Origin of the sequence: Raineyella sp., assembly GCF_034933565.1 — a bacterium.
GTDB lineage: Bacteria > Actinomycetota > Actinomycetes > Propionibacteriales > Propionibacteriaceae > Raineyella.
On record NZ_JAYFNG010000009.1, the window covers coordinates 1 to 114,681 of the forward strand.

Here is a 114,681-nt window from a genome sequence, read left to right on the forward strand (position 1 = left end):
CCGCTGTGACCCCTGATGTGCGTGGTGGGAACCTCGACGGTGAAACCGGTCGGGGTACCCCCCTCGCTCTCGTTGTCGGACCTTCGGCCTGGCCAGCGCATTGGCCTACAGCTCTTCGTCAGCGGCACTGCCGTCCGGTCAGGACCGGACGGCAGACGACGGGCTCAGTTCCGGCTGGGCAGGGTGAGGATCTCTGCGCCGTGGTCGGTGATCGCAATGGTGTGCTCACTGTGCGCGGTGCGGCTCCCGGTCGCACTGCGCAGCGTCCATCCGTCCGGATCGGTGACGAGGCGGTCAGTGTCGGCCATCACCCACGGTTCGAGCGCCAGCAGCAGACCGGGCCGCAGCCGGTACCCGCGGCCAGGCCTGCCCGCGTTGGCAACATGCGGGTCCTGGTGCATGGTCGACCCGATGCCGTGGCCACCGAACTCGGTGTTGATGGGATACCCCGCGCCGGTGAGCACCTCCTCGATCGCGTGGGACAGATCACCGACGCGGACCCCGGGCGCCGCGGTGGCGCAGGCGACGGCCAGCGCCTGCTCGGTCGCGGCGATCATCGCCGGATCCGCAGAGCTCCGGGGGTGCCCGACGATGAAGCTGATCGCGGCGTCTGCGGCGATGCCGTCCTTGACAATCGCCAGGTCGAGGGTGAGGAGGTCGCCGTCGGCGAGACTGTAGTCGTACGGCTTCCCGTGCAGGACCGCATCGTTGACGGCGGTGCAGATGTAGTGCCCGAACGGGCCCCGGCCGAACGAGGGCGCGTAGTCGACATAGCAGGACGTCGCACCCGCCTCATGGATCATCGCCTCCGTCCACCGGTCGATCTCGAGAAGGTTCGTGCCGACCCGACACCGCGCCTTCAGCGTGTGCAGGATGTCGCCGACGATCCGGCCGGTCACCCGCGCACCGGACAGTCCGGACGCGTTCAGGATCTCGATCATGGGACAACTCCTTTTGCGAACACCAATAACTATCCCGGGATTACTGTACCGGGATTAGAATCGGGTGCATGGTCAGGTTGCCGCTCACCCCTGAAGAGGTCCAGCGTGGACGACGCCTGGGAGCGCTGCTGCGTCGCGCCCGGGGAGACCGTTCCATGCTCGATGTCGCCCTGGCCGCCGGCGTCTCCCCCGAGACCCTTCGCAAGATCGAGTCGGGCCGGGTCGCCACTCCGGCATTCCCCACCATCGCAGCGATCGCCACAGTGCTCGGGCTCTCCCTCGACGACATCTGGTCCGAGATCGACCGGCCCCGCGCCACTCGACAGCCGACCGCCGGCGAGCCCCTGGTCACCGCCGGACAAGCCGTCGGATAGGCCGACAGGTACGGGCGTCAGGAGCCGGCACCGCGGAGGCGTTGCTCAGCGAGTCGGGGCACCGAGATGCGCCGCGCACCGTCCAAGGCGTGGACGACGGCCCCGCGGACGACGATGTCCTCGCCCAGCCGCGAGGCGATGAGTTCGGGCGCGGGGAGGTGCAGGATCGAGGGGCCGAGCCTGCGCCGGGCCGCCGCCAGCACCGGCTCGATGCTCTCGGCGATGCCGCCGCACACGATGATGCGCTCCGGGTCGAACATGTTACCGAGCACGCCGATGACGCGCGCCAGACCGGCACCCGTCCGCTCCACCACGGCAAGGGCGCCCGGATCCCCCTCCTCGGCAAGGGCGAGCACCCGCGCGGCAGTGAGATCCTCGGCGGGCAGCGCCGCCAGCGGTCCACGTACGCTACCCGTGGCGACCAGGTCGCGGGCATGTGTCTCCAGTGCCGTGGCGAGGCCGCGTGAGGCGTACGCCTCGCTCGCGTCATCGAACAGGAATGTCTCACCGACCCCGCCGTGCTTGCCGTACAGGAAGTGGCCGTCGACGACGACCCCCGCCCCCAGGCGAGCGCCGGCCAGCAGGGCGATGTAGTCCCGCAGGCCGACCGCGTCACCGATCATACCCTCCGCCGACGCCGCGAGCAGGGCATCGTTCCTGACCTCGACCAGCGGCGCCCGGTCGGCGAGCAGCTCGATCAGCCCGGGGTTGGTGCGTTCCCAGAAGCCGAGCGGGTGCGGCGGCGACTGACCGGCACGATCGACCGGAGCGGCGACCCCCACACACAGCGCGAGCAGCGCTGCCCGGGTGGCTCCGCTGCTGTCGTACGTGTCCGCGAGCTGATCACGGATGGTGCGGCGTCGGCCGGCCGGGGACTGGGCCGGCCGGAGACCGGTACGCGTGTGCGCGAGGGTGGTGCCCGCCAGGTCGGCGACGGTGATGCTGAGGTGCTCGTCGCCGGCGTCCATCCCCACCACGGTGCCGAACGCCGGCGCGAGGGCGAACCGTCGGGCGGGGCGCCCGGCACGGTACTCACCGGCGGCCCGGGCGTCCGGGAGCTCCTCCAGCACGCCGATCTCCACCAGTGTGTCGATCGCACCGATCGTGGTGGAGCGGGTCAGCGCGGTGGCCTGCATGGCATCGCTGGCCGTGAACGGGCCGCGCGCCCACGCGAAGTCCAGCACCTGACCGAGGCTGCGCCGCCCGGTGCCGAGATCGACGGTGGGACGCGATGGTGACATGTCGGAGCCTTGACTTCCTTGCAGCAGTCCTGCCACAGTAGCGGCGAACAGATTAATTTACCCAGTAGATTTATTTGATGGCAAAAGGGTACCCGGTGTCGCCACGACAAGGACAACGGTCACCCCGTCCACATCCCTCTCCCGGAGGACCCAGCCATGTCGGCCCCGAACACCGGATCCACCGCCACCATCCCGGCAGGCACCGCGACTGTCCCGTACCCGGACACCCCGGACGCCGACTGGTGGCGCCAAGCGGCCGTCTACCAGATCTATCCCCGCAGCTTCGCCGACGCCAACGGCGACGGCATCGGTGACCTCAGAGGCGTCATCTCCAGGATCGACTACCTCAAGGAGCTGGGGATCGACGCCGTCTGGCTGAGCCCCTTCTACCCCTCCGCCCTGGCCGACGGCGGCTACGACGTCGCCGACTACCGCGACATCGACCCGCGGATCGGCACTCTGGAGGAGTTCGACGAGATGGTCGCGGCCCTGCACGGCGCCGGCCTGAAGATCGTGGTGGACATCGTCCCGAATCACACCTCCGACCTCCATGCGTGGTTCCGGGAAGCCCTCGCCTCCCCCAGAGGATCCTCGGCGCGGGGGCGCTACATCTTCCGCGACGGCAAGGGCGAGCACGGCGAGCTCCCGCCCAACGGGTGGGCCTCGATCTTCGGCGGCCCGGCCTGGGAGCGGGTCACCGAACCCGACGGGACACCCGGCCAGTGGTACCTGCACCTTTTCGCCAAGGAACAGCCCGATCTCAACTGGGACCGCCGCGACGTCCGCGACGACTTCCTGGCGACCCTGCGCTTCTGGTCGGACCGCGGCGCGGACGGATTCCGGATCGACGTGGCCCATGGGCTGACCAAGAACATGGATCCCGCCTTCGATGCGCTCCGGACGGTCATCGACGGCCTCGACACCTTCGAGGACGGCCAGCACCCGATCTGGGACCGCGACGAGGTCCACGAGGTCTACGCCGAATGGCGCACCGTCTTCAACGAGTACGCCCCGCCCCGTACGGCCGTCGCCGAAGCCTGGGTCGAGGCCCACCGCCTGGCCAGGTACGCCAGCCCCGACGGGCTGGGCCAGGCGTTCAACTTCGACCTGCTCGAGGCTGATTTCGACGCAGCGCAGTTCCGCCGGATCATCGCGGACAACCTGGCACTCGCCACCCGGGCGGGCTCCTCCACGACCTGGGTCTTCTCCAACCACGACGTCACCCGCCACGCCACCCGCTACGGCCTGCCCCCTGCCGCGTCGGCCCGCCCCGGCGACATGCTGGTCGGCGGCCCGGACAAGGCATGGCTCCTGCGCGGCGGCGACCCCGCCGAGGTCGACATCGCCCGCGGTCTGCGCCGGGCCCGGGCCGCGACCCTGCTGATGCTGGCCCTCCCCGGCTCGGCCTACCTCTACCAGGGTGAGGAACTCGGTCTCCCCGAAGTCGGCCAGATCCCCGCGGCGGACCGCCAGGACCCCACCTTCTTCCGCACCCACGGCGCCGAGATCGGCCGCGACGGCTGCCGCGTCCCGCTGCCGTGGGAGCCGACGGGCACCTCACTGGGCTTCGGCCCGTACGGATCCCACCTGCCCCAGCCGACCTGGTTCGCCGACTATGCCGCCGGCCCCCAGGCCGCCGACCCGACCTCGACCCTCAGCTTCTACCGACGCGCCCTCGCACTGCGCCACGAGCTCCAGGGTGCCGAACACCTCCACTGGCAGGACGCCGCTGCTGACGTGCTCCACTTCACCCGCCCCGGCGGCTGGCACGTCGTGACCAACTTCGGCACCACCCCGGTGGATCTCCCCGAGGGCGAGGTCCTGCTGGCCAGCGCCCCGCTGGCGGGCGGATGCCTCCCCGGTGAGACCACCGCCTGGATCCGCGTCTGACCCCGGACCGCCGCATCCGGCCACCTGACGGCGGCCCGACGGGTACCGTGGAAGGATCCAGTTGCCCCACCGCGGAGGCCGTCATGACCACCCAGCAGCAGGTCCGCCCGGCCGGCACCGGCACGGGTCCGAGTGAGCACGAGGCACGGAAGGTCGCCGAGGCCGCCCGGGAACAGGAATGGACCCGCCCCAGCTTCGGACGCGAGCTCTTCCTCGGCCGGCTGCGGCTGGATCTGATCGAGCCGTGGCCGACGCCCCCGGCGGCGGACCGGATCACCGGTGAGGCATTCCTCGCCCGACTCGCCGACCACCTGACCGCGGTCGACGGGGCGGCGATCGAGCGCGACGACCGGATCCCCGACGAGGTGTTCACCGATCTGGCCGGGATCGGCGCGTTCGGGATGAACATCCCCACCGCGTACGGCGGGCTGGGGCTGACCCACCTCTACTACGTCCGGGCACTCGCCCTGGTCGGCTCGGTGAGCCCGTCGCTGGCGGCCCTGCTCAGCGCCCACCAGTCGATCGGCGTCCCGCAGCCGGTGGCGATGTTCGGGTCGGAGGAGCAGAAGCGTACGTACCTCCCCCGCGTCGCCGCCGGCGAGGTGTCGGCCTTCATGCTGACCGAGCCCGATGTCGGCTCCGACCCGGCCCGCCTGGCCACCTCCGCCACCCCGACCGAGGACGGCAGCGGCTATCTGCTCAACGGGGTCAAACTGTGGGCCACCAACGGCCCGGTGGCCTCACTGCTCGTGGTGATGGCCCGGGTCCCCGCCACGCCGGGGCACCACGGCGGCATCACCGCGTTCGTCGTGGAGGCCGACTCCCCCGGCATCACCGTCGAGAACCGCAACAGTTTCGTCGGCCTGCGCGGTCTGGAGAACTCGGTCACCCGCTTCCACGACGTGTTCGTCCCGGCCGCCAACGTGATCGGCGCCGAGGGCCGCGGGCTGAAGATCGCCCTGACCACGCTCAACACCGGCCGGCTCTCGCTGCCGGCACTGTGCGTCGGCAACACCAAGTGGGCGGTGTCCACCGCCCGCGGGTGGGGTGCGAACCGGGTCCAGTGGGGCCGTCCGATCGGCGCGCACGAGGCCATCGCCACCCGGATCGGGTTCATGGCCGGCACCGCGTACGGCCTGGAATCGATGCTCGACCTGTGCGCGATGCTCGCCGACGAGGAGTCGAACGACATCCGGATCGAGGCCGCGCTGCTCAAGCTCTACGGATCGGAGATGGCCTGGAAGGTCACCGACGACGTCGTCCAGATGCGCGGCGGCCGCGGCTACGAGACCGCCGAGTCGCAGGCGGCCCGGGGCGAGCGGGTGGTCCGGGCCGAGCAGATGCTGCGCGACATCCGGATCAACCGGATCTTCGAGGGGTCGACCGAGATCATGCACCTGCTGATCGCCCGGGAGGCGGTGGACGCCCACCTCGCCGTCGCCGGCGCGATCATCGACCCCGAAGCGAGCCGGGAGGAGAAGCTGCGGGCCGTGGGCCGGGCGACCGGCTTCTACGCCGGCTGGCTGCCGACCCTGGTCGCCGGACGGGGGATGCTCGCCACGTCCTTCGCGCGCTACGGCGAGCTCGCCGGCCACATGCGCTACGTCGAGCGGGCCACCCGGCGGCTGGCCCGCTCGGTGTTCTACGGGATGGCCCGCTGGCAGGGTCGCCTGGAGCACCGGCAGGCGCTGCTGGGCCGGATCGTCGACATCGGCGCCGAGTTGTTCGCGATGAGCGCCTCGTGCGTGCGCGCGACCGCCGAGCGCGACGTACGTCCCGAAGGAGTGGAACTGGCCGACGTGTTCTGCCGGCAGGCCCGGGTGCGCGTCGACGCCCTGTTCACCGCCCTGTGGTCCAACTCGGACGCCAGCGACCGCGCCGCCGCGAAGAAGGTGCTGGCCGGGGACTACCGGTTCCTCGAGGAGGGCGTCCTGCCCGATGAGGACGACCGGCCCTGGGTCGCCGGCTGGGAGCCCGGGCCGTCGACGAAACCCGACCGGAGGCGGCGGATCCCTCGCCCGGGTGCCGCGCGATGAGCCCGGTCGCCGGGTGAGACCCGCCGCGTACGTTCGGCCGCCGGACGAGTCCGGTCGCCGGGCGTGATCGCCATGTACGTTCCGCCGCCGGATGAGTCGGGCTGGCGGGGCCGGGCTGGCCCGGTGAGTCGGGCTCAGTCGAACTGGAACGTCGGATAGGACCGGACCGCCCCGCGGCGCGCGACCGTACGGGTCACCTGCCGGACGGCGGCAGCGGTCGCCTCCTGCACCCCCATCCCGACCGCGAGCCCGGCGGCCAGGACACCGACGAACGCGTCCCCGGCACCGGCCCGGTCCACCACGTCGGCGCGCTCGGCCAGCATCACCTCGACCGGCCGGCGCGAGGGGGCCACCACGGCGCCCTCGGCCCCCATGCTCACCACCACCGACCGGCCGCGCGATGCCAGCTGCACCGCCATCGCCTCGATGTCACCGACGTCGCGCGAGACCGGCCGCCCGCACAGCGCCGCAGCCTCGGCCTCGTTCACCACCAGCACCCCCACCGCGGCGTAGAGGTCGGGATCGATGCCGATCGCCGGGGCCGCGTTGTACACCAGCCGGCCCGGCCAGTCGGCCGCCTGCCGGATCGTCTCCTCCACGACCGCACGCCCGACCTGGCTCTGCAGCAGCACCACCGCCGAGGTCGCCAACCGGTCGGCGACGTCGTGGACCGCGGACACGTCGGTGAGGTCGTTGGCGCCCGGGACGATGACCGTACGATGCCCGCCGGGTGAGTCCAGCCGATAGCTGTGGCCGGTACGCGCGCCCGGGTGCACCGAGATCAGCTCGGTGGCCACGCCGAACCCGGCGAGCTCCTCGAGCAGCTGGTGGCCCTCCGTGTCGTCGCCGAGGGAGGCGACCAGCCGCACCTCGACCCCGCTGCGGGCCACCGCGACGGCCTGATTGGCCCCGCGACCGCCGAGACCGGGCAGCACCGGCGGCGCGACGACGGCTTCCTCCGGCGCCGGAAGATGGTCGACGGCGAGCACGGTCTCCACCGACACGGCTCCCACGACATCGACGCGGGTTGCGCTCTCGATGGTCACGGCGGGGCCCCCTTCGGTCACGGTGAAGCGGAGTCTATTCCTGCCCCGGGGCGCGACGACCCCCGGTTCCGGCAACAAGAAAGGCCGCTGGCCCGCCCCACCCCGGGCGTGGTGGACAATGGGCCCCATGGCATCGACTCTCGAGCGTCCGGGGGCTCCGTCCAGGCTGAGTCCCGCGTCCCGGCTACGACTGGCGACGGCGGTGGGCGCAGGCCAGCTGGCGGCCATGCTGTCCCGGCTGGCCGGGAGGGGCTCCGGCGCGTCGATCCGCGGCCAGGTGATGACCAGGATCGACCCGGATGCCTTCGCCAAGCTGCTCAGCGGCCGGCGGATCGCGGCGGTGTCCGGCACCAACGGCAAGACCACCACCACCCACCTCCTCACCGCGGCGATCCGGGCCGGTCTCGGCCCGCGGAACGCCGAGCGGGTCGTCACCAACGCCGACGGGGCCAACCTCCACTACGGCATCGCCTCGGCCCTCTCCCGGGCGCCCCGGGCCGACATCGCGGTCCTGGAGACCGACGAGCGCGTCGTCGCCGACCTGGTCCGGCTCGGCCGCCCGGAGGTCCTGGTGCTGCTGAACTTCTCCCGCGACCAGCTCGACCGCAACCACGAGATCAAGAAGCTCGCCCGCTCCTGGCGCGATGCCCTCGTCGAGGCCGGCGAGGGCGGGCCGGTGGTCGTCGCGAACGCCGAGGAGCCGCTGGTGGTGTGGGCGGCCCGGGGTGCGAAGCACGTGGTCTGGGTCGACACCGCCTCGACCTGGCAGGAGGACGCCACCATGTGTCCCGAGTGCGGGGCCATCCTGCTGCGCCGCAACCCGCACCCGGAGACCGGCGATCCAGGGGACTGGGACTGCCCGGCCTGCTCGATGTCGGAGCCGACCGCCGTCATCCGGGTGGAGAACGGCCGGATCATCGACCGGCACGGCGTCGCCCACGACCCGCAGCTGCAGGTCCCCGGCGGGTTCAACGTCGGCAACGCCGCCTGCGCGCTCGCGGCCGCCGAGCAGCTCGGGGTCGGCGTCGAGGATGCGCTGGCCGGCATGCGCACCGTGACCTCCCCGGCGGGCCGATTCGCCACCACCCACTTCGGCACCACCTCGGCCCGGCTGCTGCTGGCGAAGAACCCGGCCGGCTGGCACGAAGCCCTGCCACTGCTCCGCTCCGACACCGTGGTGCTGGCCATCGACGCGGTCGCCGCCGACGGCCGTGACCTGTCCTGGATGTGGGACGTCGACTACGAGCAGCTCGCCGGCAAGCAGGTCATCGCCACCGGGCCACGGGCCCAGGACCTCGCCGTCCGCCTCGCGTACGCGGAAGTGGCCTGCACCGTGGTGCCCGACCTCGCGACCGCGCTCACCGACCTCGACCGGCACGTCGACGTACTCTCGACCTACACCCCGTTCCAGAAGCTGCGCAAGCTCGGAGGCCTGGCATGACCCGCCCCGTCCACCTCGTCCTCGTCTACCAGTCACTGCTGGGCATCTACGGGGACCGCGGCAACGCCACCGTGCTGATGAAGCGCCTGCAGTGGCGCGGTTTCGAGCCTCGGCTGACCGTCGCCGAGCCGGGCCGTCCGCTGCCCGACGACGCCGATGTCTACCTGCTCGGCGGCGGTGAGGACGGCGCCCAGACCACGGCCGTCCGGCTGCTGTCGGCGGAGGGCACCCTGCACCGGGCCGCCGACCGGGGTGCGGTCGTCTTCGCGGTCTGCGCCGGCTACCAGATCCTCGGCACCACCTTCACCGTCGGCGAGCGCGACGAGGTGATGCCCGGGCTGGGCCTGCTCGACATCACCACCCGGCGCGCCGAGCAACGCGCGGTCGGGGAGATCCTCACCCGGCTGCGCCCGCTGCCCGGGGACGTCACCGGGCTGACCGGCGACGACGCGCTGATCACCGGCTTCGAGAACCACGGCGGGATGACCACCCTCGGTGCCGACGCCACTCCGCTGGCCGACGTCGAGATCGGCATCGGCAACGGCGACGGCTCGGGCACCGAAGGGGCCGTCCAGGGCTCCGTCGTCGGCACCTACCCGCACGGCCCGGTGCTCGCCCGCAATCCCGGCCTCGCCGACTTCCTGCTCGAGACCGCCCTGCGCACCCGCCTCGACCCGCTCCCGGTCGCCCCGATCCCCGCCCTGCGCCGCGAGCGGGTGGCCGCGATCCGGGCCACCCGGTCCTGATCCGCCTCCGAACCGTCCCACCCCACGGAGACCGCAGTGGACGAGCCCGACGAGACCCTGCCTCCCGCCCGCGAAGCCGAGCTGATCGCCCTGGTCGCGCTCGTGCTGACCCGGGGCCGGCACCGTGAGGCGGCGGCGGTGGTGAGCAACGGCGAGGAACGCTTCGAGGTGGCGGTGGCCCCCGGCGACCGCTGGGTGGTGCACTCCTCGACCATCGAGTGGGTCGGCAACGGGGCGTCGATCCAGGCGTACGACACCCAGGAGAGCCTCGGCGCGCGGCGTCGCGCCGAGGAGTACCCGCCCGGCTGGTACCACCCGGCGCTCGGCCTGCTGTGGCCCCATCTGCTGCCGCTGTGGGGCCGGGCCGGCGATGCGTACCGGCCGGTGCGCATCATCGACGGCCTGCACGGGCCGTCCGGCATCGTCTGCGAACACGTCGATGCACCGATGGTCGGCGGGGAGTCCCTCGGGCCCTGGGCGCACGTGCTGCTGACCCCCGACCGCCAGCTCACCCTGCTGGAATGGGAGGGCCGTACGTGGACCCTGCTGGACATCCACACCTGACGGGACCCGACCCGACACCTGGACCCGCTGGTCAAGAGCCTGGAGCGTACGGGGCCGGGCCGACCGGATCAGACCGACGGGATCCGACCGTGGGAGATCGGACCGTGGAGATCAGGAGCGTACGGGATCAGACCGTATGGGATCAGGACCGTATGGGATCAGACCGTATGGGCTCAGGAGCGTACGGCGCGCAGGTCCGCGGCCTCCAGCCCGAGCTCAGCGGTCTGCGCCAGGTAGAGCTCGGCGGCGGCCAGCGCGTCGTGCAGCGCGTCGTGGGCGCCCAGGACCGGCAAGCCGAACCGTGCCCGAGCGTTCCACAGCCGCAGGTCGTCGCCGCGCGGTTCCTCGTCGAAGCCGGGGGCGATCACCCGCTGCTGCAGCCGCATCGTGTCGACGACGGCGGGCTCCACCCGGACGCCCCACAGCCGGCGACAGGCCGCCTTGAGGAAGCCCGCCTCCAGCCCGACGTGATGGGCCAGCAGCACCCGGCCGGTCAGCCGGTCGAGGAGCTGTTCGACCGCCGCGGCGAGCGGTGTCCCCTGCTCCAGGCGGTCGTCGGTGAGCCCGTGCACCGTGGCGCTCTGGCCCACCCCGTCCTCCCCCAGCTCCGCCCCGGAGACGACGACCTGCCCGGCGCCGCCGAGCCGGACGACCGCGCCGTCCACCGGCACCCAGCCGATGCTGAGGATCCGGTCCTGGCGCGGGTCGAGACCGGTGGTCTCCATGTCCACCGCCAGCAGCGGCAGCTCGGCCAGCGGGGTCCGCGGCGAGGGCTGCGGAGTGGCGAGATAGGTCCGCAGCGGCCCCTCCGGTAACGCCTCGGCCGCCCTGCGCTCCCGTCCCGTGCTCCCGAACGGCCAGCCCATCACGACCCCCGCACCGTCACGGCACCGTGACCCCTCACGATCCCGCTCCCATCACGACCGCCACCTCATCGGTCCCCGGCACCGTCACCGTCACGCCTCGCACTCTCACGACACCGCGTGCAGCCGGTAGGTGAAGGCCAGCTCCTGCTGGGCCTCCTTGATGATCCGGAACGCGTCGCGCAGGCTGTGCTGGTCGATCGTCGACAGGGCACCGGGGTCGATGACGTTGTCCGCGGGCTCGCCGTGCTCGGCCTGGTCGCTGTGGTGGCGGTGGCGCAGGTGGCTGATCAGCTCGTACGCCCCGCGCAGGTCGTCGGCACGGCGCTGGGAGATCGTGCCGGTCGCGGCGGCGGCCGACAGCCGGGCGGCGGTGTTGACCTCGGGCAGCCCGGCGGCCAGCGCGTGCACCCGGGCGATCTGGACGATCGGGGCGATCCCGCCGGCCTTCAGGTCCAGCCCCCGGGAGCCCTGGCCGGCCCGGTCGAGCACGAAACCGCGGAAGAACCCGATCGGTGGCACCCAGGAGACGGCCTCCCGGGCCAGCCGGGCGAGGAACCGCTGATTGCCCGCGGTGGCCCGGTGCACCGCGGCGAGCAGTGGGTCGACCAGCTCGGCGCCGGTGATCGGGCGCATGTCGAAGAACGTGTCCGCGTGCAGGACGGCGTCGGAGTCCGGCTCGTCGATCCACCGCCCGAACACCCGCCACCACTGCGAGCGGGTGAGCCGCCAGGCCGGGTTGGAGGCCATGATGTCCCCCGGGCACAGCGGGTAGCCGCAGGCGGCCAGACCCGAGGTGACCCGCTCGGCCAGGTCGGCGAACCAGGCGTCGACCACCGGGGCGGGGCCGGCCCCCGGGTCGGGCCCGTCGGGCAGCACGAGCGCATTGTCCTGGTCCGACGACAGTCCCAGCTCCAGTCGGCCCTGCGAGCCCAGCGCCACCCAGGCGTACGGCACCGGCGGGGGGCCCAGCTCCGCCTCGGCGAGCCGCAGCAGCGTACGGGTGACGGCGTCGCCGACCGCGGTGACGATCCGGCCGATCTCGGCGGCGGAGGCGTCCTGCCGGACGAGTTCGCGGACGACCCCGGGCAACCGTCCGCGGGCCCGGATCAGGCCGGCCAGGTCCTGGCAGGCGGCGATCGCCCCCACGATGGCCACCGGATTGGCCTGCTGCAACCGCATGATGTCGCCGCTGGTGACCATCCCGACCGGCCGGCCGTGCTCGACGACCGGCAGGTGGTGGAAACCGCGCTGCATCATCATCAGCATCGCCTCGACCGCCGGGGCGTCCGGGTCGATGGTGGTCGGCGCGGCGGTCATGATGGACGACACCGGCCCCTCGGCCGGTCTGCCCTCGCCGACGACCAGCCGGCGCATGTCGCGGTCGGTGACGATCCCGCTCAGCTCAGTAGTCGCTTCCCCGCGGTCCCGGGTGACCAGCAGCGCCGACACCCCGCGGTCGGTCATCAGCCGGGCCGCGGCGCGGATCGGGGTGCCCTCGTCGACGCTCACCGGCTCATGGGTGACGATCCCGCGCAGCGTGGTCCGCAGCACCTCGTGGCCGGCCTCCGGCACCCGGAGGGCCTCCACCGCCGCCTGCAGCCGCTCGGCCGACTGCTCGTCGAAGAACCGGGCGAACAGAGGCTGGGTGCGCAGCAGCTGACGGAAGTCATCGGGCCGCAGCAACAGCGCGAGGCTGTCCTCCAGCGCGGTCATGGTGAATCGCGAGGGTCCGTCGTCACGGGCCGCCGAGACCCCGAACGCGCCCCCCTCACCGCAGCGGTCGGCCAGCGCGCCGTTGGCGTCGGTGATGTCGACCGCCCCGCTGCGCAGGATGTAGACCGCCTCGGTCGGCCGACCGGCGGCCAGGATGACCGTGCCCCGACGGAAGTACCTGCCGGTCAGGCGCGCCGGCAGCTCGTCGAGCAGCTGCTGCGGCAGCACGTCGAAGGGGTGGTGGGCGGCCAGGAAGTCCCGGATCCCGGTGAGCTCGACGTTCATCGTCCTCCCGTCGCCGATGCCGACCCGACGGGGACCCGGCGCGGGCCCACGTCTGCGTCAGTGCAGCATGGCACGGGACGCTGCGGCCTGCCACCGCTTCGCCGAGGTCGACCGTACGGGGGTGTGGTCCCCGATCGTCGGGGTCCGTCCCCGATCAATGGACCGGTGCCCCGCGCGACGCAGCGGAGGCGTCGTGGACAGCATGACGAGGTGCCGGACCGGACCGCTCAGCGCTCGAGGACGGGCGCGCCCTCGGCCGCGACCCCGGGGAACAACACGATCGACCCGTCGCGGACCTCGACCCGATGGGTCGGCGTGGGCCAGGTGGCCGGGAAGCAGGTGGGCATCCCGTCGGTCAGCCGGAACCGGGCCAGGTGCAGCGGGCAGACGACCTCGCCCTCCTCGACCCAGCCGCGCGACAGCAGCGCCTCCTGGTGGGTGCACATGTCGTCGAGGGCGTAGTACGCCTCGCCGCTGCGGAAGACCGCGATGTCCTCGCCCGTGCCGGTGGTGGAGGCCGGCACGACCAGCACGCCCCCGTCGGCGATCGCGCCGACCGGCGCGATGATGATGCCCTCGTCCATGTCTGTTCCCGTCCCCGTGCGCCGCCTCGCGGGCCTCAGCCCGCGGTGCCCCGGTACTGCGTCGGCATGTCGAGCACCGCCATGGTGCACCGGCTCACGCAGACCAGCTTGCCGGCCTCGTTGGTGATCCGGATGTCCCAGATCTGGGTCGTACGCCCCAGGTTCACCGGTCGGGCCTCCCCGTGGAGGATGCCGGGCAGGCCGGGGCGGACGTGGTTGGCGTTGATCTCCATCCCGACCGCGTACTGGCGGGACTGGTCCAGCGTGTAGGTCGCGGCCCAGCTGGCCAGGGTCTCGGCGAACAGGACGCTCGCGCCACCGTGCACCACCCCGGCGGGCTGCACCGTCCGCTCGTCGACGGTCATGCGGCCCTGCAGGGCATCGTCGGTCGCGCCGGTGATCACGATGCCGAGGTGCTCCACCGCGGAGCCCCGGCTGCGTTCGTTGATGCCGTCGACATCGACCACGTCGTCGTACCAGATCGTCATGGCGCCCAGCCTGCCAGTCGGACGCGGTGACCTGCTCGGCGCCGTGCCGGCAGGAGGCCCCGGCCGGCGCCGTGCCAGCAGGAAGCCCGCTGTCCGAGGCCCCCTGCGCGGGTTCCGGCCAGGCACTCGGCCGAGGCGGCGGTGGGAGCGGTGGAGGCCCGGCATTCCTGAGGAACCGATGAGAACGAGCGGACTCCCAATCCCGCCCCACAGGATTCACAGAACGGGCAAAGGGCCGAGCCGTTCCCTGGATGGTGCCAGCACATCACGACTGGGAGGAAAGTCCATGAAGATCGTCAAGCCCGCCCTCATCGCCGGAGCAACCGTCGCCGCCGTGGCGGGCGTCCTGGCGCTCAACCCGAAGTCGGACGGGCTCGCCGCGCAGGCCGGCGCGGGCCCGACCACCACCGGGGGGCCGAGCTCAGGGACGACGTCCTCGGGATCGAGTGCCGGCTCCGGCTCGTCGGGCCCCACCTCCTCCGGTCCGAGCTCGTCCGGTTCCGGCTCCGCCCCGTCCGGCCCGTCGAGCAGCGCCGGCCCGTCGAGCAGCGCCGGGTCGTCGAGCAGCGCCGGGTCGTCGAGCAGCAGTTCCTCGAGCACGAGCAACAGGACGGCGACCGGCTCGGCGGTCTCCACGCCGTACGGCAGCATGCGGGTCAAGGCGACCGTCAGCAACGGAAAGATCACCGCCATCAGCTGGGTCCAGCTGCCCAGCGACGGCCACTCCCAGCGGATCAACGGCTACGCCGCCCCCGCCCTGGTCCAGGAGGCCCTGCAGGCCCAGTCGGCCCAGGTCAACGCGATCTCGGGCGCTTCCTACACCTCGGCCGCGTTCCAGCAGTCCCTCCAGTCAGCCCTGACGCAGGCCGGTTTCAAGGCCTGATCCGACGTCAGCACCTGCCCCGACCGTACGGCGCCTGCCGTCCTCAGCGGTGTATGCCGGGCGGCTGACACCGCTGTGTCAGCGCCTGCCCGACGGTACGGCGCCTGCCGGACGACACCGCAGACGGCTCAGCGGCCCCCGACCAGCGCGAGGAGCCGATCCGCGTCGAGCAGATCGATGTCGCGGGTCCCGTGCAGGGCGATCACCCCGCCGCGCACCATCCGGGCCAGGGCCCGGCTGAGGGTCTCGGGCGTCGACCCGAGGAGCGAGGCGATGTCCTTCTTGGCCATCGGGAGCCGGATCCGCACCGTCGCGCCGTCGCGCTCCGAGGGCAGGTCCAGCAGGTAGTCCGCGAGGCGGGCATCCAGATCGGCCGATCCCAGTGCGGCGAGTCGGTGCTCGGTCTCGTCCAGCCGGCGGCTCAGCGCCCCGAGCATGCCCAGCCCGATGCCGGGATGGTCGGCCACCAACCCGGCGAGGTCCTCGTGCCGGAACACGCACAGCTGGCCGTCGTCCATCGCGGTCGCCCAGTGGTCCGGCCGGTCGCCGGTGAGGAAGACGCCCTCGCCGATGAAGTCGCCGGGGCCGAGCACGCGGATCAGTCGCTCCCGGCCCGCGCTGGTCAGCCGGGAGATCCGGATCGCCCCACGATGCACCACCATCAGCTGGGAGACCGGCTCGCCGGCGCGGTAGAGGACGTCCCCCTTCGACACCGCGGTCGGCACCGCCTTGCGGGCCACCGCGGCCCGGTCCGCCGCCGACAGGGCGCGGAAGATCGGCACGTGGGCCACGCAACCACCCCCGTCGTCGGGATCGGTCTTGCAAGAATCGGCCTGGTGGAGATCGGCACGGTGGGGATCGGTACCGTGGGGATCAGCGCTGTGGAGATCGGCACCGTGGGGATCAGCGCTGTCCGGAACGGCGGGGTCGGGATCGACCCGCTGACCGCTGCCGTGCCGCTGTGCGTGCGTCGCCATGTCTCCAGCCTCCCATGTGTGTCGGCACCGCCCGGGCCGTGGGCCTCGTACCCGACGCGGCGACCTTCCATCCGACGGGTGAGCCCTCCGCCCGAGGCTGGGACCTCCGCCCGAGGCCGGGACCCTCCGCCGCGGCGCAGACTTCCCGCCGGTGCAGCGAGCGGGTTCGCCCGTACGGCAGGCCATTCGCCGATGAGGACGCCGATTGGTGACCGCTCGACAGTATTTATACACTGTTTCCGTGACTAAAAAGATCGGGTCGGGTGCCGGCCCTGGGCTGACGGCGCTGCGGCGGACGCGACTGGCTCTGTTGGTGCCCAGCGGGATCGCCCTGCTGCTCGGCCTGGACGCCGGTCTGCTGTTGCTCGGTCTGCCCGCTCCCCTGGTCGCCACCCGACTGTCGGACGTGCACGGGATGGTGATGACCATCGGCTTCGTCGGCGCACTGATCGCCCTGGAGCGGGCGGTGGCCGCCGGCGGCAGGTGGGCGTACGCGGCCCCGCTGGGCATGTCACTGGGTGCCCTCGCCGTCCTCAGCCCGACGCCGCTGTGGATCGGCCGAGCGCTGATGCTGGTCGGTGCCGTCTCGCTGCTGGTGATCTATCTGCCGCTGTGGCGGCGGTCGTACGACCCGGCGGTGGCGATCCAGTTCTCCGGTGCCTTCCTCGGGGTCGGCGCCACCGCACTCTGGCTCGCCGGGGTCGACATCCCGCGCCTGGTGCCGTGGCTGACCGGGTTCCTGCTGCTCACCATCGCCGGTGAACGGGTGGAGCTGGCCCGGCTCGGCCAGCTCACCCTCGACCCGTCCCGGCGGGAGCGCCACGACGGGCAGGCGCTGGCGCTCGCCCTGCTGGTCGTCCTGGCGGTGGCGTTCTCCGCGGTGGCGCCCGACGCCGGCCTGCCGGCCCTCGGGGTCGTGCTGATCCTGCTCGCAGTGGTCTACGGCCGTCGCGACATCGCCCTGAAGACCGTACGGTCGACCGGGCTGCCGCGGTTCAGCGCCGCCTGCCTGCTCGCCGGCTACGCCTGGCTGGTGGTCGCCGGGCTGCTGTGGCTGCGCCCGGCGTTGTCCGGGCTGCACTACGACGCGGTGCTGCACGCCACCTTCCTCGGCTTCGTGATGTCGATGATCCTCGCGCACGCGCCGGTGATCCTGCCGGCGGTGCTGCGTCGTCCCCTGCCCTACACCCCTGCTTTCTGGGGCGTGGCCGTGCTGCTGCACGGCTCGCTGCTGGTGCGGGTGATCGCCGATCTGGTCGGCAGCGAGCCGGTGCGCGCCGTCGCCGGCACCCTGAATGTGCTGTCATTGTTGGCCCTCGTCGCCACAGCTGTGGCCAGCAGTGCCGGCGCACCATCCACCACTGCCCGGACCATCCGGGGCCAGGAGGCCTGACGTGCAGATCTCCCACCACGATCCGGCCACCGGAGGCCCCGGTCGACGTACCGACCACCGCACCGATCGGCGCCCGACCGGGCGGCGCCGCCGGATGCTGGTGCGCTCCGCGCCGATGTTCGCCTGGCTGCTGGCCGACGTCGTGATCGTGCTGTCGCACCGGTTCGTGCCCGAGGCCCGCTGGCTGATGGTCCACCTGCTGCTGCTCGGCGCCGTGTCGAACGCCATCGTGGTCTGGTCGGGCTACTTCACCGACGCGATCCTGCGCGGCTCGGACGGGCATCCCCGCACGGACGCGGCCGTCCTCGGCCTGCTCAACGCCGGCGCACTGGGCGTGGTGGCCGGCCTGGTCACCGGCAACCGGCCCGCGCTGTGGATCGGTGCGAGCCTGGTCGGGCTGGCCGCCGTGCTGCACGCCGTGATGCTGGCCGTCCGGGTACGCAGGTCGCTGCCGGCCCGGTTCACCGTCACGGTGCGCTACTACGTGGCCGCGGCCCTGATGCTGCCGATCGGAGTCTGGCTCGGCACCCGGTTGGCCGCGGTGCCCAGCACCTCCCCGGCTCATCCGCGCTTCCTGCTCGCGCACCTGGCGCTCAATGTGCTCGGCTGGGTCGGCCTCACCATCGCCGGCACGGTGATCACGCTGTGGCCGACGATGCTGCGCACCCGGGCCGACGACGCCACCGTCACCGTCGGCCGGCGCGCCTGGTGGCTGCTCGCCGGCTCGACCGTGCTGCTCGCCGCCGCGGCGCTCGCCGACCTGCGCTGGGTCGCCGTGCTCGCCGCCCTCGGCTATCTGTCCGGCCTGGCGGTGATCGCGGCGCCGCTGACCCGCGAGGCGCTCACCAAGCGCCCGTACGACTTCGGCACCTGGTCGATGCTCGCCGGGCTGGCGTGGTGGGCCGGCTGCGTCGTCGCCGTCGCGGTCGAGCTGACCACGGCGAAGGACCTGGCCGGTGCCGTCGAGGGGCTGCACGCGCTGACCGGCCCGTTCGCCGCGGGTTTCGTCGCGCAGGTCCTGTTCGGCGCGCTGAGCTACCTGCTGCCGGTCGTGGTCGGCGGCGGCCCCTCGATCGTCCGGCGGACCACGGCCCTGGTGGACCGGGCGGCCGTCGCCCGGGTGGTGCTGGCCAACGTCGCCGGGCTGGTCTTCCTGCTGCCGGTGCCGAGTCTGGTGAAGGTCACCACCTCGATGACGGTGTACGTGGTGATGGCCTGGACGATCGGCGTGCTGATCGCCACGGTCGTCACCGGGGTCCGCCTGGTCCGGCGCCGTGACAGTGAGCCACCCGAGCCGCCGCAGGACCAGGACCCGGCCATCCGACGCCGGCGCAGCCAGGGCCAGCTCGCGGCCGCAGTCGGTGTCCTCGCCCTCCTCGTGGTGGTGGCCGGCATGGTCGATCCGGTCGCCGTCGTCCGCGCTCCCTCGCCGCGGACGGCCGCGGCGGCCGGGGTCCCCGGGGCCGCCGCACCGGCGGGCGTCACCCCGACCGGGCACACCACGACCGTCGCGGTCACCGCCGCCGACATGAGGTTCACCCCCTCGACGATCCCGGTGCCGGTCGGGGACCGACTGGTCCTCCGGGTCACCAACTCCGACTCCAAGGGGCAGACCCACGACCTGACCCTGGCCAACGGCGCCACCACCGGGCGGATCGCCCCCGGCCAGACCGCCCCGCTGGACGTGGGGATCATCAGCGGCTCCCTCCAGGGGTGGTGCTCGGTCGCCGGACACAAGCAGATGGGCATGACCCTGTCGATCACCGCCACCGGCCCGGGGGCGACGCCGGGCGGTGCCGCCTCGACCGGGCCCACCGGCTCGATGGGATCCATGGGCTCGATGGGGTCGGCGGCGAACGGGCAGGCGGCGACCGGCCCGGACGCGGTCTGGGACCGCAACGCATCGCCCGCCGCGGGCTGGTCGGCGTACGATCCGGCGCTCCCACCGATCGGTGACGGCACCGTGCACAAGGCCACCTTCACCGTGAAGGAGGCCGTCCAGGAGGTCGCCCCCGGCGTCACCCAGGATGTGTGGACGTTCAACGGGACCGTGCCCGGCACCACGCTGCACGGCAGGATCGGCGACACCTTCGACATCACCCTGGTCAACGACGGCTCGATGGGCCACGGCATCGACTTCCATGCCGGATCACTGGCCCCCGACGGGCCGATGCGGACGATCCAGCCCGGCGAGAGCCTCACCTATCGGTTCACCGCCACCCGGGCCGGGGTGTGGATGTACCACTGCTCGACGATGCCGATGTCGCTGCACATCGCCAACGGCATGTACGGCGCGGTGGTGATCGACCCGCCCGACCTGGCCCCGGTCGACCAGGAGTACCTGCTGGTCCAGGGCGAGCAGTACTACGGCCCGCAGGGCGGCGTCTCCGATGCGGACAAGATCGCCGCGCGTACGCCCGACGCCGTCGTCTTCAACGGCTACCCGAACCAGTACGACCGGACCCCGCTCACCGCGCACACCGGCAAGCGGATCCGGATCTGGGTGCTCGACGCCGGCCCGAACGAGTCGCTGGCGTTCCACGTGGTCGGTGGGCAGTTCGACTCGGTCTGGAAGGAGGGCGGCTGGCTGCTGCGCTGCGGCCAGGACCCGGGCAGGGTGAGCGGCGGCTGTACGAGCAGCGGCTCCGGCGGCAGCCAGACGTTGGACCTGCTGGCGAGTCAGGGCGGCTTCGTCGAGCTGGCCCTGCCCGAGGCGGGCCACTATGCGATCGTCAACCACGAGATGACGCTGGCCGAGCGCGGCGCCCACGGGGTGCTGGCGGTCACCGACTGACCACGCCACCGACGTGACCGAGACGCCGGCTGACCGGGACGCCGGCTGACCGGGACGGGCCGGGCCGCTCCAGTGGAGTGGCCCGGCCCGTCGGCGTGTCGATCCGTACGATCAGCCGCAGAAGGCCGCCGTGTCGCCCTGGTAGGCCAGCACCTGCGGGGCGCCGGAGCAGATCTTGGCGGTGGCCCGCGCCGGTGTGTTCCCCTCCGCCTTCGCCGCGGGAGCGACACCGAGCGGCCGGGCCTCGACGCCGAGCAACGTGGCGAGGAGGCCCGGTGCGGTCGCCTGCTCGACCCTGGTGTCGGCGGGATCGACGCCCGACCGGGTCGCGAAGTCACGGAACGCCTCGTCCTGGCCACCCACGGCATCGGCGTACCGGTTGGTCACCGCGGTCTGGCTGTCGAACATGTGGGCGCCGTACGCGGTGCGGATCGTGTCCGCCGGGATCCCCCGGTGCTGCGCGACCCACTCGACGAAGGCGTCGTACTCGACCGCCAGACCGTTCATCCAGACGTCGCGCTCCTCGGGACGCATGTCCCGGTAGGGGCTGCCGAAGTCCTTGTCACGGCCCATCGTGAGGTACTCGTACGTGATGCCACCCTTGGTGGTGACGCCGGACTCCAGCAGTGAGCCCGGGGTCCCGGTGATGTCGCGGTAACGCACGAACGGCCCGGAGATCACACCGATGCTGCCGATCAGCGAGCCGTGGTCGGCGACGATCCGATCCGCATTGGCCATCGCGTACATCCCGCCGGATGCGGACATGCCCTCGACGTGGGCGAACACCTTGTGGCCGGTCCGGGCGCGGTAGCGGTCCACCGCGTCGGCGATCGCCCGCGACCCGGTGATGGAACCGCCCGGGGTGTTCATCAGCAGGACGATGCCGTCGGCGTCGTCGGCGGAGAGCTTGTCGATCACCCGGGCCACCTCGTAGCCGTACGTCCCGACGGTCAGGCCCAGCCCGTCGGACGAATCGCCCATGATCGTGCCGGTGATCGGGATCGCCCGCAGCGTGTGCTTGGCCTTGGGATCACCCCAGATCGTGTGCAGCTGCTCGGCGGTGCCGGCACCACTGACCGTCGGTGCCGCGACCAGGGCGATGGCGCCCAACAGGGCACCGACGATGCTGAGGGCGATGGCGGCCGCGCCGAGCCCCAGGCCGGCCCCGGCGCCCAGGCCGAAGCCACGACCGAACGCCCCCTGACCTCGCCGTGGCGGGACCATCGGCCGATAGGGAGCGGGAACCGGCTGTGGCGGGATCCCGGGCGCCTGCGGCGAGCCCATCGGCGCCTTCGGCGGGGGCCAGGCTGCGGCCGGGGTGTCCGGCGCCGCCGCCTGATCCGCCGCGACCTCGCCGGGATCGGCCTGGTGGCGATCAGCCTCGTCGTGATCGGCCTGGATGTGATCGGCGGCCTCGTCGTGGTCGGCCTCGTTGCGGCCGGCATCGTCGTGATCGGAGGGGGGCTGTGACATGCCCGGTTCCTTTCGTGAGTCGGCCAGCAGCCTATCGGCTCGGGGATCAGGCCCGGCCGCCGCCTCGACCCGCCGCCCCGACAGGGGTACGCCGTGACCCGCCGACCTGACAGGGGTACGCATCCGTACCGGAATGGGGCACCCTGGAACGGTGATCAGTGCTCGAGGCCTCACCAGGACCTTCCGGCGCGGCAAGGACGTCATCGAAGCCGTCAGGGCGATCGATGTCGACGTGCGGGAGGGTGAACTCGTCGCGTTCCTCGGCCCCAACGGTGCCGGGAAGTCGACGACGCTGCGGATGTTCACCACCCTGCTGCAGCCCACGGCGGGAACGGCCCAGGTGGCGGGCCACGACGTCGTCACCCAACCCGCGCAGGTGCGGGCCAGGATCGGCTACATCGGCCAGGGCACCGGCGGCGGCTACTCCTACCGGGTCCTCGACGAGCTGCACAACCAGGGACGCTTCTATCACCTGCCGACCGCCGAGTACCGCTCCCGGGCCGCCGACCTGATGACGGCCCTGGAGCTGGACGGGCTGGGCAAGCGCCGAGTGCAGTCCCTGTCGGGTGGCCAGCGTCGCCGCCTCGACGTGGCGCTCGGTCTGATGAACCGGCCGCCACTGCTGTTCCTCGACGAGCCCACCACCGGTCTCGACCCGCAGTCCCGGGCCAACCTGTGGCACCACATCACCGCGATGCGCGAGCGCTACGGCATGACCCTGGTGCTGACCACCCATTACCTCGACGAGGCCGACAGCGTGGCGGAGCGGGTGGTCATCATCGACCACGGGCGGATCGTCGCCGACGCCGCGCCGGACGTGCTCAAGCGCGACTTCGCCGACGACGTGATCACCCTGACAGTGCCGGCCGCGGACCGGGAGCGGGTCCGGGCCGCTCTGCCCGGGACGCTCGGCGACGTCGCGGTCGACGCAGACGCCGCCGGGTCGGACCTTCAGGTCACCCTCTCGACGGCCCACGGCGACCGGGTGCTGCCGGAGGCGATCGAGCGGCTGCGCCTGCAGGGGGTGGCGGTCAGCGCCGCGGAACTCGCCCGGGCGAGCCTCGACGACGTGTTCCTCAACCTGACCGGCCGCAGCCTGCGTGAGGAGGCGGCGTCATGACCACGACCCGACCGGCCGGCCCGGTGCCGGCTGCCGGCCACTCCGACATCAGCAAGTTCATCGGCGACACGACGGCGGTGTTCGTCCGCGAGATCCTGCTCTTCCTGCGCGACCCGTTCTCGCTGGTCTTCTCACTGCTGCAGCCGTTGATCTTCCTCGCCCTGTTCGGACCGCTGCTCGGCGGCGCGTTCGGGAGCATGAGTGGCACGACCGGGGTGGGCGCGGGCGGCACCGGCGGCACGCTGCAGTGGTTCGTCCCCGGGGTGATCGTGATGATCAGCCTGTTCGGCACCTCGATGACCGGCTCGAACCTGCTCTACGAACTCATGACCGGATCGTACGAACGGGTGCTGGCCACACCGCTGGGTCGCTCGGCGATCCTGGTCGGACGGTCCCTGAAGGAGTTCGCGCCGCTGTTCGTCCAGGGACTCATCATCGCCATCGCCTGCGTCCCCTTCGGCTTCCGCCTCCACCCGCTGCACCTGTTGGCCGGGCTGGTCCTGCTGGGCGTCTTCGGCGTGGGGGTCGGCGCCCTGTCGTACGCCCTCGGCCTGGCCAGCAAGGGCCGGGAGTGGGTGTTCTGGGGCGTGCAGCAGACGTTGCTGTTCCCACTGCTGATCCTGTCCGGCATGATGCTGCCGCTGGAGGCCGGCCCGGTGTGGATGCAGGTGGCGTCCCGGTTCAGCCCGCTCACCTACATCGTCGAGGCCGAGCGGGCGCTGGCCGCCGGGACCTTCGTCTCGCCGGCCGTCGGCTGGGGGGTCGTGGCGGCCGGGCTGACCGCCGTCGTCGGCCTGGCCGTGGGGATCAGGAAGACCCGGACAACCGTCTAGGTGTCCAGACCGGCCCTGGGTGTCCTGACCGACCCCCGGCGTACGGGCCGACCCGGGTCGTCCTGACCGGCCCGGGCGTCCGGATCGAACGACTGGGGCGGCATCGGACGCCGTCATTCCCGTTGCCGCACCACCCCCGTGGCCCTAGGCTCGTCTGGTCGGAGCCTCGTTCCGATCAGCACCTCTGAAGGGCGGCCCATGCCGGAGATCCGGGAGACACATCTGCACCAGGGGCGCCAGGCCGTGAAGCTGGGCCTGGTCAGGGTGGTGCACGACCTGTTCCCCGAGGAACGGCTGAAGACGTCGTACTCGATCCTCGAGGGGATCTTCTGCCATCTGGTCGACTCGGACCTGTCCACCCGGGAGGTCCGCCGGATCGACGAGGGCCTGCGCGCGTGGGTGGCCCGCGACGAACCGATCCCGCTGATCGGGCGCGAGGACGGCTACTACGTGTACGACGTCGACGGCCTGGTGGTCCGTACGCTCTACCCGGCGCTGACCCGGCCCTCGGAGGTCGAGCCGTTCACCCTCGCGCCGTTCTCGCACGGCTTCATCGTCGACTTCGGCGACATCGGCAAGGGTGCCGACACCCCGTTGATCCCGCCGGTCAAGCTGGAGGCGGCGTACGCCGAGCGGCGACTGTGGCTGTCCCGGGTGGGCATCGAAGTGGTGGCGGACGTCAACAATTTCATCCGGTCGGGGCGCCAACTGGAACTGATCGGGATCGCCGAGGCCCTGCACGAGAAGAAGATCTCCCGGATCGCCGACTCGATCCTCACCCAGCACCGAGCCCTGCGCGCGTTGCTGATCGCGGGCCCCACCTCGTCGGGCAAGACCTCGTTCCTGCGCAGGCTCAACACCCAGCTGTTCGTGAACGGGTTCCGCCCGGTCGGCCTGTCCCTCGACAACTACTACCTCGACCACGACCGGACCCCGCTGGACGCCGACGGGCGGCCCGACTTCGACGTCCCGGAGGCCCTTGACCTGCCCCTGCTGCGCGACCACCTGCGCCGGCTCGTCGAGGGGGAGCCGGTCGAGGTGCCACATTTCGACTTCGTCACCGGGGCCCGGACCACCGAGCGGACCACCGTCCAGGTCGGCCCCAGCGAGATCCTGGTGATCGAGGGCATCCACGCCCTCAACCCGACCCTGGTGGGCCGGATCAACCGCAATCAGCTCTACAAGATCCACGTCAGCGCCCTGGGCGGGCTGAACGTCGATCTGCTCAACCGGGTGCCCACCACCGAGATCCGCCTGCTCCGCCGGATCGTCCGCGACGACCGGGCCCGCGGGACGAGCGCCGAGCAGACCCTGGAACAGTGGGCCAGCGTCCGCCGCGGGGAGTACCGCAACGTCTTCCGCTTCCAGGAGGACGCCGACGTGATGTTCAACTCCAGCATGGTCTACGAACTGAACGCGCTGCGGCTGCCCGGCGAGGCGGCCCTGCACCGGATCGGCGACGACAGCCCGTTCCGCGACACCCGCGACCGGCTGCTCAACCTGCTGACCTTCTTCGACCCGCTGGACAGCGCGAAGGTCCCGTTCAACTCGCTGCTGCGGGAGTTCATCGGCGGCAGCATCTACGAGCCGTGAGCTCCGCGGGGACCGCACCAGGGTTGCCGGACTCCTGATGGTTCCGACTCTCTCCCGGCCGGCAGGGCTGCATGGCAGGCTGCTGGGGTCCATGGCGGGACTGTTCGGGTCAAGGGCGGAGCTGTGGATCAGTCGTCGAGCTGCAGCCGGTAGCCCATGCCCGCCTCGGTCAGCAGATACCGGGGCGCGCCCGGGTCGGGCTCGAGCTTCTTGCGCAGCTGGGACATGTACAGCCGCAGGTATCCGGTGTCGGTGACGTGATCGGTGCCCCAGATGTGGGCGAGCATCGTCTGGCGGGTGACCAGCTTGCCCGGGTTGCGGATGAGGAGCTCGAGCACCTGCCACTCGGTGGGGGTGAGCCGGACCGTTCGTTGCTCACCGGCCGTCGTACGGGTGACGACCCGGGCGGCGAGATCGACGGTGACGTCGCCGAAGGTGGCGACCGGCAGCGCGTTGTCGTGGGGCAGGCGTCGGGTGAGGGCGCGGATGCGGGCCAGCAACTCGTCGATCGAGAACGGCTTGGTGACGTAGTCGTCGGCGCCGACGTCGAGTGCCTCCACCTTGTCCGCCGCCCCGGTGCGCCCCGAGATGACCAGGATCGGCGCCTCGGACCAGCCGCGGACGGCGCGGATGACCTCGACGCCGTCGAGCTCCGGCATGCCGAGGTCGAGCAGGATGATGTCGGGACGCTGATCGATCGCGGCCTCGATGGCCTGCGCGCCGTTGGCAGCGGTGATGATCCGGTAGCCCTTGACCTTCAGGGTGATCCGCAGGGCCCGCAGGAGCTGGGTGTCGTCGTCGGCGATCAGGATCTTCATGTCAGGAGTCTTCACCTTCGTCCGACCCGCCGCGACCCGCGTACGACCTGTCACGCCCCTCGCACGACCCGGCGCGGTCGACCGACAACGCGGTCGGCAGCGACACCACCATCGTCAGCCCGCCCCCGGGGGTGTCCTCCGGTGACAGGGTGCCGCCCATCCCTTCCACGAAGCCCTTCGACAGGGCCAGGCCCAGCCCCAGGCCGGTGGTGTTGTCGGTGTCACCGAGGCGCTGGAACGGGACGAACATCTCGTGGCGTCGATCCGTCGGGATGCCGGGGCCGTGGTCGATGACACGGATCTCGACCACAGCGGCGAACGAGCTCACCGACACCCGGACCCGGCGGTGGGCGGGAGAATGACGCACCGCGTTGACCAGCAGGTTCACCAGCGCCCGCTGCAGCAGGACCGGATCGGCCAGCACCGCGGGGACGTCCACCGCCAGATCGATCTCGACCTGGTCGGGCCCGAGATCGAGTTCATCGAGCGCCGGGGCGATCACATCGGCAGGGTCGACGGGCGCCGCAGTGATGGCCAGCACGCCGGCCTGCAGGCGACTGACGTCGAGCAGGTCGGTCACCAGGGAGGCCAGTGTGGCGAGGCTCTCGTCGGCGGTGGACAGCAGCTCCTCACGGTCCTGCTCGGTGAGGGCGGCGCCGGCCGCCCGGAGCCCGCCGACGGCGGCCGTGGCCGCGGCCAGCGGGCGACGCAGGTCGTGGCTCACCGCGGACAGCAGGGCGCTGCGCACCCGGTCGGTGGTGGTCAGCGGCTCGACCTCGCTGGCGACCTCCTCGAGATCGCTGTGCTCGAGGACGGCCTCCAGCTGGGCGACGATCACCGCCAGGAGCCGGCGTTCGGAGGCCTTGAGGTCCGAGCCGTACAGCTCCAGCTGGGCCCGGTCCCCGACCGGGACCGAGGTGGGCCGCTCCTCCGGCGGCGCCTCGCCGCAGTCGGCGAGGACGCTGCCGGCGGACACCACCCGGACGGCCGGCAGGCCGAACGCTTCCCGGGTCCGCTCGGCCAGCGCCTGGACGGCACCCTGGCCGCGCAGGACGCTGCCGGCGACGGTCTGCAACAGGTCGGACTCGGCCGCGGCCCGGCGGGCCGTACGAGTCTGGCGGGCCGCCCGGTCGACGACGACGCTGACCAGCACGGCGATGACGACGTAGAGGCCGATCGCGACGATGTGCAGCGGCTTGCTGATGGTGATGGTGTTGTACGGCTGGAGGAAGAAGTAGTCAATGGTCACCCCGGACAGGACGGCCGCGAACAGGGCCGGCTGGATCCCGCCGATCAGTGAGACGACCACGACGAGCAGCTGGAATCCCAACACGTCGACGGTGATCGAGTCGTCGTTGCGTCCGGTGACGAGGAACCAGCTGAGCAGGGGCCCGGCCAGCAGGGTGAGCAGGAACCCGGCCAGGCGTCGGCGCAGCGACAGCGCGCCACCCCACCGCGGGAGGGTGAACCGTTCCCCGGCAGCGAGATGGTTGACGATGTGGACGTCGATGTCGCCGGATTCCCGGATGACGGTGGCGCCGATCCCCTGCCCGGTCAACAGCGCCGACAACCGGCCGCGTCGGCTGACGCCGATCACCAGCTGGGTCGCGTTCACCGAGCGGGCGAAGTCGACCAGGGCGGTCGGGACGTCCTCGCCCACGACCTGGTGGAAGCTGCCACCCAACTGCTCGACCAACGCCCGCTGCGCGGCCAGCGCCCCCGGGCTCGCCGCCCGCAGCCCGTCCTGGCTGGTCACATGGACCGCCAGGAGCTCCCCGCCTCCTGAGCGGGCGGCGATGCGAGCGCCGCGGCGCAGCAGCGTCTCGCCCTCCGGGCCGCCGGTCAGGGTGACCACGACGCGCTCGCGGGCCTCCCACTTGCTGTTGATGCCGTGTTCGGCGCGGTACCGCCTGAGGGCCTGGTCGACGTCGTCGGCCAGCCACAGCAGCGCCAGCTCGCGCAGGGCCGTCAGGTTGCCGAGCCGGAAGTAGTTGGACAGGGCCGCGTCGACCCGCTCGGCAGGGTAGACGAGGCCCCCGGACAGCCGGTCGCGCAGGGCCTGCGGGGCGAGGTCCACCACCTCGACCTGGTCGGCCTCCCGCAGGACGGCGTCGGGGATGGTCTCCCGCTGGGGCACGCCGGTGATCTGCTGCACCACGTCGTTGAGCGATTCGATGTGCTGGATGTTGACCGTCGAGATCACGTCGATCCCGGCCTCGAGGAGGTCGGTGACGTCCTGCCAGCGCTTCTCATGGGGGGAACCGGGCGCGTTGGTGTGGGCCAGTTCGTCGACCAGGGCGACCCGGGGGGCACGGGCGAGGACCGCGGCGAGGTCCATCTCACTGAGCTGCACCCCCTTGTAGGTGATCGTCCGGCGGGGGACGACCTCCAGCCCGTCGGCCATCGCCAGGGTGGCCGCCCGGCCGTGCGTCTCGAGCACCCCGATCACGACGTCGCGGCCCTCCCCGAGCAGCCGGCGGCCCTCCTCGAGCATCGTGAACGTCTTGCCGACGCCAGGGGCGGCGCCGAGCAGGACCCGGAGCCGCCCCCGTACCGTCATGGGTCAGCCCTCCGGTCCGTCGAGACCCAGGTTGAGCTCGACCACGTTCACGCGCGGCTCGCCGATGAAGCCGAGGGCCCGGGGGCGGGTGGCGCGCCGGACCAGATCGGCGACGGTGGCGGCCGGCAGGCCCCGGGCGGCCGCGACCCGATCGACCTGGATGGCGGCGTACGCCGGGCTGATGTCGGGGTCCAGCCCGGACGCCGAGGCGGTGAGCGCGTCAGCCGGGACGAGACCGGGGTCCACCCGGTCGAACACGGCGATCCGGGCGCGGCGATCGCGGACGGCGCTGACCAGCGTGTCGTTCTCCGGGCCGAGATTGGAGCCCGCCGACGCGGCCGCATCGTAGCCCTCCCCCGCCGCGGACGGGCGGGACTGGAAGTACTGCGGCAGCGGATCGCCGCGCCCGTCGACGAAGGACTGTCCGATCAGCGCCGAGCCGACCGTACGGCCCTGCGCATCACTCACCAACGACCCGTGGGCCTGGTGGGGAAGGGCGATCTGGCCGATGCCGGTCACCAGGAGCGTGTACCCGACGCCCAGGACGACGGTGAGCACGAGCATCGAGCGCACCGCGACCCACAGGGTCCGGCCGATGCGACGACTTGAGTTCTTCACGATTCGGCTCCTTGCTTCAGAATCCGGGGATGAGGCGGACGGCCTGGTCGATCAGCCAGATCCCGACGAACGGTGCCAGGATCCCACCGATGCCGTAGATCAGCAGATTGCGGCCGAGGGTCCGGGCGGCGCTCGTCGCCCGGTAGCGCACGCCCCGCAGGGCGAGCGGGATCAGGATGACGATGATGACGGCGTTGAAGATGATGGCCGACAGCACCGCCGAGGCCGGCGAGTGCAGACCCATGATGTTGAGCACCGCCAGCCCGGGGAACACGCCCAGGAAGATCGCCGGGATGATCGCGAAGTACTTGGCGACGTCGTTGGCGATCGAGAACGTCGTCAGGGCGCCCCGGGTGATCAGCAGCTGCTTGCCGATCCGGACGATGTCGATCAGCTTCGTCGGGTCGGAGTCGAGGTCGACCATGTTGCCGGCCTCCTTGGCCGCCGACGTACCGGAGTTCATCGCCACCCCGACGTCCGCCTGGGCCAGGGCGGGGGCGTCGTTCGTGCCGTCGCCGGTCATCGCGACCAGCGCGCCACCCTCCTGTTCGCGGCGGATCAGGGCCAGCTTGTCCTCGGGGGTCGCCTCGGCGAGGAAGTCGTCGACGCCCGCCTCCGCGGCGATGGCGGCTGCCGTGAGGGGGTTGTCGCCGGTGATCATCACCGTACGGATCCCCATCGCCCGCAGCTCGCTGAACCGCTGCGCCAGCCCGTCCTTCACCACGTCCTTGAGGTGGACCAGGCCGAGGATGCTGCCCTGACCGTCCGGCCCTTTGCCGGCGACCACCAGCGGGGTGCCGCCGGACCGGGAGATGTGCTCGATGTGCTCGTCGAGCTCGGCGAACAGGCTGCTCGGCTGCGGGTGAGGAGTGCCGTCCAGCCAAGCCTTGACGGCGGAGCCGGCGCCCTTGCGGATCTGCGTCCCGTCCGGCAGGTCGAGACCCGACATCCGTGTCTGGGCGGTGAAGGCGACGATCTCGCCCTCGACAGCGGTGCCGACGTCGACCCCGTCGTGGGCGGCGAGTTCGACGATCGAGACCCCCTCGGGTGTCGGGTCGGCGAGGGAGGACAGCGCGGCGGCGCGGATCAGGTGCTCCTCGCGCACCGCGTGGAGCGGCACGAAGGCGCAGGCCCGGCGGTTGCCGTAGGTGATCGTGCCGGTCTTGTCCAGCAGCAGGGTCGTCACGTCCCCGGCGGCCTCCACCGCCCGTCCCGACATGGCCAGGACATTGTGCTGCACGAGGCGGTCCATGCCCGCGATGCCGATGGCGGACAGCAGCGCGCCGATGGTGGTCGGGATCAGGCAGACCAGCAGCGCGATCAGGACCGGGATGCCGACCGGCGCGGCGACCGACGAGGCGATCGGGTCGAGGGTGAGGGTGACGAGGACGAAGACGATGGACAGCGCCGCGAGCAGGATGCTGAGGGCGATCTCGTTGGGTGTCTTCTGCCGGCTCGCGCCCTCCACCAGGGCGATCATCCGGTCCACGAACGTCTCCCCCGGGTTCGAGGTGATCCGTACGACGATGCGGTCGGACAGGACCGTCGTGCCGCCGGTGACGGCGGAGCGGTCCCCGCCGGCCTCGCGGACCACCGGGGCGGACTCACCGGTGATCGCGGACTCATCGATCGACGCGATCCCCCAGATGATGTCCCCGTCGCCGGGGATGACCTGGCCCGCGGTGACGACCACCACGTCGTCGAGCCGCAGCTGTGCGGACGGGACCGGGGCGTGGAACGTGTGGTGGGCCCCCGGGTCCTCGGCCGGGCGGTAGTCGTCGACGAGGTAGGCCTCCGTACTGGTCCGGGTGGCGCGCAGCGCCTCGGCCTGCGCCTTGCCCCTGCCCTCGGCGACCGACTCGGCGACGTTCGCGAACAGGACGGTCAGCCACAGCCAGACCGCGATGGACCAGGTGAACAGCGGGCTGACCGCCGAGCCGGCGGCCACGAACCCCTTCATGGTGACCTGGCCGACCGCCAGGACCGTGGTGAGGGCCGCGCCGACCCAGACGAGGAAGATCACCGGGTTGCGCCACTGCTCACGCGGGTCGAGCTTGGTCAGGGCCCCCGGGAGGGCCGCCCACAGCTGGGGCCAGCCGAACGTCCGGCGGCCGGCGGCCGCCGTCCCGGACGTGGTCGGGGATGTCGTGGTCGATGATGACGTGGTGATGGTCATGGCTCACCTCAGCCCTTCCGCCAGGGGACCCAGCGCGAGAACGGGAAAGTAGGTCAGGGCGGTCACGATCAGCGTGACGCCCGACAGCAGGCCGACGAACTGCGGCCGGTGGGTGGGCAGGGTGCCGCTGGTGACGGGGACCCGGCCCTGCTGGGCCAGTGACCCGGCCAGAGCCAGCACGAGCACGATCGGCACGAAGCGTCCCAGCAGCATCGCCGTGGCCAGCGCGGAGTCCAGCCAGGGGGTGTCCGCGGTCAGCCCGGCGAAGGCCGAACCGTTGTTGTTGGCCGCGGAGGTGAACGCGTACAGCACCTCCGAGAGGCCGTGCGGTCCAGGGTTGGCGATCGAGGTCGAGGTCACGCTGTCGCGGATCGCCGGGACGGCGAAGCTGACCGCGGTCCCCAGCAGCACCAGGGCAGGGGTCACCAGGATGTAGAGGCTGGCGAGTTTCATCTCCCGCGGGCCGATCTTCTTGCCCAGGTACTCCGGTGTCCGGCCGACCAGCAGGCCGGCGATGAACACGGCGATGACGGCCAGCACCAGCATCCCGTACAGCCCGGAGCCCACCCCGCCGGGGGCGACCTCCCCCAGCATCATGTTCAGCATCGGCAGCATCCCACCCAGCGCCGTGAACGAATCGTGCATCGCGTCGACCGCGCCGGTCGAGGTGGTCGTGCTGGTAGTGGCGAACAACGTCGTCCACGGGATGCCGAACCGGACCTCTTTACCCTCCAGGGCCGCGCCGGCCAGCAGCGGCGCCGTCCCCCGGCCGGCCAGCTCGAGCCTGGTCAGGATCGCGTACGACGCGACGAACAGGGTGCTCATCGTCGCCAGGATCGCCAGCCCCTGGCGACGGTCCCCCACCATCGTCCCGAACGTACGCGTCAGCGAGACCGGGATGAGCAGCATCAGCACGATCTGGAGCAGGTTCGTCCAGCCGCTGGGATTCTCGAACGGGTGGGCCGAGTTGGCGTTGTAGAAGCCACCCCCGTTGGTGCCGAGAACCTTGATCACCTCCTGGGAGGCGACCGGCCCGCCCGGGATCGTCTGCTGGGCGCCGGCCACGGTGGTGATCTGACGGAATCCGTCGAAGTTCTGCACCACTCCCCCGGCCAGCAGCACGACGGCGCCCACCAGGGCGATCGGCAGCAGGATCCGCAGGCAGCCGCGGACCAGATCGACCCACAAGTTGCCGATCGTCGACCTCTCCCGCGCCGCGAAGCCGCGGACGAGGGCGACCGCCACGCCCATCCCGACGGCGGCGGAGACGAAGTTCTGCACGGCGAGCCCGGCCAGCTGGACCGTGTAGCCGAGGGTCGTCTCCGGCGCGTACGACTGCCAGTTGGTGTTCGTCACGAAGGACACCGCCGTGTTCATCGACAGCAGTGGGTCGGGGGCCGGCAGGCCCAACGCGTACGGCAGCCACGGCTGCACCCGCTGCAGCAGATAGACCATCAGCGTCCCGACCAAGGAGAACGCCAGCACGCCGCGCAGGTAGGCCCGCCAGGTCTGTTCGGAGCGCGGATCGACACCGATGAACCGGTACAGGGCCCGCTCGACGCCCAGATCACGCGGTGAGCTGTAGACCCGGGCCATGTGGTCGCCCAGCGGCCGGTAGGCGACCGCGAGCACGATGACGACGGCGAGCAGCGCGCCGACAGCGATCGGCCACCCCATCAGAACCACTCCGGTCGGGCGAGAGCGATGGTGAGATAGACGATCGCCAGGACACCGAGGACGACAGCGACGACATCGAGAACGATCACAGCTTCTCCACCACCGATCCGATCAGACCCACCAACGCGAACAGCGCTGACAGGCCCAGCACGCACACCAGGTCGAGCATGAGTTGACTCCTTCGAGGGACACGATCCCCACGGGGACGGGCGCCCGGTGCGGGCGCAGTCCCAGTTCAGTGCCCGCACCGGCGCAGATCACCAGCCCCTAACAGAACCCATACGGGAACGGGCCGGACGCTGACGGACCCGAGACAGGCCGGCCGTGACGAGCGGTCCGGCGCCACCACCGTGCCGCCTGACCGATCGATCTGTTGGCGGCCCCCGGTGGCTGTGCTAGCGTGCGACCGTCGACAACCAAAAGTCGACGTTTGAGTTAGGGATTGTGACTTCCAAGGCAAGACCCCGGACTCGGACATTTTCGCCACATGCGTTGATGTTTGGGGGCTTGGGGGCCTTTTGCATGCCCAGAAACCTCGGATGCAACGCTTTGCGTCCGAGGAGGATACGTGAGCCGCAGGCCGACCGGTGATCCCGCGTCGACCGCCGTATCGGTCCTCCGGGACGTCGGGGGCGCCGGAAATGTCACGTCACTCACGTCCTGCTTCACCCGCCTTCGGTTCGTTCTGGGCGACGAGTCGAAGGTCGACGTCACGGCACTGGAGAGCAACGCCGGCGTGCTGTCGGTGATGCGGGCCGGCGGCCAGACCCAGGTCGTCATCGGTCACGAAGCACTGGCCGTCCGCGAGGCGATGGACAAGCTCCTCGCGGGCCTCCCGACCGCCGGGAGTCATGACGCGGCGAGGCCGACGACACCGCGGGGCAACGTGTTCGACCGGTTCGTGGCCCTGGTGTCCGCACTGTTCCAGCCGTTCCTGTGGGTGCTGGCCGGCACCGGTCTGCTCAAGGCGCTGATCGTCCTCCTCGGGGTCGTCGGCTGGCTCCACCCCGCCGACGGCACGTACGTCATTCTCAGTGCCGGGGCGGATGCGCTGTTCTACTTCCTGCCGATGTTCCTGGCGCTGACCGCTGCCAAGCGTTTCGGTGCGAACCAGTTCGTGGCATTGGCCCTGGCCGGTGGGCTTCTGTACCCGACGATCGTCACCCTCGGCAGCGCTGCTGGCCCGGTGACGTTCCTCGGCCTTCCGGTGGTGATGGCCCACTACTCCTCTTCTGTCGTGCCGATCATCGTCACCGTCTGGGCGCAGGGGCACGCCGAACGGTGGTTGAGGGCTGTTCTTCCCGGGGCGCTGGGCAACTTCCTCTCCCCGGCGCTGGTCGTGCTGATCCTGTTCCCGTTGACCCTCCTCACCGTCGGGCCGGCCACCACCTACCTGAGCAACGTGGTCGCCGCCGGGGTGGGCTGGCTCTACGGGGTCAGCCCGGCCGTCGGCGGCTTCCTCATCGGCGGACTCACCCAGGTGCTTGTCATCTTCGGCATCCACTGGGCGCTGATCGCCGTGATCGTGAACGAGTACTCCACTGTGGGGCATTCGCTCATCGTTGTCCCGATATATGCCGCCGTCGCCGCCCAGACAGGCGCAGCCCTTGCCGTGTTCCTGCGGACCCGGGATCCACGTATCAGGCAGGTCGCGGGACCGGCCACGCTGAGCGGACTGCTCGCCGGCATCACTGAACCGCTTCTCTACGGAGTCAACCTGCCGCTGAGAAGGCCCTTCGTGATCGGCCTCGGCTGCGGCGGCCTGGGGGGCGCCGTAGCCGGGGCCAGCGGGGTGGCCTCCTCGGCCTTCGCGGTGCCGTCGCTGTTCACCATGCCGATCACCCTGGGGACCGGGAACTTCCCGCTCTTCGTCGCGGCGGTGGTGGGATCCCTGGTGAGCGCCTGCGCCCTCACGCTCCTCTTCGGGTCTCCCGGGCCCGGGCCGATGCTGGAGCCTGCCCGCCCGGCAGCGACCTCGACACAGCCGGCGTCGGCGTCGGCGCCGGACTCGCAGACGGTGCCGGCGTCGGCTCCGGCTCCGGACTCCCGGACGACATCGGTCTCCCGGACAACATCGGACGCGCGGACGACGCCGATCCTGGCTCCGGTGTCGGGCCTGACGATGCCCGTGGAGTCGATGCCCGACAAGGTCTTCGCCAGTGGAGCCCTGGGGCAAGGGATGTGCGTGATGCCGGCCGACGGGCGTCTCGTCGCGCCGGTGGCGGGCGAGGTCAAAGCCTGCCTGCCACACGCGTACGGCATCCGCAGCGACACGGGCCTCGACGTCCTCGTCCACATCGGCATCGACACGGCGAGACTCCATGGGGAGCACTTCACCGCCGCGGTCAAGCACGGCGACCGTGTCGCGGCCGGGGACCTTCTCGGGACGGTCGATCTCGACGCGCTGAAGAAGGCCGGCTACAACCCCATCACGGCGGTGATGATCACCAACAGCGCTCGTACGGCCGGCATCGAGACCATCGCCACCGGCCGGGTCGCCGCAGGGGACCCGTTGATCAGGGTCCGGGCGTGAGCACGGAAATGGCCAGGTCGACGTCCAGCGGAACGAAAGAGACGGAAGAAGGTGAGATGGAAATGGAAGGAGAGCAGATCGGAATGGTCCTGGTGAGGGCCCTGAACAACAATGCGGTGCTCGCCGAACGGGACGGCCAGGAGGTGGTCGCCATGGGGCCGGGCATCGGCTTCGGCACCAAGCACGGCAACGTCCTGCCCCCGGACAAGGTGGAGCGCATCTTCTTCCAGTCCCCCACCCAGCCGATCGAGCGGCTCACCGCGCTGTTGGCGGGGATCCCTGCCGAGCATCTCGACGTGGCGATCGAGATGTGTGAAGAGGCTTCCGCTCGTCTGTCGATCCCGCTGCCCCAGAGCCTCATCCTGGCTGTTGCCGACCATCTCCGCTTCGCAGTCCAGCGCCATGCCGACGGGGTGAAGATCGAGTACCCCCTTTCCTGGGAGGTGGCGAACCTCTACCCGGACCACCTGATGATGGGGCGGCGGGCACTGGACATGGTCGCCGACCGGCTCGGCGTACGCCTTCCCGAGGAGGAGGCCGTCAGCTTCGCGCTGCACATGGTCGTCGCCGATGCCGAGGGCGACCCTCATGACAGCCCTGGCATGCGTCAGCTGACTCTCCTCGGCCAGGTCTTCGACCTTGTGGACTCGTCCTTCTCCGTCACGGTCGACCGCGAGTCGATGAGCGCCGCCCGATTCGTGACCCACATGCGCTATCTCTTCGCTCGGATGAGCTCCGACAGGCAACTGGCGAACACTCCCAGCAACGTCCTCAATTCCATCGCCGACAGCTACTCGGACGCAACAGTGTGCGCCCACCGGATCGCTTATCTGGTCGAGATGTGGGGCGATGCCACCGTCACACCCGACGAGATCTCGTTCTTGGCGCTCCATGTGGCTCGACTGGTGCAGGACCTGGAAGGAGGTCCGCCACCTCCGGGCAAGCGATAGCCGGACCGGACCTCCAACACTTTTCTACAGCTTTCTTCGTAACAGAATCTGACACCACCTCGTCACCGAGGCGCGCCTTTGTGCGCCCGAAATCGGGAGTCGAGGTCGCGCCTCTCACCTATCAGAACCCTTTGAAACCACCGCAGAGTTCATCAAGAACCATAGTTCTGCAATGTGCGACAAAAACCCACGAAAAGACCACCAAAAGGATCAGGAGCAAGAAATGGAAAGCGATCTTCGCGACCAGCAGAGCCACCCCGGCAGGCCGAGTCGGAGGACCGTGGTGGTCGGTGCGGCCTGGGCTGCACCGGTCATCGCCGCCGTGACGGCCGCCCCGGTCTTCGCAGCCTCCCGCGCGCCCGGCCTGCAGGGATGGGTGCAGCTCCAGAAGAGCTGCGACAAGAAAGACAAGAAAACGGGTCGGGTGACGATCACCGGCGTAGGAAGCTACCCGGACCGGGGCCTCTGGGTCTTCGACTCCAACCCTTCGACGCAGATCACCGACGCTTCGATCGTGTTCTATTTCGACCAGGCCCTCACCTTCCAGGTCGGTAGCGGAAACAACGGGTGGTCGCTTCCGACGGTTGACAAGTCAGCACCTCAGATCAGCGGCTTCACCGCCTACCGGACCACCTACTCCGGGAGCTTCACGTACGACACGAAGAATCAGCTGTGGATCGCCAGCGGCGCCCCCTCCTTCTACGCCACGCTCGATTCATGCGGAAAGACGTTGAACTCCTACGCGCATCGCTATGTGACGGTCAACGGCCAATCGGTCGATTTCCTGCGCGGTCCGATCACTCTTTGATCCGCGTACGGACTTCACCACACCATCCACCAGAGACGGAGCACATCAATGTCCCAGCCCACCACGTCACCCGACCCCAGCCACTCCCCGGTCGCCACGCCCTCGTCAGGGACGATCACGGAGCCACAGTCCGGCACCGTTGACGGCAATCAGATCGACCCGCCCGGTGAGATCGTCGCGACAGCGTTGATCTGAGCGAGTTGACCTGAGCGGCACGGCGCCCTGTACCGGTGTTCCAGGTGCAGGGCGCCGTTGGCGACCTCGGCCTGTCACCTCAGGCAGACTCGTCCCGGGAACCGGGTCCCGCGGCTGATCGTCGGTCGCACCGGCGCCGCAGGAGCACTGGACGGAGGGCCCGGGCTTCGCGGACGGCGAAGCCCGAGTGAACCGAGGGGGAAGACATGGGTGCTGAGAGGGAAGACATGCGTGCCGCAGACATCGCGCTCCTGGCGGAGCTCTATCGGGATCTCCATCAGCACCCGGAGTTGAGCTTCGCCGAGACCCGGACCGCAGCGATCGTGGCCGATCACCTGCGTGGTCTGTCCTTCCGCGTCACCGAGGGAGTCGGTGGCACCGGTGTCGTCGGTGTCCTCGAGCGCGGTGCCGGGCCGACGGTGCTGCTGCGGGCCGACATGGACGCCTTGCCCGTCCGTGAGGAGACCCGCCTGCCGTACGCCAGCACGGCGACGGCGATCACGCCGGACGGCCAGCAGGTGCCGGTGATGCATGCCTGCGGTCACGACATGCACACCACGGCACTCCTCGGCGCACTGGCCGAGCTCGCCTCCCAGCAGGACTGGCAGGGGCGGATCGTCGCGGTCTTCCAGCCGGCCGAGGAGAAGGGCGCCGGTGCTCGGGCGATGGTCGACGACGGGCTGTTCGAACGGTTCGGGATGCCTGACGTAGTGCTCGGTCAGCACGTCGCCCCGCTGCCTGCCGGCACCATCGGGCTGCGCACCGGCCCCGCCTTCGCGGCCTCCGACGGGTTGCACGTGACCCTCTTCGGACGCGGTGGCCACGGCTCCCGCCCGGAGACGACGGTCGACCCGATCGTGCTGGCGGCCTCGGTGATCATGCGCCTGCAGACCATCGTGTCCCGGGAGCTGGCCGGCACCGACACCGCCGTCCTGACCATCGGCTCGGTGCATGCCGGTGAGACCGGCAACATCATCCCCGACGCCGCGCACCTGCGGCTCAGCATCCGTACCTTCGACACGACCGTACGGGCCCGGGTGCTGGCGGCGGTCGACCGGATCGTCCGCGGCGAGGCCGCCACGGCCGGCGCGGACCGCACCCCGCTGGTCGAGTCGCTGCACTCGTTCCCCGCCGTCGTCAACGACGCGGCCGCGACCGCACGGGTGCGCGGCCTGTTCGACGATGTTCTCGAGGATGCCGTCCTCGTGGACCCGGGCGTGGTGACGGGCAGCGAGGACGTCGGCGTGCTCGCGTACGCGTCGGGGGCGCCATGCGTCTACTGGCTGCTCGGCGGGAGCGACCCGGCGCTGTTCGCCGGCCTGGAGTCCGAAGCAGACATCGCCGCCCGGGTGGCCGAACTCCCGTCGAACCACTCTCCGTTGTTCGCCCCGGTGGTCACCCCCACCCTGACGGTGGGCATCGACGCGCTCACCACCGCGGCCCGCGGCTGGCTGCGGTCCACCTCACTCCTGGTCTGAGTCGGCGTCCGGGGCCAAGTGGAACACGAGTGCATCGGTGTCGACTCCCAGACGGTGGAACAGGTCACGCAGGAGCCGCATTTTGCTGGCGGTCGAGTTGGCGGTGCAGATCTCGATGCCCGGGGCGACCTCGGAATACTCGTAGACGGCGGGAGCGGCATCTGGGCGGACCCGCAGCAGGTTCCCCTCAGCGGCAGTCGATGCAGGCCCGCCGGATCCTGCTCGGCCAGCAGAACCCGAGGAGCGGTCCGCGGTGATCGAGGCGGAGAAGGCCGGCCCCACGCCCTTGACGATCTCGCGGATGTGCATGCTGCTCGGTGTGGGGTTGACCCCGTCTGGTGCGGGTGGGGGTGCCTTGTTCGCGTTCCAGGGGCTATTTCGGCAGGCAGGCGACTGTTTCGTCAACGCCGTCGGTGGTGACGTCGGCGGTTGTCGACTTCGGCCATGTCGTCGCCTGGCGGGCATACTCGTCGACGGATGCGATGACCAGCGGGCTGTCGTCGAGGGTCGACACCTCGAGGATCGCGGTGGTGTTGCCGGGGTCGACGCGGGCGGCGATGAGGGTGAACCCGTCAGGGGCGGGGGTGGTGCGGGCGGCCGCCCGGGTGAGGTGATAGCCGGGTTTCGCGCGGGAGTTGAGGCGGGTGAGGAGCATGTCGGGCACGGGCGTGCACCCGGCTGGGGTGGTGAGCGCAGAGCGGCCAGGGGTGGTGGCGGTCGGTGTGGGGGTGATGTAGGTGGTGTAGGTCGTTCGGGTCGTGGTGGTCCGGGTCGTGGTGATGGGGTAGAGGAGGACGGCGGCGGCGATGACGGCGGCGCCGATCAGGGCTCCTTTGACGGCGGGTTTCATGGCGGGTGCTTCTTTCTCCAGGGGGTACCGGCGCCACACCATGACTCGCTCGGATGTGAGGTTGACCCCGATTCCCGGACAGGTGGTTGGTTGGTCAAGCTGCCAGTGCGAGTTGGCGGCGTTCGTACTCTAGCGGGCTGAGGTAGCCGATGCCGGAGTGGCGTCGGCGGGCGTTGTCCCAGCACACACCGGTGCGGCCCATCGAGCGGAGCACGCTGAGCTCGCGGGCGGCGTCGGCCAGTTGCCCGCTGGTGTACTGGGTGCCCCATCGGGCGCTGAAATGGCCACCGGCCTCGACTCCCGAGGGAGCCGAGGCCGGTGGTTTCCGCGTCACAGCGCGGATCTGGTACACCGCCAGGGACTCGAACCCTGAACCCGCTGATTAAGAGTCAGCTGCTCTGCCAGTTGAGCTAGCGGTGCGCGCGAGAAGAAACTATAGCAGTCGGCTCCCCCCACACCAAATCGGCGTCATTTCGTCGATTCAGAGGTACAGACCGGTCGCGGCGACGTCGCCCTGCTCGGCGCTGACGGCGTGCAGGTCGCGTTCCCGCAGCAGGATGAAGTCCCGCCCCTTGAGCTCGACCTCGGCGCGGTCCTCGGGGTCGTACAGGACCCGGTCGCCGACCTGGACGGATCGTACGTTCGGGCCGGAGGCGACCACGGTGGCCCAGCTGAGCCGCTTGCCGATGGCGACGGTGGCGGGGATGACGATGCCCCCACCGGAGCGTCGCTCCCCCGCCTCGCCTTCGGTCGAGACCAGAACGCGGTCATGCAGCATCCGGATCGGCAGACGGCCGTCGGCGCTGCCCGATCCGGATGTGGTGGTGTCGGAGGTGCTGTCGGGCAACGCGTCAGCCCTTCTTCACGGTGATCGAGACGGGCCCGCCGGCGATCGCGGCGGCCTGCCGGCGAGCGGCCCTGAGCGCCTTGCGCTTCTGCCCGCCGCGGACGACACCGCGCAGGGTGGCGACGGTCAGCACCACGCCCAGGGCCGCGCCGGCGATCATCCCGACCCGGTCGACCCGGACGCCGTTGTCGTCGATGAACTGTCCCTTGACCGCCTTGACCTGGGTGTCGGCGAAGGCCTTGGCCTGGTCGATCGTCTGGTTCTTGATGGTGGTCGGGTGCATTTCCTTGGCCAGCTGCTCGAGGGAGGCCTCCAACCGGGCGCGGGCCTCGGCGATCTCCGCCTTGATCTGCGACTCGGTCCGGGGATACAGGCGCTCGCGGGTCTCGGTGGCCACGGTGACACTCCTCAGTCTGTGATGGTGGCGTACGCGAGGGACTCCCTGACGGAGGTGTCCTCGGGAGTACGTACGGCCGAACAGTGACAGCCTATTGCAGCCCAGCGGGCGCCACTACCGGACCGGAACATCGACGGGAACGCCGTCGGCCAGCGGCTACGCTGACGGCATGGAGAACCAGCTGGAGAAGGGCGCCCTCGCCCCCGCGTTCACCCTGCTCGACGCCGACGGCCACGAGGTCTCACTCAGTGACTTCGCCGGCCAGCGCGTCATCGTCTACTTCTACCCCGCCGCGATGACCCCCGGCTGCACCACCGAGGCCTGCGACTTCACCGCGTACCGCCCCGATCTGGAGACGGCCGGGGTCGCCGCTGTCCTCGGCATCTCCCCGGACAGGCCGGAGCAGCTCGCGAAGTTCCGCGAGAAGGAGTCGCTCACCGTCACGCTGCTCTCCGACCCGGAGCGGACGACGCTCGGTGCGTACGCCGCGTACGGGGAGAAGATGAACTACGGCAAGACGATCATGGGCGTCATCCGCTCCACCTTCACCGTCGATGTCGACGAGAACGGCGTGGGCACCATCGCCGACGCCAAGTACAACGTCAAGGCGAAGGGGCACGTCGAGCGCCTGCTCAAGGAGCTCCGGGCCTGAGCCTGCCTGCAGGGACACCGGGACACCGCCAACGGTGATCGGTCCACACCATCCGGCCGGAGCTCGGGCAGAATGGTCCTGCTCCGGCCGGAGTGGTGGAACTGGCAGACACGCAGGATTTAGGTTCCTGTGCCGCAAGGCGTGAGGGTTCGAGTCCCTTCTCCGGCACCGCGTCTCTCCGGCACCGCGTCGCAGCACGCGTACGGCTGTCCGTCAGAGCCGAACCGGAACCCGGTCTCGTGGGCGTGCATCGCCACGGTGCCCGCCCAGGTCAGGGCATGGTCATCAGGATGCGCCACCACGACGGCAAAAGTGCCCGTCATGTCTCCAGCGTGTCACAGAACTCCTCATCCAGCGCCGTCTCGTCCACTGCCGTCCTCCCCCGGACGGTCGATGCCGGACGACGTACCGGCAGCTGGGAGACGATGATGCCGGCCAGCATCAGGGACGCCCCCGCGTAGCCGATCGGGGCCATCCGCTCCCCCAGGAACAACGCCCCGCCGAGGGCGCCGAAGACGGTCTCGAGGCTCATGATCAGCGCTGCGTGGGACGGCAGCGCGTCCCGCTGGCCGACCACCTGCAGGGTGTAGGCGACCCCGACCGAGACCAGCCCGGCGTAGGCGATCGGCCCGATCACCGCGGAGAGCCCGCGGAACGGTGTCGCCTCGAACACCAGGGCGGCCACCCCGGCGTACAGCGCGTTGAAGACGAACTGGGACACCGACAGCCGGATCGGGTCGAGACGACGGGAGAACCGGCTGACCGTGAGGATGTGCCCGGTCCAGAACAGTGTGCCCACCAGGCAGAGCAGGTCGCCGGTGTTCATCGCCGCCAGGCCGCCGGTCATGGTGAGCAGGTAGAGGCCGGCAACGGCCAGTCCGGCACCGACCCAGATGGCGCCCCGGATCCGGTGGCCGAGCGCCACCCCGGCCAGCGGCACGGTCACCACGTACAGCCCGGTGACGAAGGCGGCGTTGCCGACGGTGGTGTACTGCAGCGCGATCTGCTGCAGGGACGATCCCGCGAAGAGCAGCACGCCGATCAGCAGGCCGGGCCGGACGACCGCCTTCCAACGGCGTACGCGCTCGGCCGCCGGCACGGCGTCACGCCGGTCGAGCCAGGCGATGACCGGGAGCAGCGACACGGCCCCGAGCAGGAAGCGGGTCGAGTTGAAGGTGAAGGCGCCGACCCCGCCGCCCGCCACCTGGGCCACGAACGCGAACCCCCAGATGGCCGAGGCCAGCAGGAGCAGCAGGTTGGCACGGGTACGAGGGGTAGGGGAGGCGACGGACACCCGCCGATCCTTTCACGGGCCCGTGACGCCGCCGGTACGGTTCCGGGCGGCGCCGGACGACGTCGGACGACGTCCGAGGACGTCCGAGGACGGCTCCGGACAGCATCCGAGGACGGCTCCGCACGACGTCCCCGACGGTGGCTCAGGTCGATGGCTCCGGACGGCGCCCGGCCCGGGCGAGCCGTCAGGGTCGCAGGTCGCGGCGCCGGATGCCGACGGTGCCGAGCCAGGTCAGCAGGACGCCCGCAGCAGCGAGCCCGACGGCGGCCAACGGCCAGGAGAGTGAGCCGACCAGGCCGTTGAACAGCAGCGCGAACGGAGACACGTTCATCGCCGAGGTGGCGACCAGGCCGAACTCCCCCAGCAGGTCCACCAACATCACCAGCCCGAGCACCGCCCAGGACACCGCCACCGCCGCCCGCGGTGCCCAGCCGATCAGCGCCACGGCCAGACCGACCATCAGCACGACGGCCGGCAGGTAGCCCAGCCCGAGCAGCAGGACGCCCCAGTCCCCCGACGACGCCGCACCGCCCAGCCCGATGCCGGTGATCACCCCGGCCCCGACGGCCACCGCGACGACCGTCTGGGCGAGCACCCAACGCGGTCGGCCGACCGGGGTCGCGAGCAGCGTCTCGGCCAGGCCGGCTGCCTCGTCGGAGCGCAGCTGCAGGACGGCGGCGAGCGCCGCGGCGGTGGCGACCTGGGCGAGGACGTAGAGGATGAACAGGAAGAACGCCCGCCCGACGCTGATCCCGCCGGCCACCCGCTGGGCGAAGGCGTGGAACGCCGGGGTGTCCAGTTGCGCGGACAGCGACCCGGTCACCGACCCGATCAGCAGGCCGAGGACCCCCAGGCCCAGTGCCCAGCCGACCAGCGCACCGCGTTGGCGCCGCCAGGCGAGTGCGAGCGGGGAGGCGAACCAGGCCGCGGCCGTCGACCGCGCCGGCCGGGGACGGACCAGGGCGCCACCCAGGTCGCGGTCCCGGGCGATGACGGCCACCACGACCAGCACCACGATCGTCGTGACCACCGGCAGCAGGAGCGCCCAGCCCCGGTCGTACGCGAAGGCGGCCGCGTGCCGGGCCCAGCCGAACGGGCTGGCCCAGACGAGCGCGCTGTGGGTGAGGTCGCCCATCACCGCGACGGCGAACGCCGCGCCGAGCAGCACGAAGGCCAGCGCCCGGGCGGCGCCGGGAGAGGCGGTGACCTGTGCGGCGAGGACGCCGACGGCCACGAAGAGGATCGCATTGGCGGCCAGGATGCCGCCCAGGACGGCGGCCCCGGCGGCCGGCAGCTGTTCGACGACCAGCCCGAGGAAGGTCACCAGGCCCAGCACCAGGGCGGCGAGCCCCGGGGCGACCACGGCGACCGCCGGCGGGGTGAACCGACCGACGGGGGCGCTGCGCAGCAGCTCCGTCCGACCGGTGTGTTCCTCGGTGCGGGTGTTGCGGACGGCCAGCAGGATCCCGACCACGGCATTGACGAGCGAGCCGGACGAGGCCAGGGTCCACGCCTCCAGGCCGCCCACGGAGGCCTGGAAGATCGGCCCGCGCAGCGCCAGCTCGGCCGGGTTGGCCATCGCCGAGGCGGCGAAGGCGGCCAACGCCTGCGGGGTGGGGTAACCGATCCGTACGCTCGGCACCAGTCCGATGGCGAGCAGGGCCATGACGGCCACCCAGGTGGCCAGCAGGACCCGGTCCCGGCGCAGGACGAGCCGCAGCACCGGGCCGAACCCGACCCATCGATCACCGGTCATCGCACGGCCTCGGACTCGTAGTGTGCGAGGAAGACGTCCTCCAGCGAGGGTGGTGTGCAGGTCAGACTGACCGCCCCGAGGCCGGCCAGCACCGAGAGCAGGGGCGCGAGGCCCTCCGGCTCCACCCGGCAGGTCACCGACGTGGCCTCGACCCGCAGGTCGCCGACCCCGGTCAGCCCGGCGAAGGCGGACGGGGCGACCGGGGTGCGGAACCGTGCGTCGACCAGCGTGTGGTGGGCGCCGCGCAGCTCCCGCAACGGCGCGGAGTCCACCAGGCGCCCGGACCCGATGATGCTGACCCGGTCGCACAGCTCCTCGGCCTCGGACAGGATGTGGCTGGACAGCAGCACCGTACGACCCTCGGCGCGCACCTCGCCGACGAGGTCGGCGAACACCCGCTCCATCAACGGGTCCAGGCCCGCGGTCGGCTCGTCGAGGATCATCAGCTCGGCCCGGGCGGCGAAAGCGGCCACCAGGGCGACCTTCTGCCGGTTGCCCTTCGAGTAGTCCCGGCAACGCTTCGAGGGGTCCAGGTCGAACCGGTCGACCAGGGCGTCGCGACGGGCCCGGTCGACGGTGCCACGCAGCCGGCCCAGCAGGTCGATCACTTCCCCGCCCGACAGGGTGGGCCACAGCACCACGTCGCCGGGAACGTACGCCACCCGGCGGTGCACCGCCACCTGGTCGGCCCACGGGTCGAGGCCGAGCACCCGCACCTGCCCGGAGGTGGGGCGCAACAGGCCCATCAGGATGCGCAGGGTGGTGGTCTTGCCGGCGCCGTTGGGCCCGAGGAACCCGTGCACCTCCCCGGCGGGAACGTCCAGGTCCAGGCCGTCGAGGGCCCGGGTGGCCCCGAAGGTCTTGGTGAGATGTGCGGTGCTGATCACCGCAGCGGAGTCAGACATCATCGCTCCTCCTGAGCAGCCGTTTCCTGAGCAGGCATGTTCTGAGCAGGCTCGTCCTGAGCAGGCGTTTCCTGAGAAGACGCGTGCTGAGCAGACGCGTGCTGAGCAGACGCGTCCTGACCAGACGTGGGCCCGAGTCCGGTCAGGCCCTGGCGTGCCCGGTCGAAGATGGTGGGGTCGGTCAGGTCGGGGTTGAGGATCTCCAGCTCGGCGCGCCCGCTCAGGGCCGTCCCGGCCGGCGAGTGGATCGGCAGGCCGAGCACCCGGGACAGCTGCGGCGCGAAGGCGGAGACGCCGAGCTTCATCGCCACCAGGACGGCGGCCTTGGCGCGGACCGGCAGATCCGGGTCCTGCGTCCGCAGATACGGCTCGGTGATCGCCACGAGCTCGTCGAACAGCGCCTCGGACCCCGGGGACCCGTCGACCAGGGCCCGGACCAGGTAGCGCGAGACCGACGGCCCGGCGCGCAGGGCCTCCGCCGTGAAGGCCGGATCGGCCAGCCGCGCCTCGTCGATCCCGGCGGCGACCTCCGCCCGCAGGTACTCCAGCGCGTACGCGTCGCAGGCCGCCCGCAGGCCGGCCTTGGTGCCGAAGTGGTGCTGGACCAGCGGCGGGGAGACGCCGGCCCGGGCGGCGATCGCGCGGATCGTCGCGCCCTTCTCGCCGCGCTCGGCGAAGACCGCCAGGGCCGCATCCCGGATCCGGGCCCGACCGGTCAGGTCACTCTCCTCGACCGCCATACCGCAACAGTACAACCGGTGCAATACAGTTGTACAGGATCCTGATCATTCGTATGGGATGAGGTCCCCGAGGCCCCGCGGTGCTCAGCCGCGGACGGTGACGTCCACCACGGGATAGCCGGTGGCGCCGTCGGGGAGCACGTCGGCGACCTCGGCGGTCTGCACCTGGCCGGAGGCGTCGTACGCCCGGGCCCGCAGGACGTGGCGCCCGGGTGCCGCCGCCCACGGCAGGTACCACTGGCGCCAGTAGTCGAGCCCGACGTCGGGGCCGAGGGTGGCCGGCTGCCACGGTCCGTCGTCCACCTGCACCTCGACACGGCCGATGCCGCGGTGAGTGGCCCAGGCGACCCCGGCGATCGGCACCTGCCCGGCGTTGATCGTGCCGGCGGGGGTGTCGATCCGGGTGGCGGTCCTGACCGGGGCGTGGTCGGCCCAGCCGCGCGAGGTCCAGTACGCGGTGTCGGCGGCGAAGGTGGTCACCTTCAGCTCGGTGAGCCACTTGGTGGCGCCCACGTAGCCGTACAGCCCGGGGGTGAGCAGGCGGGCGGGCGCGCCGTGGGTGGCGGTGAGCGGGCGGCCGTCCATGCCGAGCGCGATCATCGCGTCCCGACCGTCGAGCAGCACGGCCAACGGGGTCGAGGCGGTGAACCCGTCGACGGAGCGGCTCAGCACCATGTCGGCCCCCGGATCGGGGCCGGCGCGGCGGATCAGGTCGGCCACCAGGACGCCGGTCCACCGGGTGCTGCCGCAGTACGGGCCGCCGACCGGGTCGGAGACACAGGTGAGGGTGATGTCGCGCTCGACCAGGGGCATCGCGAGCAGGTCCGCCATCGTCAGGGCGTACGGGTGGGCGACGCGGCCACCGATGCTGACCGTCCAGGTGGTCGGGTCGGGCCGCGGGACCGACAGCGCGGTGTCGACGCGGTAGAAGTCACCGATCGCGGTCCGCAGCGGGCTCACCCCCGGCACGGTCGTCTCGAGGCCGGCGGGCAGGGCGGGTGGCGGGCTCGCCACCGGCGGCAGGGTGACCGCCGGGATCGGGGCGACGGCCCCGCCGACACCGCCGCGGCCGATCAGCCGGGTGCCGGCCCAGCCCGCCAGTCCGGCCGCGACCACCACGCCGGCGGTCTCCACGAACAGGGCACGTCGGTCGAGGGTCGCCGCTCGAGGCCCCGGTGCGGCGCCCCCGATGGACGCGGGTGCCGCCGGCGCGGCCCCTCCCGGCCCGGCCCTTCCCGACCCAAGCCTTCCCAGCCCGGCCCCTTCCGGCGTGGGGCTCTCCGGCGTGGAGCCGTACGAGGTGGGTTCGTGTGGGGTGGGGAGCCGGACGGCCGGCAGGTGCACGCGGGGCCCGCACGCCCAGCGCAGCTGGAGCGCGAGGGCCACTCCCCCGACCAGCCCGGCCACCAGACCAGGCAGGGCGAACACGGCCGCCGCCCCGGGCCGCGTCATGGCGGCCAGCACCAGTGCCAGCGTGAGCAGGCCGACCAGCAGCAGGCCCTGCCGCAGGCTCCGCCTCGCCAGGATCCCGGCGAGGACGGCCAGCGCGGCGACGACCAGCACGATCACGCCGGTCAGGACCGTTTTGTCGAGGGGGCCGAACACCCGGATGGCGAACTCGCGCACCGGCGTGGGAGTGGCGTCGACCACCGTCGCCCCGACGGCCGGCAGAGGTGAGGCGGCGGGGGCGACGAACGCCGCGACCACGTGCCCGGCGGCGACCCCGAGGCCGGCAGATGTGACGCCGATCAGGGCGGCAGCGCCCCGTTCCATACCAGCAGCGTAGGAGCGTGTGACCGGCGACACAACGGTCGCCCGGGATCCGGCTGTCGATCGCCCGGACCCGTGGGCGCGCCGTCCCCTGGGTGCATGTCGACCGGCCCGCCCGCTCGGGACACTGTCGACCGGCCTGCCCGCTCGGGACACTGCCAACGGGCCCGGCCCTGGGTGCCACGTCGACCGATCCGGTTCCGGTGTGCGTGTTGACCGACCCGACGCCTGGGAGTGACGCTGGTCACAAGCATTGGCGCCCGGCTGTCGGGCGGCACGCGAGGCGATTCCTCACGGGGGACGACATGCCCGAAGCAGATCTGGTCATGCAGGGCGGCGGTGTGAAGGGCATCGCCCTGGTCGGCGCCGTGGAAGTGCTCGAGGAGCGCGGCTACACCTTCCACCGGGTCGCCGGGACGTCGGCGGGCGCGATCGCCGCGTCGCTGGTCGCCGCCGGGATCCCGGCCAAGCAGATGACGGAGATCCTCCGGGCCGCTGACTACAGCAGGTTCCAGGACGGTCGGTGGTGGGACGACACGCTGATCGGCAAGGTCATCGACCTGCTGCTGCACGACGGGATCTACCGCGGCGACTACCTGCGGACCTGGCTCGACGACCAGCTGAGGACGTACGGGGCGTACGGCAGGACCGGGACGTTCGCCGATCTGGCGTACGAGGATCCCGATCCCGAGCACCACCCGCTGCCGCCCGAGCGCCGGTTCCGGCTGATCGTCGCGACCTCGGACATCAGCCAGGGGCGGCTGCGCTACCTCCCCTGGGACTACCCCGATTTCGGCCGGGAGCCCGCCACCGAGCCGGTCGCCGACGCCGTCCGTACGTCGATGTCGATCCCGTTCTTCTACCGACCCGTCCGGTGGGCGACGAAGGACGGGCGGCGGACCTGGTTCGTCGACGGCGGCATGCTGTCGAACTTCCCGATCGAGGTCTTCGACGCTCCTGCGGGCGTCACGCCGCGCTGGCCGACCTTCGGCATCATGCTGGGCACGAGACCGGCGTCCCGGCAGGGCACGGCCAATCCGGTCAAGGGCCCCCTGAGCTTCGGCCTCGCCCTGCTCCGGACGATGATGGGCTTCTACGACCAGCTGCACATCGACGAGGACGGCGCCATCGACCGGACCATCTTCATCGACACCGGCACGATCCGGACCACCCAGTTCGACCTGTCCGACACCGATCGCGACCTGCTCTACCGCAACGGTCGCCGGGCCGCCGAACAGTTCCTCGACGGTAGCGGTGATCGCCCCGGCTGGGACTTCGAGGCGTACAAGGCCGAGCACCGCAGCTGAGCGGCGCAAAGGTGGCGGTGAGCCTCACACGCCCCCGGGTACGGCGTCCGCGGTCCCGGGAGTCTCAGTCCCCGGGTGCGGCGTTCCCGGTTCCGGCGGTCCCGGATATCTCGAGGCCGGGCGCGTCGGTCCTGGATGCGTCGACCCCGGCGTCCGGGCCGGCTGCCTCGAGGACGCCCAGCTCGGCGAACGCCCGCCACGACTGCGCGGCCGATTCCGGGTCCAGCAGTTCGATGGCGAAGCCGTTCTGGACGAGGACGAAGTCACCCACCTCGGCCTCGGGGACGTACGCCAGACAACAGGACACCTCCCGGTCGGCGACCCGGACGTCGGCCATCGGCAGCACGCCCGGCGTGATCCGGACGATCCTGGACGGTACGGACACGCACACGCTACAGCCCTCCTGGGATGTCGGAGTTGGGGGAGGAACAGGCCCCGGTCACCGGCGCCAGGCCACCCGAGGCGTGCGACGACAGGCCACCCGGGGCACGTGGCGGGGTCTCCTCGACGACCAGCCCCATCGCTCCCGCCGGGGCGGACGAGCAGGGCAGGCAGGGGTCGGCCTCGCGGATGGCGTCCTCCAGATCGCCCTCCGCCCGCCCGGGGCCGTCGGGCCCGGCGGCGACCGCTCGGCGGAGCAACTGGGCCAGCCAGTACTCGTTCTGGGCGGTGGGGGTGAGCACCGTCGCGGCCTCCATCCGGCCGTCGGCGGCCGCGCGGTAGCGATGCACGAGCAGACCGCGCGGGCCGTCCACCCAGCCGACCCCGACAGCGGGCCCACGGCGGGCAGGCACCTCGGCCAGGATCCGCCGATCGAGGATGGCCGGGTGGTCCAGCAGGTCGCCGATCACCTCCACCGAGTGGACGGTGATGACCGCGCGGGCCGCCGCCGCTTGCCCTGCCCGGCCCGACCAGTCGGCCCGGAGCTCGGCCGCACGGGGGGTGGTGAGCGCACCGATGCGCAGCTGGGCGACCGGGCCGACCCGGTAGCGGCCGTGGTCGGCGCCGAGGGCCAGCAGGTAGGGCCGCGGGGCGGGATCACCCGGCACCGACTCGGCGATGAGGCTGTCCCAGTGCCGGGGCGCGGCGGCGGGGACGATCACCCGACCGTCGGCGGCCACCGCTCGCAGCCGGGTCCCGAGCAGGTCGGGACGGCCCTCCTCGTCGACCAGGGCGACATCCGCACCGGTGAAGTCGTCGGCCGGGCCGGGGAGCGGCAGCGTACGTTCCGCGATCCTGGTGGCCGCCGCGAGGGCCGCAGGTTGCAGGCCCAGGCAGCGGTCGCGGGCCTCGGCCTCGACCGGTACGGCGACACCACCGGGCACCGCGGTGGCCGGGAAGTGCCCCGGCGACCCGACCGCGGACATCACCGCCTTGGCGAACCGCCGCAGGGCCAGCGCATCGTCGCGGTCGGTGGCCACGGCACGGACGGCGTGGGTGGCGATCGCCGAGGCGTGGTGCAGCAGCCGACGGGAGACGACCGCGGCGGCCGGCAGCTCGACCCCGCCGGCCAGGGACTCCAGGGCGCGGATCCCGGCCAGGTGGTGGGCGGCGGGACAGACGCCGCACAACCGCTCGACCAGCGAGGGCACCTCGGCGACCCGGTGGCCGGTGAGCAGCGGGTCGATCCGCGGCAGCCCGGCGAGGTCGAACCGCGCCTCCCGCACCGCCCCGTCCGGAGCGCGCTCCACGACGACCTTTGCCCCGAACGGGTCGATGATCTCGTCGAGCACCCAATGCTGGGTCATGGGTGACGCTCCTTCCCGACCGGTGGGACGATGGGCCGGTGCATGAACTGGGTCTGCTCCGCTCCGTGGCCGATGCGGTGACCGCCGCCGCCGAGCGCGCCGGCGCGACCGGGGTGCAGGCGGTCGGGCTGCGGGTCGGGACGCTCAGCGGCGCGGTCCCCGAAGCCCTGACCGGCGCCTGGCCGATCGCGGTGGCCGGCACCGTGGTGGCGGGCGCACGCCTGGAGCTGGAGGTCGTCCCGGCGACGGTGTGGTGCCCGCATTGCGGCACCGATCAGCCGATCGACGAGTTCTTCGCCCTGACCTGCCCGGTGTGCGACACGCCGACCGGTAATCTGTCGCACGGGCGGGAGTTCGAGGTGACCTGGGCCGATCTCGACATCGACCGTCCCGACGACGACCCCGTCGGCAGTGACCCCGTCGACAGCGGCCCTCTCGGTCCTGGCCCTCTCGACAGCGGCCCTCCCGACACCGATCCTCTCGACACCAGGATGCCCGGAGAGGACGCAGCAGCGGGCCCGGACGCGCACACCGGCGGGACTGATCACCGGTCTAGGCCTCTGCGGGGATCGACAGCCACCGGTCCAGGATCCGCCTCGCCCGACTGACCGCGTCGGGGACCGCGGCGGCCACCGTCGGGCTGAGGCCGAGCCGCAGGTCCACCGATTCCGGCACGACCCCGATCACCTCGACCGTCTCCGGCTCCTGGCCGAGCAGCCGGGCGGCGGCGAACACGTCCAGGAGACCCACCTGGTGCGGCGACAGCTTGCTGGACAGCATCCGCGGCACCTGATCGCCCCTCAGGTGGACGACCGTGCCGGGGATCGGCCCGGCCACCGCATCGAGGACCAGCAGCCGGGGGGACTCCTGCACGAGCGGGAGCAGGGCCATCCCACCCGTACCGCCGTCGACGTACTCGAGGCGGGCCCCGTCGCCCGGGAACGCGTCGCGGGCCACCCGCAGGGCCTCGAGGACGGCCAGCCCGACGCCGTCGTCGCCCATGATCGGGTTGCCGACGCCGAGCACGGTCGTACGCGCCGTCATTCGATCTCCGGGGCGTCGACCGGCTTGGCGCCCCGCCGCAGCCACACGCCTCCGTTGATCATCGACGAGAGGCCGCCATGGCGCTCCAGGGAGTCGGCACGGACGGCCAGGTAGACGTGGATGATCACGAACACCCAGAGCAGGAACATGATCGCCGCGTGGAAGAACCGCACCCCGGGGATGCCGAACCAGTGCGCCGGCATCGACGCCAGCCGCCACAGCGGGTTGTCCTGGTGGTAGAGGCCGAAGAGGGTCAGACCGGTGGCCATCTGGATGGCGCAGAGGATGTACACGCCGGTGTAGGTGAGCTGCTGCAGCGGGTTGTGGCCCAGGAACAGCGGCCCCTCGTCCTTGATCAGCGCGTAGTGCTGGATCACCCGGCCCAGGTTGCGGACGTCCTCCTTGCGTTTCAGCGGCCAGAAGGCCGACCAGCGCAGGTAGCGGTCACGCGAGGTGGAGGCCAGCACCACCCGGGTGGCGCCGATGACGAGCCAGACGAACGCGGCCGAGAAGTGGATGAACCGCATCCACCCCATCAGGAAGCCGGTCGGACCCCCGGCATGGGCCTCCGGTCCGAAGAACGGGTCCATGATGAAGTAGCCGGTGCAGCTGAGGATGAACACCATCGCCACGTTGATCCAGTGCTGGAGGCGCAGCGTGCCGGTCCAGACGTTCACCCGCACCCAGCTGCCGGTGTGGGCGGCCATCGTCTCCGTGCCGGCGGCCTCGGCATCGGGCCGTACGGTGACGAACCCCTCCAGCCGGTACGCCCCGACGGTCCCGTCGGGGGCGACCGGCGCGATCGCCACCGCCAGGGCACGACAGCCACGACGCAGCGCGACCGCCGCATTGCGCCTCGCGACCGACTTCTCCTCGCGGCTGTTGGCGACCCGGCCCAGCACGTCGGTCAGCCTGCCGCGCATCACCATCAGGTCGGCGGTCGAGCCGGCGGTGAGCGGGAAGTCGCGGACCCGGGTCAGGCTGTAGCGCCGGTCGGGTCGGGCCGGGTCGACGTCACCGGGCTGCACCCGGGGGGCCCGGACGCCGGGGTGTTCGGAACGCAGCACACGGCCCAGCGCCTTCTCCACCGGGTCGGTGCTGCCGGCCGGCGACAGTGCGGCGAGGGCGAGCACCCGCGCCTCGCTGAGGCGCTCCAGACTGAACGCGGAGCCGACCCAGATCCGCGGGGCGGGAGCCGAGGCGGCGGCTGGCGCCGAGGAGGACTCGGTGACGCTCATGACGTCGCCACCTGCAGTTCGGCTCCCGCCGGATCCAGCACGTGCACCGCGCACGACATGCAGGGGTCGAAGGAGTGGATCGTCCGCAGCGGTTCCAGCGGCTGAGCGGGATCGACCAGCGGATGTCTGCCCTTGCCGGCCAGCGACTCCTCGTACGGCCCCTGGCCGCCTCCGGCGTCCCGGCCACCGGCCAGCCAGGTGGTGGGGACGACGGCCTGGTAGCGCGCCACCTTCCCGTTCTCCACGGTCACCCAGTGGCTCAGGAAGCCGCGCGGCACCTCGAGCAGGGAGAACCCGGAGGACGTGGCGGGCCAGGACGACGGCTCCCACCGGGACGGGTCGAAAACGTCGATGTCACCGCCCTTGAGGTTCTTCACGAAGGTCGGGAACGTGGTCTGCGACAGGATGTCGGCCAGCAGCGAGCACTCCAGCGCGCGGGCCAGGGTCCGGCCGGCGGTCGAGTTGAGCTGACCGACGCTGATCCCGAGCTTGCGGGTGGCCCCGTCGACGAGGGTCTTCGTCGCGGCATGGCCCTGGGCGTACGCGAGCATCATCCGCGCCACCGGACCGACCTGCACCACCCTGCCGTCGTAGCGGGGTGCCTTGCTCCAGGTGTACTGCTCGTGGTCACCGAGCCAGTCGTACGGCGGCTGGGGGCCGGTGTAGTGCGGGGTGGTCTCCCCCTTGTCGGGCGTCAGACCGACGTCGCCGTCCTGGTAGGTGTACCAGGCGGAACTGACCCACTCGGCGATCCGGGTCGGGTCGAAGGGGTGGACGGTGCCGAGGTCGCCGTCGTAGATCGCCCCGGGCTTCACCTCGGTGAAGGGCGAGGTGAGTCTCGAGGAGGCCGGGTCACCGGCGTACGTGGCGCCGGCGAGCCCGACCGCGAGGTAGTTCGGCTGGGCGGCCCCGATGTCGAAGTAGTCCTTGTAGACACCCATGATGGCCGTCGCGTCGGGCACGTAGCAGGCCTTGACGAACTCGGTCGTCTCGGCGACCCACTGCCCGACCTGGTCGATCTGGACCTGGTTGATCGACTCGGAATGGTTGGGGTCGAGGGTGCAGGCCATGCCGCCGACGAGGAAATTGGGGTGCGGGTTCTTGCCGCCGAAGACGGTGGCGATGCGGATCATCGAGCGCTGGAACTGGAGCGCGTCCAGGTAGTGCGCCACCGCCATCAGGTTGGCCTCGGGAGGCAGCCGGTAGTCCGGGTGCTTCCAGTAGCCGCCGGTGAAGATGCTCAGCTGGCCGGAGTCGAGGATGCCCTTGACGGTGTCGCGCACCTCGGTCATCCGGGCCAGCGTGTTGCCCCTCCAGGTGGAGCCGATCGCCGTGGCGAAGTCGACCGCCTTCTGCGGGTCGGCGGTCGCGGCCGAGGGCACGTTCACCCAGTCCAGGGCGTGCAGATGGTAGAAGTGGATGACGTGGTCCTGGATGTTCTGCGACGCCATCACCATGTCGCGGATCAGCCGGGCCTGCTGGGGCGGGTTCGACCCGATGGCGTTCTCCACCGCGACGATCGAGGCCACCGCGTGCACCGAGGTGCACACCCCGCAGATCCGCTGGGCGAAGGCCCACGCGTCGCGCGGATCACGGCCGGCGACGATGGTCTCGATGCCGCGGAACTGGGTGGTCTCGCTCCATGCCTTGCTGATCGTCCCGTTCCCGGTCTCCAGCTCGATCCGCAGGTGCCCCTCGATCCGGGTGAGGGGATCGATCACGACTCGCTGTGTCATTGCTGCTCCGCCTTTCCTGCCCCGTCATCCGGTCCGGACGCCCCCGGTGGTGGCGTCCCGCCGATCTCCTCGGCCGTGGCGTCCTGGCCGGGCCCGCCGGCGGCGTCCTCGGGCGTGTCCGGGGACGTCGGCTCGGCCCGCCACTCCCGCTCGCTGTCGCCGAAGGCCTGCATGGGGCCGGCCGCGGCGGCCGACCGGCGCGAGGCCGCATGGCGCACCGCGGTGAGGCCGGCGTGGATGCCGACCCCTGCCACCGTCGCACCGACCAGACCCCAGCCGACCTTCTCGGCCGTCGACTCGACGCCGATACCGGTGACGTCGGGCAGCACCTGGTAGAAGGGCGTGAACCGGTCGAAGAACTGCTTCTCGGTGCACCCGATGCAGGGGTGGCCGGCACCGATCGGCCAGCTGGTGTGCAGGTTCCACTGGAAGACCGGGCACGGGCTGAAGGTGCTCGGGCCCTTGCAGCCCACCTCGTAGAGGCACCACCCGGAGCGGGCGCCGGCGTCGTCGAAGGTCCGGACGTACTGGCCGGCGTCGAAGTGCGGCCGACGCGGGCAGGAGTCATGGATCCGCTGGTCGTACGCGAAGAGCGGGCGTCCTTCGGCATCGGTCCTGGGCAGCGCCCCGTCGTGGCTGAGGACGTACGCGACAGTGGCGGTGATCACCTCGCCGATCGGCGGGCATCCCGACACGTTGATCACCGGCTTGTCCTTGATGATCCGGTCGACGCCGACCGCACCGGTGGGATTCGGCTTCGAGGCCTGCACCGAGCCCCAGACGGCGCAGGCACCCACCGCCAGGATCGCAGTGGCGTGCTCGGCGGACTCGCGGAGCACCTGCTCGGCGGACTTGCCGCCGATCGTGCAGTAGGCGCCGTTCTCCTTGACCGGCACCGACCCGTTGACGACGAGCAGATGGTCCTTGGCATTGGTCTCGTCGAGCGCCTTGTTGGCCGCGTCCCCGGAGGCCGCCATCACCAGTTCGTTGTAGTTCACCGACAGCAGGCTGAGCACCAGCTCCTCGATGGTGGTGCCGCCGGAGCGCAGGGTGCTCTCCATGCAGCCGGTGCATTCCTGGAGCTGCAGCCAGACCACATTGGGCTTGGTGACCGCGCCGAGCTTCCCGGCGATCTCCTCGGCGGTGGCCGGTGGGGCGCCGGAGGCCGAGGCGGCACCTCCCATCGCGAAGATCGCCGCCAGTCCCCCACAGAACTTCAGGAAGTCACGCCGCTCGACCCCAGCCCTGGCGAGGTTCTCGACGAGTGTCGGTTCCTGCCAGCCCTCCGGTTGGTACGTCATGCCACTGCCATCTCCTCACGCGCGGACGCCGCGCCCGTCGGCAGCAGGCTGCGTCGCACCTCTCAACGCGACGCGTCTGCACTGATCCTGACCAGACTATCCGTGTACGGGACGTGTAGTGGCCGATCCGGGTCGGCGAGGACGGCTCGCACCGCGACTCACCGGCAGCCCTGGGTCACCCAGTCGATCCACTGCTCGACGCCCTCGCCGGTGCGCGCCGAGGTCTCGATCACGCTCGCCGTCGGGTTCACCGCCGCCAGATTGCGCAGGAAGAGCTCCTTGTCGAAGTCGAGATAGGGGGCCAGGTCCATCTTGTTGAGCACCACCGCCTCGACCGCGCGGAACATCACCGGGTACTTGAGCGGTTTGTCCTCCCCCTCTGTGATGGAGAACACCATCGCCTTGCGGTGCTCGCCGACATCGAACTCGGCCGGGCAGACCAGGTTGCCGACGTTCTCGATGATCACCAGATCGAGGGCGGTCAGGTCGAGGCCGCGCAACGCGGTCGCCACCATCGGGGCGTCCAGATGGCACTCGCCACCGAAGCCGTCCCCGGTGTTGAGCAGCGAGATGCGGGCGCCGTACCCGCCGAGCCGTTCGGCGTCCAGCGGCGTCTCGATGTCCCCCTCGATCACGCCGACCCGCAGCCTGCCCTGCAACGCGGCCAACGTACGGGCCAGCAGCGTGGTCTTGCCGGCCCCCGGCGAGCTCATCAGGTTCACCGCCCGGACCCCGGCGGCGTCGAGGGCCGTACGGTTCGCGGCGGCCAGCCGGTCGTTCTCGGCGTAGATGTCCTCGAGGATCTCGATCCGCTCCCGCCCCGTGCCGTAGCCGGAGTGGTCGCCGATCAGTTGGTCCAGGTCCGCCGATCCGGTGTGCGGCAGGCCGTCGCCCGGCACACGGTCGTCGTGGGTGTGGCCGTGCTCGTGGGTGTGGCCCTCGTCGTCGTGCTCGTGGACGTGGACCGTGCCGTCGTCATGCCGATGGAAGCGCCCCATCGCGATCTCCTTTCCCCGGGCCAGTCTCGCACCGCCCGTCGCGGTCGTCGGCCGGGGTCGGCGTACGTACGTCGACCGCGGTCAGGACGAACTGCTCCCCGCTGGTCAGTGCGGTGTCGGCCGAGCCGCAGGCCCGACAGTCGAAGCCCAGCTCGGGGCCGAGTCGGCTGCTCGCGCCGCAGTCACGGCAGGACAGTGTCGCCGGCAGCAGCCGCAGCTCCAGCCGGGCCCGCGCGAGCGGTGTGTCCTTCACCACGAACGTCCAGGCGAACCGCATCGCCTCGGGCACCACCTGGCGCAGCTGGCCCACGTCCACGTGGACGACCTCGACCTCGCGGTCGCCGGTGGCCCGGGTGACGGCCGCCGCCAGCTGACGGCACAGGGACACTTCGTGCATGCCGCCCAGTGTCGCACCCGGCCGGTGGACAACCGGTCGACGGTGGGCTGCGGAGATCGCCGGTCGGGTTGACCGTCGCGTTCCGCTGCACACGGCCACGGTCGGGGCAGTAGGGTGGCGCCGCGCCGTCGAGGAGGGTGTGATGTCCACAGTCCGTCGGGAGTACCTGCTGCGGGGGGTGGTACAGGGTGTCGGCTTCCGGCCGCACGTCGCCGTCGTGGCGGCCCGGCACCGGATCACCGGGTGGTGCGGCAACGACGACCTGCAGGTGTTCGTCGAGGCCCAGGGCACGCCCGGCACCCTCGACGACTTCCTCACCGACCTGCTCGACACCCTGCCGCCGCTGGCGCGGGTGATCGATCTCACCCGACGCGACCTCCCTCCGGTGCCCGGCGAGGAGGGGTTCCGGATCGTGCCCAGCCGGCACCTGCCGGGGGTCCGTACGCTCATCCCACCGGATGTCGCGACCTGCCCGGACTGTCTGGCCGAGATGGCCGACCCGGCCGACCGCCGCCACCGCTACGCGTTCACCACCTGCACCCACTGCGGCCCACGGCTGACGATCATCGAGGATCTGCCGTACGACCGGGCGACGACCACGATGCGCCGGTTCGCCATGTGTCCGGACTGCACCGCGGAGTACACCGACCCGACCGACCGCCGCTTCCACGCCCAACCGATCAGTTGCTACGCCTGCGGGCCCCGGCTGTGGCTGGCCCGGCCCGGGGAGGCCGCGGCCGAGCGGCCGATCGCCGCTCCCGCCACTCCGGCCGAACAGGACGCGGTGGTCGCCGAGGCCCGCCGGTGGCTGCTGGCCGGGCAGATCGTCGCGGTCAAGGGGCTGGGCGGTTTCCACCTGATGTGCGACGCGCGCAACGCTGCGGCGGTGGCCCGGCTGCGGGAGCGCAAACGCCGCGGCGGCAAGCCGTTCGCCGTGATGGTGCGCGACACGGCGGTCGCCGCCGGGCTGGCGCAGCTCACCCCACCCCAGCTGGCGCTGCTGGCTTCCCCGGCCCATCCGATCCTGATCGCCCCCACAGCGGCCGGCTACGACCTGGCCGCCGACGTCGCGCCGGACTCCGACGACGTGGGACTGATGCTGCCGTACGCCCCGCTGCACACCCTGCTGCTCGACCCCGGCGAGGGCGGCGGGGAGCTGGCCCTGGTGGCGACCTCCGGGAATCTGTCGGAGGAGCCGCTGTGCCACTCCAACGCCGATGCCCTGGATCGGCTCGCCGGGATCGCCGACGGCTTCCTGCTGCACGATCGTGACATCGCGGTGCCGGTGGAGGACTCGGTGCTGTTGGCCCTGCCCGACTCCGATGCGGTGCCCCTGCGCCGCTCCCGCGGCTATGCGCCGCTGCCGCTGGTCCTCCCCCACACCGATCCTCGACCCGATGACCCGAACGAGCCGGTCGTCCTGGCCGTGGGCGGGGAGCTGAAGAACACCTTCGCCCTGGCCACCGGGGACCTGGTGTTCGTCTCCGCCCACATCGGTGACATGGGCTCGCTCGCCTCCCAGCGCGCCTTCGAGGCGTCGGTGGCCCAGCTGACCACGATGCAGCGTCGCGACCCCGAGGTGGTGGTCTGCGACCTGCATCCCGGCTATGCGACGACCGCCTGGGCGGAGCGCTATGTCGAGGCCCGCCCCGAGGTGGAGCTGCTGCGGGTCCAGCACCACCACGCGCATGCTCTGTCGCTGCTCGCCGAGCACGGCATCGCCGAGGGGCCGGTCGTGGTGGCCACCCTCGACGGCACCGGCTACGGCGACGACGCCGGGCATCCCTCCCCCGGTGATCCCCTCCCGGAGGGCGCCGGCGCGACGACGGCCCCCACGGTGTGGGGCGGTGAGGTGCTCGTACTGGGATCCGAGGAGGATCCGTCGCCGTGGTCGTGGCGTCGTGCCTGGCACGTGCCGTACGTCCCGCTGGTCGGCGGTGACCGGGCCGTCCGGCAGCCCTGGCGGGTCGCCCAGGGCCTGGCCGCCGCCTGGGACCTGGACATCTCCGCCACTCCGGCCGCTCGCGTGGCCCCGCCCGACGAACGCCGCCTCGTCGCCTCCCAGCTGGCATCCGGCCTCGGTGTCGTCGGGACGAGCTCGACGGGGCGGCTTTTCGACGCGGCCGCGGCGATGCTGGGGCTGTGCCCGGAGGTGAGCTACGAGGCGCAGGCGGCGGTGCTGCTCGAACGCGCCGCGGCCCGCTGGGCGGCGGCGCACCCCCCGAGGACGGGCGGTCCGGCCGGACCCGTCGGTCCTGTCTCCGATCTGCGGGCCGTCTTCCTGGACCTGCTGGACCGGCGCGGGGACGATGTCGAGGAGGGCGCCTGGCGGTTCCACCTCGGCCTCGCCGGGGTGTTCGCCGACCGGATCGCGCGCACCGCGCAGGAGGCCGGCACCACCACCGTGGGACTGACCGGTGGCGTCGCCGTGAACCGCATCTTCGCCCGCGCACTGACCGCTCGACTCCGGACGTACGGACTGGACGTCCTCACCCACCGGGTGGTGCCGCCCAACGACGGGGGCCTGTGCCTGGGCCAGGCGTGGGCCGGGAGACTGGTCTGGGCCGGGCGGCCGGCGTCGAGCCGGTGAGTCCCGCCCTGTCGACCCGCCCCTGATCCCGACCGCGGGTCCCTGATCCCACCCGCGAAAGGGTCGTCAGCAGATCCGCGGCAGCGGATCCCCGACCAGCATGTCGACCATCCGGGTGCCGCCGAAGCCGGTGACCAGCACCACCGCCGCGGCCGGTTCGGCCACGATCCGGCCGATCAGGGCGGCCTGCTCACCGCCGGGCAGGCCGCGGACCGCGGCGAGTGCCTCGTCGGCCTCGTCGGCCGGGACCACGGCGGCGAAGGTGCCCTCGTTGGCGACGTAGAGCGGGTCGAGTCCCAGCATGTCGCAGGCGGCGCGGGTCATCTCCCGCACCGGCACCGCCTCGTCCTCGACGACGACACCGAGCCCGCAGGCCCGCGCCAGCTCGTTCAGGACGGTCGCCAGGCCGCCCCGGGTCGCGTCACGCATCCACCGGGTGTGCGGGGCGGCGGTGAGCAGCGCCTCGACCAGGCCGTTGACCGCGCGGGTGTCGGAGCGGATCGGGGCGTCGATGGCCAGGTCGCCACGGGCCAGCATCACCGCCATGCCGTGGTCGGCGATCGGCCCCGACACCAGCAGCCGGTCGCCGCGCCGCACCCGGTCGGCGCCGAGGCTGCGGCCCGCCGGGACCAACCCCACCCCCGCGGTGGTGATGAAGAGGCGGTCCGCCGCACCCCGGGGCACCACCTTCGTGTCCCCGGTGACGATCCGGACACCGGCCCGGGCCGCGGCCCGGCGCATGTCGGCGACCACCCGCCGCAGCGTGGCGATGTCGAGTCCCTCCTCCAGCACGAACGCCGCCGAGACCACCGCCGGTCGTGCCCCGCTGACCGCGAGGTCGTTGACCGTGCCGTTGACCGCCAGCTCCCCGATGCTGCCGCCGGGGAACTCGAGCGGGTTCACCACGTACGAATCGGTCGACATGGCCAGCAGGGCGTCCGGGGCCGGCTCCCCCAGCGCGGACAGCCCCACGACGCCCGCGTCACCCAGCTGCGCCAGCACATCGTTGCCGTACCCGTCGAGGAAGACCGCGTCGACCAATGCCGCGGAGGCCTTCCCACCCGCGCCGTGGGCCAGCGTCACGTACTCGTCGGTGAACCGTGGCCGCCTGGCCCGGACCCGGCTGATCCTCTCGTTGACGTCCTTCTCGTCGTCGTTGAGGCGATTTCTGGGATCCATCACTTCACTCCGCTCCCGACGGTGGGTGACCTCGGTGGCACCGGGGCCGCGTCGGGGAGGATACTAGTCCCGCACCGGCGCCGAGCCGGTCGGAAAGGGGACGAGCCGATGTGCCTGGGAGTGCCGGCGGAGGTCATCGCGATCCCCGACCCCGGTGAGCCGCGGGCCCGGGTGGCGATCAGCGGGGTGGAGCGTACGGTCGCCACCGACCTGCTCGCCGACGAGGAGCTCCGCCCCGGCGACTGGGTGCTGGTGCACGTCGGCTTCGCGCTGAGCCGGATCGACGCCGAGGAAGCGGCGATCACCCTGGAGCAGATCAGCCGGCTGGGCGGCACGATCCTGGACGACGAGATCGCTTCCTTCCGCCGGTCGGTGATCGAATGAGGTACGTCGACGAATTCCGTGACCCGGCCGCCGCCCGGGCCCTGCTGCACCGCATCGAGGAGCTGACCGACCGGCTCGACCGGCCGCTGCGGGTGATGGAGATCTGCGGCAGCCACACCCACACGATCTACCGCCATGGCCTGGAACACCTGCTGCCGGAGCGGATCGAGTTCATCCACGGTCCCGGCTGCCCGGTCTGCGTCATCCCGATGGGCCGGGTGGACGACGCGATCTGGCTGGCCCGCCGGCCCGGCGTGATCCTGACCACCTTCGGCGACATGATGCGGGTGCCCGGTTCGCAGGAATCACTGCTGCAGGTGCGGGCCGCCGGCGCCGACGTACGGTTCGTCTACTCCCCGCTGGACGCGCTGCCGATCGCCCGGGACAACCCGGACAAGCAGGTGGTGTTCTTCGCGGTCGGCTTCGAGACCACCGCCCCGTCCACCGCCGTCACCCTGGAACGGGCCCGGGTCGAGGGCGTGGCCAACTTCTCGGTGTTCAGCAACCACGTCACCACCGAGCCGCCGCTGCGCGCCATCGTCAACGGCGGTGAGACGGAGATCGACGCCTTTATCGGTCCCGGACACGTCGCGTCCGTGGTCGGCACCCATGCCTTCGACTTCCTCGCCGAGGAGTTCAACCGGCCGGTCGTGGTCACCGGCTTCGAACCGCTCGACGTGCTCCAGGCCGTCGCGATGCTGCTGGAGCAGTTCACCTCCGGCGAGGTCGCCGCGGGACGGGCGACGGTGCAGAACCAGTACGCCCGGGTCGTACGTCCTGACGGCAACATCGTCGCCCAGAAGCTGATGGATCGGGTCTTCCGCACCCGCGACACCTTCGAGTGGCGTGGCCTGGGCTGGATCGACCACTCCGGCCTGGGGATCGCCCCCGAGTACGCCGCCTGGGACGCCGAGGCGACGTTCACCGTCCCGGGCGTCCGGGTCGCCGACCCGCCCGCCTGCGAGTGTGGCTCGGTGCTGACCGGCCGGATCAAGCCCTGGCAGTGCCGGGTGTTCGGCACCGCGTGCACCCCGACGACCCCGATCGGCACCTGCATGGTCTCCCCCGAAGGGGCCTGCGCGGCCTACTACAACTTCGGTCGCCTCGACCGCGACACGGCGAACGCCGTCACGATCCGCGACTGACCTCGACGGCTCTCGGGGCCCGCGTACGCCCGCTGGTGAACGCCACGCCACCGATCACCAGCAGGCCGCCGATCACATCGGACCAGCGCAGGGTCTGCCCCATCAGGACGGCGATCAGGGCCGTGAACACGGTGACCAGGTTGAGGTAGACCCCGGCCCGGCCGGGCTCGATGACCCGCAGCGCCCGGTTCCAGAGCAGGTAGGACAGCACCGACGGGAAGATCGCGATGAAGGCCAGCGACCAGGCCCCCGCCGCGGTGCGCGGGCCGTGGAAGCCGTTCAGCACGACGAAGGGGGTCATCGCCACCACGGTCACGGCGGCCTGGACCGCCGTCGACGTGACCGGCGGCATCCTCGGGGCACGCCGGCCGATGATCGTGTACGCCGTCCACACGCCGACGGCGCCGAACATCAGCAGTTCCCCGGGACCGAGGCGCAGCCCGGCGATGGCCTCCAGGTGGCCGCGGGTCAGCACCAGGAGCACACCGAGCAGCGCCAGCAGGACGCCCCCGATGCCGCGCGGCGTCAGGCGCTGCTGCAGGAAGATCGCGGCGGCGAGCAGGATCAGGGCCGGATTGACGGCGTTGATGAGCGACGCATCGAAGGCGCCGGTGAACTGCAGTGCGGCGTAGAGGAAAAGGTTGTAGCCGGCCAGCCCGGTGAGGCTGAGCGCGACCAGCCACCGCCAGTGGCGGAGCACCTCGCGCCAGCGCGGTGCTTCCGTCACCTGGGCGATGAGGACGAGCGGAACGACGGCGATGACCCACCGGGCGAAGACCAGGCTGACCGGGTCGAGCTCGCCGACCGCGACGACACCGAGCACGTAGTTGCCGGCCCAGAACAGCGTGGCCGCCACCAGCGACAGAGCGGCCACGAGGCGGCGACGGTCCACGGCTTCCTCCTTGGCGGCCCTGTCTGACCGGGGCCCCGGCGACGGTCAAGTCTCGCATCGCCGAGCGGCCGGCCGGTGGGCGTCCACTCCATGCCGGGCGTCGATCCGGTCGGCGTCGATCCGGTGGGCGTCGAGGCCGCAGGTCAGCGGCGTACGTACGTCACGTAGTCGAACCCGTCGTGCGGCTCGCGCGCGGTCTCGGCCCACACCCCGGGATCGACCACGGGGAGCGTGGTGTCACCCTCCGGCCGCCGGTGCACCTCGGTCAGCTCGAGCCGGTCGAGACGGTCCCAGGCGAGCCGGTAGATCTCTCCGCCGCCGAACACCCAGATGATCCGTCCCGGTGCAGCCGCGGCGGCCAGGGCCAGGGCACCGTCCAGGTCGTGGGCGACCAGGACGCCGTCGGCCCGCCAGTCCGGGTCGCGCGTGACGACGATGTTCGTCCGCCCCGGCAGCGGACGCCCGAGGGTGTCGTACGTCCGCCGCCCCATCAGCAGGACATGCCCCATGGTCAGGCGCTTGAGCCGGGGCAGGTCCCCCTCGATCCGCCAGGGGATGTCCCCCGCGGCCCCGATCACCCCGTTGTCGGCGACCGCAGCGATCGCGACGAGCTCGGGGCGCGCGCCGGTGCCCCCGGACCTGCCGGTGCCCTCGCCGGCATCCTCGGACCTGCCGGTGCCCCCGCCGGCACCCGCGGACCTGCCGGTGCGCTCGGGCCCGGACCCCGCGGTCACACCGCCACCGGGGCCTTGATCGCCGGGTACGGGTCGTAGCCGACGATCTCGATGTCGTCGAGGGTGAAGCCGTCGATGTCATGGACGGCCGGGTTCAGCCGGAGCCGGGGCAGCTCGCGGGGCGTACGGCCCAGCTGCTCGTGCACCTGGTCGAGGTGGTTGAGGTAGATGTGGGCGTCACCGAAGGTGTGCACGAAGTCACCCACGTCGAGGTCGCAGACCTGGGCGACCATATGGGTGAGCAGCGCGTACGAGGCGATGTTGAACGGCACGCCGAGGAACATGTCGGCGGAGCGCTGGTAGAGCTGCAGCGACAGCCGTCCCCGCGTCTCGCCCTCGGCCGGCGGCGCCACGTAGAACTGGAAGAAGGCGTGGCAGGGCGGCAGTGCCATCTGCGGGATGTCCGCCACGTTCCAGGCGGACACGATGTGGCGGCGGGAGTCTGGGTCGTGCCGGATCGACTCGATCACCCGGGCGAGCTGGTCGATCGCGCCGCCGTGCTCCGGGTCGGGCCAGGAGCGCCACTGGTGGCCGTAGATCGGGCCGAGGTCGCCGTCGGCGCGGGCCCACTCGTCCCAGATCGAGATCCGGTGCTGATGCAGCCACTCGACGTTGGTCGAGCCCTTGATGAACCAGAGCAGTTCGCCGAACACCGAGCGGGTGTGCACCTTCTTGGTGGTCAGCAGCGGGAAGCCGGCGCGCAGGTCGAACCGCAGCTGGGCGCCGAAGACGCTGATCGTGCCGGTGCCGGTGCGGTCGGCCTTGCGTACCCCGGTGTCGAGGATGTGCTGGAGCAGGTCCAGGTACTGCTGCATGGGGATCCCTCTCAGTGCGCCAGGGTGACGGGGTGCTCCCGCAGCCCCTTGATGAACGTCGCCATCGCCCGCACCGCGCGCCCACGGTGACTGATCGCGTCCTTCTGCGCGGGCGACATCTCGGCGGTGGTCCGCTGCTCGCCCAGCGGCTGGAAGATCGGGTCGTAGCCGAAGCCGTTGTCGCCCCGCGGGGCCCGGATGATGTGGCCCTCCACCTCGCCGCGCTGCAGGAACTCCTGACCGGGCGTCCGCCCGGACGGATCCGCCTCCAGGTCCGGCAGCACCAGAGCCATCGCGCAGACGAACCGGCCGGTCCGCGCCGCGTCCGGCACGTCGTCGATCTGGTCGAGGACCAGCTGCAGGTTCGCCGCGTCGTCACCGGCCGGCCCGGCCCAGCGCGAGGACCGTACGCCGGGCATCCGGTTGAGCACGTCGACCTCGAGCCCGGAGTCGTCGGCCAGCGCCGGCAGTCCGGTGTGCACGACGGCGGCGCGGGCCTTGATCAGCGCATTGGCGTCGAAGGTGCGCCCGTCCTCGGCCGGCTCCGGGTAGCGCTCAAAATCACCCAGACCGCATACCTCGATGTCGAGGCCGCAGTCGGCCAGCACCCGACGCAGCTCCACGAGCTTCTTGGCGTTGTTGGTCGCGAGCACCACCCGGTCCAGCATCGTGGTCACTTTCCGGTGCCGGCAGCGGCGGTCACCCCGAGCGCGGCGAGCTGGAGGTCGCGCAGCTCGGCGTTGCCCTTGGCGGCGAGGTCGAGGAGCTCGTTGAGCAGGCCGCGGTCGAAGGGCTCGCCCTCCGCGGTGCCCTGCACCTCGATGAACCGCCCGTCGCCCGACATCACCACGTTCATGTCGGTGTCGGCGGTCGAGTCCTCGTCGTACTTCAGGTCGAGCATCGGGGCGCCGTTGACCACCCCCACCGAGATCGCCGAGACGGTGTCCGTGAGCGGCTCGCCGACCAGCAGCTTGCGCTCCCGCAGCCACGAGACGGCGTCGTGCAGCGCCACGTACGCCCCCGTGATGGAGGCGGTGCGGGTGCCGCCATCGGCCTGCAGCACGTCACAGTCGATCATGATCGTGTTCTCACCGAGCGCCTTGTAGTCGATCACGGCCCGCAGGCTGCGGCCGACCAGCCGGGAGATCTCGTGGGTGCGCCCACCGACCCGACCCTTGATCGCCTCGCGCTGCGTGCGCTCATTGGTGGCGCGCGGCAGCATCGCGTACTCGGCGGTCACCCAGCCCAGCCCGGACCCCCGACGCCAGCGCGGGACGCCCTCCTCCACGCTCGCCGCCACCAGCACCCGGGTGCGCCCCGCCTCGATCAGCACGGATCCCTCGGCGTGGTCGAGCCAGTTGCGGGTGATCCGGACGTCACGGAGTTGGTCGAGAGCGCGGCCGTCGGTGCGGGCAGGGGCGGTGGATGAGGTCATGGCGGTCAGATTACCCGGGAGCACCGACAGTCCCCGAGGCGCAGGTCCGGCGAGCGGTCAAGGTGTCTCCGGCGGACTGTCATGGCGCCTCGGCGGACTGTCATGGCGCCTCCGGCGGGTAGGTCACAGGCGTCTCCGTTGCCGTGGCGCCCCAGCAACCGGCCGGACGACTCAGAAACCGATCACCGCCCCCGGCGTCGCCCGCACGAGCCGGCCGCCGAAGACCCGACCCGCCTCGACCATCCGCTCGGCGGGGTCCTCCCAGGCGGGCACATGGGTCAGGACCAGGGTCTCCACCCCCGCCGTGGCAGCCGCCTCCCCCGCCTGGCGACCGGACAGGTGCAGGTCCACGGGCAGTCCCGGCCGGTCGGGGAACGACGCCTCGGCCAGCAGCACCCGGGCCCCGGTGGCCAGCTCCGCCAGCGCGTGGGTGGGCCCGGTGTCCCCGGAGTAGACCAGCGCGCCGGTCGGCCCGTCGAGACGGACGGCGTACGACTCGACCGGGTGGGCGACGCGTGCCACCCGCAGGGTGAAGCAGCCCAGGCGCTCCGTACGTCCCTCGCGCAATGGGCGGAAGTCGAACGACCGCTCCAGCTCGGCCTCGCGCGGGTCGTCGACCTCACAGGCCCGGGCGATCCGGTCCCGCGCGCCGGCGGGGGCGTACGTGACGACGGGACGCCAGGGGGCGGTCGTGGAGTGGGCGGCCGCGACGTCCCAGGCCGCTAGATCCAGGCAGTGATCGGCATGCAGGTGGCTGAGCACGATCGCGTCGACCTCGCGGGGGTCGACAAGGCGCTGCAGCGGGCCGAAGGCGCCCGACCCGAGGTCCAGCAGGACGGTCGTGGCCACCCCGTCGACGGTCGCGCGCACCAGGTAGGCCGAGGCGGCGGAGTCCGGCCCGGGCCCCGATCCGCTGCACCCGACGATCACCAACTCGGCCATGGTCCTCCTCCGCTGCCGGTCCCTGTCCCGGTCCGCCGGTCCCTGTCCCGGTCCCGGTCCGCCGGCCCCTGTCCGTCGGCCCTTGTCACCGTCCGGCGGGGCCTGTCCGTGTCCGCCGGCCCGGCCCCTTCGGCCGGGTCAGAGGAACTGGCCGACCGATTCGATGAAGCCACGGCCCATCAGCCGCTCACCGATGCTGCGGAAGTCCGCCGGCTGCCCGGTGGTGAGGAAGGTCCGTGACCCGACGTCGGGCTGGTCGTTCACCATGGCGCGGTCGGTGAGCTGACGGTACACCGCGCGGGCACACGCGTCGGAGCTGGAGACCAGGGTCACGTCGTCGCCCATCACGTACGAGATGACGCCGATCAGCAGCGGGTAGTGGGTACAGCCGAGGATGAGGGTGTCGATCCCGGCCTCCTGCAACGGCCGCAGGTAGCCCCGTGCCACCCGCTGGATCTCCGGACCCGACGTGATGCCCCGTTCCACGTAGTCGACGAACTGCGGGCAGGCCCGGGTGCGCAGCTGGACATCGGGCACCGCCGCCAGGGCATCGGCGTACGCCCCGGACCGGGCGGTCGAGGTGGTGCAGATGACGCCCACGTGACCGCCGCGGGAGACGCGGGCCGCGGTGCTGGCGGCGGGGGTGATCACCTCGACGACGGGGACGTCGTAGCGTTCACGTGCGTCGTGCAGGACGGCCGAGGAGGCGGTGTTGCAGGCGATGACGAGCATCTTCACGCCGCGCTCGTAGAGGTGGTCGAGGCATTCCAGGGCGAACTCGCGCACCGACGCCAGCGGTTGGGTGCCGTACGGGGCCCGGGCGGTGTCGCCGAGGTAGACGATGTCCTCGTGCGGCAGCTGGTCGACGACCGCTCGCATCACGGTCAGCCCGCCGAATCCTGAGTCGAAGATCCCGATCGGCGCTGTCCTGTCGCGAATGGTCACCGATCGACCTTAGCGCGACCGTCTGCCGGCATCCGGGGCCCCCGGCGCCGCGCAGGCGCGTCCTCACAGCGCGCCGAGCAGGGTCTCCTGGACGTACGCCAGCCAGTCGTACACCTCGAGCATGAAGTCGCGGGCCTTGGGCAGCGCCGCCCCCGGATCTCCTTGGGGGTGCGCGTCGCTGATCCCGAGCCGCTCGGCGATGACCAGCCGCAGGGCGGTGAGCGTCCGCAGCCAGGGTTCGACCTGTTCGGGGGGGACCTTGACCGGGCGCTGGCCCCGGTCGCTGGCCTCCAGACCGGCCATCACGATCAGGGCGTCCTCGATCTTGTGCTGGCGCTGGTCCGGCTCGGTGTAGCGGCGGAACTCCGCCGACGCCTTGTCGTCGCCCCGGTACGCGTCGGGAAACAGCCGGAGCAGTACGGGGTCGGTGGGCCGCTCGACGTCCGGGCGATGCGGGTCGAGCTCCTGCTCCCACAGGGCGAACGGGTCGAAAGCGTCCTTGTCCTCATCCTCCTCGTGGTCCCGCGGACCGGCGCCACCTTCGTCCGCCCGGCCACCCGCGCCGCCTGCTCCGGGTGCTCCGACGCCACCGGGGAAGCCGAGGTCGATCGGATCGCCGAAGAGCTCGTCGAGGTCGGTGCCGACGTCGGGCTCAGCGGAATCCCCGACGTCCTCGGTCGGCTCCTCCGGCCCGGAGGTCGCCTCGGGGCTCAGCAGGTCGATGAGCTGGCCGCACAGCGACGTCATCAGCCCGACCTCGAACTCCTCCATCACGGCTTGGTACACCCGGCCACGCTTCCGGAACCGCTTCACCCGATCACTCCACCTCTCGTCACCCGACCACGTCGCCTCTCGTCACCCGGTCACTGCCCGACGCCGCAGACGGGCCGCTCGGCGCCGGATCATTCGGCCCGTCCGAGGGTGGCCCCGAGACCGAACTGGTGCATGGCGTTCACGTCGCGTTCCATCTCTTCCCTGGTCCCGGTCGCCACGACCGCCTTGCCCTCGTGGTGGACCTGGAGCATCAGCCGCTCGGCCTTGTCCCGGGCGTAGTGGAAGTAGGTGACGAAGACGTGGGTCACGTACGACATCAGGTTCACCGGGTCGTCCCAGACGATGGTCGTCCAGGGCTCCTCGATGACGGCCTCCTCGGCGGGACGCTCGATGACCGCTGTCCCGCCGGCGGGAGACGTCGGGTCCTCAGCAGCAGTCATACCGGACAGTGTCTCACCCACCGGCGGCTCCGGCACCACCCGGCCGGGACGGGACGGCACTAGGCTTCCGATGTGACCAGTTCCGCGCTGTACACCGATCACTACGAACTGACGATGGTCGAAGCCGCCATGCAGTCAGACACCGCCTTCCGCCGAAGCCTGTTCGAGCTCTTCCCCCGTCGGCTGCCCACCGGGCGCCGGTACGGCGTGGTCGCCGGGGTGGGGCGGGCGATGCAGATCATCCGCGACTTCCGGTTCGGCGAGGCCGAGCTCGAGTTCCTCCGGGACAAGCACGTCGTCTCGGCGCCGGTGCTGGACTGGCTGGCCGACTACCGGTTCGCCGGCGACGTGTGGGGCTACGCGGAGGGCGAGGTCTACTTCCCCGGCTCCCCGCTGCTCACGGTGGAGGGCAGCTTCGCCGAGACGTGTGTCCTCGAGACGGCGCTGCTGTCGGTCTACAACTACGACTCGGCCGTCGCATCGGCGGCCTCCCGGATGACCCTGATGGCCGGTGACCGGCCCTGCATCGAGATGGGCGCCCGCCGGGCCAACGAGGAGGCCGCCGTGGCCGCGGCCAGGGCGGCGTACATCGTCGGTTTCGCTTCGACCTCCAATCTGGAGGCGGGGCGCCGGTTCGGCATCCCCACCGCCGGCACCGCAGCGCACTCCTTCACCATGCTGCACGACACGGAGCGGGATGCCTTCGAGGCCCAGCTCACCGTGCAGGGCAAGGGCACCACGCTGCTGCTGGACACCTACTCCATCAGCGACGCCGTCCGGACCGCCGTCGAGCTGGCCGGCCCCGAGCTGGGTGCGGTCCGGATCGACTCGGGCGACCTCGCCATCACCGCCCGCGACGTACGTGACCAGCTCGATGCCCTCGGCGCCACGACGACCCGGATCATCGTCACCTCCGACCTGGACGAGTGGCAGATCGGGGCGCTCGCTGCAGCGCCGGTCGACGGGTACGGGGTCGGCACCAACCTGGTGATCGGCTCGGGCCACCCCACCTGCGGGTTCGTCTACAAGCTCGTCGCACGGGCGACCAGCGACGAGCCCGACGCACCGCTGCTGCCGGTGGAGAAGAAGGCGGCGAACAAGGGGACCGTCGGCGGCCGCAAGTACGCCCTGCGGCGCCTCAACGCCGACGGCGTCGCCGAGGCCGAGGTGATCGGCGTCGGGATCCAGCCGCAGTCCGACAGCAACGATCGGCCGCTGCTGTGTCACCTGGTCCGGGCCGGCGAGATCATCTGGGACGACGACCTGCAGGCCGCCCGGGACCGGCACCGCGCCAGCCTGGCCGAGCTCCCCCGCGCCGCCCGGAAGATGTCCCAGGGCGACGCGGTGATCCCGACCCGGTACGAATCGGACTACGCCTGACAGCCTCGGGTCTGAGGAGGGGCAGGCCTGAGGGAACCGAGCCTGACAGCTCCGGAACCGACAGCTCCGGGCCCTGAGGATCCGGGCGTACGAACCGGTCCGGCAGTTCCGGGCCCGGTCACCGGGCCGGCCCGAACCTGACCGCGGGCCCGAACTGACCGCGGCCCCGACAACGGGAGCCCGGGCCCGGCTCACTCCCCGCGCAGGACCGCCGCCAGGGCCTCGGCGCGCGTGGTCGCGAGGGCGTCCTCCAGCAGCACCGGCTCACCGTCGGGGCCCGACAGCGGGATGCACCAGTTCGGGTACTCCCAGGCGGTCCCCGGCTGGTTCTGGATCCGGGTGTCGCCGACCAGGTCGGTCAGCGCGACGTTCACCAGCCGCGCCCGGCTCTGCACCAGGTAGCGGTAGAGCGCCTCGACGGCGCGCTGCAGGGCACCCTGGTCGATCGGTTCAACGGCCGGCCGGTCGACGGCCGACTGCCCGGCGGGCGCCGCGGCGGTCGGCGGGTCACCGGCCGCCGCGTCCTGCGGAACACCACTCGCCGCGCCCGCGGGCCCGCCGACCAGCTGTGCGGCACGCAGCCGACGGGCCTCCAGCTGGCCCGGGGTGAAGAGTCGGAAGTCGCCGGGCAGCAGCCCGCGGTCCCGGCAGGCATCGAGGAAGAGCTTCTGCTCGTGCTCCTCCGTCGCCAGCACCTCCTCCACCGGCTCGGTCAGCACCCCGAGCTCCTGGCGCAGCTTCACGTGGGCCATCTGCAGGTAGCCGGCGGTCGGCGCCAGGTCGTGCGTGGTCGCCGACGCCAGGCACGCCTCGCGGTACCACTCCGGTTCCAGCGGCCGGCCCTCGTGGTTCTTCTCCCACCACAGGATCGAAGTGCCGAGCACCCCACGGTCGCGCAGGTAGTCGCGGACGTACGGCTCGACCGTGCCGAGGTCCTCCCCGACGATCACCGCCCCGGCCCGATGGGCCTCGAGGGTCAGCACCCCGACCATCGCCTCGTGGTCGTAGTAGACGTACGTCCCCTCGGTGGCGGCACGACCCTCCGGGATCCACCACAACCGGAACAGGCCGATGACGTGGTCGACCCGCAGGCCACCGGTGTGGCGCAGCAGGGTGCCGACCAGGGCGCGGAACGGCGCATAGCCCTGCCGGGCGAGCTGGTCGGGCCGCATCGGCGGCTGGCTCCAGTTCTGGCCGTTCATGTTGTACGGGTCGGGCGGGGCACCGACGGTCACGCCGCGGGCGTAGAGCTCGGGGTTGGCCCAGGTCTCCGCGCCGTGCTCGTTCACGCCGACGGCGAGGTCACCCATCACCCCGATCGGCATGCCCGCTGCGGTCGCGGCGGTCTGCACGGCATCCATCTGCTCGTCGAGCAGCCACTGCAGCCACATCTGGAACTCGACCTCGTCGGCGTGCTCGGCCGCCCAGACGTCGAGTTCGGCGGAGTGCACGTCCCGCAGCGGCGGATCCCACAACCGCCAGTCGGCGCCGTACGTCGTGGCCAGGGCCATCCACCGGGCGAAGTGGACCAGGCCCTCCTCCTGCTCGAAGCGATAGCGCCGGTAGGCCTCCTCGCGCTCCGGCGTGCGCTCGGCCTCGTGGACGACCCGCAGGGCCGTCATCTTCGCCGGCCACACCAGGTTGCGGTCGATACGCTCCCAGGTGCGCGGATCGTCCTTCACCTCGCGGCGGCTCTGGGCGATCCGGGCGTGCTGGGCCCGGGCGAGCGTCGCGTACTCAGGGATGTCCTCGATCCGCAGGTAGACCGGGTTGCCGAACCGGCGGCTGGTCGGCAGGTACGGCGATGCCTCCTGCGGGACGGTGGGTTCGGCGGCATGCATCGGGTTGGTGAGCACGTACCCGGCTCCGCGCTCCGCGCTCCAGTCGACGAGCGTACGGAGGTCACCGAGGTCACCGATGCCCCAGGAGGCCTCGGACCGTACGGAATAGAGCTGGGCCATCGGGCCCCAGGTGCGCTCCGGCAGCTCGAGGCGGTCGGGCACGACGATCATCGGGGCCCAGACCGACCGGCCGTCGCCTTCGGCCCGGACCCGGTGGTAGCCCAGCGGCAGACCGACCGGCAGCCGGAACGAGGCCTCACCGATGGCGACACCGTCGATGACGCGCGGCGGCTCCCAGTTGTCGACCTGGTCGGTGCTGCGCACCTGCCCGCCGTCGAGCACGACCGTGACGGTGATCGCGTGCCCGTCCGGGACGTGGACGTTGATCACCCGGTCCTGGGACCGGCGCATCACCACGACGTACGGCAACACGCGCAGCCAGGCATCGTCCTTGCGCTTCTCGATCGCCGCCTCGGCCGCTTCGGGCGTGCTGCCATCGATCCCCATCGCCCCGAGCACCGACACGAGCGTGTCGGCCGACACCTCGAGGTGGCGACCCAGTGTGTCGTAGTAGCTCGTCGCGATCCCGAGATCACTGGCGAGTCGATGGAGTTGGGGGCTCGGTGCAACCACGATTTTCCTTGCCAGAACGAGGACGGGAGGGCGTGGAGAGCCGCCGAAGCCTCCACCCCTTCACCCTATCCCCACTCCCGCCCCAGCCATCGTCGAGGCCCCCGCCACAAGCCCCCGATCGCCCCACCTGAGATCGCCCCCATAGGGTCAGGCCACACGGGCTCAGGCCACGTCGCCCGCCGCCACGACCGGCACCCAGGACGCGATCCGCAGCGGCCGTGTCATCTCGCCGGTGACGTACTCACGAGCGGGGCGCTCGGCCATCGCGACCTCCTTCGTGCCGGTGGGCGATCTGGTGCCGGCGCCACGATCAGCGGGTGCGGATGACCTGGGTGCGGGCGGCCTTGTCGTGGATCGCCTGGCGCTTGCGGTCCCAGACGGGCCACAGCCCGTCGAGGTAGCGGAAGAACACCAGCCAGCTGACCGCCAACGTCAGGTTGGAGATCTGCGGCAGCACCCAGAGGAAGGCCCGGATGGCGCAGGCGCCCCAGCCGACCGGCTCGGTGGCCTGGCCCCGGTCGACCGGCACCACCTTGAGGCCCAGCATCATCTTGCCGACGGTCGCGCCACGGAATCGGGTCAGCAGCAGGTAGTAGACGAACCAGATGCCCACCTGCGCGAGGATCGCTCCGAGCGCGGGCCAGAAGCCCATCACGCCCACCGGCGTCGGGTAGGACTCCAGCAGGGTGGCCGGGTCGAGCGTCGCCCCGGAGACCACCCCGTCGAACCACCGGGTGACCGCATCCGTGTACGGGGCCAGCAGCGGGGCGGTGACCAGGCTGGTGATGATCCCCAGCAGGATCGAGTCGACGATGAACGCCGCCAGCCGGGCCCACCAGCTCGCCAGCCGCACGCCATCGGCGGTCGTCGGGCCCATCTCATAGCCGTAGCCGTAGGTCGGCTGTCCGTACGACTGCTGGACGTACGACTGCTGACCGTACGGCTGCTGGACGTACGGATATCCACCGGGCTGTTGACCGTAGGGCTGCTGCTGATCGGAGGGATACCCGCCAGGCTGCTGACCATAGGGCTGACCGGCGTCCTGCTGGCCGGGCTGACCGTACGGGGAGACCTGACCGTACGGAGCCTGTCCTTCAGCGGGAGCGCCGGGCTGCTGCCCCTGGCCCTGGGTGTCCTGCCCATAGGTCGGCTGGCCGTACCCGGGCTGACCGTAGCCCGGATGGCCGTACCCGGGCTGACCGTAGCCCGGCTGGGCGTACTGCTGTCCGTAGCCCGGCTGGGCGTACCCCGGCTGACCGTACGCACGGGTGGCATCCACGACGCGGGTCTGCTCGGTCCACCCGACGCCGTCCCAGTACCGCTCCTGGGTCGTCGGCGCCGCCGGATCCGGGTACCACCCGGCGGGCACGGCGGGCAGGGTCGGGGGCGTTCCGGGCGCATTGTCAGTCACGTCACCAAGCCTACGTGGCACCGGGCCCGCTCCCGAGCCCCGGCATTACCGCGGCCCACCGCCGGTGATCGCCCACTGGCGGATCAGGTCGATGCGCGTCTCGAGGGTCTCCTCGTCGGCGGCGGCCGACGGCGGCCCGCCGGTCGCCTCGACCAGCTTGTTGTGGATCACACCGTGCGGCAGATCGGTGCGGTGGTTCCACGCCGACACCAGCGAGTTGAGCTCCTTGCGCAGTGCCCGCAGCCGCTGGTGGGTGGCCTGCTGACGCGCCCGGCCGGCGGGCTCCTCCTGACCGCGGGCGGGACCGGCCTCGGTGCGGGCCAGTTGGTCGGCCTGCCGGCGCTGGAGCAGGTCCTTCACCTGGGTCGGGTCGAGCAGCCCCGGCAGGCCGAGGTACTCCTGCTCCTCCGCCGAGCCCGCCATGGTGGTGAGGCCGAACTCGCCTCCGTCGAAGAGCACCTTCTCGAAGTCGGCCTCCGAGCCGAGCGCCTGGAACTGGTGCTGCTCCCCGTCGATGTCAGCGTCGGCGGTGTTCTGCTCGCGCTGGGCCTCGGCGAGCAGGAAGGTCTCGTCCTCGGTCCGGCGCTTCAGCGCGTGGTCGCGCTGCACCTCCATCTCCGAGGCGTACGTGAGCAGCCGCGGCACCGTCGGGACGAACACCGTGGCCGTCTCACCACGCCCCCGGGCCCGGACGAACCGCCCGACGGCCTGGGCGAAGAACAGCGGTGTGGCGGTCATCGTGGCGTACACCCCGACCGACAGCCGCGGCACGTCGACGCCCTCGGAGACCATCCGGACCGCGACCATCCACCGGTCCCGCGAGGCGGCGAAGTCACTGATCCGCTCCCCCGACTTCGGCTCGTCGGAGAGCACCACGGTCGGCTTCTCCCCGGTGATGTGGTGCAGCATCCGGGCGTACGCGCGGGCACTGCTCTGGTCGTTGGCGATCACCAGACCACCCGCGTCCGGCACCGACTGGCGCACCTCGGTCAGCCGGGTGTCAGCAGCCCGCAGCACGGCCGGGATCCAGGCGCCGTGCGGGTCGAGGGCGGTCCGCAACGCCTGGGAGATCATGTCCTTGGTCATCGGTTCACCGAGCCGGGCGGTCACCTCGTCGCCGGCGTTCGTCCGCCAGTGCATGTCCCCCGAGTAGGCCATGAAGAGCACCGGGCGGACGATCCCGTCGGCCAGCGCCTCGGCATAGCCGTAGTTGTAGTCCGGGCGCGAACGCATCGTGCCCTCGCCGTCCGGTTCGTACGTGACGAACGGGATCGGGTTCGCATCGGAGCGGAACGGGGTGCCGGTCAGCGACAGCCGCCGCTTCGCCGGCTCGCAGGCCTCGCGGACCGCCTCACCCCAGCTCAGGGCGTCACCGGCGTGGTGGATCTCGTCGAAGATCACCAAGGTGTTGTGGTGTTCGATCCTGATCCGTAGCGCGTTGGGGTTCACCGCCGCCCCGGCGTACGTCAGGGCGGTGCCGACGAAGTGCTTGCCGGCCGCGCCGCCCTTCGCGCTGCCGTCGGGGTCGATCAGCAGGCCGACCCGGTCGGCGGCCGACGCCCACTGGGTCTTGAGGTGCTCGGTCGGGGTGATGATCAGGATCCGATCGACGACCCGCCGGTTGAGCAGGTCGGTCGCCACGGTCAGCGCGAAGGAGGTCTTGCCGGCCCCGGGCGTGGCGACGGTGAGGAAGTCGCGCGGCTCCTCCTCGCGGTACTGCTGCAGGGCGGCGGCCTGCCAGGCGCGCAGGTTCTTGACGGTTCCCCAAGCGGCCCGGTCCGGGTAGGCGGGCGACAGACCGCGCGACCGGAGATCAGGGGCTTCGGGGAACTGGGCACTCACTGGCCCCATGGTAGGCGGCCCGGGACCGTACGACACCACCGGGACGGACCGCAGACGGACGTCCGCGGCCCACCCGGTCGCGACCATGTCCCGTGGCCGGGCGAGCCCGGATCCTGCAGCCGGTGAGCCCGGATCCGGCAGCAGGGGGCCCCGGATCCTGCGGCCGGGTGGGCCCGGGACGATCGGCACCACGTAGACTCATGCCATGAGCCAGAAGCTGTCCCCCGGCGCCGAGACCCTCGTCGACGAGCGTGTGGAGCAGGAGGAGGACCTCCGCTACGAGGAGGGCGACCATGAGCGCTTCTCGCACTTCGTCCCCAAGGACCGACTGACCGAGGCCATGGTCATGGGCACGCCGGTCATCGCCCTGTGCGGCAAGGTCTGGGTGCCCTCGCGCAACCCTGACCGTTTCCCGGTCTGCCCCGAGTGCAAGGAGATCTGGGAGACCCTGCAGGACGGCAAGTGACGGCCGGCGCGCACAGTCCGATCGTCCGGCGGGGCGCGACGATCGCCCTCGCGGTCGTCGGTGTCGCGGTGGTCGTCGGCCTCGGCCTGGCACTGCTGCTGAGGCCCTCCACGGTCGGCACCACCGGTCACGCCGCCTCGGCGTCCGCACCGGCGGGCCGGGTGTCGACCTCGCCCGTGGTCGGCCCCATGTCGGCGCTGTCCGGCACGCCGGCCCCCACCCCCGGCGCGAGTCGTTCGGCGGTCCTCGACCTGTCGGACCGTTCGGCCTACCAGTTCGTCTCACCGACCGGCAACATCATCTGCCGGATGGGCCCCTCCACGGTCCGCTGCAACGCCAAGGACAGGTCCTGGTCACCGCCCGCGCCCGCGGACTGCGAGCAGGCCCACGACGACATCGCCCTCGGGGCTGACGGCAAGGCGACCGTGGTCTGCCACACCGACTCGATCCGGCAGCCGATGACCGCCGCCACGATCCCGACACTGACGTACGGCACGGCGGTGAAGATGGGCGACGTGCTGTGCATCAGCCAGTCCAACGGCATCAGCTGTGCCCAGTCGATGACGGGCGACAGCATCTTCCTGGCCCGCGAACGCTACGAGGTCAACACCCACTGACACCGGCCGCGGCCCACGCGGCGCATCAGTGACGCCCACTGCACGTCATCGCGAGGCGTCCGGTGCACATCAGCGCGCGGCGGCCTCCGTGCCGGCCCGGACGTACGCCACCACCATGGGCACCGCCCGGTCGACCGGCAGGCCGTGCTCGATCAGCGGGACCACGCCGTTGATCGCCCCCCAGGAGATCGCCGTCAGCATCGCGACATCGCCGCTGCCGACACCGGCGACCCCGGCGATCGTGGCCGAGAGCGGGGCGACCAGGTCCTGGTGCAGTTGCCGGAGCCGCTCCTGCTGCGCGGCCCCGAGGGCGGCGACGTCGAGCGCCTGGTCCGGCGCATGGCCGTCCACAGCCCCCTGCAGGATGGTCCGAATGATCGCCTCCAGCCGCGCGGCCGGCTCGGGTCCGGCCGCGTCGAGCGCCGCCGTCAGGGAGGCGTTGACCTGGAGGAAGATCTCCTCCACCGCCAGGGCCGCCAGGTCGTTCCCCGAACGCGCGTACTGGTAGACGCTGGTGCGGGCCAGGCCGGCCCGTTCGGCGACCGCGGCCGGGGTGACGGCGGAGGCCCCCTCGGTGGTGAGCAGCTCGACGGCTGCCGCGATCACCTGACGCTCCTTCATCGCGCGGTGTTCGGCGACAGTGGCGGCAGAGATCTTTGGCACCGCTTCATCCTCCCATGACAGGGCCCCACCGGTGACGGATCACACAGAGGGCGAGACTTTACCGACGCTTCGTCGACATGTTACCGTCGGTGTGTCAGCAAGATCAGCGTGCCACGTCCTGACCCACGTCAGGTCGTGAGCCCACATCACATCGTGACAGCACCTCAAGGAGCATTCATGTCCGATACCGCCGCCCCCACCCCGGGCAGCACCCCCACAGATCCCGGATCCGCCACCGCCGTCACGTCGCCACCCGGTGACTTCACCGGAGCCCCCCGCCGCTGGTGGGGCATGGCCGCCATCGCGCTCGGCACCTCGCTGGTGATCATGGACGCCACGATCGCCAACGTGGCCCTGCCGGTCGTGATCGAGGACCTGCACATGACGGCCACCGAGGCCCAGTGGGTCAGTGCCGTCTATTCCCTCGTCTTCGCCTCGCTGATGCTCACCTCGGGCCGGTTCGGCGACCTGTTCGGCCGGCGGATGATGTTCATCGCCGGCCTTGTCGTCTTCATGGGCTCCTCGCTGGCCGCCGGCTCGGCGACCGGCCCGATGATGCTGCTGATCGCCCGCCTGGTGCAGGGCATCGGCGCGGCGATGGTGCTACCCGCGACAACATCGACCATCAACGCGATGTTCACCGGCAAGGAGCGCAGCATCGCCTTCGCGATCTACGGCTCGGCGATCGGTGGCATGGCAGCCGTCGGCCCGCTGGTCGGCGGCTGGCTGGCCACCGACGCCAGCTGGCGCTGGGCTTTCTGGCTGAACATCCCGTTCGGCATCGTCGCCGTCGTTCTCGCCTCGCTCTTCCTGACCGAGACGCGGGACCGTACGCTGCGCCGCGGCATCGACTGGTCCGGCACGGTGCTGGCCACGGTCGGCCTGGGCGGGATCGTCTTCGCCCTGGTCGAGTCCTCCTCCTACGGCTGGCTGCACCAGTCGGACGGCAGCCTCTCCCCGGTCCCGTTCGCCCTGGCCGCCGGTGTCGCCCTGCTGGGCCTGTGGGTGTGGGCCGAGCACGTCCGGCACCAGCGCGGCGCCATCGTCCAGTCCCACCTGGGCCTGTGGCGGATCCGGAACTTCCGCCAGGGCACGATCGCCTCGATGATCATCGCGCTCGGTGAGTTCGGCATGCTCTTCACCCTGCCGCTGGTCCTCCAGGGCGCCCTCGGCTACAACGCCCTCGGCACCGGCTGGCTGATGATGGTGCTCGCCATCGGCACCTTCCTGATGTCGGGCGCGGTCCCCCAGCTGACCCGCCGGCTGGGTGCCCGCCGGGTCGTCCAGCTCGGCGTCCTCGTCGAGGCCGCCGCGGTGATCGGCCTGGCCCTGGCGCTGCCGGGCAACGCGTGGACGCTCGGCATCTGCCTGTTCGTCTACGGGCTCGGGGTCGGCATGGCCACCGCCCAGGTGACCAACGTGTCCCTCGCCGAGGTGCCGGTCGGCCTGTCCGGTGAAGCGTCTGGCCTGCTCACCACCGTCCGCCAGATCGGTTCGGCCCTCGGTGTCGCGGTGCTCGGCGGGCTGCTGATCAGCTCGCTGACCCAGGGCACCCAGACCCGGCTCGACTCCACCCAGCTGCCCGAGACCGCCCGCAGCAAGGTCGTCACCATCGTGCACGACTCGATCGGCGCGGCGATCCCGGGGCTGCGTGCCGACCCGCGCACCGCACCGGTGGCCCAGCTCGCCGCTGACGCCCTGGTCGACGCGGCGCGGATCTCCACCGGCGTCGCGGGCGGCATCCTGCTGGTCGGGTTCGTCGCCACGCTGGCCCTGACCGAGGTGTCGCCCGAGGAGACGGCGCGTCGCCGGGCCGTCACGGAGAGCACTGTCGAGTCCTGAGCCCGGTGCCGGAGCGGGGCGCAAAACCGCCGGAGCTGAGCTCAGGCCATCGCGGCGGGGCTCAGGCCGTCGCGGCGGGGCTCAGGGCGCCGGGAACGTCGACAGTTCACGGGGGGCCATGTCGACGCTGACCTTCATCGACGATCCACCGCTGTCGCCGTAGATCACGCCCCGCACCGGCGCCACGTCCGAGTAGTCCCGCCCCCACGCCACCGTGGCGTGGGACTCGTCGACCGGCCGGTCGTTGGTCGGGTCGAGGTCGTACCAGTCGGCGCCCGGCAGCCACACCCCGGCCCAGGCATGGGTGGCGTCGGCGCCGATGTTGCGGGGCCGCCCCGGCGCCGCGACGGTGGCCAGGTAGCCGGACACGTACCGGCCGGCGAGCCCGACCGACCGCAGGCACGACACCATCAGCTGGGCGAAGTCCTGGCACACCCCGGCACGGAGGGCCAGCACCTCGCCGACCCGAGTGGTCACCGTGGTCGCCCTCGGGTCGTACGTGAAGTCGGCGTGGATGCGGTGGTTGAGGTCCTGCACCGCCTCCCCCACCGGCCGGCCCGGCAGGAACGACCCGGCGGCGTACGCGGCCACCTCGGGCAGCACGTCCACCCGCGGCGAGGGCAGGGTCAGGTCGACGGCGCGCCACCAGTCGGTGACGTCGCGGCGACGGTCGGGGCGGCACTGCTCCCACGGCACGGCGAGTGCCTCCGGCGCCACGGTCTGCTCGGCCACGGTGAGGTCGGTGGTCCCGACGATCACCAGGTCGGTGTGCGGCTCGGTCACCTGGTACCAGGTGCGGGCGTTGCCGTACACGTCGACGTACGTGGCCAGATCGGCCGGCGCCGGGGTGATCCGCAGGCGGTGGTCGAGCACGTGCTGGCGGCTGTCCTCGCGCGGTGTCAGGTGACAGAGTCCGTAGCTGGAGGTGATCCGGCCCTCGTAGCGGTAGGCCGTCTCGTGTCGGATCCGGTAGGTCCTCACATGCCACCCCCGCCCGGGCCGGCCGGGTGCTCGGCGGCGACCCACAGCGGGCGGGGCAGCGGGCCACGCCGGAGGTAGGAGTCGGCCACCGCCTCGGAGACCCGCAACAGCCGGGACCGCAGCTCGGCCAGGTAGTCGTCGACGCACTGCACCGGGTCGGGTCCCGGTGCAGGGGTGGCCGGGCCGTCGGGCCCGGCCGCGGGAGCCGCCGGGGCTGACCCCGAGGCCTCGGGACCGTCCGCGGGCCGGACGAGGGCGGGCTCGCCGTGGCACACCCGCCGGACCGCGGCCTCGGTGGTGAGTTCGGCGAGGTCGGTGAGCAGTCGCTGCGGCCGGTCGTTGGCCGAGGCGTACGGCAGCCGCCCCAGCGCACGCTGCAACCGCTGCACCTGGAAGGCCACCGAGCGCGGATTGCTCGGATCGGCCACCAGCAGGCCGAGCACGACCGCAACCTCGGGCCGGCCGCCGTGCCGGCGGCGATAGGTGACGACACTCTCGGTGGCGGTCATCACCGCAGTGAGCACCAGCTGCTGGGGCGGGACCGACCAGCGTCCCGCGGCGTCGGCGGTGACGCCGGCCCGCAGGGCGGGTGCGGAGAGGCAGGAGCGCAGCAGGCCGACCAGCATGACGGCGCGTTCCAGTGCCCGGCCGGAGTCGAGGAACTGCCAGGCGGCGTCGTGGACCATGTTCTCCGCGGTGATGCCGTTGAGCGCCAGCAGCGGGACGAGGCTGCGTTCGGCGGCGTCGCCCAGCCGGCTGGAGTCGTCGGGCTCGGCCCGGCGCAGGTCGTCGAGGGCCCGTTCGGCACCGGCCAGCACCACCCACACGTCGGAGGAGAGCTGGTCGCGGACACCGTCGGCGGCGTGGCTGAGCCGGGCCAGACAGCGCGCCACGGTGCCGCGCCGGGACCGGTTGACCAGTTGGATCCGGAGCTGGCGCAAGGCGCTGGTCCGGTCACCCGGGCGTGGGGTGGCGGTGACGGCGTGGAGGGCGTCGAGGAGCACGTCGACGGCCGAGCCGGGCCGGCACACCATGTTCATCTCGACCAGCACGTGGTGGGTGGCGCTGACCAGGCGGACGACGTCCTCGGCCCGCTCGGCATAGCGTCCCAGCCAGAACATGTCGTCGAGCACCCGCGGCACCATCGCGGCGGTGCCGCCCATCAGGTCGGTCACCACGTCGCCGTCGGCGTCGGTGGCGGTCGCCAGGTCGCTGCCGACGATCCACAGGTCCTTGGTCGGCCGGCCGGACAACGCGGCGGGCCCGGGGGTGGTCGCCATCGGCTCGTCGACGATCTCGCCGAGGCCGCCCGGCAGCGCGGCGTACGAGGCGCCGTGCCGGATCAGGTAGCCGGTCAGCTGGAACGGCGCGGGCCCGATCCGCCCGTCGCGCAGCGCCGGGCTGATCGACAGCGGGAGGATCTGCTGGCCGACATAGAGGTGCGGCTCCCCCTCCACCCGGCGGATCAGTTCCGTACGCTCCGCCGCGCTGAGCAGCGGGCCCTCCCAGGTCCGGCCGGACCCGAGGTGTGCCAGCCGCAGCTCCGCCAGATGCGTACGGACATGGCTGCGCGCGGCGTCCTCCCCGCACCACCAGCTCGGCAGTGCCGGCAGCCGCAGCCGCTCGTCGAGCAGGACCCGGCAGATCACCTCGTCGAACGCCATCAGGCCCGGGTTCTCCAGCACCCCGGTGCCGAGCGAGTTGACGACCGACACCGCGCCGCGGCGGACGACCTCGGTCAGGCCGGCCACCCCGAGCCGCGAGCCGGCCTGCAGCTCCAGCGGGTCGGTGGCGCGGGCCGGCACGTGGCGGAAGATGACATCGACCGGTTCCAGCCGGCCGAGCGAACGCAGCCAGACCCGCCCGTCGCGGACCACGAGGTCGTTGCCCTCGACCAGCGGGAAGCCGAGCCGACTGGCGAGGAACGCCGGGTCGAAGGCGGCGGCCGCGTGGGTGCCCGGGGTGAGCACGACGACGTGCGGATCCTCGACCTCACGGGGGCCGGACTCGATCAGCGCGGCGCGCATCGCCTGGTAGAAGGGGGTGAGCCGGATCAGGTCGGCCTCCCGGTACAGCTCGGCGTGCACCCGCGACAGCACCCGCCGGTTCTCCATCGCGTACCCGGCGCCGATCGGCGACTGGGTCTCCTGGGCGCGCAGCCGCCAGCCGCCATCGGCGTCCCGGCCGATGGTCGCCCCGACCATGAACAGCCCGCCGGGCAGCTGCGCGCCGATCAGTGGTCGCAGGTAGCCGGGATGGCCCATCACCACCTCGGGCGGCAGCACCCCCGCAGCCAGCAGCCGGCGTTCGCCGTAGAGGTCGGTGAAGACCGCCGACAGCAGCTCGGCCCGCTGCACCAAGCCGGTCTCCAGCTCTCGCCACTCCCGGGAGTGCAGCACCAACGGCATCGGATCGAGCCGCCACGGCTGCGGCTCGGCCACCTCCTCGTCGTCATCGCCGTGGCGCATCTCCACGGGGTCACGGGTGGCCCAGGGGCGGTAGGTGACGTTGTCGTCGGCCAGCCGCCGGTCGACCTCCCGCTGTCGGTCGATCCAGTCGACCGGCACCTCGGTGAGCGCCGAGAGCTCCGCCCAGCCGAGCCGCAGGGCGCCGTCGCGGGCCCGGAACTCGTCGTACGGCCCACCGGGTGCCTCGCCGGCGCGGTCCCTCCCGGCGTCCATCGTCGGTCCCTCAGTAGCGGTAGAAGTCCGGCTTGTAGGGCCCCTCGACGCTGATCCCGAGGTAGTCCGCCTGCTTCCGGGTCAGCGTCGACAGGTGCACGCCGAGGGAGTCGAGGTGCAGCCGCGCCACCATCTCGTCGAGCTGCTTCGGCAGCCGGTGCACGCCGATCGGGTAGGCGTCGCGGTTCGCCCACAGCTCGATCTGGCCGAGGACCTGGTTGGTGAAGGAGTTCGACATCACGAAGCTCGGGTGGCCGGTGGCGTTGCCGAGGTTGAGCAGCCGGCCCTCGGACAGCACGATGATGGCGTGCTCGGCGACCTCGGCACCGGCCGCCGTGGTGCCGGTCGGGAAGGCCCACTCGTCCACCTGCGGCTTGATCGTCGTACGCCGCACGCCGGGCCAGTTCGTCAGACCGGCCATGTCGATCTCGTTGTCGAAATGGCCGATGTTGCCGACGATGGCCTGGTGCTTCATCCGGGCCATCTGGTCGGCGGAGATGACGTCGCAGCAGCCGGTCGCGGTGACGAAGATGTCGCCAATGCCGAGGACCTCGTCCAGGGTGGCGACCTGGTAGCCATCCATCGCGGCCTGCAGGGCGCAGATCGGGTCGATCTCGGTGACGATCACCCGGGCACCCTGGCCGCGCAGCGACTGGGCGCAGCCCTTCCCGACGTCACCGTAGCCGCAGACGACCGCGACCTTGCCGCCGATCAGCACATCGGTGCCGCGGTTGATCCCGTCGATCAGGGAGTGCCGCACACCGTAGATGTTGTCGAACTTCGACTTGGTCACCGCGTCGTTGACGTTGATCGCCGGCCACAGCAGCGTGCCGTCACGCTCGGCCTGGTAGAGCCGGTGGACGCCGGTGGTGGTCTCCTCGGTGACGCCCAGGATGGCGTCGGCGACCGCGACCCAGTCCACGGTGCCGTGCTCCAGCGTGCTGCGCAGCGCGCCGAACAGTGCCCGTTCCTCGTCCGAGCCGGCCGCCTGCGGGTCGGGCAGCGTGCCCGCCTTCTGATGGCGGACGCCGAGGTGGACGAGCAGGGTGGCGTCGCCGCCGTCGTCCAGGATCATCGTCGGCAGTTCCCCGTCGGGCCAGATGAACGTCTGGGTGGTGGCCCACCAGTACTCGTCGAGCGTCTCGCCCTTCCAGGCGAACACCGGCTGGCCCTGCGGGGCCGCCGGCGTGCCGGTGCCGACCGCGATCGCCGCGGCGGCGTGGTCCTGGGTGGAGAAGATGTTGCAGGACGCCCAGCGGACCCGGGCACCGAGTGCGACGAGGGTCTCGATCAGCACCGCGGTCTGGATCGTCATGTGCAGTGACCCGGCGATCCGCGCCCCGGCCAGCGGCTGCTGGGGACCGTACGTCTCGCGCATCGCCATCAGGCCCGGCATCTCGTGTTCGGCGAGGGTGATCTCGCGGCGGCCGAAATCGGCCAGGGTCAGGTCAGCGACGCGGTTGTCCATGCTGGCAGATGCTACTCGGTGCCGAGCTGCCCCCGAGCCACCACGTCCTCGGCCCCGCGTACCTCAGCCTGTGGGGCAGCCCAGGCCCTGCGTACCTCAGCCTGGACCAGCTCGGGCCCGGTCGACTCGGGCTGGACCAGCCCGGGCCAGGTCACCTCGGTCCTGGACCAGCTCGGGCCGGGTCGGCTCAGCCCTGGGTCGCGAGCCACCCCAGGGCGGCCAGGTACCCCTGGATGCCCAGGCCGGCGATCACCCCGGTGGCGTACGGCGTGACGTACGAATGCCGGCGGAATTCCTCGCGCGCGTGCACGTTGGAGATGTGCACCTCGATCAGCGGGGCGGTGCGTTGGGCGACGGCGTCGGCGACCGCGACCGAGTAGTGGGTCCACGCTGCCGGGTTGAGGACGACCGGCAGCCCGGCGTCGGCGGCCTCGTGCAGCCAGGCGATCATCTCGTGCTCGGCGTCGGTCTGGCGCACCTCGACGTCGAACCCCAGCTCGGCCCCCCGGGCGCGGCACAGCTCGGCGAGCTCGGCGTACGTGGTGGACCCGTACGTCGCGGGCTCGCGCTTTCCGAGGCGACCGAGGTTGGGACCGTTGAGGACGAGGACCTTCTGCATGAGGGCAGCGTACGGCCCGCCGGGCCGTACGGGGGCCGGGACCCGATGTGGGAAGGCGCCCCGGGCCCGTGGCCGGCCCTCTGGCCCGGGCAGGAAGGCGCACCGGGCCCTCGGCCGGAGACCCGGGCCCGGGCCCGGGCGGGAGCAGGCCGGGTCGGGCACCCGGACAGGTCCACGGTGGGGCCTGGGCGAGCCGGGTCGAACGCTCGGACAGGTCCCCCTGCCGGGCACTCAGGCCTGGTGATCAGGTGGGCCGGGTCGGGCCAGGGTCAGCCGAGCGAGGTGCTGCCGAGGCCGATCCCGAGGTAGGCGGCGGTGAACCGGCCCTTCTGCAGCAGCATCACGTAGCGGGCCAGGTCCTCGCCCTCGGGTGCCTCGAGGGAGTCACTGCGTACGTCCCTGCGGCTGCACGCGGCGCGGAGTGCGGCAGCCGCCCGACTGACGTCGGCGTGGGCGTCGCCGTCGTCGAGGATCAGCAGGCACGGGCGCCGGTCGGCGCTCGGGTCGTCCTCGAAGGGATCGGCGAACGGATCAGCGGGTTCGGTCGCCTCGATCACCGCCATCAGGTCGTGCGCGTCGGCGGACAGCGCGGCCCGGCCGGTCACCACCCGCAGTGCCCCGGCGACGCGGCGGCCGGCGCGGGCGGCGAGCACGGACCCGCCCCACACCAGCGGCTGTGCGTCGGCCATGGCGCAGGCGATGCCCTTGGCCGGGTTGGCCGACAGGTCGACGAAGGGCGAAGAGGCCTCCGCCACCATGTCCGCGGCGTCCGCGACGGACTCGACCGAGACCGGCGGCCCCAGCCGCAGCTCGTGCAGGGCGGCCAGCATGAGCATCACCGCGGCGAGCGGATCGCCGGTCGTGGTGGGGACCAGCGTGGTGCTGCGGGACGCGGCGAACTCAGCGACCGACGACGCCTCGGGGGCGGCGATGACGATCCGGGCCCCGCGCCGCGTCGCCTCCTGGGCGGACTCGATCAGCGCCGCGTCTGACCCCTCGGATGCCATGATCAGCACCAGATCGAGCGGGCCGACCCAGCCGGGCAGTCCCTGACGCGGCCAGGCGACGAACGGCACCGGGCAGACCGGTTCGAGCACCGCACGGATCAGCCGGGCATCGGTCCCGACCGCAATCACCGCGCGAGGCCGGTCGGCCTCGGCCAGCGCGAAGATCGTGGCCGAGGCGCCGTACCACTCACTGCGCAGCCGGGCGCCGCACTCGGCGAGCCGCCGCAGCGCCGCGTCGTACGTCAGCAGGACCTCGCGATCGTCGAGCCGCGAGTCGTCGAAATCCGCCATCGCCCCGGCCCCTATGCGCCGGTGGCGTCCGCAGCGCCCTCGGCGGGGGTGCCCGCAGCGGTCTCGCCGGGACGACCGGTGTCCACCCCGTGCGGGTTGCGCGCCTCGTCGACCAGCAGCACCGGGATGCCGTCCCGCACCGGGTACGCCAGGCCACAGCCGTTGCCGGTACAGACCAGCTCGTGGCGATCGTGGTCCACCGCCAACGGCGAGTGGCAATTCGGGCAGGCCAGCACATCGAGCAGTGCCGGATCCAGGTCGACGGCCATGGTGATCTCCTCGCTGCCCGCCGCGGTCGGCGGGTCCGTTGCAGTCAGTCTAGGAGCGTCGCGCCCGGTCCCGGAGCGCCGCATCGCGTGGCGAACGGTTCCGTGCCCACGACATGGCGCGGCCTCCTCGACGTGGTCCGTGCCCACGACACGGTGCCGTCTCCATGAGGCAATCCCGTCCCGACCGGGGACGCGGCGCGGTGCCGGGCTCAGCCCCGGACCAGGCCGAGCACCTCGTCGCGCAGCGACTCCATGGTGGCCCGGTCCAGCGCCTCCACGTTGAGCCGCAGCAGCGGCTCGGTGTTCGAGGGACGCAGATTGACCCGCCAGCCGTCGCCACGGACGGTCAGTCCGTCGATCCGGTCCTGCTGGCCGCGGCCCTCGAAGGCCCGGGCGACCAGGTCCATCGACGCCTGCTGATCGTCGACGTCGGAGTTGATCTCACCGGACTGGACGCGGCGGATGTACTTGGCGACCAGTTCCGACAGCGGCCGGTCGGAGTGGCCCAGCAGCGAGAGCACGTGCAGGCCGGCCAGCATGCCGGTGTCGGCGAAGTAGAAGTCGCGGAAGTAGTAGTGCGCCGAGTGCTCCCCGCCGAAGATCGCGTCGTGCTCGGCCATCAGCGCCTTCACGTACGTGTGGCCGACCTTCGAGGTCACCGTGCTGCCGCCGTTCTCGGCGACGATCTCCGGCACCGAGGCGGAGGTGATGGTGTTGATCACGATGGTGGCGCCGGGCTCGCGGGCGAGCTCCTGCTCGGCGATCATCGCGGTGATCGCGGACGGGTCGACCACGGCACCGGTCTCGTCGATGGCGAAGCACCGGTCGGCGTCGCCGTCGAACACCAGGGCCAGATCGGCGCCGGTCTCCACCACGCGCCGCTGGGCATCGACGAGGTTCTCCGGGATCAGCGGGTTCGGCTGGTGGTTGGGGAAGGTGCCGTCGAGCTCGCCGTACAGCACGTCGAGGTCGAGGTCGAGCGGCCCCAGCACACTGGGGGCGGTGTGCCCGGCCATCCCGTTGCCGGCATCGACGACGACCTTGAGCCGGCGGATGCCGTCGAGCGGCACCAGGGCGTGCAGGTGGGCGGCGTACTCGGCCAAGAAGTCCTGTTCCCGGATCGAGCCTCTGGTCCCGGCGACGGTGGCGATGGCCATCAGGTCGAGGCCGTCGGCATCCAGTGCCTGGGCGTCGTGCTTCAGCTGCCGCAGGAACTCCGGGGTGACCGGACGGGCGCCGGCCAGGCAGAACTTCACGCCGTTGTAGCGGGCCGGGTTGTGCGACGCCGTGAAGGTGAGCCCGGGCAGGTCGAGGTGACCCGACACGAACCACAGTTCGTCGGTCGAGGTGAGCCCGGCGACGATCACCTTCGCGCCCTCACTACGGGCGCCGGCGATGAATGCCGCGGAGAAGTCCGGACCGCTGGTACGCATGTCGCGCCCGACGACGAACTCCACCTGCCCCCCGTTCGCCGCCTTCATCAAGCGGGCGTACGCGACGCCGAGAGCGGTGGCACCGGCGGTGTCCCATTCCGGGCTGTCGCCCGAGGTCACACCGCGGATGTCGTTGGCCTTGAAGATCTGGTCCTGAAGCATCGTCGGCGATCCTATCCCTTCCCGGGTGCTGCTCCTGCACCGGTTCGGCAGTCCACCGACGGATGGCCCCGTGACCCAGGAGGGCCCTGGGGCCCAGAAGGGACCCGTGACTCAGAACGGCCGGCGGGTGTCACGGACGGGGGTCGTACGCCCGCCGGAATCCTTCAGCATGGTCAGATGCCCCTTGTGGGCCACTTCCCGCACATCGGCGCGGTCGGCGAAGTCCCCGGGGCCGACCGGCTCGTCCTCCGCCAGGCCGACCCGGCGGACCGCATCGGCCAGGGCCATCAGGTCGTCGACGTCGGGTTGCTCGGGCTCGCCGGTGAGCGGGAGCCGGATCACGTCCCAGCCCCGCGGCACGGACAGCCGCTGGGAGTGCTCCAGACACAGGTCGTACGCCGCCGGTTCGGACCGTGCGGACAGCGGGCCGAGCACGACCTGCTGGTCCGCGTACGCGAACGTGAGGGTCGCCACCGCCGATCTGCCGCAGCCCGATCGCGTACACCGCCTGGTCGTCACCCCATGAACGGTACCCCCGCCGACCCCGATCCCCCCGAAGCCGCTGGATCGTGTCGCGCCGCGGGACGAGCGCGGCCGACTATCCTGACCCCCATGTCGAGCTCCTGGTACCGCCCGCGCCGGCGGGACCGTCACGGGCGGGGCCTGCGGGGTCCGCTCGCGCTGCCGAACTCCTGGACCGGGCGACCGGTGCGGGCACCGCAACGACCCGACGACCGGAAGTTCTTCGCCGAGGCGCTGGCCGAGGCGATCGCCTCGATCGGCGCCGCCAACGCCCGGGTGCTGGACGGCATCTCGGTCGGGATGGAGGACGTCCCGGATCTGCCGGCGTCCTGGGCCCACGACAGCGTGCCGCTCGCCGCCGCGGTCGAGTCGCCGGACGGCCGGGCCGCCGAGGTCGTCCTCTATCGCCGGCCGCTGCAGCTGCGGGCCGCCTCGCGGGAGGGCCTGCGGATCCTGGTCCGGCGCACCCTGGTCGAGCAGCTGGCCGTGGTCACCGGCCTGCCGCCCGAGGAGATCGATCCCGACGGCGAGTCCGACGACGACGAATAGCCAGGGAAATCCCTGATGACTCCCCGAAATACTGAAGCGGCACCCCGGGAAGGGGTGCCGCTTCAATCGGTGGATTGTTCGGATTCGTTTCCATGGATTGTCCGGAACGAGCAGATCACACGATCTGCTTCTTGAGCTTGCGGCGCTCCCGCTCACTCAGTCCGCCCCAGATCCCGAATCTCTCGTCATGCGCCAAGGCGTAGTCGAGGCATTCTGCGCGTACGTCACAGGATTGGCAGACAGCCTTCGCCTCGCGCGTGGACCCACCCTTCTCCGGAAAGAAGGCTTCGGGGTCGGTCTGCGCGCAGAGGGCCCGCTCCTGCCAGCCCAGAATGCCCTCGTCTTCACCTCCGTCGAGGACGGTCAGCCACTCGTCCATGCGTTCCTCCTGGTTTCCCGGATGAACTGCCCGCGGGGGGTTCGGACAGCCGATGTCGTGTCGGATGGCCGGACCTGTGGACCGGCCGCGGTCTGGTGGTTTCACACCCGTCGATGCGGCCCGATCCGCGCAGGGATTGAAGTCACATCATTGGGATTACACTGATGTGATCCCCGAGTGCGATACCGAGATTACGTCATCGGAACGGCGCGGCGCAACGCAGAACGACAACGACTCGGACACGCACCGCGTGTCGGATGGCGTTCGACCGGGGATCCGCACTCACACCCGGGAACGGGGTGTCAGCGGCTCACTGCGGGTCGCTGTGTGGTCCATCCCACAGATCGGGATCGATCTGGCCGGGTCCGCGCCCCGGCCGGTCCTTCGTCCCCGGCATCGGCGGCTCGGCCGGCCCCGGCGGGAGCGTGCCGCCCTTCGGGACCGGCCCGCCCGACGAGGCCGATCCGACGTCCCCCGGCCCCACCGGGGCACCGGAGTCGAGGGCCCGGGCGGGTTCCCACCCGAACGGTGTGGTGGTGTCCCCCCAGGCTGCGGCCTGTTGGCCGTGGGCGGCATCCGCCGCACTGTGCCAAGCGGCGCCGGCCGCCGCGTCGGGCTCCCGGACCTGCCCCGCGTCGACGGTCTCGCCGGACTCCGCCGGGACCTCCTCCGCGGCCCCGGGTACCCCGCTGCCCGCCGTCCCGGTGCCACCGGTCCCGGTGTCGATGACCGCACCGGCGCCGTCCGGTTCTGTGCGCGGGCCGTCCGCAGCACCCGCGCGACGGGCGGCTCCGGCGACCGTGCCCAGTGCGACACACAGCAGCACCGGGACGACGGAGGACACGATGATGTCGGCCACCGCCAGTGCCCGGTCAGCGGTCTTCAGCGCCGGCGACCAGAGTCCGGCGATGCCGGCGGCGATCGACGTCCCGACGGCGAGCGAGCTCACCCAGGTGGCCAGGGAGGTCAGCCGGGCCGCGTTCTCCAGCCGCGGCCGGACCCAGACGTCCGCCACCGCGAACAGCAGCAGCACCAGGACCACCGGCACGGAGACGAGGCCCTGCCCGTGTCGGGCGGCCGCCTCCAGGGGATGGAGGCCACCGACGACCGCCAGCACCATCCGGATCAGGCCCAGCACCCACCAGGCGACCACGAGGGCGATCACCACACGGGTGAACGGTCCGCGGCGCTTGCGCACCTCGGTCAGGACATCGGGCATGTCAGACGAAGGCCTCGCCGGCCCGGTCACGGACCGCCGCGACCAGCTGCTTGATCCGCTCGGTGTCGCCCTTCGGGCACACCAGCGTGACGTCCGGGGTCCGGACGACCACCACGTCCGCGAGCCCGACGGTCGCGACCAAGTGACCGTCGTCGGTGCGGTTGATCACCAACGTGTCGTGGGTGTCCAGGTGGACCACCGCGCCCTCACCGGCGTTACCGTCGGCGTCGTGCGGCAGCTGCTCGGCCAGCGCCGGGAAGCCGCCGATGTCGTACCACTGGATCGGCAGGGCGACGGCCAGCACCTCGGCACTGCCCTCGCCGCGGGAGACCGGCTCCATGATCGCGTAGTCGACGCTGATCTTCGGCGCCTGCGGGAACAGCTCCTCGACCCGGGAGGGATCCGCCGCGATGGCGGTGACGATGTCGTACGACTCGGGGGCGAGCCGGTGCAGCTGGTCGAGGAACGTCGCGGCGCGCCAGACGAACATCCCGGAGTTCCACCAGTACTCACCGGAGGTCAGGTACTGCTCGGCGGTCGCCCGGTCAGGCTTCTCGCGGAACTCCAGCACCGAGGTGACGTCGTCGAATCCGTCGATCTCCTTGCCGCGATGCAGGTAGCCGTAGCCGGTGTGGGCACTGGTGGGGACCACACCGAAGGTGACGAGGGCCCGGGGCCGGGCCTCGACGACGTCGTAGGCCCGGGCGAGGCGCTCCCGGAAGACCTCCACCGGGCGCATGATCTGGTCGGCGGTCACGACTGCGACGAGCGCCTCCGGATCCCGGTCGGCCAGCACCGCCGACGGCCAGGCGACCGCATTGAGCGAATCGCGGCCGACGGGCTCGCCGAGGATGTGCGCCGGGTCGATCTCCGGCAGCTCCGCCTCGACGACGTCCCGGTACGCGGCACCCGTGCAGACCCAGACACGGTCGGCGCCCACGACCGCCTCCACCCGCTCGTAGGCGAGCCGCAACAGGCTCTTGTCCCCCACGAGATGGAGCAACTGCTTCGGCATCCCCTTGCGGGACAGCGGCCACAGCCGCGTCCCCGATCCGCCGGCAACGATCACGACGTGACGGTTGGAGCCGGACTCTGCGTGGGCTTCCGATGATGTCCTTGGCATGGGGCTCATTGTGCCAGTAGCCACTGACCCTCGCCGGGAGAGGCAGGCGCGCGGCGGTCAGGGCCCGGAGCTCAGTAGGGTTTCGGCATGTCCTCCGTCGGATCCGGATCCCTCTCCTTCGACCAGGCGCTGCGCCCCCGGGTGCGCCGCCGGGGTGGTGACCCACTGATCACCTACTACGCGCCGAGCAGCGGCGTACGCATCGAGCTGTCCGCCCGGACCTTCGTCAACTGGGTGGACAAGACCGCCAATCTGGCCGTCGACGAGCTCGATCTCGCCGAGGGCGAGGTGGCGGTCCTGCCGCTCACCGCCACCCATCCGGGGCACTGGATCACCCTGGTCTGGGTGGCCGCACTGTGGCAGGTGGGGGTGCTGGTCCGCGATCCGGACCAGGCCCTGCCCCGACCCGATCTCGTGGTGGCCGGGCCCGAGGAGTACGCCGACGACTTTCCCGCAGCGCGGGCCCTCGGCGCGCGGGCCACGGTCGCCTGCTCGCTGCATCCGATGGGTCTCGGCTTCCCACGGCCGACCGGACCGGGGGTGCTGGACTACGGGGCCGAGGTGCGCTCCCAGCCCGACGTCTATGTGCAGGCACCGGCCTCCCCGGGCGCGCCGCTGTGGCAGGACCCGAGGGGGGCCCGTGACTGGGCGGTGGTCGCCGCCGACGCTGCGGCAGCCATGGCCGGCGACACCGCCGGATCGTACGGTCGCCGACTGGTCCGTCCGGACACGGCGTACGGCACCGTGCTGGCGGCCCTGGTCGCCCCGGTGCTGGGCGACGGGTCGGCGGTGATCGTCGAGGGGCCGGCCGATGAGGCGACGGTGGCACAGATCGCCGCGGCCGAACGCACCACCGCCTGACGTCAGGAGGCCGTACGGTCCTCCCCCAGCCCGATCAGGAAGCCCGTCCCCCAGCACATGTGCATGACCAGGAAGACCAGCGGCAGCCGGGCCCGCACCGGCCAGGGCATCTCGCGCCGCAGGGCGGCCGCCCCCGCGACGACCCCGGCGAGATAGCCGAGCGGGCCGAGCCAGCCCAGTTTCATCCAGGTGACCTTGTGGTAGCTGCCGTGACCGCCGATGGCGAACCCGCCGAGCACACCGAGCACGGCCAGCGGCGGGGCGAGATAGCGGGCGTTGAGGGTGTCGGGGTGGCGACGTACGACCTCGCGACGCCACTTGCCGGTGTCGTAGAACTGCTTGGCCAGCGCCCGGTAGGTCGACCGCGGCCGGTAGACGACCCGCATCGCGGGGGTGAACCACACCACCTCACCGGCCTGACGCAGCCGGTAGTTGAGCTCCCAGTCCTGGGCGCGGTGCAGTGTCTCGTCGTAGCCGCCGATCGCTTCCAGTGCCGATTTGCGGAAGCTGCCGAGGAAGACGGTGTCCGCCGGGCCCTCCGGCGAGGTACGCAGGTGGAAGGTCGACCCGCCGAGCCCGAGCCGGCTGGTGTAGGCGACCGCCACCGCCTGCTCGAAGGGCGTACGCCCCTGGGCGTCCATGATGCCGCCGACGTTCGCCGCCCCCGTCCGCTGCAGGGTCTCGACCGCGGTGGCGATGTAACCGTCCCCGAGCTCGCCGTGACCGTCGACCCGGACCACGATGTCATGGCGTGACGCGGCGATGGCGAGGTTCAGCCCGGCGGGCGTACGTCCGGTGGGGTTGTCGACGATCCGCACCCGCGGGTCGGCCGCCGCGAGACGTTCGGCGATCCGGCGGGTGTCGTCCTTGCTCGGCCCGACGGCGATGACGACCTCGAGCTCGCCCGGACAGTCCTGCTCCAGCACCCGCCGGACGGCGTCCTCGAGGTGGCGTGACTCGTTGCGCACCGGCATCACGACGCTGACCGCCACCGGGTCGGCCGGCCCCGGGGTCGACGTGGCGGTGGCAGGTTCCTGCGGGGGGACGGTCATCTGAACCTCACTGGTCGCGGTCGGGCGCGTACGGCACCCTACCCGGCCCATGCCCCGCTAGGTGGCCGAGGCTACCCGGCAGACCGACTCGAGGTTGTCCACCTCCGGGCCCGGAGAGGCCGAGGCGGTCGGCTGGGCCGTCCCGGTCGGCCCCGGCGCCGACGGTGTCGTGGGGGCCTTGGCCGAGCCCGTACCTGATCCGCCGGTGCCCGATCCGCTCGCACCTGCTCCGCCGGTGCCCGTCGCGCCACTGGCCGGGGCTGCCGATGCCGGCGCGGACTTCTGGCCGGCCGCCCGGGCCGCCTCACGGTCGAGGTCCTCGGCCTTGTCGAGGTGCTCCTTGACGGTGGCGCGCAGCACGTCGTACTTCGGGTTGCCGGGGAAGATCAACGGCGGGACGAAGCTGATGCTGCTGATCGGCACCGTACGGGCCTTGAGGGCGAGGTCGGTCAACCGGCCGATGTCGCTGCGGGGCATGTCGGTCGTCAGGATGTTGCCGCCGGCCGCCGCCAGGGCGTCGAACTTGGCGACCACCGTGACCGGATCGGCCTGGTGCAGCACCGCGGTCATCACGCACTTCTGCCGCTGCATCCGCTCGAAGTCGCTGGACCCCTCCCGGGACCGGGCGAACCACAACGCATGCAGACCGTCCAGGTGCACCGCATCGCCGGCCCTGATCCAGCCGAGGATGGGTGAGGTGCCACCGCCCATCGGGACGTCCTTGCGGATGTCGAGGGTGATGCCGCCGAGTGCGTCGATCAGCCCCTGGAAGCCGGCCATGTCGACCATCGCGTAGTAGTTGATGGTCAGCCCGGTGGCCCCCTCGATCGCCTCCTTGGTGGCCCGCGCCCCCGGATCGGCGATCCCCGGATAGAGCTTCGGATCCTTCGCCGCTGCCTCGGTCGCCGTGGTGTAGACGGCATTGAGCAGGCATTCGTGGTCCGGGCAGCTGAAGCCGTCCGGATAGAGGCGATGCATCGGGGAAGTGGCCGGGAACGGGACGTCCTCCAGGTTGCGCGGCATGGAGAAGAGCACGGTGCGCCCGGTGACCACGTCGATGCTCGCCACGGTCATCGAGTCGGGGCGCAGCCCGACCCGGCTCTTGCCCGCGTCGGCGCCGAGCAGCAGGACGTTCAGCCGACCGTCCGCCGCCTTGCTGGTGCCGCCGCCGGCGAAGACGGTGCCGAGCAGCTGGGCGCCGCTCGCGACGGTCCGGACGCTCACCCCGACGACGCTGCCGACGAGCACCACCAGCGCCAGGGTCACCGCGGCGAACGCGCGCCGGTGCCGGGGCGCCATCGCCGGCGGGTAGGACAGGCGCCAGGCGTCGACCAGCAGCACGATCCAGCCGATCGCCCCGACCACGGCGACGACGATCAGCAGGCCGGTCATCAGCGGGTTTGTGAGCACGGTGAGCAGAGCGGTCCAGGAGATCGCGCCGATGGTCCCCAGCAGCGCCACCAGCGCGAGGACGATCCCCCAGATGCGCAGGGCGATGACGCCGAGAGCACGGTGCCCGGCGACCAGCTGGGCCGACCCGGGGGCGACGGCGCTGAGCAGGAGCAGTCCGATGCCACGGCGCACCCGGACGCCCTCCGCGGCATGCTGCGGATCGGCTGGGCGTGTGCTCGGGCGATGGGTCACGACGGGAACTTTCGAGAGGACGACAGACCTTGCTCTCGGAGCTGTTCCGACCCTAGGGCAGGGTCTCGACGCATTCAGGACGCCACGCCGGGACCAAGTCGTGGCGTGATGTCACGGCGCGTTCAGCGCCGCCGGGTATTTTGGCCACCATGGCTGGACGCGACGACCTGGACTGGCTCTACGGCCGGGACGACGCGCCGGATCCCTCGAGACCCTTCGGAGAGGATGCGGCGCCCTCCGGCGCACCCTCCGACCACCGGGGACCCGAACGGCCCCGCCCCGAGCCACCCCGACCCGAACCGCCCGGCCGCTCGCACCCGGACCGGCCGGCGACCGCCGTGTTCATCCCGCGCGGACGACCCGACCCCGATCCCCGCTCGCGCCGCGACACCGGCGGCCCGGGGAACGACGGTCCAGGAAGCTGTCCGAGGGCCCCGTACGCCGAGACCCCATACGCCGAAGCCCCGTACCGGGCCCCCTCCTCTCCGGACCCTTCTTGTCGGGACGCGTCCGGCGGCGCACCGGCGGACCCGTGGAACACACCGCCCCGGGCCCCGGCACCGCCGCCACGGTCGGCGATGTGGCCCCACTCGGGTGCCGGGACACCGCCCGGCACCGACGGCCTGTCGGGAGACGCCGGACCACGCGGTCCGCGCGGCCGTCGCCGCCCCGGCCCGGGCCTGCCACGAAGGCGACGGGTGGGACGCCAGGCGCTCGCGGTCCTCGCCGTGCTGCTCGTCTACCTGCTCGCCTTCCCGGCGTGGGCGTGGTTCGGCTCGGCGCGGGTCGAGGCCACCTCGGTCGGCCAGCGGCCGCCCCGCCAGCCGGGCATCACGCTGCTGCTCACCGGCTCCGACTCCCGGGTCGGGCTGAGCGCCTCCCAGAAGAACTCGTACGGCGGTGGGGCTGAGGACAGCGGCCGCTCGGACACGATCATGCTGCTGCACATCCCGGTGGTCGGGTCCCCCGCCCTGGTCTCGATCCCCCGCGACTCGTACGTGGCCATCCCCGGGCACGGCAAGAACAAGATCAACGCGGCCTACTCCTTCGGGGGGCCGAAGCTGCTCGCCCAGACCATCGAGCAGGACACCGGCGTACGGATCGACGGCTACGTCGGTCTCGGGTTCGAGGGCTTCGTCCAGATCATCGACGCCCTCGGCGGGATCCCGATGTGCCTCGACACGGCGATGAAGGACAAGGACGCCCACGTCGACCTGGCGGCCGGGTGCCAGACCCTCACCGGCACCGAGGCGCTGGGCTACGTACGGATGCGCAAGTCCGACCCGCGCGGCGACATCGGCCGGATCGAACGGCAGCGGTCGATGGTCGGCGCCACCGTCAAGAAGGCCATGTCCCCGATGACGGTGATCAACCCGGTGCGCTGGATCAGCCTCAACAACGCCGTCCGTGGGGCGATCAGCCGCGGCACCGACACCGGCCCGCTGGACGCGACGGCGCTGCTGTACGGCGCCGCCGTTGTCGGGTCCGGCGGCGGTCACACGTTCAGCGTCCCGGCGGCCGACACCAGCTACCGCACGCCCGCGGGTGACGCGGTGCGGTGGGACGACGCGAAGGCCAAGGTGGTGTTCCGGGCGATGCAGACCGGCAACACCACCGACCTGGCCCAGTTCGACAAGAAGAACTGAGCTCCGGTCGCAAGGCCCCGGGGGCCGCAACGGTCACCGGAGCCACCGGGACACAGGACCACCGGGTCGCAGGATTGCCATGCCCGATGGTCCCGGGGCCCGGCCTCAGTGTTGGCGGACCCGCTCGCCCTTCGCCTCCGCGGTCGCCCGCAGCTCGTCCTGGAAGGCGATCATCTTCGCGGTGAGCGTCGGGTCGCCGGCGGCGAGGATCCGCACCGCCAGCAGGCCGGCGTTGCGGGCGTTGCCGATCGCCACGGTCGCCACCGGCACGCCGGCCGGCATCTGGACGATGGAGAGCAGCGAGTCCATCCCGTCGAGGTACTTCAGCGGCACCGGGACCCCGATCACCGGCAGCGGGGTGAGCGCGGCGAGCATGCCGGGCAGGTGCGCGGCGCCGCCGGCCCCGGCGATGATCGCCTCGAGGCCCCGCTCGTGGGCGTGCCGCCCGTACGACACCATCGCCTCCGGCATCCGGTGCGCGGAGACGACGTCGGCCTCGTAGGCGATGCCGAACTCCTGCAGCGCGATCGCCGCGGGCTCCATCACGGGCCAGTCGGAATCGGATCCCATCACGATGCCGACGCGGGGCTGTGCGGTCATGCGATCTCTCCCATCAGGTAGCGGGCGGCGTGCCGGGCGCGTTCCCGTACGTCCGCCAGGTCCGAACCGTACGCGGTCACGTGGCCGACCTTGCGCCGGGCCCTGACCGCCTTGCCGTAGAGCTCGACCTTCAGCTGCGGGTCGCGCGACATCACATGCAGCAACCCGCCGGCCAGGTCCTCGCGGGACCCGCCGAGCACGTTCTCCATCACCGTCCACCGGGCCCGCGCGGCCGGGTCGCCGAGCGGCAGGTCGGCGACGGCGCGCAGGTGGTTCTCGAACTGTGAGGTGTGTGCCCCGTCGATGGACCAGTGCCCGGTGTTGTGCGGGCGCATCGCCAGCTCGTTGACCAGGATGCGGCCGTCGCGGGCCTCCATCAGCTCCACGGCCAGCACGCCGACCACGCCGAGCTCGCCGGCGATCCGCAGCGCCAGCTGCTGGGTGGCGATGATCCGGTCCTCGTCCAGGCCGGGCGCCGGCGTGACCGTCTCGGCGCAGATCCCGGCGTCCTGGAAGGTCTCCGAGATCGGATAGGCCACCCCCTGGCCCGAGGGGGAGCGGACGACGAGGGCGGACAGCTCGCGGGTGAAGTCGACGAACTCCTCGGCGAGGATCCGCACCTCACCGCTGGTGCCGGAGCCGGCGGTCGTGCCGCCACCCACCTCGCCGGAGGCCACCGCGTCGAACGGCACCGCAGCCTGCTGCGGCCCGTCGATCCTCCAGACGCCCTTGCCGTCGTAGCCGCCGCGGGAGGTCTTGGCGATCACCGGCCAGCCGATTCGGTTCCCGAAGGCGACCAGGTCCGCGGCCGTCCCGACCACGGCGTACGCCGGGCAGGGGGCGCCGAGGGCGGCCATCCGCTCGCGCATCACCACCTTGTCCTGGGCGTGGACCAGCGCGCCCGGTCCGGGACGTACGGCCACGCCGCGCGCCTCCAGCTGCTCGAGGATCGTGGTCGGGACGTGCTCGTGGTCGAAGGTCACCGCGTCGCAGCCCTCGGCGAACGCCAGCACGGTGGCCGGATCGGTGTAGTCCCCCACCACCACGTCATGGGCGACCTGGGCGGCACTCACGCCGGACGCCTCGGCGAGGAGTCGTACGTGCAGCCCCAGGCGGGTCGCCGGCCCGTACATCATCCGGGCCAACTGGCCGCCGCCGATGATCCCCACCACGAAAGGTCGCGCTCCACTCACGAGCGACAAGGCTACCCGGACGCGCTCCGGTCGGCGGACGGCTCAGGACGCGGATGTGAGAGTATGCACCCGATGACCGAGAACCAGCCGCAGACCGCCGTCCCCAGCCCCGACGAGGCCGCCCCCGAGGGCACCCAGCCGGGTCTCATCGCGCGTGAACAGGACGTCCTGGCGCATCCGGAGCGCTACCGGATCCTCACCGGTGACCGCCCGACCGGCTCGCTGCACCTCGGTCACTACCTCGGCACCCTGCAGCGCCGGGTGCAACTGCAGAACGCCGGCGTGCCGACGGTCCTGGTCATCGCCGACTTCCAGGTCATCACCGACCGTGAGGACCCCGGTGACATCCAGCGCAATGTCTTCGAGATCCTCAAGGACTACCTGGCCTGCGGCATCGATCCCGAGAAGACGATCACCTTCACCCATTCGGCGGTGCCGGCCCTCAACGAGCTGCTGCTGCCGTTCCTGTCCGTGGTCAGCCTGCCGGAGATGGAGCGCAACCCCACGGTGAAGTCAGAGCTCGCGGCGTCCGGCCAGAAGACCCTCAACGGGCTGCTGCTCACCTACCCGGTGCACCAGGCCGCGGACATCCTGTTCTGCAAGGGCAACCTCGTGCCGGTGGGCCGCGACCAGCTCCCGCACGTCGAGCAGACCCGCGTCGTCGCCCGCCGGATCAACGAGCGCTACGCCGGGGGCCGGACGATCCTGCCCGAGCCGCAGGCGCTGCTCTCCCCCGCCCCGCTGGTGCTCGGCATCGACGGCGACAAGATGTCGAAGTCGCGCAACAACTTCATCTCCATCTCCCACACCGCTGAGGAGACCGCCAAGCTGCTCCGCAGGGCGAAGACCGACGCCGACCGCCACATCACGTACGAGCCGGAGACCCGCCCCGAGGTGTCCTCGCTGGTGCTGATCGGCGCTCTGCTCAGCGGCCAGGAGCCGGAGGACTTCGCCGCGGCGATCGGCGATCGTGGCGGCAAGGCCCTCAAGGACGCGGTGACCGAGGCCGTGAACGAGCACCTCGCCCCGATCCGGGCCCGCCGACTGGAGCTCGCCGAGGACCCCGGCTACCTGCAGCAGGTCCTGCGGACCGCCAACGAGAAGGCGAACGCGATGGCCGACGCGACCCTGACCGAGGTCAAGGACGCGCTGGGGATGATCTACTACTGACGGACGGCTCCCGGGGCACCCGTGTGACGGCACCCGTGCGACGGCACCCGCGTAGCGGCACCCGTGTGACGGCCCCCGCGTAGCGGCACCCGTGCGAGTAACGGCGGTGTCGCTCGCCCGGTCGGCCCCATTGTCGGACCCTTCCGGGTGACCGCGATGCTCATGTCGGCTGCCCCTCCTCACAGCGGCCGACGCTCGTCAACTTGGTCGACGGAGTTCCGTCGGCCAAGTCCAGGAAGGGCGGTCTACGCCACTTGCGTCGGCCTATGTCAGGATCTGTGTCAGCTGGGTCGGCCTATGTCAGGACCTGTGCCAGCTGGGTCGGCCTATGTCAGGACCTGCGCCAGCTGGGTCGGCCTACCTCAGTTGTGTCGGCCGCGACCGGACAAGTTCGGTCAATCCCGGGCGCAGCCGGTCAGCCCCGGACGCAGCCGGTCAGCCCCGGACGGGGCCGGTCAGCCGTCAGTCGACGGCGGCCGCACCGGCCTCCCGGACCGGGGTCTCGGTGGGACGGAAGATCAGCCACCGCTGCAGGGAGAAGTTCGCGATCGTGGCCGCCCCCTGGCCGAAGACGAAGGAGACCGTCTGGACCACGAGGCGCGGCAGGTGCTCCTGGGCGAGCAACGGGAACAGCTTCGAGAAGATGCCGACCTGCAGCGCGAAGGTGATCACGTACGTCAGCATCGTCAGGACGAAGCGTCGCTTGGACGGCTGAGCCTTGAAGGTGAACCGTCGGTTGAGCGAGTATGCGGTGATGGTGCCGACGATGAACGAGGCCGCCTTCGCCGGGGTGTAGCCGATCCCGACCGCCATCAGGATCAGCAGCAGCCCGAAGTCCACGACAGCCGACATCACACCGGTGCCGAAGTACCGGATGACCTGCTGCACCAGTCCGACGTGTTCGACGTCGACGTGAGCGGCCCGAGGGTTCCCCTCCGGAGCGTCGATGAGCCCGGTGCCGACACGGTTCGCCTCGATGCGTCCGGCGTCACCGAGGCCGGCCTCGGTGCGTCCGCCGTCGACGGGTGCGGTGTCGATGGGGGCGGTGTCGGTGCTGCTCGTCTCGATGATCGTCGTCTCCGTGCTCGTGGCCTCTGTCGTGGCCGGGTCCCGTACGGTCGCTCCCGTCGGGTCGGTGCCGGTGACGGTCCCGACGTGCAGGTCGGCCGTGGTCGGGGCGACCGCAGGTGGTTCGGCCTCGTGGTCCGTCGGGGACCGGGCCGGGAGTTCCTCGTCAGGCCGCTCGGCCTGGTCGCTCCCGGGGCTCGTCACCGGGACAGCGTAACCCGCGGCCCGGACGACCTCCTGTTCCGGCGCCCGCACCGTCGGCCGACACCCACGAGATTCTCAGGTTGTGCCCCGGGTGTTCCCGGACTGCGGCACACGCGCGCCACGGACCGAATGTGAGGTCGGTCACCCTCAAGTGGCTTCCTGTCGGGCCGCCCGCAGTCCCGGCCAGGTGGCCCGCAGTCCCACCGGGCGGTCCGGCCACCGCCGGGCAGCTCCGCCCCCACCGTCACCGCACGGCGATCCCGCAGTCACGGACCCCTGCCGGTCGTCCCACAGCCCGATCGGTCCGCTGGCCACCGCCGGCGCCGCAGTCACCGCAGCGGTCAGCGCAGGTGGGTGACGTCCCCTGCGGCGAACGCCTCCACGCCGGTCGCGGTCTGCACCAGCACGGCCCCGGTGTGGTCGATGCCGATCGCCTCACCGACGACCGTACGGCTCGTGCCACCGGGCACCTCGAGCAGCACCCGCACCTGCCGGCCGAGGGTGGAGCACTGGTCCTCGTACGCCTGGCGCATCTGCGCGAGCCGGCCCTCGTCCCACATCCGGTACATCTGCGACCAGGCGTCGAGCACCTCCGCGATCAGGTCGGCCCTGTCGACCTCGGCACCGCACAGCCGCAGCGAGGTGGCGGTGGGCACCGGCAGCTCCTCGGCGGACAGCGAGACATTGATCCCGAAGCCGACGACGCACCCCGGCGAGGACGGGCCGTCCACCCGTTCGGAGAGGATCCCGCAGATCTTGTGGCCGTCGACCAGCACGTCGTTGGGCCACTTGAGGGTGGCGTCCACCCCGGTCGCACGGCGGATCCCTCGGGCGACCGCGACACCGGTGAGCAGGGAGAGCCACATCCACTCGGGCAGCGGCCGGCGCGGGGCCACCCCGAGGGAGATCGCCACGGCCGCTCCGGGCGGCGCCTCCCACCGCCGGTCGAAGCGCCCGCGGCCGGTGCTCTGATGGTCGGCGACGCGGACCAGACCGACCCCGTCACCGGCCCGGATCCGGGCGGCGACATCGGCATTCGTCGACCCGGTGGACCCGACCACCTCGACGCTGTGCCACAGTCCGGCACCCACCCCAAGGGCCGTTCCTTCCGCCAGAACCCGTGCGCGGAGGCGCTCTGCATCGGTACGTGGGGACTCGGGCATGTTCCCCAGCCTACCGGCGCCGACCAGATCACTCGGCGACCGGCGGAGCGCTCGCTCAGGCGCTACAGTCGGGCCAAGCCCGCACCCCTTGTCCGACACCGTACAGACCGTACGAGGGACGGGCGCTACACCGTAGTAGGCACCCGAGGCGAAGGTTTCAAAAGGTATGGACGTCGACATCCACACGACAGCAGGGAAACTCGAGGATCTGAAGCGGCGCATCGAGGAGGCGGTCAACGCCGGCTCTGCCGCAGCTGTCGAGAAGCAGCATGCGAGGGGCAAGCAGACGGCCCGCGAGCGGATCGAGGCCCTGCTCGACGAGGGCTCCTTCGCCGAGCTGGATCAGTTCGCCCGCCACCGCTCCCACGCCTTCGGGCTCGAGGCACGGCGTCCGTACGGTGACGGCGTGGTCACGGGTATCGGCTCCATCCACGGTCGCCCGGTGTGCATCTTCTCGCAGGACGTGACCATCTTCGGTGGCGCCCTCGGCGAGGTGTACGGCGAGAAGATCGTCAAGATCATCGACTTCGCCCTGAAGACCGGCTGCCCGCTGATCGGCATCAACGAGGGTGGCGGCGCCCGCATCCAGGAGGGTGTGGTCTCCCTGGGCCTCTACGGCGAGATCTTCCGTCGCAACACCCTCGCCTCCGGTGTCATCCCGCAGATCTCGCTGATCATGGGCGCCGCGGCCGGCGGCCACGTGTACTCCCCCGCACTGACCGACTTCACCATCATGGTCGACCAGACCTCGCAGATGTTCATCACCGGCCCGGCGGTGATCAAGACCGTGACCGGCGAGGACGTCTCGCTGGAGGACCTGGGCGGTGCCCGCACCCACAACACCAAGTCCGGCAACGCCCACTACCTGGCCGCCGACGAGGCCGACGCGCTCGAGTACGTCCGTGAGCTGGTCTCCTACCTGCCGCAGAACAACCTCGAGGACCCGCCGTACTACGACGAGGTGGCCGATCTCGCCATCAACGAGACCGACCTCGCCCTGGACACGCTGATCCCGGACTCCCCGAACCAGCCGTACGACATCCGCCGGGTGATCGAGGCCGTCCTGGACGACGAGGAATTCCTCGAGGTGCAGGAGCTGTTCGCGCAGAACATCGTCGTCGGCTTCGGCCGGGTCGAGGGCCGTACGGTCGGCATCGTCGCGAACCAGCCGATGCAGTTCGCCGGCTGCCTCGACATCGACGCGTCGGAGAAGGCCGCCCGCTTCGTGCGGACCTGTGACTGCTTCAACATCCCGATCGTCACCTTCGAGGACACCCCGGGCTTCCTGCCGGGCACCGACCAGGAGTGGAACGGCATCATCCGCCGCGGCGCGAAGCTGATCTTCGCCTACGCCGAGGCGACCGTCCCGCTGATCACGATCATCACCCGCAAGGCCTACGGCGGCGCGTACGACGTGATGGGTTCCAAGCACCTGGGCGCCGACGTCAACCTCGCCTGGCCGACCGCCCAGATCGCCGTGATGGGCGCCGACGGTGCGGTGGAGATCCTCTACCGCAAGCAGCTGGCCAACGACTCCGACCCGGCCGCGCTGCGCAAGACGCTGGTCGATGAGTACAACGACACGCTGGCCAACCCGTACGTGGCCGCGGAGCGTGGCTACGTCGATCAGGTCATCCAGCCGCACGACACCCGGCAGGAGATCGTCCGCGTCCTGCGGCTGCTGCGCACCAAGCGCGAGAGCATGCCGCCGAAGAAGCACGGGAACATCCCGCTGTGAGCACCGACATCGACGAGAAGAAGCCCACCGAGATCTTCCGCGTCACCTGCGGGAATCCCTCGGAGGAGGATCTGGCGGCGATCGCTGTGGTGCTCGCCGCCCTTGCCGGGCCCGACGCCACGCCGGGCACCGGCACCCAGCCCCGTCACTCCCGGTACAACTCGTACTGGCGGGCCATCCGCCGGACGTTCTCGACCGGCCGGGAGACCTGGAACTCGGGCCTGCGCCAGTTCTAGGGCAGGCCGTCCAGGGTCACGCCCGACAGGCCTAACCTGTCCGACGTGACCGACACACCCACCATCGACCGAGCCGGGGAGACCACTCCGCGACCGGGCCGGCGCCCCTCATCGGGGCACCGCCTGGTCCTGGGGTCGGCCTCCCCGGCTCGTCTGTCCACCCTGCGGGCCGCGGGTCTCACTCCCGACGTGATCGTCTCCGGCGTCGACGAGGACGGCGTCACCGCCGCCAGCCCCGCCGCGCTCGCCGCGCTGCTGGCCCGGCTCAAGGCCGAGGCGGTGGTCCGGGCCCTCCGGGACCGGGACACCGACACGCGCGGGGACGCCGCGCCCCGGGAGGCCGACACGCGCAGGGACGCCGACGTACCCCGGCAGCACGCTCTGCCCCGGGAGCACGACCTGGCCCGCGGGCGCACCGCGACCCAAGAGCCCGCCCGGGCGGGGCGTCGCAGCACCGTCGTGATCGGCTGCGACTCGGTCCTCGAGATGGACGGCGTCGCGTACGGCAAGCCCCACTCGGCCGCGGAGGCGCGGGAGCGCTGGCGGCGGATGCGCGGCGCCACCGGAGTGCTGCACACCGGCCACCATGTGGTGGTGCTCCCCGCAGCACCTGATCAGGCCCCGACCACGGCACCCGACCAGGCCCCGCCCGGCACGGCACCGGGCCCCGACCCGACCGGGGCCGCCGAGGGTGCCGGGCCGCGCGTCGCCAGCGCCGTCGGCAGCACCGTGGTGCACTTCGCCGACCCCACCGACGCGGAGATCGACGCGTACGTGGCCACCGGCGAGCCGCAGCGTGTCGCCGGGGCGTTCACCCTGGACGGGCTCGGCGGGGCCTTCGTCGCCGGGGTCGAGGGGGACCCGCACAATGTCGTCGGCATCAGCCTGCCGCTGCTGCGCGATCTGCTGGGCGGCCTCGGAATCAGCTGGGTCGATCTGTGGCAGTAGGCTGACGCCATCATGAGTTCGACGCCCGATTCCGGAATCGCCCCCCAGACCCCTGAGGCCACTCGTTCCCGGCCGCTCCTCCCGGCCTGGTTGCGGGCCATGCGGCCGAAGCAGTGGGTCAAGAACGTTCTCGTCCTCGCTGCTCCCCTGGCGGCCGGACGGATCGGCGAGTCCCGTGTGCTGGTGTCCACCCTCCTGGCGATGGTGGCCTTCATCCTGGTGTCCGCCTCCATCTACCTGCTCAACGACATCCACGACATCGAGGCGGACCGCCAGCACCCGAAGAAGCGGTTCCGCCCCATCCCGGCCGGCGAGCTGCCGGTCCCGATCGCGTGGGTGCTCGCCGCGGTGACCGGCATCGGGGGTCTGGCCCTCGGCTTCGGGGTGTCCCTCGGCCTGGGCATCACGCTGGCGACGTACGTCGTGGTGCAGTTCCTCTACTCCTACTTCCTCAAGGACTTCCCGGTCATCGACCTCGCCGTGGTGGCCTCCGGCTTCCTGCTGCGGGCCGTCGCCGGCGGCGTCGCGAGCGACATCCCGCTCAGCCAGTGGTTCCTGCTGGTCGCCTCGTTCGGCTCGATGTTCATGGTCGCCGGCAAGCGCTATTCCGAGATGCGTCACCTCGGTCCGGAGGCGGGCACCCGCAAGTCGCTGGCCGGCTACACCGAGAGCTATCTCAAGTTCGTCTGGGAACTGGCGGCCGTCGCCGTGGTGATGTCCTATTCGCTGTGGGCCTTCGACCAGCGCCTCGGCGGGTACACCAAGGGCCTGTGGGCCGGCATCTCGATCTTCCCTTTCGCCATGGCGATGCTGCAGTACGCGTTCCGCATCGACCGCGGTGAGGGCGGCGCCCCCGAGGACGTCGTCCTGCACGACCGGGTGCTCCTCACACTCGGCCTGGCCTGGCTGGTGACCATCTGCCTCGCCGTCTTCCTCTGACCCCAGGAGCCCCCACATGATGGACGCGACCGCGAATCCCCGCACCCTGCTGCTGCTCGGCGGCACCTCCGACATCGCCCTGGCGATCGCCCGGGCGTACGCCACCGAGAGCCCGACCCTCGACGTGGTGCTGGCCGCCCGGCCGACCGAGCGCCGGACCGCGGCGGCCGAGGCACTGCGGGCCGAGGGGGTCGGCGTCCGGGAGGTCGACTTCGACGCCCGCGCCGCGGCGAGCCACGAGGCGACGATCGAGCAGGCCTTCGCCGGCCATGACGTGGACATGGCCGTGGTCGCGTTCGGGGTGCTGGGGGACGCGGAGGGCGCCTGGCAGGATCCGGAGCAGGCGCTGGAGATGGCCGAGATCAACTACACCGCGCCGGTGCACCTCGGCGTGCTGCTGGCGAACCGGATGCGGGCCCAGGGCCACGGTCGGATCGTCCTGCTGTCCAGCGTCGCCGGGGAGCGGATCCGCCGGTCCAACTTCGTCTACGGGTCCACCAAGGCCGGCGTCGACGGCTTCTACCGGGGGATGTCCGAGGCCCTGCGCGGCTCCGGCGTCGGTGTCCTCGTCGTCCGGCCCGGCTTCGTCCGGTCGAAGATGACCGCCGGCCTGCGCGCCGCCCCGCTCGCCGTGACCCCGGAGGAGGTGGCCGCCGAGGTCGTCGAAGGGGTCCGGACCCAGCGCTCCGTCATCTGGGTGCCGAAGCTCTTCCAGCTGATCATGCTGGTGCTCCGCCATGTCCCGCAGGCGATCTTCCGCAAGCTCCCCTTCTGAGCCCGAGGATAAGGCAGAAGAGCACGAAGAGAAGGCAGAAGCAGTGCAACTAGACCTCAATGCGACGTTCGGTGAGTCCCTCCGCATGGCGGCGTTGCGGCACGAGGAGACCGTGCTGCCGTACGTCTCGAGCGTCAACATCCCCGCCGGCCTGCACGCCGGGACCCCCCGGGTCATCCTCGGCGCGATCCGACGCGCCCTGGCCGGCGGTGTCCGCCTCGGGGCCGCGGTGAGCTACCGGGACTTCCTCGGTGGCGGCGACCGCTACCTCGACGAGACGTACGAGGATCTGTACGCCGAGCTGGTCTACCAGATCGGAGCGGTCGACGCGTTGGCCTTCACCGAGCAGGGCCGGCTCTCCTACGTCCGGCCGTGCGGCGCGCTGGCCCGGATGGCCGGCCGCCGCAAGGACCACGCCGAGGCGATCCTGCACGCCGTCGGGACGTACGATCCGGAGCTGCCGCTGGTGGTGCACCATCTCTCCCCGCTGCTGCCGATGGCGACCGAGGCCGGCCTCAATGTGATCGTCGAGTACTCGGCCGGCTCGATCGAACGGCTGCGCACCTCGGTGGGCCGGATCGCCGCCGACGGGCATCCGGAGCAGTCCGTGTCGCTCCATCTGGACCCGGCGACCGCCCCGGTGGTGGTCAGAACCCTCCGTGAACTGGGTCACACTTTCGGGGCTCCGATCACGGCACGGCGCGGGATGTGATTCCGATCGCACCGGTGTACGGAACGCCCCTTGTCGCCCGGTTGAACAAGCACCCTCCCCGGCCACGCTGAAGCCCTAGACTCTGGCCTGACAGTGCCGTCATGGCCGGGAGCCGTCGGGCGGTTCAAAGTGGAACCCAGGAGGAACAGTGCCCATCAGCAAGGTACTCATCGCGAACCGAGGAGAGATCGCGGTCCGTGTGATCCGCGCAGCACGTGACGAGGGAATCGCCAGTGTCGCGGTCTACGCCGAGCCGGATGCCGATGCCTTGTTCGTGAAGCTGGCAGACGAGGCCTACGCGCTGGGGGGTGCGACACCGGCCGATTCGTACCTCGACATGGGCAAGATCATCGAGGTGGCGCGCCGCAGCGGTGCCGACGCCGTGCACCCGGGTTACGGCTTCCTCGCCGAGAACGCCGACTTCGCGCAGGCGGTCATCGACGCCGGCCTGATCTGGATCGGCCCCTCCCCCCGCTCGATCCGTGACCTCGGCGACAAGGTCGCCGCCCGCCACATCGCCCTCAAGGTCGGCGCACCGCTGGTTCCCGGCACGCCCGACCCGGTGGCGAACGCCGACGAGGTCGTCGAGTTCGCCAAGGAGAACGGCCTGCCGATCGCCATCAAGGCGGCCTTCGGCGGCGGCGGTCGTGGCCTGAAGGTCGCCCGCACCCTGGACGAGGTCCCCGAGCTCTTCGAGTCCGCCACCCGCGAGGCGGTCACCGCCTTCGGCCGCGGCGAGTGCTTCGTCGAGCGTTACCTCGACAAGCCGCGCCACGTCGAGACCCAGTGCCTCGCCGACCAGCACGGCAACGTCGTGGTCGTCTCCACCCGTGACTGCTCGCTGCAGCGCCGCCACCAGAAGCTCGTCGAGGAGGCGCCGGCCCCCTTCCTCAGCGAGGACCAGCTGAACCGCCTGTACGAGTCCTCCAAGGCGATCCTGCGCGAGGCGGGCTACGTCGGCGCCGGCACCTGTGAGTTCCTCGTCGGCCAGGACGGCATGATCTCCTTCCTCGAGGTCAACACCCGGCTCCAGGTGGAGCACCCGGTGTCCGAGGAGGTCGCCGGCCTCGACCTGGTCCGCGAGATGTTCCGCATCGCCAACGGCGAGGAGCTCGGCTACGGCGACCCGCAGCTGCGCGGCCACTCCTTCGAGTTCCGCATCAACGCCGAGGACCCGGGCCGCAACTTCATGCCGGCGCCGGGCACCGTCACCGAGTTCGTCGCCCCGCAGGGCCCGGGCGTGCGCTTCGACGACGGCTACCGCAAGGGCATGACCGTCCCCGGCTCGTTCGACTCCCTGGTCGGCAAGCTGATCGTCACCGGCGCCACCCGCGAGCAGGCGCTGCAGCGCTCCCGGCGCGCCCTGGAGGAGCTGGTCCTCGAGGGCATGCCGACCGCCATCCCGTTCCACCGCACGGTCATCGAGGACCCGGCCTTCACCGCGGCCGACGGCTCCTTCCGGGTGCACACCCGCTGGATCGAGACCGAGTTCGACAACCAGATCCCGCAGTACGAGGGCGCTCCGGGCGAGGCCGCCGAGGCCGAGGAGAAGCGCACCGTCGTCGTCGAGGTCAACGGCAAGCGTGTCGAGGTCAGCCTGCCGGCCGGCCTGGGCACCCTGGGCGGCGGCTCGACCGCGGCCAAGAAGCCGAAGCGGCAGAAGTCCAAGTCGGCAGTCAAGGAGGCCTCCGGCAACTCCGTGACCGCGCCGATGCAGGGCACCGTGGTCAAGGTCGCCGTCGCCGACGGCCAGGAGGTCCACGAGGGTGACCTGGTCGTGGTGCTGGAGGCGATGAAGATGGAGCAGCCCATCAACGCCCACCGCACCGGCATCGTCACCGGCCTGGCCGTCGCGGGTGGTCAGAGCGTCCAGTCCGGCGAGGTGATGTGCGAGATCATCGACGCCGAGTGAGCCGGCCGGTCGGCTGACCGGGTCACCCCCGATCACCGTACGTACGGGCCGCCGTCCCGTCCTCTCCCGAGGACCCGGACGGCGGCCCGTACGCATGCCCGGACCCTGCAGCCCGGTACGCATTCCCGGCCGGTACGCATTCCCGGCCGGTACAGGTGCCCGGCCGGTACACGCGGTCTGTCATTGCCCGCACGTCCGGATGTGTACGGTCCGAGCGAGCACGTCAGCTCGGATGCGTACGGTCCGAGCGAGCACCTCGGCCCGGAACATCTCGACAGAAATGGCCTGGCACCCGCCGGTCGCGGGGTGCCAGGCCAGTTGCTGCCGGGAACGGCCCACCTAGGTGGTCAGCGCCGTCGCATTCTTCCCGTGGTTGTGCAGCCGACGCGCGGCCTCGGCCACCGAACCGGACAGTGACGGATAGACGGTGAAGGCCTGGGCGAACTCGTCGACGTTGATCCCCTGCGCAACCGCGAGCGAGACGGCGTGGATGAGCTCGGAGGCCGTCGGGGCGACGATCACGCCACCGACGATGATCCCGGTGATCGGCAGGCAGAACAGCTTCACGAACCCGTCGGTGAAGCCCTGCATCTTGGCCCGGGCGTTCGACGCCAGCGGCATCATCACCGCGTCGGCACCCGAGCGGCCCTCGTCGATGTCCTTCTGGGTGACACCGACGGTGGCGATCTCCGGGGCGGTGAAGATGTTCGAGGCGATGGTCTCCTGACGCAGCAGCGGGACGGCGTCACCGAGGGCGTGCCACATCGCGATCCGCCCCTGCATGGCGGCGACCGAGGCGAGGGCGAAAACACCGGTGCAGTCGCCGGCGGCGTACACCCCGCGGGCCGAAGTGCGCGAGACCTTGTCCACGGCCACGTAGCCCCGCTTGTCCAGCGTGACGCCGGCCTCCTCCAGACCCATCTCCGCGGTGTTCGGGATCGACCCGACGGCCATCAGGACGTGCGAGCCGGACACCTCACGGCCGTCCTCCAGGCCGACGACCACGCCGTCGCCCTCGCGTCGGGCCGACACCGCACGGGCGCGGCTGATGATGGTGATGCCGCGGCGCTCGAAGACGTCCTGCAGCACCCGGGCGGCGTCCGGGTCCTCGCCGGGCAGCACCATGTCGCGCGACGAGACGAGCGTGACCGGCACGCCCAGCGCGTCGTACGCGTTGGCGAACTCGGCACCGGTGACGCCGGAGCCGACGACGATCAGGTGCTCCGGGAGCTCGGTGAGGTTGTACACCTGGGTCCAGTCGAGGATGCGCTCCCCGTCGGGAACGGCGTCCGGCAGGACCCGGGGGTGGGCACCGGTGCAGACCAGGATGACGTCCGCCTCCAGGCGCTCCTCACCGAACTCGGTGGTCGCCACCACCGTGTGGGTGCCGTCCAGGCGGCCACGGCCGCGGACGATCCGTACGCCCTCCTCGACCAGCCGGGTCGCGATGTCGCCGGACTGCGCCTCGGCCAGGTGGATGACCCGGGTGTTCACCGCCCCGAGGTCGGTGCACACCGTGCCGGTGAGGTCCTCGTCGCCCCCGGGGGTGTTCAGTCCCTGGCCGGAGGCCTGTTCCATCGTCGACATGACGTTCGACGTCGCGATCAGGGTCTTGGACGGGACGCAGTCCGTGAGCACGGCGGATCCGCCGATGCCGTCGCTGTCGACCAGGGTCACCTCCCCGCCGAGCTGGGCCCCCACGAGGGCCGCTTCGTATCCGCCTGGTCCTCCACCGATGATCACAACCTTGGTCACATCGGGCATTCTTCCATGAGGTACGCTCCGGCGCGGCCTCGTGGGCCGTCCCGGTGCCGTGACGCGGATCGCAGGTTTCAGCCCGTACGCTCCGGCCGCCCCGTGGTCCCGGCCGAACGACCCGGGCGAGCCTGCCGCCCCAGCCACACAATGCCGGTCGCCCCAGCCGTACGACGCCGGTCACCCCTGCCGCACAGCGGGGGCCGGCGTGACAGACTCACCGCTATGAGCGAGACCCACCAGATCCCGGGCGCCGACTCCCCCGCCATGACCCCGCCCGACGCGACGATGCCCGACGCCGCCACACCCGACGATCTCGCCAGCCGCGCCGCCACCGCCCTGCTCGCCGCGCTGGGGATCGACCGGGCCGACCTGGCGGTGGTCCTCGGGTCGGGCTGGTCCGCCGGGCGCGATGCCCTCGGGACGGAACTGGCGAGCGTCCGACTGGCCGATCTGCCGGGTTTCCGGGCGCCGGTGGTCGAGGGCCACGGGGGTGAGGTGGCCGCGGTCCGGACCGTGACCGATGCCGTCGCCCTGCTGTTCACCGGGCGGACGCACCTCTACGAGGGCCTCGGGGTCGACGCGGTCGTCCACGGCGTCCGGACGGCGGCCGCAGCCGGCGCCCGGACGCTGGTGCTGACCAACGGGTGCGGGTCGACCCGGACCGACTGGGGGCCGGGCACCGTGGTGGCGCTGCGCGACCACATCAACCTCACCGGCACCACTCCCCTGCAGGGCCCCTCGTTCGTGAGCATGTCCGACGCCTACTCCCCCCGGCTCCGGGCGACCCTTGCGGCCCTCCGCCCGGGCGTCCCGGAGGGCGTGTACGTGCAGTTCCGCGGCCCGCAGTACGAGACCCCGGCCGAGGTCGAGTACGCCCGCCGGATCGGCGGTGACCTGGTCGGGATGTCGACCGCGCTGGAGACGATCGCGGCGCGGGAGAAGGGCATGGAGGTCCTCGGGCTGTCCCTGGTCACCAACCTCGCCGCCGGGGTCTCCGCCCGCCCGCTCGCCCACGCCGAGGTGCTCGCCGCCGGCGCCGCGGCCGGGCCACAGCTGCGGGCACTGCTCGCCGACCTGATGGCGGTGCTGTGAGCGCGCCGGGCACCGGCCGCTCGGACGACGCCGAGGACGGACTGTTCGCCCGGGCCGCCGCCTGGCGGGCGGACGACCCCGACCCGCGGACGGCTGCCGAGCTGGACGCCCTCCTCGCCGCCGCCCGGACCGGGGACGCGCCGGCCCTCGACGAGCTCCGGTCCGCCTTCGCCGGTCAGCTGGAGTTCGGCACCGCCGGGCTGCGCGGGCCACTGGGCCCCGG

Annotated in this window: 105 protein-coding genes and 2 tRNA genes (1 of these 107 only partly in view); 40 read left to right on the top strand and 67 right to left on the bottom strand. The window is 71.7% G+C overall.

Translation table 11 applies throughout. The features are described 5' to 3' along the window. Positions 1-164 precede the first annotated feature (164 nt). Positions 165-941, bottom strand: coding sequence for a type I methionyl aminopeptidase (gene map / locus VB059_RS02760; RefSeq protein WP_323420501.1), 777 nt, complete (start codon positions 939-941; stop codon positions 165-167). A gap of 68 nt (positions 942-1,009) precedes the next feature. Between map and VB059_RS02765 the strand changes: the two genes are divergently transcribed. Then, positions 1,010-1,315: a helix-turn-helix transcriptional regulator gene (locus VB059_RS02765; RefSeq protein WP_323420502.1), complete on the top strand. Its 306-nt coding sequence runs from the start codon at positions 1,010-1,012 to the stop codon at positions 1,313-1,315. Positions 1,316-1,332: 17 nt separating this feature from the next. Here the strand turns inward: VB059_RS02765 and VB059_RS02770 are convergent, their stop codons facing one another. Next, the gene (locus VB059_RS02770) at positions 1,333-2,556 is read right to left on the bottom strand and encodes an ROK family protein (RefSeq protein ID WP_323420503.1); all 1,224 of its coding nucleotides are present in this window, start codon (positions 2,554-2,556) and stop codon (positions 1,333-1,335) included. Positions 2,557-2,712: 156 nt separating this feature from the next. On the opposite strand from VB059_RS02770, the gene VB059_RS02775 reads away from it, so the two are divergent. Together VB059_RS02775 and VB059_RS02780 are read left to right on the top strand one after the other, a co-directional pair. Next, positions 2,713-4,446: a glycoside hydrolase family 13 protein gene (locus VB059_RS02775; RefSeq protein WP_323420504.1), complete on the top strand. Its 1,734-nt coding sequence runs from the start codon at positions 2,713-2,715 to the stop codon at positions 4,444-4,446. A gap of 83 nt (positions 4,447-4,529) precedes the next feature. Further along, on the top strand, positions 4,530-6,482 hold the full coding sequence (locus tag VB059_RS02780) for an acyl-CoA dehydrogenase family protein (protein WP_323420505.1): 1,953 nt from the start codon (positions 4,530-4,532) through the stop codon (positions 6,480-6,482). Positions 6,483-6,616: 134 nt separating this feature from the next. Here VB059_RS02780 and VB059_RS02785 read toward each other — a convergent pair whose 3' ends face one another. Continuing rightward, a complete protein-coding gene (locus tag VB059_RS02785) occupies positions 6,617-7,528 on the bottom strand; it encodes a PfkB family carbohydrate kinase (RefSeq protein ID WP_323420506.1) in 912 nt (303 codons plus the stop codon). 280 nt (positions 7,529-7,808) lie between these two features. Between VB059_RS02785 and VB059_RS02790 the strand changes: the two genes are divergently transcribed. The 3 genes from VB059_RS02790 to VB059_RS02800 are packed head-to-tail and all read left to right on the top strand — an operon-like array spanning position 7,809 to position 10,279. Then, entirely contained in the window at positions 7,809-8,969 is a 1,161-nt protein-coding gene (locus VB059_RS02790) for a MurT ligase domain-containing protein (protein WP_323420609.1), read from the top strand. After that, complete coding sequence (locus VB059_RS02795) at positions 8,966-9,715, top strand: glutamine amidotransferase (protein WP_323420507.1); 750 nt, start codon at positions 8,966-8,968, stop codon at positions 9,713-9,715. Before VB059_RS02790 ends, VB059_RS02795 begins: the two co-directional genes overlap by 4 nt. Positions 9,716-9,751: 36 nt before the next feature. After that, on the top strand, positions 9,752-10,279 hold the full coding sequence (locus VB059_RS02800; protein WP_323420508.1) for a hypothetical protein: 528 nt from the start codon (positions 9,752-9,754) through the stop codon (positions 10,277-10,279). Positions 10,280-10,452: 173 nt separating this feature from the next. Here VB059_RS02800 and VB059_RS02805 read toward each other — a convergent pair whose 3' ends face one another. From VB059_RS02805 to VB059_RS02825, 5 genes are all read right to left on the bottom strand, one after another. Beyond that, complete coding sequence (locus tag VB059_RS02805) at positions 10,453-11,145, bottom strand: exonuclease domain-containing protein (protein ID WP_323420509.1); 693 nt, start codon at positions 11,143-11,145, stop codon at positions 10,453-10,455. Between the two features lie 105 nt (positions 11,146-11,250). Next, positions 11,251-13,143, bottom strand: coding sequence for a DUF294 nucleotidyltransferase-like domain-containing protein (locus tag VB059_RS02810; protein ID WP_323420510.1), 1,893 nt, complete (start codon positions 13,141-13,143; stop codon positions 11,251-11,253). A 227-nt stretch (positions 13,144-13,370) separates the two neighbouring features. Further along, entirely contained in the window at positions 13,371-13,727 is a 357-nt protein-coding gene (locus VB059_RS02815) for a non-heme iron oxygenase ferredoxin subunit (RefSeq protein ID WP_323420511.1), read from the bottom strand. 35 nt (positions 13,728-13,762) lie between these two features. Next, complete coding sequence (locus VB059_RS02820; protein ID WP_323420512.1) at positions 13,763-14,215, bottom strand: hotdog fold thioesterase; 453 nt, start codon at positions 14,213-14,215, stop codon at positions 13,763-13,765. Positions 14,216-14,431: 216 nt separating this feature from the next. After that, entirely contained in the window at positions 14,432-14,866 is a 435-nt protein-coding gene (locus tag VB059_RS02825; RefSeq protein WP_323420513.1) for a hypothetical protein, read from the bottom strand. Here VB059_RS02825 and VB059_RS02830 point away from each other — a divergent pair. Further along, on the top strand, positions 14,865-15,098 hold the full coding sequence (locus tag VB059_RS02830; protein WP_323420514.1) for an FMN-binding protein: 234 nt from the start codon (positions 14,865-14,867) through the stop codon (positions 15,096-15,098). The genes VB059_RS02825 and VB059_RS02830 overlap by 2 nt on opposite strands. A gap of 128 nt (positions 15,099-15,226) precedes the next feature. Here the strand turns inward: VB059_RS02830 and VB059_RS02835 are convergent, their stop codons facing one another. Further along, positions 15,227-15,880: a Crp/Fnr family transcriptional regulator gene (locus VB059_RS02835; RefSeq protein ID WP_323420515.1), complete on the bottom strand. Its 654-nt coding sequence runs from the start codon at positions 15,878-15,880 to the stop codon at positions 15,227-15,229. A gap of 436 nt (positions 15,881-16,316) precedes the next feature. Between VB059_RS02835 and VB059_RS02840 the strand changes: the two genes are divergently transcribed. Together VB059_RS02840 and VB059_RS02845 are read left to right on the top strand one after the other, a co-directional pair. After that, a complete protein-coding gene (locus VB059_RS02840) occupies positions 16,317-17,468 on the top strand; it encodes a hypothetical protein (RefSeq protein WP_323420516.1) in 1,152 nt (383 codons plus the stop codon). A gap of 1 nt (position 17,469) precedes the next feature. Further along, positions 17,470-20,262: a multicopper oxidase domain-containing protein gene (locus VB059_RS02845; protein ID WP_323420517.1), complete on the top strand. Its 2,793-nt coding sequence runs from the start codon at positions 17,470-17,472 to the stop codon at positions 20,260-20,262. Between the two features lie 111 nt (positions 20,263-20,373). On the opposite strand, the gene VB059_RS02850 is transcribed toward VB059_RS02845, so the two are convergent. Then, entirely contained in the window at positions 20,374-21,735 is a 1,362-nt protein-coding gene (locus tag VB059_RS02850) for a S49 family peptidase (RefSeq protein WP_323420518.1), read from the bottom strand. Between the two features lie 151 nt (positions 21,736-21,886). On the opposite strand from VB059_RS02850, the gene VB059_RS02855 reads away from it, so the two are divergent. The 3 genes from VB059_RS02855 to VB059_RS02865 all read left to right on the top strand — a co-directional run bounded on the left by VB059_RS02855 (position 21,887) and on the right by VB059_RS02865 (position 25,281). Continuing rightward, the gene (locus VB059_RS02855; protein WP_323420519.1) at positions 21,887-22,855 is read left to right on the top strand and encodes an ATP-binding cassette domain-containing protein; all 969 of its coding nucleotides are present in this window, start codon (positions 21,887-21,889) and stop codon (positions 22,853-22,855) included. Next, positions 22,852-23,688 carry an ABC transporter permease gene (locus VB059_RS02860; protein WP_323420520.1) on the top strand — a complete coding sequence of 279 codons (837 nt, stop codon included), beginning with the start codon at positions 22,852-22,854 and terminating at the stop codon, positions 23,686-23,688. Before VB059_RS02855 ends, VB059_RS02860 begins: the two co-directional genes overlap by 4 nt. A 198-nt stretch (positions 23,689-23,886) precedes the next feature. After that, entirely contained in the window at positions 23,887-25,281 is a 1,395-nt protein-coding gene (locus VB059_RS02865) for a nucleoside kinase (RefSeq protein WP_323420521.1), read from the top strand. A 128-nt stretch (positions 25,282-25,409) separates the two neighbouring features. Here VB059_RS02865 and VB059_RS02870 read toward each other — a convergent pair whose 3' ends face one another. The 6 genes from VB059_RS02870 to VB059_RS02895 all read right to left on the bottom strand — a co-directional run bounded on the left by VB059_RS02870 (position 25,410) and on the right by VB059_RS02895 (position 33,219). Beyond that, positions 25,410-26,099 carry a response regulator transcription factor gene (locus VB059_RS02870; RefSeq protein ID WP_323420522.1) on the bottom strand — a complete coding sequence of 230 codons (690 nt, stop codon included), beginning with the start codon at positions 26,097-26,099 and terminating at the stop codon, positions 25,410-25,412. A 1-nt stretch (position 26,100) separates the two neighbouring features. Beyond that, positions 26,101-28,659, bottom strand: coding sequence for an ATP-binding protein (locus tag VB059_RS02875; protein ID WP_323420523.1), 2,559 nt, complete (start codon positions 28,657-28,659; stop codon positions 26,101-26,103). 3 nt (positions 28,660-28,662) lie between these two features. Next, positions 28,663-29,277 carry a potassium-transporting ATPase subunit KdpC gene (kdpC, locus tag VB059_RS02880; RefSeq protein WP_323420524.1) on the bottom strand — a complete coding sequence of 205 codons (615 nt, stop codon included), beginning with the start codon at positions 29,275-29,277 and terminating at the stop codon, positions 28,663-28,665. Positions 29,278-29,293: 16 nt separating this feature from the next. After that, positions 29,294-31,297 (bottom strand): potassium-transporting ATPase subunit KdpB, encoded by a 2,004-nt coding sequence (gene kdpB / locus VB059_RS02885; RefSeq protein WP_416339484.1) that lies wholly within the window; start codon positions 31,295-31,297, stop codon positions 29,294-29,296. 159 nt (positions 31,298-31,456) lie between these two features. Next, positions 31,457-33,130 carry a potassium-transporting ATPase subunit KdpA gene (gene kdpA, locus VB059_RS02890; RefSeq protein WP_323420526.1) on the bottom strand — a complete coding sequence of 558 codons (1,674 nt, stop codon included), beginning with the start codon at positions 33,128-33,130 and terminating at the stop codon, positions 31,457-31,459. Continuing rightward, positions 33,130-33,219: a potassium-transporting ATPase subunit F gene (locus tag VB059_RS02895; RefSeq protein WP_323420527.1), complete on the bottom strand. Its 90-nt coding sequence runs from the start codon at positions 33,217-33,219 to the stop codon at positions 33,130-33,132. Before VB059_RS02895 ends, kdpA begins: the two co-directional genes overlap by 1 nt. A 479-nt stretch (positions 33,220-33,698) precedes the next feature. Between VB059_RS02895 and VB059_RS02900 the strand changes: the two genes are divergently transcribed. The 4 genes from VB059_RS02900 to VB059_RS02915 all read left to right on the top strand — a co-directional run bounded on the left by VB059_RS02900 (position 33,699) and on the right by VB059_RS02915 (position 39,094). Beyond that, positions 33,699-35,663, top strand: coding sequence for a glucose PTS transporter subunit IIA (locus VB059_RS02900; RefSeq protein ID WP_323420528.1), 1,965 nt, complete (start codon positions 33,699-33,701; stop codon positions 35,661-35,663). Positions 35,664-35,719: 56 nt separating this feature from the next. Then, on the top strand, positions 35,720-36,613 hold the full coding sequence (locus tag VB059_RS02905) for a PRD domain-containing protein (protein WP_323420529.1): 894 nt from the start codon (positions 35,720-35,722) through the stop codon (positions 36,611-36,613). Positions 36,614-36,785: 172 nt separating this feature from the next. Beyond that, positions 36,786-37,421 carry a hypothetical protein gene (locus VB059_RS02910; RefSeq protein WP_323420530.1) on the top strand — a complete coding sequence of 212 codons (636 nt, stop codon included), beginning with the start codon at positions 36,786-36,788 and terminating at the stop codon, positions 37,419-37,421. Between the two features lie 422 nt (positions 37,422-37,843). Further along, complete coding sequence (locus tag VB059_RS02915) at positions 37,844-39,094, top strand: amidohydrolase (protein ID WP_323420531.1); 1,251 nt, start codon at positions 37,844-37,846, stop codon at positions 39,092-39,094. On the opposite strand, the gene VB059_RS02920 is transcribed toward VB059_RS02915, so the two are convergent. The 6 genes from VB059_RS02920 to VB059_RS02945 all read right to left on the bottom strand — a co-directional run bounded on the left by VB059_RS02920 (position 39,080) and on the right by VB059_RS02945 (position 41,188). Beyond that, the gene (locus tag VB059_RS02920; protein WP_323420532.1) at positions 39,080-39,403 is read right to left on the bottom strand and encodes a hypothetical protein; all 324 of its coding nucleotides are present in this window, start codon (positions 39,401-39,403) and stop codon (positions 39,080-39,082) included. The two genes, VB059_RS02915 and VB059_RS02920, sit on opposite strands and share 15 nt — an antisense overlap. A gap of 64 nt (positions 39,404-39,467) precedes the next feature. Then, entirely contained in the window at positions 39,468-39,944 is a 477-nt protein-coding gene (locus VB059_RS02925) for a hypothetical protein (protein WP_323420533.1), read from the bottom strand. A gap of 94 nt (positions 39,945-40,038) precedes the next feature. After that, positions 40,039-40,278, bottom strand: coding sequence for a hypothetical protein (locus VB059_RS02930; protein WP_323420618.1), 240 nt, complete (start codon positions 40,276-40,278; stop codon positions 40,039-40,041). Between the two features lie 10 nt (positions 40,279-40,288). After that, positions 40,289-40,364 (bottom strand) — tRNA-Lys (locus tag VB059_RS02935). Between the two features lie 61 nt (positions 40,365-40,425). Beyond that, complete coding sequence (locus VB059_RS02940) at positions 40,426-40,722, bottom strand: co-chaperone GroES (RefSeq protein ID WP_323420610.1); 297 nt, start codon at positions 40,720-40,722, stop codon at positions 40,426-40,428. 73 nt (positions 40,723-40,795) lie between these two features. Beyond that, positions 40,796-41,188: a DUF3618 domain-containing protein gene (locus VB059_RS02945; RefSeq protein ID WP_323420534.1), complete on the bottom strand. Its 393-nt coding sequence runs from the start codon at positions 41,186-41,188 to the stop codon at positions 40,796-40,798. A gap of 169 nt (positions 41,189-41,357) precedes the next feature. On the opposite strand from VB059_RS02945, the gene VB059_RS02950 reads away from it, so the two are divergent. Both VB059_RS02950 and VB059_RS02955 read left to right on the top strand, forming a co-directional pair. Further along, positions 41,358-41,840: a peroxiredoxin gene (locus VB059_RS02950; protein ID WP_323420535.1), complete on the top strand. Its 483-nt coding sequence runs from the start codon at positions 41,358-41,360 to the stop codon at positions 41,838-41,840. Between the two features lie 86 nt (positions 41,841-41,926). Beyond that, positions 41,927-42,008 (top strand) — tRNA-Leu (locus VB059_RS02955). 151 nt (positions 42,009-42,159) lie between these two features. Here VB059_RS02955 and VB059_RS02960 read toward each other — a convergent pair. The 5 genes from VB059_RS02960 to VB059_RS02980 form a co-directional block, all read right to left on the bottom strand. Then, positions 42,160-43,134 carry a DMT family transporter gene (locus tag VB059_RS02960; protein ID WP_323420536.1) on the bottom strand — a complete coding sequence of 325 codons (975 nt, stop codon included), beginning with the start codon at positions 43,132-43,134 and terminating at the stop codon, positions 42,160-42,162. A gap of 184 nt (positions 43,135-43,318) precedes the next feature. Further along, positions 43,319-44,890: a hypothetical protein gene (locus VB059_RS02965; RefSeq protein ID WP_323420537.1), complete on the bottom strand. Its 1,572-nt coding sequence runs from the start codon at positions 44,888-44,890 to the stop codon at positions 43,319-43,321. Next, entirely contained in the window at positions 44,887-45,795 is a 909-nt protein-coding gene (locus VB059_RS02970; protein ID WP_323420538.1) for an ABC transporter ATP-binding protein, read from the bottom strand. The genes VB059_RS02965 and VB059_RS02970 overlap by 4 nt, the downstream gene beginning before the upstream one ends. Continuing rightward, positions 45,795-46,535 (bottom strand): TetR/AcrR family transcriptional regulator, encoded by a 741-nt coding sequence (locus VB059_RS02975; RefSeq protein ID WP_323420539.1) that lies wholly within the window; start codon positions 46,533-46,535, stop codon positions 45,795-45,797. The genes VB059_RS02970 and VB059_RS02975 overlap by 1 nt, the downstream gene beginning before the upstream one ends. A gap of 84 nt (positions 46,536-46,619) precedes the next feature. Then, entirely contained in the window at positions 46,620-48,308 is a 1,689-nt protein-coding gene (locus VB059_RS02980) for a molybdopterin-dependent oxidoreductase (RefSeq protein WP_323420540.1), read from the bottom strand. 302 nt (positions 48,309-48,610) lie between these two features. On the opposite strand from VB059_RS02980, the gene VB059_RS02985 reads away from it, so the two are divergent. Next, a complete protein-coding gene (locus tag VB059_RS02985; protein ID WP_323420541.1) occupies positions 48,611-49,612 on the top strand; it encodes a patatin-like phospholipase family protein in 1,002 nt (333 codons plus the stop codon). Positions 49,613-49,676: 64 nt separating this feature from the next. On the opposite strand, the gene VB059_RS02990 is transcribed toward VB059_RS02985, so the two are convergent. Both VB059_RS02990 and VB059_RS02995 read right to left on the bottom strand, forming a co-directional pair. Then, positions 49,677-49,997: a HypC/HybG/HupF family hydrogenase formation chaperone gene (locus VB059_RS02990; RefSeq protein WP_323420542.1), complete on the bottom strand. Its 321-nt coding sequence runs from the start codon at positions 49,995-49,997 to the stop codon at positions 49,677-49,679. A gap of 7 nt (positions 49,998-50,004) precedes the next feature. Further along, complete coding sequence (locus VB059_RS02995) at positions 50,005-51,360, bottom strand: nickel-dependent hydrogenase large subunit (RefSeq protein WP_323420543.1); 1,356 nt, start codon at positions 51,358-51,360, stop codon at positions 50,005-50,007. A 38-nt stretch (positions 51,361-51,398) separates the two neighbouring features. On the opposite strand from VB059_RS02995, the gene VB059_RS03000 reads away from it, so the two are divergent. After that, on the top strand, positions 51,399-51,968 hold the full coding sequence (locus tag VB059_RS03000) for a hydrogenase maturation nickel metallochaperone HypA (RefSeq protein ID WP_323420544.1): 570 nt from the start codon (positions 51,399-51,401) through the stop codon (positions 51,966-51,968). Here VB059_RS03000 and VB059_RS03005 read toward each other — a convergent pair. From VB059_RS03005 to VB059_RS03030, 6 genes are all read right to left on the bottom strand, one after another. Continuing rightward, complete coding sequence (locus VB059_RS03005; protein ID WP_323420545.1) at positions 51,913-52,404, bottom strand: HyaD/HybD family hydrogenase maturation endopeptidase; 492 nt, start codon at positions 52,402-52,404, stop codon at positions 51,913-51,915. The genes VB059_RS03000 and VB059_RS03005 overlap by 56 nt on opposite strands. Beyond that, on the bottom strand, positions 52,401-53,642 hold the full coding sequence (gene cybH, locus VB059_RS03010; RefSeq protein ID WP_323420546.1) for a Ni/Fe-hydrogenase, b-type cytochrome subunit: 1,242 nt from the start codon (positions 53,640-53,642) through the stop codon (positions 52,401-52,403). The genes VB059_RS03005 and cybH overlap by 4 nt, the downstream gene beginning before the upstream one ends. After that, complete coding sequence (locus tag VB059_RS03015; RefSeq protein ID WP_323420547.1) at positions 53,639-55,378, bottom strand: nickel-dependent hydrogenase large subunit; 1,740 nt, start codon at positions 55,376-55,378, stop codon at positions 53,639-53,641. Before VB059_RS03015 ends, cybH begins: the two co-directional genes overlap by 4 nt. After that, positions 55,375-56,679, bottom strand: a complete 1,305-nt coding sequence (locus VB059_RS03020) for a hydrogenase small subunit (protein WP_323420548.1) — start codon at positions 56,677-56,679, stop codon at positions 55,375-55,377. Before VB059_RS03020 ends, VB059_RS03015 begins: the two co-directional genes overlap by 4 nt. Before the next feature lie 158 nt (positions 56,680-56,837). Continuing rightward, a complete protein-coding gene (gene hypB / locus VB059_RS03025; RefSeq protein ID WP_323420549.1) occupies positions 56,838-57,677 on the bottom strand; it encodes a hydrogenase nickel incorporation protein HypB in 840 nt (279 codons plus the stop codon). Continuing rightward, positions 57,655-58,074: a hydrogenase maturation nickel metallochaperone HypA gene (locus tag VB059_RS03030; protein WP_323420550.1), complete on the bottom strand. Its 420-nt coding sequence runs from the start codon at positions 58,072-58,074 to the stop codon at positions 57,655-57,657. The genes hypB and VB059_RS03030 overlap by 23 nt, the downstream gene beginning before the upstream one ends. Before the next feature lie 142 nt (positions 58,075-58,216). Between VB059_RS03030 and hypF the strand changes: the two genes are divergently transcribed. Then, positions 58,217-60,664 carry a carbamoyltransferase HypF gene (gene hypF / locus VB059_RS03035; protein WP_323420551.1) on the top strand — a complete coding sequence of 816 codons (2,448 nt, stop codon included), beginning with the start codon at positions 58,217-58,219 and terminating at the stop codon, positions 60,662-60,664. A gap of 66 nt (positions 60,665-60,730) precedes the next feature. Here hypF and hypE read toward each other — a convergent pair whose 3' ends face one another. Then, entirely contained in the window at positions 60,731-61,843 is a 1,113-nt protein-coding gene (gene hypE / locus VB059_RS03040; protein WP_323420552.1) for a hydrogenase expression/formation protein HypE, read from the bottom strand. A gap of 108 nt (positions 61,844-61,951) precedes the next feature. Here hypE and VB059_RS03045 point away from each other — a divergent pair, with 108 nt between their 5' ends. Together VB059_RS03045 and hypD are read left to right on the top strand one after the other, a co-directional pair. After that, positions 61,952-62,227, top strand: coding sequence for a HypC/HybG/HupF family hydrogenase formation chaperone (locus VB059_RS03045; RefSeq protein ID WP_323420553.1), 276 nt, complete (start codon positions 61,952-61,954; stop codon positions 62,225-62,227). Further along, positions 62,224-63,372 carry a hydrogenase formation protein HypD gene (hypD, locus tag VB059_RS03050; protein WP_323420554.1) on the top strand — a complete coding sequence of 383 codons (1,149 nt, stop codon included), beginning with the start codon at positions 62,224-62,226 and terminating at the stop codon, positions 63,370-63,372. Before VB059_RS03045 ends, hypD begins: the two co-directional genes overlap by 4 nt. On the opposite strand, the gene VB059_RS03055 is transcribed toward hypD, so the two are convergent. The 9 genes from VB059_RS03055 to clpS all read right to left on the bottom strand — a co-directional run bounded on the left by VB059_RS03055 (position 63,356) and on the right by clpS (position 70,349). Beyond that, on the bottom strand, positions 63,356-64,264 hold the full coding sequence (locus tag VB059_RS03055) for a DMT family transporter (protein ID WP_323420555.1): 909 nt from the start codon (positions 64,262-64,264) through the stop codon (positions 63,356-63,358). The two genes, hypD and VB059_RS03055, sit on opposite strands and share 17 nt — an antisense overlap. Before the next feature lie 143 nt (positions 64,265-64,407). Further along, a complete protein-coding gene (locus VB059_RS03060; RefSeq protein ID WP_323420556.1) occupies positions 64,408-64,998 on the bottom strand; it encodes a dihydrofolate reductase in 591 nt (196 codons plus the stop codon). Further along, positions 64,995-65,813, bottom strand: a complete 819-nt coding sequence (locus VB059_RS03065) for a thymidylate synthase (RefSeq protein WP_323420557.1) — start codon at positions 65,811-65,813, stop codon at positions 64,995-64,997. Before VB059_RS03065 ends, VB059_RS03060 begins: the two co-directional genes overlap by 4 nt. An 11-nt stretch (positions 65,814-65,824) precedes the next feature. Next, positions 65,825-66,478 carry a non-canonical purine NTP pyrophosphatase gene (locus VB059_RS03070; protein ID WP_323420611.1) on the bottom strand — a complete coding sequence of 218 codons (654 nt, stop codon included), beginning with the start codon at positions 66,476-66,478 and terminating at the stop codon, positions 65,825-65,827. A gap of 8 nt (positions 66,479-66,486) precedes the next feature. Continuing rightward, a complete protein-coding gene (rph, locus tag VB059_RS03075; protein WP_323420558.1) occupies positions 66,487-67,248 on the bottom strand; it encodes a ribonuclease PH in 762 nt (253 codons plus the stop codon). 171 nt (positions 67,249-67,419) lie between these two features. Next, positions 67,420-68,190: an MBL fold metallo-hydrolase gene (locus VB059_RS03080; RefSeq protein WP_323420559.1), complete on the bottom strand. Its 771-nt coding sequence runs from the start codon at positions 68,188-68,190 to the stop codon at positions 67,420-67,422. Positions 68,191-68,328: 138 nt separating this feature from the next. Further along, complete coding sequence (gene murI / locus VB059_RS03085) at positions 68,329-69,129, bottom strand: glutamate racemase (protein ID WP_323420612.1); 801 nt, start codon at positions 69,127-69,129, stop codon at positions 68,329-68,331. Positions 69,130-69,198: 69 nt separating this feature from the next. Continuing rightward, on the bottom strand, positions 69,199-69,906 hold the full coding sequence (locus VB059_RS03090; RefSeq protein ID WP_323420560.1) for a DUF2017 domain-containing protein: 708 nt from the start codon (positions 69,904-69,906) through the stop codon (positions 69,199-69,201). 131 nt (positions 69,907-70,037) lie between these two features. Further along, the gene (clpS, locus tag VB059_RS03095; RefSeq protein WP_323420561.1) at positions 70,038-70,349 is read right to left on the bottom strand and encodes an ATP-dependent Clp protease adapter ClpS; all 312 of its coding nucleotides are present in this window, start codon (positions 70,347-70,349) and stop codon (positions 70,038-70,040) included. Positions 70,350-70,421: 72 nt separating this feature from the next. Here clpS and VB059_RS03100 point away from each other — a divergent pair, with 72 nt between their 5' ends. After that, positions 70,422-71,729, top strand: coding sequence for a nicotinate phosphoribosyltransferase (locus VB059_RS03100; protein WP_323420562.1), 1,308 nt, complete (start codon positions 70,422-70,424; stop codon positions 71,727-71,729). 191 nt (positions 71,730-71,920) lie between these two features. On the opposite strand, the gene malQ is transcribed toward VB059_RS03100, so the two are convergent. The 3 genes from malQ to VB059_RS03115 form a co-directional block, all read right to left on the bottom strand. Next, positions 71,921-74,203: a 4-alpha-glucanotransferase gene (gene malQ / locus VB059_RS03105; protein ID WP_323420563.1), complete on the bottom strand. Its 2,283-nt coding sequence runs from the start codon at positions 74,201-74,203 to the stop codon at positions 71,921-71,923. Between the two features lie 310 nt (positions 74,204-74,513). Next, positions 74,514-75,614, bottom strand: a complete 1,101-nt coding sequence (locus VB059_RS03110; protein WP_323420564.1) for an RDD family protein — start codon at positions 75,612-75,614, stop codon at positions 74,514-74,516. 45 nt (positions 75,615-75,659) lie between these two features. Then, entirely contained in the window at positions 75,660-77,465 is a 1,806-nt protein-coding gene (locus tag VB059_RS03115; protein ID WP_416339480.1) for a DEAD/DEAH box helicase, read from the bottom strand. A gap of 196 nt (positions 77,466-77,661) precedes the next feature. Here VB059_RS03115 and VB059_RS03120 point away from each other — a divergent pair, with 196 nt between their 5' ends. After that, on the top strand, positions 77,662-77,922 hold the full coding sequence (locus VB059_RS03120; protein ID WP_323420565.1) for a DUF3039 domain-containing protein: 261 nt from the start codon (positions 77,662-77,664) through the stop codon (positions 77,920-77,922). Further along, on the top strand, positions 77,919-78,539 hold the full coding sequence (locus VB059_RS03125; RefSeq protein WP_323420566.1) for a hypothetical protein: 621 nt from the start codon (positions 77,919-77,921) through the stop codon (positions 78,537-78,539). The genes VB059_RS03120 and VB059_RS03125 overlap by 4 nt, the downstream gene beginning before the upstream one ends. Before the next feature lie 69 nt (positions 78,540-78,608). Here VB059_RS03125 and VB059_RS03130 read toward each other — a convergent pair whose 3' ends face one another. Further along, on the bottom strand, positions 78,609-79,202 hold the full coding sequence (locus VB059_RS03130) for a TetR/AcrR family transcriptional regulator (protein WP_323420567.1): 594 nt from the start codon (positions 79,200-79,202) through the stop codon (positions 78,609-78,611). Positions 79,203-79,379: 177 nt separating this feature from the next. Here VB059_RS03130 and VB059_RS03135 point away from each other — a divergent pair, with 177 nt between their 5' ends. Then, a complete protein-coding gene (locus VB059_RS03135) occupies positions 79,380-81,044 on the top strand; it encodes an MFS transporter (RefSeq protein WP_323420568.1) in 1,665 nt (554 codons plus the stop codon). Between the two features lie 81 nt (positions 81,045-81,125). Here VB059_RS03135 and VB059_RS03140 read toward each other — a convergent pair whose 3' ends face one another. The 8 genes from VB059_RS03140 to VB059_RS03175 form a co-directional block, all read right to left on the bottom strand. Next, entirely contained in the window at positions 81,126-82,025 is a 900-nt protein-coding gene (locus tag VB059_RS03140) for a transglutaminase family protein (protein ID WP_323420569.1), read from the bottom strand. Then, complete coding sequence (locus VB059_RS03145; RefSeq protein ID WP_323420570.1) at positions 82,022-84,706, bottom strand: circularly permuted type 2 ATP-grasp protein; 2,685 nt, start codon at positions 84,704-84,706, stop codon at positions 82,022-82,024. Before VB059_RS03145 ends, VB059_RS03140 begins: the two co-directional genes overlap by 4 nt. Positions 84,707-84,716: 10 nt before the next feature. Further along, positions 84,717-86,174, bottom strand: a complete 1,458-nt coding sequence (ahcY, locus tag VB059_RS03150; protein WP_323420571.1) for an adenosylhomocysteinase — start codon at positions 86,172-86,174, stop codon at positions 84,717-84,719. Between the two features lie 187 nt (positions 86,175-86,361). Further along, the gene (gene aroQ, locus VB059_RS03155) at positions 86,362-86,793 is read right to left on the bottom strand and encodes a type II 3-dehydroquinate dehydratase (RefSeq protein ID WP_323420572.1); all 432 of its coding nucleotides are present in this window, start codon (positions 86,791-86,793) and stop codon (positions 86,362-86,364) included. Between the two features lie 269 nt (positions 86,794-87,062). After that, a complete protein-coding gene (locus VB059_RS03160; RefSeq protein WP_323420573.1) occupies positions 87,063-88,091 on the bottom strand; it encodes an SIS domain-containing protein in 1,029 nt (342 codons plus the stop codon). A gap of 11 nt (positions 88,092-88,102) precedes the next feature. Next, positions 88,103-88,360, bottom strand: coding sequence for a Trm112 family protein (locus VB059_RS03165; protein ID WP_416339481.1), 258 nt, complete (start codon positions 88,358-88,360; stop codon positions 88,103-88,105). Positions 88,361-88,569: 209 nt separating this feature from the next. Next, positions 88,570-89,955, bottom strand: coding sequence for a phosphomannomutase/phosphoglucomutase (gene manB, locus VB059_RS03170; protein WP_323420574.1), 1,386 nt, complete (start codon positions 89,953-89,955; stop codon positions 88,570-88,572). Between the two features lie 111 nt (positions 89,956-90,066). After that, on the bottom strand, positions 90,067-90,474 hold the full coding sequence (locus VB059_RS03175; RefSeq protein ID WP_323420575.1) for a DUF3499 domain-containing protein: 408 nt from the start codon (positions 90,472-90,474) through the stop codon (positions 90,067-90,069). Positions 90,475-90,567: 93 nt separating this feature from the next. On the opposite strand from VB059_RS03175, the gene VB059_RS03180 reads away from it, so the two are divergent. Further along, positions 90,568-91,026 (top strand): metallopeptidase family protein, encoded by a 459-nt coding sequence (locus VB059_RS03180; RefSeq protein ID WP_323420576.1) that lies wholly within the window; start codon positions 90,568-90,570, stop codon positions 91,024-91,026. Between the two features lie 115 nt (positions 91,027-91,141). On the opposite strand, the gene VB059_RS03185 is transcribed toward VB059_RS03180, so the two are convergent. From VB059_RS03185 to VB059_RS03195, 3 genes are all read right to left on the bottom strand, one after another. After that, positions 91,142-91,405 carry a WhiB family transcriptional regulator gene (locus tag VB059_RS03185; protein WP_323420577.1) on the bottom strand — a complete coding sequence of 88 codons (264 nt, stop codon included), beginning with the start codon at positions 91,403-91,405 and terminating at the stop codon, positions 91,142-91,144. 310 nt (positions 91,406-91,715) lie between these two features. Beyond that, positions 91,716-92,624 (bottom strand): hypothetical protein, encoded by a 909-nt coding sequence (locus tag VB059_RS03190; RefSeq protein WP_323420578.1) that lies wholly within the window; start codon positions 92,622-92,624, stop codon positions 91,716-91,718. Between the two features lies 1 nt (position 92,625). Then, a complete protein-coding gene (locus tag VB059_RS03195; RefSeq protein ID WP_323420579.1) occupies positions 92,626-93,747 on the bottom strand; it encodes a mannose-1-phosphate guanylyltransferase in 1,122 nt (373 codons plus the stop codon). A gap of 87 nt (positions 93,748-93,834) precedes the next feature. On the opposite strand from VB059_RS03195, the gene VB059_RS03200 reads away from it, so the two are divergent. Continuing rightward, entirely contained in the window at positions 93,835-94,608 is a 774-nt protein-coding gene (locus VB059_RS03200; protein WP_323420580.1) for a TIGR03089 family protein, read from the top strand. 2 nt (positions 94,609-94,610) lie between these two features. On the opposite strand, the gene VB059_RS03205 is transcribed toward VB059_RS03200, so the two are convergent. Together VB059_RS03205 and VB059_RS03210 are read right to left on the bottom strand one after the other, a co-directional pair. Continuing rightward, positions 94,611-95,582, bottom strand: coding sequence for a glycosyltransferase family 2 protein (locus VB059_RS03205; protein ID WP_416339485.1), 972 nt, complete (start codon positions 95,580-95,582; stop codon positions 94,611-94,613). Positions 95,583-95,717: 135 nt separating this feature from the next. Next, positions 95,718-97,304 carry an LCP family protein gene (locus VB059_RS03210; protein ID WP_323420582.1) on the bottom strand — a complete coding sequence of 529 codons (1,587 nt, stop codon included), beginning with the start codon at positions 97,302-97,304 and terminating at the stop codon, positions 95,718-95,720. Between the two features lie 698 nt (positions 97,305-98,002). On the opposite strand from VB059_RS03210, the gene VB059_RS03215 reads away from it, so the two are divergent. After that, positions 98,003-98,950 (top strand): LCP family protein, encoded by a 948-nt coding sequence (locus VB059_RS03215; protein WP_323420583.1) that lies wholly within the window; start codon positions 98,003-98,005, stop codon positions 98,948-98,950. Positions 98,951-99,055: 105 nt separating this feature from the next. On the opposite strand, the gene purE is transcribed toward VB059_RS03215, so the two are convergent. Both purE and VB059_RS03225 read right to left on the bottom strand, forming a co-directional pair. Beyond that, the gene (gene purE / locus VB059_RS03220) at positions 99,056-99,550 is read right to left on the bottom strand and encodes a 5-(carboxyamino)imidazole ribonucleotide mutase (RefSeq protein ID WP_323420584.1); all 495 of its coding nucleotides are present in this window, start codon (positions 99,548-99,550) and stop codon (positions 99,056-99,058) included. Next, on the bottom strand, positions 99,547-100,743 hold the full coding sequence (locus VB059_RS03225; RefSeq protein ID WP_416339482.1) for a 5-(carboxyamino)imidazole ribonucleotide synthase: 1,197 nt from the start codon (positions 100,741-100,743) through the stop codon (positions 99,547-99,549). The genes purE and VB059_RS03225 overlap by 4 nt, the downstream gene beginning before the upstream one ends. 72 nt (positions 100,744-100,815) lie before the next feature. Here VB059_RS03225 and trpS point away from each other — a divergent pair, with 72 nt between their 5' ends. Further along, positions 100,816-101,913: a tryptophan--tRNA ligase gene (gene trpS / locus VB059_RS03230; RefSeq protein ID WP_323420585.1), complete on the top strand. Its 1,098-nt coding sequence runs from the start codon at positions 100,816-100,818 to the stop codon at positions 101,911-101,913. Between the two features lie 462 nt (positions 101,914-102,375). Here trpS and VB059_RS03235 read toward each other — a convergent pair whose 3' ends face one another. Then, positions 102,376-103,185, bottom strand: coding sequence for a GtrA family protein (locus VB059_RS03235; RefSeq protein ID WP_323420586.1), 810 nt, complete (start codon positions 103,183-103,185; stop codon positions 102,376-102,378). A 341-nt stretch (positions 103,186-103,526) separates the two neighbouring features. Continuing rightward, positions 103,527-104,276: a biotin--[acetyl-CoA-carboxylase] ligase gene (locus VB059_RS03240; protein WP_323420587.1), complete on the bottom strand. Its 750-nt coding sequence runs from the start codon at positions 104,274-104,276 to the stop codon at positions 103,527-103,529. Positions 104,277-104,514: 238 nt separating this feature from the next. Here VB059_RS03240 and VB059_RS03245 point away from each other — a divergent pair, with 238 nt between their 5' ends. The 7 genes from VB059_RS03245 (at position 104,515) to VB059_RS03275 (ending at position 111,608) form a co-directional block, all read left to right on the top strand. Continuing rightward, positions 104,515-106,086 carry an acyl-CoA carboxylase subunit beta gene (locus VB059_RS03245; protein WP_323420588.1) on the top strand — a complete coding sequence of 524 codons (1,572 nt, stop codon included), beginning with the start codon at positions 104,515-104,517 and terminating at the stop codon, positions 106,084-106,086. Continuing rightward, positions 106,083-106,322, top strand: coding sequence for an acyl-CoA carboxylase epsilon subunit (locus VB059_RS03250; RefSeq protein WP_323420589.1), 240 nt, complete (start codon positions 106,083-106,085; stop codon positions 106,320-106,322). Before VB059_RS03245 ends, VB059_RS03250 begins: the two co-directional genes overlap by 4 nt. A 63-nt stretch (positions 106,323-106,385) precedes the next feature. Next, complete coding sequence (locus tag VB059_RS03255) at positions 106,386-107,270, top strand: Maf family protein (RefSeq protein ID WP_416339486.1); 885 nt, start codon at positions 106,386-106,388, stop codon at positions 107,268-107,270. A 12-nt stretch (positions 107,271-107,282) separates the two neighbouring features. Beyond that, positions 107,283-108,209 carry a decaprenyl-phosphate phosphoribosyltransferase gene (locus VB059_RS03260; protein ID WP_323420591.1) on the top strand — a complete coding sequence of 309 codons (927 nt, stop codon included), beginning with the start codon at positions 107,283-107,285 and terminating at the stop codon, positions 108,207-108,209. 16 nt (positions 108,210-108,225) lie between these two features. Further along, positions 108,226-108,984: a decaprenylphospho-beta-D-erythro-pentofuranosid-2-ulose 2-reductase gene (locus VB059_RS03265; protein ID WP_323420592.1), complete on the top strand. Its 759-nt coding sequence runs from the start codon at positions 108,226-108,228 to the stop codon at positions 108,982-108,984. A 43-nt stretch (positions 108,985-109,027) separates the two neighbouring features. Continuing rightward, positions 109,028-109,696, top strand: a complete 669-nt coding sequence (locus tag VB059_RS03270) for a LamB/YcsF family protein (protein WP_323420593.1) — start codon at positions 109,028-109,030, stop codon at positions 109,694-109,696. Between the two features lie 154 nt (positions 109,697-109,850). Continuing rightward, positions 109,851-111,608 carry an acetyl/propionyl/methylcrotonyl-CoA carboxylase subunit alpha gene (locus tag VB059_RS03275; RefSeq protein ID WP_416339487.1) on the top strand — a complete coding sequence of 586 codons (1,758 nt, stop codon included), beginning with the start codon at positions 109,851-109,853 and terminating at the stop codon, positions 111,606-111,608. 339 nt (positions 111,609-111,947) lie between these two features. Here the strand turns inward: VB059_RS03275 and VB059_RS03280 are convergent, their stop codons facing one another. Continuing rightward, on the bottom strand, positions 111,948-113,363 hold the full coding sequence (locus VB059_RS03280; protein ID WP_323420595.1) for an NAD(P)H-quinone dehydrogenase: 1,416 nt from the start codon (positions 113,361-113,363) through the stop codon (positions 111,948-111,950). 267 nt (positions 113,364-113,630) lie between these two features. Here VB059_RS03280 and VB059_RS03285 point away from each other — a divergent pair, with 267 nt between their 5' ends. Beyond that, complete coding sequence (locus tag VB059_RS03285; RefSeq protein ID WP_416339488.1) at positions 113,631-114,458, top strand: purine-nucleoside phosphorylase; 828 nt, start codon at positions 113,631-113,633, stop codon at positions 114,456-114,458. Continuing rightward, positions 114,455-114,681 carry the 5' end (the start) of a phospho-sugar mutase gene (locus tag VB059_RS03290; RefSeq protein ID WP_416339483.1) on the top strand. It continues 1,474 nt past the right edge of the window, so only the first 227 of its 1,701 coding nucleotides appear in the window; its start codon is at positions 114,455-114,457; the stop codon falls past the right edge of the window. Before VB059_RS03285 ends, VB059_RS03290 begins: the two co-directional genes overlap by 4 nt.

What these genes read in the sequence shown, in the direction of transcription:
- rph (WP_323420558.1), bottom strand. Translation starts at nt 67,248, where the DNA reads ATGACCTCATCCACCGCCCCTGCCCGCACCGACGGCCGCGCTCTCGAC.
- manB (WP_323420574.1), bottom strand. Translation starts at nt 89,955, where the DNA reads ATGCTTCAGGACCAGATCTTCAAGGCCAACGACATCCGCGGTGTGACC.
- map (WP_323420501.1), bottom strand. Translation starts at nt 941, where the DNA reads ATGATCGAGATCCTGAACGCGTCCGGACTGTCCGGTGCGCGGGTGACC.
- VB059_RS03120 (WP_323420565.1), top strand. Translation starts at nt 77,662, where the DNA reads ATGAGCCAGAAGCTGTCCCCCGGCGCCGAGACCCTCGTCGACGAGCGT.
- VB059_RS03020 (WP_323420548.1), bottom strand. Translation starts at nt 56,679, where the DNA reads ATGACGTACCAACCGGAGGGCTGGCAGGAACCGACACTCGTCGAGAAC.
- VB059_RS02850 (WP_323420518.1), bottom strand. Translation starts at nt 21,735, where the DNA reads ATGTCACAGCCCCCCTCCGATCACGACGATGCCGGCCGCAACGAGGCC.
- VB059_RS03265 (WP_323420592.1), top strand. Translation starts at nt 108,226, where the DNA reads ATGATGGACGCGACCGCGAATCCCCGCACCCTGCTGCTGCTCGGCGGC.
- VB059_RS02970 (WP_323420538.1), bottom strand. Translation starts at nt 45,795, where the DNA reads ATGTCTGACTCCGCTGCGGTGATCAGCACCGCACATCTCACCAAGACC.
- kdpA (WP_323420526.1), bottom strand. Translation starts at nt 33,130, where the DNA reads ATGGGGTGGCCGATCGCTGTCGGCGCGCTGCTCGCCGTCGTCATCGTG.
- VB059_RS03045 (WP_323420553.1), top strand. Translation starts at nt 61,952, where the DNA reads ATGTGCCTGGGAGTGCCGGCGGAGGTCATCGCGATCCCCGACCCCGGT.
- VB059_RS03185 (WP_323420577.1), bottom strand. Translation starts at nt 91,405, where the DNA reads ATGGACGAGTGGCTGACCGTCCTCGACGGAGGTGAAGACGAGGGCATT.
- VB059_RS02995 (WP_323420543.1), bottom strand. Translation starts at nt 51,360, where the DNA reads ATGACCCAGCATTGGGTGCTCGACGAGATCATCGACCCGTTCGGGGCA.
- VB059_RS02820 (WP_323420512.1), bottom strand. Translation starts at nt 14,215, where the DNA reads ATGACGATCTGGTACGACGACGTGGTCGATGTCGACGGCATCAACGAA.
- trpS (WP_323420585.1), top strand. Translation starts at nt 100,816, where the DNA reads ATGACCGAGAACCAGCCGCAGACCGCCGTCCCCAGCCCCGACGAGGCC.
- VB059_RS03005 (WP_323420545.1), bottom strand. Translation starts at nt 52,404, where the DNA reads ATGACGGCGCGTACGACCGTGCTCGGCGTCGGCAACCCGATCATGGGC.
- VB059_RS02770 (WP_323420503.1), bottom strand. Translation starts at nt 2,556, where the DNA reads ATGTCACCATCGCGTCCCACCGTCGATCTCGGCACCGGGCGGCGCAGC.
- clpS (WP_323420561.1), bottom strand. Translation starts at nt 70,349, where the DNA reads ATGACTGCTGCTGAGGACCCGACGTCTCCCGCCGGCGGGACAGCGGTC.
- aroQ (WP_323420572.1), bottom strand. Translation starts at nt 86,793, where the DNA reads ATGCAGAAGGTCCTCGTCCTCAACGGTCCCAACCTCGGTCGCCTCGGA.
- VB059_RS02980 (WP_323420540.1), bottom strand. Translation starts at nt 48,308, where the DNA reads ATGGAACGGGGCGCTGCCGCCCTGATCGGCGTCACATCTGCCGGCCTC.
- VB059_RS02985 (WP_323420541.1), top strand. Translation starts at nt 48,611, where the DNA reads ATGCCCGAAGCAGATCTGGTCATGCAGGGCGGCGGTGTGAAGGGCATC.
- VB059_RS02950 (WP_323420535.1), top strand. Translation starts at nt 41,358, where the DNA reads ATGGAGAACCAGCTGGAGAAGGGCGCCCTCGCCCCCGCGTTCACCCTG.
- VB059_RS02915 (WP_323420531.1), top strand. Translation starts at nt 37,844, where the DNA reads ATGCGTGCCGCAGACATCGCGCTCCTGGCGGAGCTCTATCGGGATCTC.
- VB059_RS02975 (WP_323420539.1), bottom strand. Translation starts at nt 46,535, where the DNA reads ATGGCGGTCGAGGAGAGTGACCTGACCGGTCGGGCCCGGATCCGGGAT.
- hypD (WP_323420554.1), top strand. Translation starts at nt 62,224, where the DNA reads ATGAGGTACGTCGACGAATTCCGTGACCCGGCCGCCGCCCGGGCCCTG.
- VB059_RS03205 (WP_416339485.1), bottom strand. Translation starts at nt 95,582, where the DNA reads ATGCCGGTGCGCAACGAGTCACGCCACCTCGAGGACGCCGTCCGGCGG.
- VB059_RS02910 (WP_323420530.1), top strand. Translation starts at nt 36,786, where the DNA reads ATGTGCGACAAAAACCCACGAAAAGACCACCAAAAGGATCAGGAGCAA.
- VB059_RS03200 (WP_323420580.1), top strand. Translation starts at nt 93,835, where the DNA reads ATGTCCTCCGTCGGATCCGGATCCCTCTCCTTCGACCAGGCGCTGCGC.
- VB059_RS03260 (WP_323420591.1), top strand. Translation starts at nt 107,283, where the DNA reads ATGAGTTCGACGCCCGATTCCGGAATCGCCCCCCAGACCCCTGAGGCC.
- VB059_RS02815 (WP_323420511.1), bottom strand. Translation starts at nt 13,727, where the DNA reads ATGGACGAGGGCATCATCATCGCGCCGGTCGGCGCGATCGCCGACGGG.
- VB059_RS03030 (WP_323420550.1), bottom strand. Translation starts at nt 58,074, where the DNA reads ATGCACGAAGTGTCCCTGTGCCGTCAGCTGGCGGCGGCCGTCACCCGG.
- VB059_RS03080 (WP_323420559.1), bottom strand. Translation starts at nt 68,190, where the DNA reads ATGGCCGAGTTGGTGATCGTCGGGTGCAGCGGATCGGGGCCCGGGCCG.
- VB059_RS02810 (WP_323420510.1), bottom strand. Translation starts at nt 13,143, where the DNA reads ATGAACGTCGAGCTCACCGGGATCCGGGACTTCCTGGCCGCCCACCAC.
- VB059_RS03145 (WP_323420570.1), bottom strand. Translation starts at nt 84,706, where the DNA reads ATGGACGCCGGGAGGGACCGCGCCGGCGAGGCACCCGGTGGGCCGTAC.
- VB059_RS03180 (WP_323420576.1), top strand. Translation starts at nt 90,568, where the DNA reads ATGTCGAGCTCCTGGTACCGCCCGCGCCGGCGGGACCGTCACGGGCGG.
- VB059_RS03195 (WP_323420579.1), bottom strand. Translation starts at nt 93,747, where the DNA reads ATGCCAAGGACATCATCGGAAGCCCACGCAGAGTCCGGCTCCAACCGT.
- VB059_RS03245 (WP_323420588.1), top strand. Translation starts at nt 104,515, where the DNA reads ATGGACGTCGACATCCACACGACAGCAGGGAAACTCGAGGATCTGAAG.
- VB059_RS03285 (WP_416339488.1), top strand. Translation starts at nt 113,631, where the DNA reads ATGACCCCGCCCGACGCGACGATGCCCGACGCCGCCACACCCGACGAT.
- VB059_RS03160 (WP_323420573.1), bottom strand. Translation starts at nt 88,091, where the DNA reads ATGGCGGATTTCGACGACTCGCGGCTCGACGATCGCGAGGTCCTGCTG.
- VB059_RS02875 (WP_323420523.1), bottom strand. Translation starts at nt 28,659, where the DNA reads ATGACGGTACGGGGGCGGCTCCGGGTCCTGCTCGGCGCCGCCCCTGGC.
- VB059_RS02790 (WP_323420609.1), top strand. Translation starts at nt 7,809, where the DNA reads ATGACCAGGATCGACCCGGATGCCTTCGCCAAGCTGCTCAGCGGCCGG.
- VB059_RS03115 (WP_416339480.1), bottom strand. Translation starts at nt 77,465, where the DNA reads ATGGGGCCAGTGAGTGCCCAGTTCCCCGAAGCCCCTGATCTCCGGTCG.
- VB059_RS02905 (WP_323420529.1), top strand. Translation starts at nt 35,720, where the DNA reads ATGGAAATGGAAGGAGAGCAGATCGGAATGGTCCTGGTGAGGGCCCTG.
- VB059_RS02865 (WP_323420521.1), top strand. Translation starts at nt 23,887, where the DNA reads ATGCCGGAGATCCGGGAGACACATCTGCACCAGGGGCGCCAGGCCGTG.
- VB059_RS02805 (WP_323420509.1), bottom strand. Translation starts at nt 11,145, where the DNA reads ATGGGCTGGCCGTTCGGGAGCACGGGACGGGAGCGCAGGGCGGCCGAG.
- VB059_RS03015 (WP_323420547.1), bottom strand. Translation starts at nt 55,378, where the DNA reads ATGACACAGCGAGTCGTGATCGATCCCCTCACCCGGATCGAGGGGCAC.
- VB059_RS03165 (WP_416339481.1), bottom strand. Translation starts at nt 88,360, where the DNA reads ATGGCCGTCGACCTGGATCCGGCACTGCTCGATGTGCTGGCCTGCCCG.
- VB059_RS02860 (WP_323420520.1), top strand. Translation starts at nt 22,852, where the DNA reads ATGACCACGACCCGACCGGCCGGCCCGGTGCCGGCTGCCGGCCACTCC.
- ahcY (WP_323420571.1), bottom strand. Translation starts at nt 86,174, where the DNA reads ATGGACAACCGCGTCGCTGACCTGACCCTGGCCGATTTCGGCCGCCGC.
- VB059_RS03090 (WP_323420560.1), bottom strand. Translation starts at nt 69,906, where the DNA reads ATGGAGGAGTTCGAGGTCGGGCTGATGACGTCGCTGTGCGGCCAGCTC.
- cybH (WP_323420546.1), bottom strand. Translation starts at nt 53,642, where the DNA reads ATGAGCGTCACCGAGTCCTCCTCGGCGCCAGCCGCCGCCTCGGCTCCC.
- hypB (WP_323420549.1), bottom strand. Translation starts at nt 57,677, where the DNA reads ATGGGGCGCTTCCATCGGCATGACGACGGCACGGTCCACGTCCACGAG.
- VB059_RS03190 (WP_323420578.1), bottom strand. Translation starts at nt 92,624, where the DNA reads ATGCCCGATGTCCTGACCGAGGTGCGCAAGCGCCGCGGACCGTTCACC.
- VB059_RS02825 (WP_323420513.1), bottom strand. Translation starts at nt 14,866, where the DNA reads ATGCTGCCGTACGGCGTGGAGACCGCCGAGCCGGTCGCCGTCCTGTTG.
- VB059_RS02775 (WP_323420504.1), top strand. Translation starts at nt 2,713, where the DNA reads ATGTCGGCCCCGAACACCGGATCCACCGCCACCATCCCGGCAGGCACC.
- VB059_RS02870 (WP_323420522.1), bottom strand. Translation starts at nt 26,099, where the DNA reads ATGAAGATCCTGATCGCCGACGACGACACCCAGCTCCTGCGGGCCCTG.
- VB059_RS02765 (WP_323420502.1), top strand. Translation starts at nt 1,010, where the DNA reads ATGGTCAGGTTGCCGCTCACCCCTGAAGAGGTCCAGCGTGGACGACGC.
- VB059_RS02830 (WP_323420514.1), top strand. Translation starts at nt 14,865, where the DNA reads ATGCGGGTCAAGGCGACCGTCAGCAACGGAAAGATCACCGCCATCAGC.
- VB059_RS02925 (WP_323420533.1), bottom strand. Translation starts at nt 39,944, where the DNA reads ATGAAACCCGCCGTCAAAGGAGCCCTGATCGGCGCCGCCGTCATCGCC.
- VB059_RS02920 (WP_323420532.1), bottom strand. Translation starts at nt 39,403, where the DNA reads ATGCACATCCGCGAGATCGTCAAGGGCGTGGGGCCGGCCTTCTCCGCC.
- purE (WP_323420584.1), bottom strand. Translation starts at nt 99,550, where the DNA reads ATGACCGCACAGCCCCGCGTCGGCATCGTGATGGGATCCGATTCCGAC.
- VB059_RS02940 (WP_323420610.1), bottom strand. Translation starts at nt 40,722, where the DNA reads ATGCTGCATGACCGCGTTCTGGTCTCGACCGAAGGCGAGGCGGGGGAG.
- VB059_RS03135 (WP_323420568.1), top strand. Translation starts at nt 79,380, where the DNA reads ATGTCCGATACCGCCGCCCCCACCCCGGGCAGCACCCCCACAGATCCC.
- VB059_RS02965 (WP_323420537.1), bottom strand. Translation starts at nt 44,890, where the DNA reads ATGACCGGTGATCGATGGGTCGGGTTCGGCCCGGTGCTGCGGCTCGTC.
- hypE (WP_323420552.1), bottom strand. Translation starts at nt 61,843, where the DNA reads ATGGATCCCAGAAATCGCCTCAACGACGACGAGAAGGACGTCAACGAG.
- VB059_RS03065 (WP_323420557.1), bottom strand. Translation starts at nt 65,813, where the DNA reads ATGCAGCAGTACCTGGACCTGCTCCAGCACATCCTCGACACCGGGGTA.
- VB059_RS02795 (WP_323420507.1), top strand. Translation starts at nt 8,966, where the DNA reads ATGACCCGCCCCGTCCACCTCGTCCTCGTCTACCAGTCACTGCTGGGC.
- hypF (WP_323420551.1), top strand. Translation starts at nt 58,217, where the DNA reads ATGTCCACAGTCCGTCGGGAGTACCTGCTGCGGGGGGTGGTACAGGGT.
- VB059_RS02780 (WP_323420505.1), top strand. Translation starts at nt 4,530, where the DNA reads ATGACCACCCAGCAGCAGGTCCGCCCGGCCGGCACCGGCACGGGTCCG.